The organism is Bacillus nitratireducens (genome assembly GCF_001884135.1).
GTDB lineage: Bacteria > Bacillota > Bacilli > Bacillales > Bacillaceae_G > Bacillus_A > Bacillus_A nitratireducens.
In genome coordinates this window covers 1-115343 of sequence record NZ_MAOC01000084.1, presented here as the reverse complement: position 1 = coordinate 115343, position 115343 = coordinate 1, and the positions used below count along the sequence as shown (strand labels likewise).

At 36.0% G+C, this 115343-nt stretch carries 125 protein-coding genes, 3 pseudogenes and 3 other annotated features (1 of these 131 running past the window's edge); of the genes and pseudogenes, 38 read left to right on the top strand and 90 right to left on the bottom strand.

The annotated features are described in order from the left end of the window. From infC to BAU23_RS22595, 20 genes are all read right to left on the bottom strand, one after another. A protein-coding gene (gene infC, locus BAU23_RS22705; protein WP_000973214.1) for a translation initiation factor IF-3 crosses the window boundary here: on the bottom strand, positions 1–266 show its 5' portion. Its footprint begins 238 nt before the window's first position; only the first 266 of its 504 coding nucleotides appear in the window; the start codon lies at positions 264–266; the stop codon falls past the left edge of the window. A 63-nt stretch (positions 267–329) separates the two neighbouring features. Next, positions 330–450 (bottom strand) — a sequence feature (ribosomal protein L20 leader region). A 208-nt stretch (positions 451–658) separates the two neighbouring features. Beyond that, positions 659–2596: a threonine--tRNA ligase gene (gene thrS, locus BAU23_RS22695; protein WP_000786078.1), complete on the bottom strand. Its 1938-nt coding sequence runs from the start codon at positions 2594–2596 to the stop codon at positions 659–661. Positions 2597–2644: 48 nt separating this feature from the next. After that, positions 2645–2872, bottom strand: a binding site (T-box leader). A 31-nt stretch (positions 2873–2903) separates the two neighbouring features. Next, positions 2904–3785 carry a putative sporulation protein YtxC gene (gene ytxC / locus BAU23_RS22690; RefSeq protein ID WP_000569602.1) on the bottom strand — a complete coding sequence of 294 codons (882 nt, stop codon included), beginning with the start codon at positions 3783–3785 and terminating at the stop codon, positions 2904–2906. A 464-nt stretch (positions 3786–4249) separates the two neighbouring features. Then, positions 4250–5188, bottom strand: a complete 939-nt coding sequence (gene dnaI / locus BAU23_RS22685; RefSeq protein WP_000400122.1) for a primosomal protein DnaI — start codon at positions 5186–5188, stop codon at positions 4250–4252. A gap of 33 nt (positions 5189–5221) precedes the next feature. Beyond that, on the bottom strand, positions 5222–6628 hold the full coding sequence (locus tag BAU23_RS22680) for a replication initiation and membrane attachment family protein (protein WP_071735182.1): 1407 nt from the start codon (positions 6626–6628) through the stop codon (positions 5222–5224). Positions 6629–6781: 153 nt separating this feature from the next. Further along, positions 6782–7243, bottom strand: a complete 462-nt coding sequence (gene nrdR, locus BAU23_RS22675) for a transcriptional regulator NrdR (RefSeq protein ID WP_001203686.1) — start codon at positions 7241–7243, stop codon at positions 6782–6784. A gap of 196 nt (positions 7244–7439) precedes the next feature. Further along, positions 7440–7823, bottom strand: a complete 384-nt coding sequence (gene speD, locus BAU23_RS22670) for an adenosylmethionine decarboxylase (RefSeq protein WP_002003660.1) — start codon at positions 7821–7823, stop codon at positions 7440–7442. A gap of 387 nt (positions 7824–8210) precedes the next feature. Beyond that, the gene (locus BAU23_RS22660) at positions 8211–9239 is read right to left on the bottom strand and encodes a glyceraldehyde-3-phosphate dehydrogenase (RefSeq protein WP_000198980.1); all 1029 of its coding nucleotides are present in this window, start codon (positions 9237–9239) and stop codon (positions 8211–8213) included. 109 nt (positions 9240–9348) lie between these two features. Then, positions 9349–9951 carry a dephospho-CoA kinase gene (gene coaE, locus BAU23_RS22655; protein WP_016130319.1) on the bottom strand — a complete coding sequence of 201 codons (603 nt, stop codon included), beginning with the start codon at positions 9949–9951 and terminating at the stop codon, positions 9349–9351. Between the two features lie 51 nt (positions 9952–10002). Continuing rightward, on the bottom strand, positions 10003–10635 hold the full coding sequence (ytaF, locus tag BAU23_RS22650; RefSeq protein WP_000281731.1) for a sporulation membrane protein YtaF: 633 nt from the start codon (positions 10633–10635) through the stop codon (positions 10003–10005). A gap of 72 nt (positions 10636–10707) precedes the next feature. Next, positions 10708–11538 (bottom strand): DNA-formamidopyrimidine glycosylase, encoded by an 831-nt coding sequence (gene mutM / locus BAU23_RS22645; protein ID WP_001114501.1) that lies wholly within the window; start codon positions 11536–11538, stop codon positions 10708–10710. A 12-nt stretch (positions 11539–11550) separates the two neighbouring features. Next, positions 11551–14184 carry a DNA polymerase I gene (gene polA, locus BAU23_RS22640; RefSeq protein WP_000412796.1) on the bottom strand — a complete coding sequence of 878 codons (2634 nt, stop codon included), beginning with the start codon at positions 14182–14184 and terminating at the stop codon, positions 11551–11553. Between the two features lie 283 nt (positions 14185–14467). Then, on the bottom strand, positions 14468–16231 hold the full coding sequence (gene phoR / locus BAU23_RS22635; RefSeq protein ID WP_001032143.1) for a sensory box histidine kinase PhoR: 1764 nt from the start codon (positions 16229–16231) through the stop codon (positions 14468–14470). Further along, positions 16224–16943: a two-component system response regulator PhoP gene (phoP, locus tag BAU23_RS22630; RefSeq protein ID WP_001065224.1), complete on the bottom strand. Its 720-nt coding sequence runs from the start codon at positions 16941–16943 to the stop codon at positions 16224–16226. Before phoP ends, phoR begins: the two co-directional genes overlap by 8 nt. A 176-nt stretch (positions 16944–17119) precedes the next feature. Further along, positions 17120–17341 carry a hypothetical protein gene (locus BAU23_RS22625; RefSeq protein WP_071735181.1) on the bottom strand — a complete coding sequence of 74 codons (222 nt, stop codon included), beginning with the start codon at positions 17339–17341 and terminating at the stop codon, positions 17120–17122. A gap of 96 nt (positions 17342–17437) precedes the next feature. Further along, entirely contained in the window at positions 17438–17911 is a 474-nt protein-coding gene (locus tag BAU23_RS22620) for a MaoC family dehydratase (RefSeq protein WP_000914188.1), read from the bottom strand. Between the two features lie 216 nt (positions 17912–18127). Then, on the bottom strand, positions 18128–19066 hold the full coding sequence (gene mdh, locus BAU23_RS22615) for a malate dehydrogenase (protein WP_000153239.1): 939 nt from the start codon (positions 19064–19066) through the stop codon (positions 18128–18130). A 19-nt stretch (positions 19067–19085) separates the two neighbouring features. After that, positions 19086–20378 (bottom strand): NADP-dependent isocitrate dehydrogenase, encoded by a 1293-nt coding sequence (gene icd / locus BAU23_RS22610; protein WP_000206900.1) that lies wholly within the window; start codon positions 20376–20378, stop codon positions 19086–19088. 160 nt (positions 20379–20538) lie between these two features. Then, complete coding sequence (citZ, locus tag BAU23_RS22605; protein ID WP_000503655.1) at positions 20539–21687, bottom strand: citrate synthase; 1149 nt, start codon at positions 21685–21687, stop codon at positions 20539–20541. A gap of 385 nt (positions 21688–22072) precedes the next feature. Then, a complete protein-coding gene (locus BAU23_RS22595) occupies positions 22073–22534 on the bottom strand; it encodes a DUF441 domain-containing protein (RefSeq protein WP_000625507.1) in 462 nt (153 codons plus the stop codon). Between the two features lie 432 nt (positions 22535–22966). Between BAU23_RS22595 and ytvI the strand changes: the two genes are divergently transcribed. Beyond that, the gene (gene ytvI, locus BAU23_RS22590; RefSeq protein WP_001081383.1) at positions 22967–24085 is read left to right on the top strand and encodes a sporulation integral membrane protein YtvI; all 1119 of its coding nucleotides are present in this window, start codon (positions 22967–22969) and stop codon (positions 24083–24085) included. Between the two features lie 450 nt (positions 24086–24535). On the opposite strand, the gene BAU23_RS22585 is transcribed toward ytvI, so the two are convergent. The 8 genes from BAU23_RS22585 to dnaE form a co-directional block, all read right to left on the bottom strand. Then, on the bottom strand, positions 24536–24925 hold the full coding sequence (locus BAU23_RS22585; RefSeq protein WP_000871641.1) for an FxsA family protein: 390 nt from the start codon (positions 24923–24925) through the stop codon (positions 24536–24538). A 235-nt stretch (positions 24926–25160) separates the two neighbouring features. Continuing rightward, positions 25161–26918, bottom strand: a complete 1758-nt coding sequence (gene pyk / locus BAU23_RS22580; RefSeq protein WP_001232681.1) for a pyruvate kinase — start codon at positions 26916–26918, stop codon at positions 25161–25163. Between the two features lie 53 nt (positions 26919–26971). Further along, on the bottom strand, positions 26972–27931 hold the full coding sequence (gene pfkA / locus BAU23_RS22575; protein ID WP_000821159.1) for a 6-phosphofructokinase: 960 nt from the start codon (positions 27929–27931) through the stop codon (positions 26972–26974). Positions 27932–28059: 128 nt separating this feature from the next. Then, a complete protein-coding gene (gene accA / locus BAU23_RS22570) occupies positions 28060–29034 on the bottom strand; it encodes an acetyl-CoA carboxylase carboxyl transferase subunit alpha (RefSeq protein ID WP_000818787.1) in 975 nt (324 codons plus the stop codon). Continuing rightward, positions 29022–29891 carry an acetyl-CoA carboxylase, carboxyltransferase subunit beta gene (gene accD, locus BAU23_RS22565; RefSeq protein ID WP_000942865.1) on the bottom strand — a complete coding sequence of 290 codons (870 nt, stop codon included), beginning with the start codon at positions 29889–29891 and terminating at the stop codon, positions 29022–29024. Before accD ends, accA begins: the two co-directional genes overlap by 13 nt. Positions 29892–30076: 185 nt before the next feature. Further along, positions 30077–30721, bottom strand: a complete 645-nt coding sequence (locus tag BAU23_RS22560) for a FadR/GntR family transcriptional regulator (RefSeq protein ID WP_000204454.1) — start codon at positions 30719–30721, stop codon at positions 30077–30079. 14 nt (positions 30722–30735) lie between these two features. Beyond that, positions 30736–31944 carry an NADP-dependent malic enzyme gene (ystJ, locus tag BAU23_RS22555; RefSeq protein ID WP_165444500.1) on the bottom strand — a complete coding sequence of 403 codons (1209 nt, stop codon included), beginning with the start codon at positions 31942–31944 and terminating at the stop codon, positions 30736–30738. 133 nt (positions 31945–32077) lie between these two features. Further along, on the bottom strand, positions 32078–35404 hold the full coding sequence (dnaE, locus tag BAU23_RS22550) for a DNA polymerase III subunit alpha (protein WP_000673706.1): 3327 nt from the start codon (positions 35402–35404) through the stop codon (positions 32078–32080). Between the two features lie 42 nt (positions 35405–35446). Between dnaE and BAU23_RS22545 the strand changes: the two genes are divergently transcribed. Next, positions 35447–35860 (top strand): YtrH family sporulation protein, encoded by a 414-nt coding sequence (locus BAU23_RS22545; RefSeq protein ID WP_002034291.1) that lies wholly within the window; start codon positions 35447–35449, stop codon positions 35858–35860. Then, positions 35857–36360 carry a sporulation membrane protein YtrI gene (gene ytrI, locus BAU23_RS22540; RefSeq protein ID WP_001265739.1) on the top strand — a complete coding sequence of 168 codons (504 nt, stop codon included), beginning with the start codon at positions 35857–35859 and terminating at the stop codon, positions 36358–36360. Before BAU23_RS22545 ends, ytrI begins: the two co-directional genes overlap by 4 nt. Positions 36361–36459: 99 nt before the next feature. Here the strand turns inward: ytrI and BAU23_RS22535 are convergent, their stop codons facing one another. Then, positions 36460–37392, bottom strand: a complete 933-nt coding sequence (locus BAU23_RS22535; protein ID WP_071735180.1) for a DHH family phosphoesterase — start codon at positions 37390–37392, stop codon at positions 36460–36462. A 156-nt stretch (positions 37393–37548) separates the two neighbouring features. Between BAU23_RS22535 and BAU23_RS22530 the strand changes: the two genes are divergently transcribed. Continuing rightward, positions 37549–37854 carry a YtpI family protein gene (locus BAU23_RS22530; RefSeq protein WP_001144758.1) on the top strand — a complete coding sequence of 102 codons (306 nt, stop codon included), beginning with the start codon at positions 37549–37551 and terminating at the stop codon, positions 37852–37854. Between the two features lie 7 nt (positions 37855–37861). On the opposite strand, the gene BAU23_RS22525 is transcribed toward BAU23_RS22530, so the two are convergent. From BAU23_RS22525 to BAU23_RS22515, 3 genes are all read right to left on the bottom strand, one after another. After that, on the bottom strand, positions 37862–38125 hold the full coding sequence (locus BAU23_RS22525; RefSeq protein WP_000093645.1) for a DUF3949 domain-containing protein: 264 nt from the start codon (positions 38123–38125) through the stop codon (positions 37862–37864). 121 nt (positions 38126–38246) lie between these two features. Continuing rightward, positions 38247–38570, bottom strand: a complete 324-nt coding sequence (locus BAU23_RS22520) for a hypothetical protein (RefSeq protein ID WP_000907305.1) — start codon at positions 38568–38570, stop codon at positions 38247–38249. A gap of 155 nt (positions 38571–38725) precedes the next feature. Further along, complete coding sequence (locus BAU23_RS22515; protein ID WP_000201570.1) at positions 38726–40039, bottom strand: CBS domain-containing protein; 1314 nt, start codon at positions 40037–40039, stop codon at positions 38726–38728. Positions 40040–40283: 244 nt separating this feature from the next. On the opposite strand from BAU23_RS22515, the gene BAU23_RS30305 reads away from it, so the two are divergent. Further along, positions 40284–40445 carry a hypothetical protein gene (locus BAU23_RS30305; RefSeq protein WP_000984674.1) on the top strand — a complete coding sequence of 54 codons (162 nt, stop codon included), beginning with the start codon at positions 40284–40286 and terminating at the stop codon, positions 40443–40445. A gap of 39 nt (positions 40446–40484) precedes the next feature. Here BAU23_RS30305 and BAU23_RS22505 read toward each other — a convergent pair whose 3' ends face one another. Further along, positions 40485–41168 carry a metal-dependent hydrolase gene (locus tag BAU23_RS22505; RefSeq protein ID WP_016130322.1) on the bottom strand — a complete coding sequence of 228 codons (684 nt, stop codon included), beginning with the start codon at positions 41166–41168 and terminating at the stop codon, positions 40485–40487. 149 nt (positions 41169–41317) lie between these two features. On the opposite strand from BAU23_RS22505, the gene pepQ reads away from it, so the two are divergent. Continuing rightward, complete coding sequence (gene pepQ / locus BAU23_RS22500) at positions 41318–42415, top strand: Xaa-Pro dipeptidase (RefSeq protein WP_016079120.1); 1098 nt, start codon at positions 41318–41320, stop codon at positions 42413–42415. Positions 42416–42435: 20 nt separating this feature from the next. Here pepQ and BAU23_RS22495 read toward each other — a convergent pair whose 3' ends face one another. Both BAU23_RS22495 and BAU23_RS22490 read right to left on the bottom strand, forming a co-directional pair. Then, positions 42436–42819, bottom strand: coding sequence for a DUF3221 domain-containing protein (locus tag BAU23_RS22495; RefSeq protein ID WP_001081408.1), 384 nt, complete (start codon positions 42817–42819; stop codon positions 42436–42438). 20 nt (positions 42820–42839) lie between these two features. Continuing rightward, positions 42840–43214, bottom strand: coding sequence for a hypothetical protein (locus tag BAU23_RS22490; protein WP_000816834.1), 375 nt, complete (start codon positions 43212–43214; stop codon positions 42840–42842). An 89-nt stretch (positions 43215–43303) separates the two neighbouring features. On the opposite strand from BAU23_RS22490, the gene BAU23_RS22485 reads away from it, so the two are divergent. Next, positions 43304–44131: a DUF2785 domain-containing protein gene (locus BAU23_RS22485; protein ID WP_000941480.1), complete on the top strand. Its 828-nt coding sequence runs from the start codon at positions 43304–43306 to the stop codon at positions 44129–44131. 14 nt (positions 44132–44145) lie between these two features. Here BAU23_RS22485 and BAU23_RS22480 read toward each other — a convergent pair whose 3' ends face one another. The 6 genes and pseudogenes from BAU23_RS22480 to BAU23_RS22455 all read right to left on the bottom strand — a co-directional run bounded on the left by BAU23_RS22480 (position 44146) and on the right by BAU23_RS22455 (position 46782). Further along, entirely contained in the window at positions 44146–44352 is a 207-nt protein-coding gene (locus BAU23_RS22480; protein ID WP_001248910.1) for a hypothetical protein, read from the bottom strand. 63 nt (positions 44353–44415) lie between these two features. Continuing rightward, positions 44416–44688, bottom strand: a pseudogene (locus tag BAU23_RS30970) (anti sigma factor C-terminal domain-containing protein); the annotation flags it as partial. 155 nt (positions 44689–44843) lie between these two features. Further along, on the bottom strand, positions 44844–45188 hold the full coding sequence (locus BAU23_RS22470) for a DUF6176 family protein (RefSeq protein WP_001100238.1): 345 nt from the start codon (positions 45186–45188) through the stop codon (positions 44844–44846). Positions 45189–45190: 2 nt separating this feature from the next. Continuing rightward, a complete protein-coding gene (locus BAU23_RS22465) occupies positions 45191–45979 on the bottom strand; it encodes a GNAT family N-acetyltransferase (protein WP_000736480.1) in 789 nt (262 codons plus the stop codon). Further along, the gene (locus BAU23_RS22460) at positions 45976–46308 is read right to left on the bottom strand and encodes a cupin domain-containing protein (RefSeq protein ID WP_000407075.1); all 333 of its coding nucleotides are present in this window, start codon (positions 46306–46308) and stop codon (positions 45976–45978) included. Before BAU23_RS22460 ends, BAU23_RS22465 begins: the two co-directional genes overlap by 4 nt. A gap of 45 nt (positions 46309–46353) precedes the next feature. Then, entirely contained in the window at positions 46354–46782 is a 429-nt protein-coding gene (locus tag BAU23_RS22455; RefSeq protein ID WP_000534976.1) for a hypothetical protein, read from the bottom strand. A gap of 131 nt (positions 46783–46913) precedes the next feature. On the opposite strand from BAU23_RS22455, the gene BAU23_RS22450 reads away from it, so the two are divergent. Both BAU23_RS22450 and BAU23_RS29415 read left to right on the top strand, forming a co-directional pair. Then, complete coding sequence (locus BAU23_RS22450; RefSeq protein ID WP_002077501.1) at positions 46914–47177, top strand: helix-turn-helix transcriptional regulator; 264 nt, start codon at positions 46914–46916, stop codon at positions 47175–47177. Positions 47178–47269: 92 nt separating this feature from the next. After that, positions 47270–47599, top strand: a complete 330-nt coding sequence (locus BAU23_RS29415; protein ID WP_232296746.1) for a hypothetical protein — start codon at positions 47270–47272, stop codon at positions 47597–47599. Between the two features lie 51 nt (positions 47600–47650). Here BAU23_RS29415 and ald read toward each other — a convergent pair whose 3' ends face one another. Together ald and BAU23_RS22435 are read right to left on the bottom strand one after the other, a co-directional pair. Then, positions 47651–48784: an alanine dehydrogenase gene (gene ald / locus BAU23_RS22440; RefSeq protein WP_001219388.1), complete on the bottom strand. Its 1134-nt coding sequence runs from the start codon at positions 48782–48784 to the stop codon at positions 47651–47653. Between the two features lie 213 nt (positions 48785–48997). Beyond that, complete coding sequence (locus BAU23_RS22435) at positions 48998–49789, bottom strand: SDR family oxidoreductase (RefSeq protein WP_002077498.1); 792 nt, start codon at positions 49787–49789, stop codon at positions 48998–49000. A 147-nt stretch (positions 49790–49936) separates the two neighbouring features. On the opposite strand from BAU23_RS22435, the gene BAU23_RS22430 reads away from it, so the two are divergent. Further along, positions 49937–50395: a universal stress protein gene (locus BAU23_RS22430; protein ID WP_001066676.1), complete on the top strand. Its 459-nt coding sequence runs from the start codon at positions 49937–49939 to the stop codon at positions 50393–50395. A 41-nt stretch (positions 50396–50436) separates the two neighbouring features. Here the strand turns inward: BAU23_RS22430 and BAU23_RS22425 are convergent, their stop codons facing one another. Beyond that, positions 50437–51132 (bottom strand): hypothetical protein, encoded by a 696-nt coding sequence (locus tag BAU23_RS22425; protein ID WP_001252921.1) that lies wholly within the window; start codon positions 51130–51132, stop codon positions 50437–50439. 95 nt (positions 51133–51227) lie between these two features. Here BAU23_RS22425 and BAU23_RS22420 point away from each other — a divergent pair, with 95 nt between their 5' ends. After that, the gene (locus BAU23_RS22420) at positions 51228–51407 is read left to right on the top strand and encodes a hypothetical protein (protein ID WP_000342972.1); all 180 of its coding nucleotides are present in this window, start codon (positions 51228–51230) and stop codon (positions 51405–51407) included. Positions 51408–51519: 112 nt separating this feature from the next. Next, positions 51520–52086, top strand: a complete 567-nt coding sequence (locus tag BAU23_RS22415) for a DinB family protein (RefSeq protein ID WP_001190355.1) — start codon at positions 51520–51522, stop codon at positions 52084–52086. A gap of 57 nt (positions 52087–52143) precedes the next feature. On the opposite strand, the gene argH is transcribed toward BAU23_RS22415, so the two are convergent. Next, positions 52144–53532 carry an argininosuccinate lyase gene (gene argH, locus BAU23_RS22410; protein ID WP_016130328.1) on the bottom strand — a complete coding sequence of 463 codons (1389 nt, stop codon included), beginning with the start codon at positions 53530–53532 and terminating at the stop codon, positions 52144–52146. Then, a complete protein-coding gene (locus BAU23_RS22405; protein WP_000412335.1) occupies positions 53529–54734 on the bottom strand; it encodes an argininosuccinate synthase in 1206 nt (401 codons plus the stop codon). The genes argH and BAU23_RS22405 overlap by 4 nt, the downstream gene beginning before the upstream one ends. Positions 54735–54900: 166 nt before the next feature. Here BAU23_RS22405 and BAU23_RS22400 point away from each other — a divergent pair, with 166 nt between their 5' ends. Further along, a complete protein-coding gene (locus tag BAU23_RS22400; protein WP_000759798.1) occupies positions 54901–55218 on the top strand; it encodes a hypothetical protein in 318 nt (105 codons plus the stop codon). A gap of 28 nt (positions 55219–55246) precedes the next feature. On the opposite strand, the gene BAU23_RS22395 is transcribed toward BAU23_RS22400, so the two are convergent. Beyond that, positions 55247–55441: a hypothetical protein gene (locus tag BAU23_RS22395; RefSeq protein WP_000910278.1), complete on the bottom strand. Its 195-nt coding sequence runs from the start codon at positions 55439–55441 to the stop codon at positions 55247–55249. Positions 55442–56294: 853 nt separating this feature from the next. Between BAU23_RS22395 and BAU23_RS22390 the strand changes: the two genes are divergently transcribed. Then, a complete protein-coding gene (locus BAU23_RS22390; protein ID WP_001244528.1) occupies positions 56295–56957 on the top strand; it encodes a YitT family protein in 663 nt (220 codons plus the stop codon). A gap of 32 nt (positions 56958–56989) precedes the next feature. On the opposite strand, the gene BAU23_RS22385 is transcribed toward BAU23_RS22390, so the two are convergent. Beyond that, the gene (locus BAU23_RS22385) at positions 56990–57823 is read right to left on the bottom strand and encodes an EcsC family protein (RefSeq protein ID WP_001256862.1); all 834 of its coding nucleotides are present in this window, start codon (positions 57821–57823) and stop codon (positions 56990–56992) included. Between the two features lie 137 nt (positions 57824–57960). On the opposite strand from BAU23_RS22385, the gene BAU23_RS22380 reads away from it, so the two are divergent. Together BAU23_RS22380 and BAU23_RS22375 are read left to right on the top strand one after the other, a co-directional pair. Then, positions 57961–58596, top strand: a complete 636-nt coding sequence (locus tag BAU23_RS22380) for a DUF1796 family putative cysteine peptidase (protein WP_001054286.1) — start codon at positions 57961–57963, stop codon at positions 58594–58596. Between the two features lie 72 nt (positions 58597–58668). Beyond that, the gene (locus BAU23_RS22375; protein ID WP_000283493.1) at positions 58669–59103 is read left to right on the top strand and encodes an NUDIX hydrolase; all 435 of its coding nucleotides are present in this window, start codon (positions 58669–58671) and stop codon (positions 59101–59103) included. Between the two features lie 23 nt (positions 59104–59126). Here BAU23_RS22375 and ackA read toward each other — a convergent pair whose 3' ends face one another. From ackA to BAU23_RS22350, 5 genes are all read right to left on the bottom strand, one after another. After that, positions 59127–60320, bottom strand: coding sequence for an acetate kinase (gene ackA / locus BAU23_RS22370; protein WP_000034571.1), 1194 nt, complete (start codon positions 60318–60320; stop codon positions 59127–59129). A gap of 299 nt (positions 60321–60619) precedes the next feature. Beyond that, positions 60620–61606, bottom strand: coding sequence for a class I SAM-dependent methyltransferase (locus BAU23_RS22365; RefSeq protein WP_000076016.1), 987 nt, complete (start codon positions 61604–61606; stop codon positions 60620–60622). Between the two features lie 211 nt (positions 61607–61817). Further along, positions 61818–62318 (bottom strand): thiol peroxidase, encoded by a 501-nt coding sequence (gene tpx, locus BAU23_RS22360; RefSeq protein ID WP_000024524.1) that lies wholly within the window; start codon positions 62316–62318, stop codon positions 61818–61820. Between the two features lie 134 nt (positions 62319–62452). After that, positions 62453–62848 (bottom strand): GerW family sporulation protein, encoded by a 396-nt coding sequence (gene ytfJ / locus BAU23_RS22355; RefSeq protein WP_000350005.1) that lies wholly within the window; start codon positions 62846–62848, stop codon positions 62453–62455. A gap of 11 nt (positions 62849–62859) precedes the next feature. Continuing rightward, the gene (locus BAU23_RS22350) at positions 62860–63498 is read right to left on the bottom strand and encodes a DUF2953 domain-containing protein (protein WP_000252005.1); all 639 of its coding nucleotides are present in this window, start codon (positions 63496–63498) and stop codon (positions 62860–62862) included. A gap of 204 nt (positions 63499–63702) precedes the next feature. Between BAU23_RS22350 and BAU23_RS22345 the strand changes: the two genes are divergently transcribed. Next, positions 63703–64506 (top strand): NAD kinase, encoded by an 804-nt coding sequence (locus tag BAU23_RS22345; protein WP_000013620.1) that lies wholly within the window; start codon positions 63703–63705, stop codon positions 64504–64506. Between the two features lie 232 nt (positions 64507–64738). Here the strand turns inward: BAU23_RS22345 and BAU23_RS22340 are convergent, their stop codons facing one another. The 8 genes from BAU23_RS22340 to BAU23_RS22305 all read right to left on the bottom strand — a co-directional run bounded on the left by BAU23_RS22340 (position 64739) and on the right by BAU23_RS22305 (position 74276). Beyond that, positions 64739–66307 (bottom strand): amidohydrolase, encoded by a 1569-nt coding sequence (locus tag BAU23_RS22340; protein WP_000503993.1) that lies wholly within the window; start codon positions 66305–66307, stop codon positions 64739–64741. An 87-nt stretch (positions 66308–66394) separates the two neighbouring features. After that, on the bottom strand, positions 66395–66826 hold the full coding sequence (locus tag BAU23_RS22335) for a VOC family protein (RefSeq protein ID WP_000635056.1): 432 nt from the start codon (positions 66824–66826) through the stop codon (positions 66395–66397). 101 nt (positions 66827–66927) lie between these two features. Beyond that, positions 66928–68514: an acyl-CoA synthetase MbcS gene (gene mbcS, locus BAU23_RS22330; protein ID WP_071735179.1), complete on the bottom strand. Its 1587-nt coding sequence runs from the start codon at positions 68512–68514 to the stop codon at positions 66928–66930. Between the two features lie 192 nt (positions 68515–68706). Continuing rightward, positions 68707–68901: an alpha/beta-type small acid-soluble spore protein gene (locus BAU23_RS22325; protein WP_000168891.1), complete on the bottom strand. Its 195-nt coding sequence runs from the start codon at positions 68899–68901 to the stop codon at positions 68707–68709. Between the two features lie 79 nt (positions 68902–68980). After that, positions 68981–70195, bottom strand: coding sequence for a tRNA uracil 4-sulfurtransferase ThiI (thiI, locus tag BAU23_RS22320; protein WP_000989278.1), 1215 nt, complete (start codon positions 70193–70195; stop codon positions 68981–68983). Between the two features lie 6 nt (positions 70196–70201). Next, the gene (locus BAU23_RS22315; protein WP_000638968.1) at positions 70202–71344 is read right to left on the bottom strand and encodes a cysteine desulfurase family protein; all 1143 of its coding nucleotides are present in this window, start codon (positions 71342–71344) and stop codon (positions 70202–70204) included. A 172-nt stretch (positions 71345–71516) separates the two neighbouring features. After that, a complete protein-coding gene (ezrA, locus tag BAU23_RS22310; RefSeq protein WP_000377311.1) occupies positions 71517–73226 on the bottom strand; it encodes a septation ring formation regulator EzrA in 1710 nt (569 codons plus the stop codon). A 207-nt stretch (positions 73227–73433) separates the two neighbouring features. Next, positions 73434–74276, bottom strand: a complete 843-nt coding sequence (locus tag BAU23_RS22305) for a LysR family transcriptional regulator (RefSeq protein WP_000362571.1) — start codon at positions 74274–74276, stop codon at positions 73434–73436. A 124-nt stretch (positions 74277–74400) separates the two neighbouring features. Between BAU23_RS22305 and BAU23_RS22300 the strand changes: the two genes are divergently transcribed. Beyond that, complete coding sequence (locus BAU23_RS22300) at positions 74401–75345, top strand: DMT family transporter (RefSeq protein WP_000358794.1); 945 nt, start codon at positions 74401–74403, stop codon at positions 75343–75345. Positions 75346–75356: 11 nt separating this feature from the next. Here BAU23_RS22300 and refZ read toward each other — a convergent pair whose 3' ends face one another. Continuing rightward, positions 75357–75995 carry a forespore capture DNA-binding protein RefZ gene (gene refZ / locus BAU23_RS22295; RefSeq protein WP_000814942.1) on the bottom strand — a complete coding sequence of 213 codons (639 nt, stop codon included), beginning with the start codon at positions 75993–75995 and terminating at the stop codon, positions 75357–75359. Between the two features lie 147 nt (positions 75996–76142). Here refZ and BAU23_RS22290 point away from each other — a divergent pair, with 147 nt between their 5' ends. Next, positions 76143–76622, top strand: coding sequence for a GAF domain-containing protein (locus BAU23_RS22290; protein ID WP_000494318.1), 480 nt, complete (start codon positions 76143–76145; stop codon positions 76620–76622). Positions 76623–76685: 63 nt separating this feature from the next. Here the strand turns inward: BAU23_RS22290 and megL are convergent, their stop codons facing one another. After that, positions 76686–77861, bottom strand: coding sequence for a methionine gamma-lyase (gene megL, locus BAU23_RS22285; RefSeq protein WP_000726600.1), 1176 nt, complete (start codon positions 77859–77861; stop codon positions 76686–76688). 554 nt (positions 77862–78415) lie between these two features. On the opposite strand from megL, the gene rpsD reads away from it, so the two are divergent. From rpsD to BAU23_RS22270, 3 genes are all read left to right on the top strand, one after another. After that, positions 78416–79018 carry a 30S ribosomal protein S4 gene (gene rpsD, locus BAU23_RS22280; protein ID WP_000135322.1) on the top strand — a complete coding sequence of 201 codons (603 nt, stop codon included), beginning with the start codon at positions 78416–78418 and terminating at the stop codon, positions 79016–79018. A gap of 221 nt (positions 79019–79239) precedes the next feature. Continuing rightward, positions 79240–79671 (top strand): GNAT family N-acetyltransferase, encoded by a 432-nt coding sequence (locus BAU23_RS22275; protein WP_071735178.1) that lies wholly within the window; start codon positions 79240–79242, stop codon positions 79669–79671. A gap of 364 nt (positions 79672–80035) precedes the next feature. Further along, positions 80036–80440, top strand: a complete 405-nt coding sequence (locus BAU23_RS22270) for a hypothetical protein (protein WP_071735177.1) — start codon at positions 80036–80038, stop codon at positions 80438–80440. A 216-nt stretch (positions 80441–80656) separates the two neighbouring features. Here BAU23_RS22270 and BAU23_RS22265 read toward each other — a convergent pair. Beyond that, positions 80657–80848, bottom strand: a pseudogene (locus BAU23_RS22265) (hypothetical protein). 215 nt (positions 80849–81063) lie between these two features. Here BAU23_RS22265 and BAU23_RS22260 point away from each other — a divergent pair. Beyond that, positions 81064–81849, top strand: a complete 786-nt coding sequence (locus BAU23_RS22260; protein ID WP_071735176.1) for a hypothetical protein — start codon at positions 81064–81066, stop codon at positions 81847–81849. Between the two features lie 247 nt (positions 81850–82096). On the opposite strand, the gene BAU23_RS22255 is transcribed toward BAU23_RS22260, so the two are convergent. The 10 genes from BAU23_RS22255 to BAU23_RS22210 form a co-directional block, all read right to left on the bottom strand. Further along, complete coding sequence (locus BAU23_RS22255; RefSeq protein ID WP_071735175.1) at positions 82097–82759, bottom strand: hypothetical protein; 663 nt, start codon at positions 82757–82759, stop codon at positions 82097–82099. 9 nt (positions 82760–82768) lie between these two features. Continuing rightward, positions 82769–83707 carry a hypothetical protein gene (locus BAU23_RS22250; protein ID WP_071735174.1) on the bottom strand — a complete coding sequence of 313 codons (939 nt, stop codon included), beginning with the start codon at positions 83705–83707 and terminating at the stop codon, positions 82769–82771. A gap of 200 nt (positions 83708–83907) precedes the next feature. Further along, on the bottom strand, positions 83908–85065 hold the full coding sequence (locus BAU23_RS22245; protein ID WP_071735173.1) for an XRE family transcriptional regulator: 1158 nt from the start codon (positions 85063–85065) through the stop codon (positions 83908–83910). 35 nt (positions 85066–85100) lie between these two features. Further along, complete coding sequence (locus tag BAU23_RS22240; RefSeq protein WP_244159729.1) at positions 85101–85811, bottom strand: DUF5986 family protein; 711 nt, start codon at positions 85809–85811, stop codon at positions 85101–85103. 288 nt (positions 85812–86099) lie between these two features. After that, a complete protein-coding gene (locus tag BAU23_RS22235) occupies positions 86100–86456 on the bottom strand; it encodes a hypothetical protein (protein WP_071735171.1) in 357 nt (118 codons plus the stop codon). A 139-nt stretch (positions 86457–86595) separates the two neighbouring features. Then, a complete protein-coding gene (locus BAU23_RS22230) occupies positions 86596–86991 on the bottom strand; it encodes a transcriptional regulator (protein WP_071735170.1) in 396 nt (131 codons plus the stop codon). 21 nt (positions 86992–87012) lie between these two features. Next, complete coding sequence (locus BAU23_RS22225) at positions 87013–87234, bottom strand: hypothetical protein (protein ID WP_071735169.1); 222 nt, start codon at positions 87232–87234, stop codon at positions 87013–87015. A gap of 405 nt (positions 87235–87639) precedes the next feature. Then, entirely contained in the window at positions 87640–89892 is a 2253-nt protein-coding gene (locus BAU23_RS22220) for a VapE domain-containing protein (protein WP_071735168.1), read from the bottom strand. A 249-nt stretch (positions 89893–90141) separates the two neighbouring features. Next, positions 90142–90411 (bottom strand): hypothetical protein, encoded by a 270-nt coding sequence (locus BAU23_RS22215; RefSeq protein WP_000611694.1) that lies wholly within the window; start codon positions 90409–90411, stop codon positions 90142–90144. Positions 90412–90484: 73 nt separating this feature from the next. Beyond that, complete coding sequence (locus BAU23_RS22210; protein WP_083583403.1) at positions 90485–90676, bottom strand: helix-turn-helix transcriptional regulator; 192 nt, start codon at positions 90674–90676, stop codon at positions 90485–90487. An 81-nt stretch (positions 90677–90757) separates the two neighbouring features. On the opposite strand from BAU23_RS22210, the gene BAU23_RS22205 reads away from it, so the two are divergent. Beyond that, a complete protein-coding gene (locus tag BAU23_RS22205) occupies positions 90758–91228 on the top strand; it encodes a helix-turn-helix domain-containing protein (protein WP_071735167.1) in 471 nt (156 codons plus the stop codon). An 82-nt stretch (positions 91229–91310) separates the two neighbouring features. Then, complete coding sequence (locus BAU23_RS22200) at positions 91311–92492, top strand: site-specific integrase (RefSeq protein ID WP_455577928.1); 1182 nt, start codon at positions 91311–91313, stop codon at positions 92490–92492. Between the two features lie 446 nt (positions 92493–92938). On the opposite strand, the gene BAU23_RS22195 is transcribed toward BAU23_RS22200, so the two are convergent. Further along, a complete protein-coding gene (locus BAU23_RS22195; RefSeq protein ID WP_000050938.1) occupies positions 92939–93067 on the bottom strand; it encodes a hypothetical protein in 129 nt (42 codons plus the stop codon). 187 nt (positions 93068–93254) lie between these two features. Here BAU23_RS22195 and BAU23_RS22190 point away from each other — a divergent pair, with 187 nt between their 5' ends. Then, on the top strand, positions 93255–93557 hold the full coding sequence (locus BAU23_RS22190) for a YjdJ family protein (RefSeq protein WP_000154641.1): 303 nt from the start codon (positions 93255–93257) through the stop codon (positions 93555–93557). 78 nt (positions 93558–93635) lie between these two features. On the opposite strand, the gene tyrS is transcribed toward BAU23_RS22190, so the two are convergent. The 6 genes from tyrS to acsA form a co-directional block, all read right to left on the bottom strand. Beyond that, entirely contained in the window at positions 93636–94892 is a 1257-nt protein-coding gene (gene tyrS / locus BAU23_RS22185) for a tyrosine--tRNA ligase (RefSeq protein WP_000512075.1), read from the bottom strand. 70 nt (positions 94893–94962) lie between these two features. Further along, positions 94963–95192, bottom strand: a binding site (T-box leader). A gap of 77 nt (positions 95193–95269) precedes the next feature. Beyond that, on the bottom strand, positions 95270–95515 hold the full coding sequence (locus BAU23_RS22180; protein WP_001293781.1) for a hypothetical protein: 246 nt from the start codon (positions 95513–95515) through the stop codon (positions 95270–95272). Then, on the bottom strand, positions 95496–96041 hold the full coding sequence (locus BAU23_RS22175; RefSeq protein ID WP_000057208.1) for an RNA polymerase sigma factor: 546 nt from the start codon (positions 96039–96041) through the stop codon (positions 95496–95498). The genes BAU23_RS22180 and BAU23_RS22175 overlap by 20 nt, the downstream gene beginning before the upstream one ends. Then, positions 96022–96477, bottom strand: coding sequence for a hypothetical protein (locus BAU23_RS22170; RefSeq protein ID WP_071735165.1), 456 nt, complete (start codon positions 96475–96477; stop codon positions 96022–96024). Before BAU23_RS22170 ends, BAU23_RS22175 begins: the two co-directional genes overlap by 20 nt. 66 nt (positions 96478–96543) lie before the next feature. After that, positions 96544–97104 (bottom strand): maltose acetyltransferase domain-containing protein, encoded by a 561-nt coding sequence (locus BAU23_RS22165; protein WP_002077539.1) that lies wholly within the window; start codon positions 97102–97104, stop codon positions 96544–96546. A gap of 82 nt (positions 97105–97186) precedes the next feature. Next, the gene (acsA, locus tag BAU23_RS22160; protein ID WP_000862065.1) at positions 97187–98905 is read right to left on the bottom strand and encodes an acetate--CoA ligase; all 1719 of its coding nucleotides are present in this window, start codon (positions 98903–98905) and stop codon (positions 97187–97189) included. Positions 98906–99081: 176 nt separating this feature from the next. Between acsA and acuA the strand changes: the two genes are divergently transcribed. The 5 genes from acuA to BAU23_RS22135 all read left to right on the top strand — a co-directional run bounded on the left by acuA (position 99082) and on the right by BAU23_RS22135 (position 102995). Further along, positions 99082–99714 (top strand): acetoin utilization protein acetyltransferase AcuA, encoded by a 633-nt coding sequence (acuA, locus tag BAU23_RS22155; RefSeq protein ID WP_000581411.1) that lies wholly within the window; start codon positions 99082–99084, stop codon positions 99712–99714. A 17-nt stretch (positions 99715–99731) separates the two neighbouring features. Continuing rightward, positions 99732–100376 carry an acetoin utilization AcuB family protein gene (locus BAU23_RS22150; RefSeq protein ID WP_000634567.1) on the top strand — a complete coding sequence of 215 codons (645 nt, stop codon included), beginning with the start codon at positions 99732–99734 and terminating at the stop codon, positions 100374–100376. Further along, positions 100373–101539: an acetoin utilization protein AcuC gene (gene acuC / locus BAU23_RS22145; RefSeq protein WP_000092834.1), complete on the top strand. Its 1167-nt coding sequence runs from the start codon at positions 100373–100375 to the stop codon at positions 101537–101539. The genes BAU23_RS22150 and acuC overlap by 4 nt, the downstream gene beginning before the upstream one ends. 122 nt (positions 101540–101661) lie before the next feature. Beyond that, a complete protein-coding gene (locus BAU23_RS22140; RefSeq protein WP_000269875.1) occupies positions 101662–102525 on the top strand; it encodes an alpha/beta fold hydrolase in 864 nt (287 codons plus the stop codon). A 56-nt stretch (positions 102526–102581) separates the two neighbouring features. Next, on the top strand, positions 102582–102995 hold the full coding sequence (locus BAU23_RS22135) for a VOC family protein (RefSeq protein ID WP_016130341.1): 414 nt from the start codon (positions 102582–102584) through the stop codon (positions 102993–102995). Between the two features lie 92 nt (positions 102996–103087). On the opposite strand, the gene BAU23_RS22130 is transcribed toward BAU23_RS22135, so the two are convergent. The 3 genes from BAU23_RS22130 to BAU23_RS22120 all read right to left on the bottom strand — a co-directional run bounded on the left by BAU23_RS22130 (position 103088) and on the right by BAU23_RS22120 (position 105645). Beyond that, a complete protein-coding gene (locus BAU23_RS22130; RefSeq protein WP_071735164.1) occupies positions 103088–103378 on the bottom strand; it encodes a hypothetical protein in 291 nt (96 codons plus the stop codon). A gap of 121 nt (positions 103379–103499) precedes the next feature. Next, entirely contained in the window at positions 103500–104189 is a 690-nt protein-coding gene (locus tag BAU23_RS22125) for a response regulator transcription factor (RefSeq protein ID WP_000821764.1), read from the bottom strand. A 1-nt stretch (position 104190) separates the two neighbouring features. Continuing rightward, on the bottom strand, positions 104191–105645 hold the full coding sequence (locus BAU23_RS22120) for a sensor histidine kinase (RefSeq protein WP_000023835.1): 1455 nt from the start codon (positions 105643–105645) through the stop codon (positions 104191–104193). Positions 105646–105794: 149 nt separating this feature from the next. On the opposite strand from BAU23_RS22120, the gene BAU23_RS22115 reads away from it, so the two are divergent. From BAU23_RS22115 to mscL, 3 genes are all read left to right on the top strand, one after another. Beyond that, a complete protein-coding gene (locus BAU23_RS22115) occupies positions 105795–106475 on the top strand; it encodes an ankyrin repeat domain-containing protein (RefSeq protein WP_000475138.1) in 681 nt (226 codons plus the stop codon). Between the two features lie 79 nt (positions 106476–106554). Next, complete coding sequence (locus tag BAU23_RS22110; protein ID WP_071735163.1) at positions 106555–107481, top strand: Gfo/Idh/MocA family protein; 927 nt, start codon at positions 106555–106557, stop codon at positions 107479–107481. A gap of 128 nt (positions 107482–107609) precedes the next feature. Continuing rightward, the gene (gene mscL / locus BAU23_RS22105) at positions 107610–108011 is read left to right on the top strand and encodes a large-conductance mechanosensitive channel protein MscL (protein WP_000266994.1); all 402 of its coding nucleotides are present in this window, start codon (positions 107610–107612) and stop codon (positions 108009–108011) included. A 47-nt stretch (positions 108012–108058) separates the two neighbouring features. On the opposite strand, the gene BAU23_RS22100 is transcribed toward mscL, so the two are convergent. Further along, positions 108059–108331, bottom strand: a complete 273-nt coding sequence (locus BAU23_RS22100) for a DUF3917 domain-containing protein (protein ID WP_071735162.1) — start codon at positions 108329–108331, stop codon at positions 108059–108061. 151 nt (positions 108332–108482) lie between these two features. Between BAU23_RS22100 and dhp61 the strand changes: the two are divergent. The 3 genes and pseudogenes from dhp61 to BAU23_RS22085 all read left to right on the top strand — a co-directional run bounded on the left by dhp61 (position 108483) and on the right by BAU23_RS22085 (position 109475). Continuing rightward, positions 108483–108778, top strand: a pseudogene (gene dhp61 / locus BAU23_RS22095) (protein Dhp61). An 82-nt stretch (positions 108779–108860) separates the two neighbouring features. After that, positions 108861–109097, top strand: coding sequence for a DUF3949 domain-containing protein (locus tag BAU23_RS22090; protein WP_000637886.1), 237 nt, complete (start codon positions 108861–108863; stop codon positions 109095–109097). 15 nt (positions 109098–109112) lie between these two features. Continuing rightward, on the top strand, positions 109113–109475 hold the full coding sequence (locus BAU23_RS22085; RefSeq protein WP_000271417.1) for a DUF4288 domain-containing protein: 363 nt from the start codon (positions 109113–109115) through the stop codon (positions 109473–109475). Between the two features lie 34 nt (positions 109476–109509). On the opposite strand, the gene ccpA is transcribed toward BAU23_RS22085, so the two are convergent. The 5 genes from ccpA to BAU23_RS22060 form a co-directional block, all read right to left on the bottom strand. Continuing rightward, positions 109510–110508, bottom strand: a complete 999-nt coding sequence (gene ccpA, locus BAU23_RS22080; protein ID WP_001103287.1) for a catabolite control protein A — start codon at positions 110506–110508, stop codon at positions 109510–109512. A 276-nt stretch (positions 110509–110784) separates the two neighbouring features. Next, positions 110785–111858 carry a bifunctional 3-deoxy-7-phosphoheptulonate synthase/chorismate mutase gene (locus tag BAU23_RS22075; RefSeq protein ID WP_000168131.1) on the bottom strand — a complete coding sequence of 358 codons (1074 nt, stop codon included), beginning with the start codon at positions 111856–111858 and terminating at the stop codon, positions 110785–110787. A 237-nt stretch (positions 111859–112095) separates the two neighbouring features. Next, the gene (locus BAU23_RS22070) at positions 112096–113112 is read right to left on the bottom strand and encodes a CamS family sex pheromone protein (RefSeq protein ID WP_033656793.1); all 1017 of its coding nucleotides are present in this window, start codon (positions 113110–113112) and stop codon (positions 112096–112098) included. Between the two features lie 112 nt (positions 113113–113224). Beyond that, positions 113225–113551 carry a bacillithiol system redox-active protein YtxJ gene (gene ytxJ / locus BAU23_RS22065; RefSeq protein WP_002067603.1) on the bottom strand — a complete coding sequence of 109 codons (327 nt, stop codon included), beginning with the start codon at positions 113549–113551 and terminating at the stop codon, positions 113225–113227. A gap of 2 nt (positions 113552–113553) precedes the next feature. Further along, complete coding sequence (locus BAU23_RS22060; protein ID WP_001197724.1) at positions 113554–114063, bottom strand: DUF948 domain-containing protein; 510 nt, start codon at positions 114061–114063, stop codon at positions 113554–113556. Positions 114064–114250: 187 nt separating this feature from the next. Here BAU23_RS22060 and BAU23_RS22055 point away from each other — a divergent pair. Beyond that, positions 114251–115343 (top strand): aminopeptidase (locus tag BAU23_RS22055; RefSeq protein ID WP_000654728.1); only part of this gene is annotated, 1093 nt, incomplete at its 3' end.

Genomic DNA, 115343 nt, shown 5'->3' with positions numbered 1-115343 from the left:
GTTGGACTTAAACGAACTTCTTTCATGCTGATTACTTTTTGATTTTTGCGCTGTTCTTTTTCTTTCTTCTGTTGCTCAAAGCGGAATTTACCGTAGTCCATAATGCGGCATACTGGCGGTTTCGCATTTGGAGCAACTAATACTAAATCAAGATTAAGATTTGCAGCTAAGTCTAAAGCGTCATTACGAGACTTGATTCCAAGTTGATCGCCATTTGCACCAACTAAACGTACTTCACGTGCACGAATTTGCTCGTTAATCATCATATCCTTGCTAATAGTAAGCCACCTCCAAGGTTTTCTCAGAATACGTTTTGTAATTGTAGAACCCGAACAAAAAAAGCGCGGGCATACGGCACCCACACTTGTAAGATCTTAAGTAAGAAATACATTTACCTGCTAACTGCGAATGCGTCCATCAGGTGAGAAGCGGGTGCTTCTACTTGTTCCAAAACCATATTCTATTATCCTTGATGAGTTTATCATAGGACATGACGTCTGTCAAGAAGACGCGATGTGTTTTACTAACAACAAGAAATATTGTAACAAACAACTAACATACTTGCAATACTTTTTTATGATAAGTATTGTTTGGTTATTTTTTCTAAATTTAATTATTTATAATACATAAGAAAGCCGCGGTATACCGCGGCTCTTTCTTATCGTTTTCCTTCTACTTTAATCATGTCAACAAAAGCATCTAATGCAATTGTTTCTGATTTTTGTTCACCATATTTACGTACGTTTACGCCGTTTTCAGCCACTTCATTGTCACCTACTACAAGCATGTACGGGATTTTTTGCATTTGTGCTTCACGGATTTTGTAACCAATTTTCTCTTCACGAGTGTCTAATTCAACACGGATACCAGCACGTCGTAATTCATCTTGTACTTTCTTCGCATAGTCTAAATGCACTTGCGGAGAAACAGGAATTACTTGCGCCTGAACTGGAGCTAACCAAGTTGGGAATGCACCTTTGTATTCTTCAATTAAGAAGGCAACGAAACGTTCCATAGTTGATACAACACCACGGTGAATTACAACTGGACGATGTTGTTTACCATCTTCACCAACGTAAGATAGTTCAAAGCGTTCTGGAAGTAAGAAGTCTAATTGTACAGTTGAAAGTGTTTCGTCTTTTCCAAGAGCAGTACGAACTTGAACATCAAGTTTTGGACCGTAGAATGCCGCTTCACCTTCAGCTTCGTAGTAATCAAGACCCATTTCATCCATAGCTTCTTTTAACATACCTTGTGCTTTTTCCCACATCTCATCATCAGCATAGTACTTTTTAGTATCAGCTGGGTCACGATAAGATAGACGGAATGAATAGTTCTCTAAACCGAAATCTTTGTATACTTCTAGAGTTAAGTTTACAACACGCTTTAACTCTTCTTTAATTTGATCTGGACGAACGAAAATGTGCGCATCATTTAAAGTCATTCCGCGTACACGTTGTAATCCAGATAACGCACCTGACATTTCATAACGGTGCATTGTTCCAAGTTCCGCAATACGGATTGGTAATTCACGGTAGCTGTGAATATCATTTTTATAAACCATCATATGGTGAGGGCAGTTCATTGGACGAAGAACTAATTCTTCATTATCCATTTCCATTGATGGGAACATACCATCACGGTAGTGGTTCCAGTGACCAGAAGTTTCATAAAGCTCTCTACTTCCTAGTACTGGAGTGTATACGTGATCATAGCCTAAGCTTGCTTCTTTATCAACGATGTAACGCTCGATAATACGGCGGATTGTAGCACCTTTTGGTAACCAAAGTGGTAAACCTTGTCCTACTTTTTGGCTATTAGTAAATAGTTTTAATTCTTTACCTAATTTACGGTGATCGCGCTCTTTTGCTTCTTCAAGCATACGTAAGTGCTCATCTAATTCTGCTTTCTTAACGAATGCAGTACCGTAAATACGTTGCAACATTTTATTATTGCTATCGCCGCGCCAGTAAGCACCAGCAACGCTTAATAATTTAAATACTTTAATCTTCCCTGTAGATGGAAGGTGAACACCACGGCAAAGGTCGAAGAATTCGCCTTGCTCATAGATTGTAATAACTGCATCTTCTGGAAGATCGTTAATTAAATCTAATTTTAACTCATCGCCGATTTCTTCAAAGCGACGAAGTGCTTCTGCACGTGGTACTTCATGACGAACGATTTCTAAGTTCTCGTTCACAATTTTTTGCATTTCTTTTTCGATTTTCTTGAAGTCTTCAACCGTAATTGCTTCTTCCATATCAATATCGTAGTAGAAGCCATTTTCGATTACTGGACCAATGCCAAGCTCAAGCTTAACATCTTTATATAAACGTTTTAACGCTTGTGCTAAAAGGTGAGCTGTTGAATGGCGTAAAATGTATAAGCCATCTTCAGAATCTAATGTAATAATAGAAACTGCACCATCTTCTTCGATTGGTGTAACAAGATCGATCATCTCATCGTTTAATTTTCCAGCCACAGCTTTTTTCTTTAAGCCTGGGCTAATAGAAGCTGCGATTTCTTCAGTTGTTACGCCTTTTGGAAACTCCTTCACAGCTCCATCAGGGAAAGTAATTTTAACTACATCTGCCATCACTGGTCACTCCTCTTTTTTTTCAAAATAAAAAACACTCATCCCGTAAAAAGGGACGAGTGTTGAATTCGTGGTTCCACCCTTGTTCCAATTAACCTTATTGTTAATTGCTCAAGTTCAACATAACGGTGTTGTCCGTTAGCAATTACTAGAAAAACGTTCACTGCTAAAGTTTAGAGGTGGTAAGTAATAATCCCGTACTAGGAAGCTCACACCCTAAGGCTTCCCTCTCTGAAAATCGTAGATAACTACTCATGTCCTCATCATGACATTTCAATATATTTCATTTATGTAGGTAATTATATGCTCAAAAACTTAGAAAATCAAGGGCGTTACCTTTATTTTTTAAATTTTTCACATTGCGCTCAAACTCATGTAATCCATGCAATTGGACCCGTTCTTGAAATACATTTCGCAAAGTTACAATCATGTTATGATCTTGTTCTTTCGTATATAAATAAATCTTTTTCGGCGAAATAGAAAGAAGTGGCGCAATTACTTTCGTATCGATATATACATCCTTTTGCTTTAATAATTCTTCATCTATATATTGGACCAATCTCTCCTGTTTTAAACGTCTACCTTTATCATCATAGAAAATAAAACTTTCATCAAAAATAAGATGTACACAGGACAAACGTGATTTCCGGCCACTAACTTGTTGACGAAGGGTCTCAATGAACATTTGGTATTCTTGCTCCATTTTATACTCATCAATTGCAACTTCAGCAAGTCTGGCTACCATTTCCCTATATGTACGAAGGCGAAAACGGACATATGATGAAAACGAGAATGAAAGCGGATCACAAAGCCAATCATTTAAAGATGACATAATATATGTCTCAAATTTATGACGCGTTAAATCATGAGCCACTCCTTTTCTTCTTTCTTTTAATATCTCCTGTGCCATATGCAAGATTTGATGACACTCTTCTTGTTCTTCGTAAAAAAACTTTTCCTTTAAAATGGTATGAATCCATTCATTTTGTTTCACATTCATAATGAAATATAGTAGTACTGGCAATAAAATCTTTTCAATATAATTCGATTCACATAGTGGTATATGAATAATAACCTTTTGCCCATCTAAATATACACTTGTTTCCTTGTATAAAGATTCCGTTCTTTTCGTTAGTTGTCTGTATACGTGCGCAGCATCATTTTTTTCTTCGAAGCAAATTTCAATCACTTTTGTCCCCCCTTTTATCCCCGCTCTAAAGGATTGCATCTATACGTTACACATCCTATAAGAGTCCGATCTGTGGAAGTTCACTCTTAGTAGAAATATATCTCCCATCGTTAGAAAATCCACTCGATATGGCTTGCTAATTTTATATATATTAAGGGGGAGAGAAAAAAATGATACAAGCTACTATGAATTTTCAACAATTTGACCATTATGATAAAGTGAAACTTTAATCAGTGGGGGTTTTGTTCATCCCCTACTGATTATTAGCCCTCACGAATTAGGATAAACGGACGGTATTAAGATGTTTGAGTATATAAAAGATTCCTCCGTCATATGTAAACCGCTTAAGAGTTACTACATCGTTATGAAGAAAGCATTAGTTTTAGACACCTTGAATACTTTAATCTTATCGCCAAGAAATCATCACTATAATAAAAAAAGAGCAAGCTTCTCAGCTTGCTCTTTTACTTATGACGACGGTTCTTCCCACCAATTGGAATTGGCTTCGCTAAATATTTAATTCGTTCCATAATACGTGCTGCTTTCATTTGTTCTGCCTCACCGCGTTGTGTATACGTTAAATGATGTTCCAACTCCTTGAAATCAAAGTTAGACGTAAAGAACGTCGGTAAGTTCTCTAACATACGGAACTGCAAGATTGCGCCAAGCACATCATCACGTACAAAACTTGACATCGCTTCTGCTCCGATATCATCTAACATTAATACTTGTACGCGTTTAACTGCATCAATCTTTTCACCAATCGAATTATCTTGAATCGAACTTTTAATTTCACGTAGAAATTCAGGGAAGTATACGAGCATCGAACTAATTTTCTTTCGAGCAAGCTCATTTGCAATTGCCCCTAAAAGATACGTTTTCCCTACACCAAATTTACCGTACAAATATAAACCTTGTACTTTTTTACCTGGTTCGAATGTGTTTAAAAATTCATTCGATGCACCTATTGCATCAATACGTGCATCTAAATCTGAAGGGTCTAAATTTTCCATAGTTGCCTGTAAAATGTCAGCTGGCATATATACACTTTGAACAAGTTTTTCATATTTTTTTCTCTCATCATATGCTACTTTTCTAATGCAACGATCGTATTGAATATCAATCATCTTACCTTGGATGACGAGCTTCGGCTCATATCCTTCTAGCATGTTTTTACATGATCCTAAATCCGGACAATCCGCACACCCTACACTTTGTCCAATATATTCATACAACTTCACAAGGCTACGCTCAATCATAGAAGTCGTTACTTCACCTTTATGTTCGTCTATAAATGCTTTCACACGCGGATGCGCCATCACTTCTGTCTTTAAGACTTCATATCTATTTTTAAAATTTTCATTTTCCATTAATTTCGTAAATGAATTTTGAATATGCTCCATTTCCTCACCTCAAAGAGCGTTCATTCTCTTTTATTAATCACGCTTATATTTTTTCAACACTTCTTCTAATCGCTTCCGTTCATCTTCTAACGAACTTGTATTTTTCTCAACACTCACGTCCGTTTTCACAGTTTCTTTCACTTCTTCTTTCGGCTCTTCTTTAAGCCAATCTGGTACCATTTCTCTTCGCACTGTTTTCTTCGCCGTACGACCTTTTTTCTTCGTCTCAGCCCACTCTTGATATTGACGGTTTTCTTCTTTCGCTAACGCCATCGCTTCAGCTACTGTACCGACCTTTTTTCGTGCCCAATGTCCAGCAATCTTCTCAACATACGTTTTCGCAAGTTTCATATCTGAGCGTAGCATAACATAATAAATAAGTACATTCACAACCCCCGGCGTTAACTTTTGATTTATCATTACATCCTCAACAATTTGCAAGTCTGCTTTCGTTGCTTCTGCACCGCCCGAAATTTCTTTCAATAGTTGTTTTGGCGATATTTCCTCTAACTGCTTCATCAGCATTTCTTCTTGCGTAGATGGCTCTTTCTCTTTCATCGTACGCGCGGCATGAGGTTGCACTCTTTCACTTAATATAGGTAAAGTTTGACCATTTTCAAATTGATACCAATCACGAGCTCCTTTTCGAAGTCTTTCGATATCAATTGTTTGCACCTCTGTCACCGTACCAAGAACGATATTTTGCATTGATAACACATCCACACCATACACATAAGCGAGTGTAATGACACATTCTCGTACTTGATCTGTAATTGCCTTTTTAGGAACAAGCGCTGATAATCCCTCCACAAATAAAGAGAAATCAAAGAAATCATTCCAAACTTTCGGAGCATCCCCTTTCTTGTTACTTGGCATAGTTGTCGTTTTCGGGATACGAAGTTCTTCTTGCGCATGCTCAAACTGACCTGGGTTAAATGAATCAAATACATCGTTGAAGGAGCGCGTAACATTTTCATAAGAAGCAAAATCAAATTCTTCTTCTAAGAAATATTGCTTTACTTGGTTATATTTTGTCCGACTCAATCGATTGTATAAAAAGATACTTAAAACAATATCATCAAAAAACTGCTTCGGAGATAACGGTGGTTGCAACTCATATATAAACATTCGAATATCTTTTTCTTTTTTAATATATACATTTAAAAGCCCAATCGCCTCTAACTTTACTCGTTCCTCATATATTTCAGGAAGTTGCATTTGCATGGTCACCATAAGGGAGTGATGTGTATTCTCTTTTCCAAATACACGATCTTGCTCTAACTCTCCCCATAGCGTCATGTATAAGCTAAAAGCTCTACTACCTATTAATGGCTGATACAACATTGTTAAAACTTTTCGGTCGTAATTATGTAACAACCCTTTCGCACTTACCTTATAACGATCAATCGGTAATAGCTCCATCCATGACTGTTTTTCCATTCTTGCTTTTCCTTTCTCTCATCCAATCTAACCTATATTTCACTCGTTCTATCTTTATTATATAATTCCTTAGCGAAAAAGAGCTATTAGCTTCCGCTTCTAGCTCTCTTATCTCATTTACTTACAGTATATAAAGAGAATATACTACACCTTCTACTCTCTCTCTTTTTGCAGTATATCTTTTAATTCTTCAATAAATACATTTAAATCTTTAAATTGACGATACACAGAAGCAAAACGTACGTAAGCAACATCATCAATATCACGAAGTTCTTCCATAACAATTTCACCAATCATATCACTTTTCACTTCCGATATACCTAAGTTACGAAGTTCACGCTCCACACTTTGTGTCACTTCCTCTAACTGCCTTAAAGATACAGGTCTTTTTTCACACGCTTTAATTAAACCGCGTAAAATCTTCTCTTTATTAAACTCTTCTCGTGTTCCTTCTTTTTTAACAACGATAAGAGGTGATTCTTCTACTCTTTCAAATGTTGTAAAGCGACTTAAACAACTTTCACACTCTCTTCTTCTTCGAATAGAGCGTCCCTCGTCTACCGGACGCGAATCTAACACTCTTGTGCCATTATGAAAACAGGATGGACAACGCAATTCATTCACTCCTTTACAATATAATCTTTATTTTTTCGCTACTCACCTACATGTGAAAATATATATACAATATTATATAACTCATTCTTATATACTGACCACTCTAAGTTATTACATATCATGATCCTATTTTATATAAACTAAAAAAGAGGTGCATTATACACCTCTTTACATTTTAAATCAATTATGTTCTTTTTTAAAGAGCTTTTGTTTCTCTCTGCTTAATCTCGAAGCTACCAGTGCCTCGAGGAAGCTCGATGCTCTCACGCGTTTTCGCGTTTAAACCTTCTGCAATATATTCTGCAGCAACATTTGGATCAATACGATCCCCACAAGTATAAACATCAATACTTGCGTAACCGTGCTCCGGAAAGCTATGAATTGTTAAATGTGATTCCGAGATAATTACTACTCCACTTACACCTTGTGGTGCAAATTTATGAAAAGCAACCTCACGTACTTCAGCACCAGCTCTTAGTGCTGCATCCACAAATAATTGTTCAATATACGGCATGTCATTAAGCTTGTCGAAATCGCAATCCCAAAGTTCAGCGATCACGTGACGACCCATCGTATCCATAGTATCCATTCTACAGTTCCCCCTTGTAAATTTATTCTAACTGTTCGAATTGAAAACTAATTTGCAATTTGGCTTGCTCCACTACCACGGGGGAAAGTTAGTCCAGAGAGGTCCTAACCCTTTAAGTAGTGACTACGTACCTCAGCTCTTAAGTTTACGAGTGTTAGTATACTTTGTTTATTTTCATTTTGCAACAACAGTTTTTTCGATTTTCTGTCATATTTTCCTCTTTACTTTTCCCTAAAAAAAATTAATGATTCACGAATACAGTAATCCCAACGTTTCGTGGTATGTCCACTTTCCAAAATATACTCATATAATTTTTTTCCTTTTCAGAAAAAATTAAAAAGAGAGGGCAAATTTTCACTTGCCCTCTCCCTCGTTCACTTAAATATGTTGCACATTTTTTTGTTTCGCTAATTCATCAACAACTAACGTTACAAGATCTACAACACGACGAGAGTAGCCCCACTCGTTATCATACCAAGCAAGTACTTTCACTTTACGATCACCCATTACCATTGTAGACAAACCATCAATAATAGCTGAGTGTGTATTTGTATTAAAATCGATAGACACTAAAGGCTCTTCACTAAATTCTACAATTCCTTTTAATGCACCGTTTGCAACAGTTTTGAACGCTTCATTAATATCTTCAACTGTTACATCACGTTTTACGTCTACTACTAGGTCAACAAGAGACACGTTTGGTGTTGGTACACGAAGTGCCATACCATGAAGTTTGCCGTTTAAGTGCGGAAGAACTTTTGCAAGCGCTTTCGCAGCACCTGTCGTTGTCGGAATAATTGATTGTCCGCAAGCACGTGCTCTTCTTAAATCTTTATGTGGGTTATCAATATTTTTTTGGTCATTTGTATAAGCATGAACAGTCGTCATTAAACCGTTTTCAATTCCGAACTGCTCATCTAACACCTTTACAACAGGCGCTAAACAGTTTGTTGTACAAGATGCATTTGAAATAACAGTATGTTTTGTAATATCTAATTGGTCTTCGTTCACACCAACTACAATTGTTACATCTTCATTTTTACCAGGCGCTGTTAAAATAACTTTTTTCGCTCCAGCTTCAACGTGAAGAATTGCTTTTTCTTTCGAGTTAAATTTACCAGTTGCTTCAATTACAACTTCAACACCTAAATCCGTCCAAGGCAATTCCTTTGGATCGCGGTTGTTTAAAAGGCGAATCATTTTCCCATCAACTAATAAGTGATCCTCAAATGCTTCTACTGTTCCGTCAAACTTACCATGAACTGTATCATATTTAATTAAATGTGCTAACGTTTCTGATGGATAGCTTGCATTGATTGCTACAATTTCGAATGCGCTTTCTTTTATTGCTTGACGAAATACCATTCTCCCAATACGTCCAAATCCATTAATTGCCACACGAGTCATAATATGTTATCCCCCTTGAATGCGTTATACTATTTATCTCCAATCCCAATAATAGTATAACACAAAAAGGAGATATGTCACTAAGCATTTTCATTAATTTCACAATTTTTTAGTTAATAATGTTCCACTTCTTCAAAATTACCTGTAATTGTGTTTTCGTTCCCATAATTGTGCCGTCATTATTTATCACTTCATCTGCACGCTTTACTTTTTCTTCTAATGGCATTTGAGATTGAATACGTGCCGTTGCTTCTTCTTCTGAAAAATTATTCCGTTTCATTAAACGTTCTAATTGCGTACTCGGCATAACTGCTACAACTAAAATACGATCAACGAGATTTGTTAATTTACTTTCAAACAAAAGAGGGATATCTAACACAACCGCTTGCATACCTTCTTTTATGTACATCTCCTTTTGTGCATTCATTTCTTCACGTACCGCAGGATGTACAATTTTGTTTAACTGCAATCGTTTTTCTTCATTATAAAAAACAACACTTCCTAATTTAGGTCGATCAAGCTCCCCATCTTCTTGTAACACTTCCGTTCCAAATACCTCTACAATTTTGTTATATGCTGGCTTTCCTCGTTCTACAACTTCTCGTGCAATAATATCAGCATCAATAACTGGTATATTTAGTTCACGAAACATTTCTGATACCGTACTTTTTCCGCTTGCAATGCCTCCCGTTAATCCAATTACTACTGTCATAATAATCCTCCTCATAATAAAAGGCGCGAAACTAATGTTCCACGCCCATACTTACATTTTCCAAATTCCAATAATAATGAGTAATACCCCAGGCAGGAATGTAAATTTTTGTAACCACTTCATATTCGATAAAACCGTACCAAGCTTCATTCCAATAAATAAAAATAAAGAACTCATAACCGCGACTAATATCGCCATCATAGCAGGTGCATAACCTAATAAGGATGCACCAATTCCAGCACCAAACGAATCGACAGAAAGAGCAATACCGAGAAGTAGCGCTTCACCTGCAGATATAGTTCCTGATTTATCAAAATCCGCAACAGTCGGTTTCCTCAAAATTTGAATCACTAGCCCTAGAGAAGCAATTTCTAATTTCCAAACCTTCTCCTCTTGCTTCGGTTCTTCTTTTTTATCACTCCGAAAAAATTGATATAATACCCAAATCCCGATTCCAATAAGAACAAGCCCACCGATACGCGTTGCGATAACAGGTGAAAATATTTTCGCGATCATATGTCCAATTCCCATGGAAACGAGCATGACAGCCGCTGAACAGATCCCGATAATTATAATTGATCTTAGTGGAATTCTTACACTCCTTAATCCGTATGTTAGCCCTACACTACAGCTATCTAAGCTTAATGTAAAAGCTAATAAAATAAGAGATAAATAAAGGTACATCGGTAAGCTCCTCCCTTATACATAGCTCTGCTGTATGTATATGACAAATGCCTATCCGATGTTATCTCTTTTCTATATTCTAGGCTGACAAATTGGGCAGTAATGTGTTCCCCGGCCGCCAACAACTGTTTTTTCTAAGATCGTACCACAAGTCACACATGGTTCTCCTTTTTTTCCGTATACATTTAGAAGTTCTTGGAATGAACCAATTTGCCCTTGTGAATTGATATACGTTCTAATTGTACTGCCGCCTCGCTTTACTGCTTCGCCTAGCGTTGTAACAATTGCTTCGTACACTCTTTCTATTTCTTCTTCTGTTAAAGACGCTGCTTCTCGTTCTGGGTGAATTTGAGAACGGAATAACACTTCATCTACATATATATTTCCAAGTCCCACTAAAAGACGCTGATCTAATAATACAACTTTTATTTTACGATTTGTTTTTTGCAATCTTTCTTGTAAATACTGCGGTGTCAATTCAGCATCAAATGGCTCCGGGCCTAAGTCAGCAAGAGGCATTTGATTCAACTCTTCACCTTTCTTAAAGAGATGCATCGTACCAAACTTTCTCACATCTTTATAATGTAATTCAGTTCCATCTGTAAATAAGAAACGGACGTGCGTATGTTTATCAATTGGCTCATCCTCTTGATGAAGTAAAAACTTACCTTCCATACGCAAATGTGAAACAATGACATAATTCGTTACATATAAAAGCAAAAACTTTCCTCTTCGCTTTATATTTTCAATCGTCTCGCCTCTTAGCATTTCTTTAAAGATTTCTGCATCATCCGGTCGTTTTACTATTTTTGGATAAGTAATAACGACATCTTCAATCGTTTTTCCTGTTACAAGATTTTCAAGCGTCCGTCTAACGTTTTCAACCTCTGGTAATTCTGGCATTTCATCACGTCCTTATTTCGCGTCGTACCAAGTTGGACCGTAAGAATAATCAACTTTCAATGGAACGGCTAGTTCAATTGCATGCTCCATTACTTCAGGTACAAGCTTCTCTAATTTTTCAATTTCTTCTTTTGGTGCTTCAAATATCAATTCATCGTGTACTTGCAGAAGAAGACGTGCTTGTAATCCTTCTTCTTCTAGACGATCTGCCATAATAATCATCGCTTTTTTAATAATATCAGCCGCACTACCTTGAATTGGTGTATTCATAGCTGTACGTTCAGCAAAGCTACGTAAATTGAAATTACGACTCGTAATTTCCGGAATATAACGGCGACGATTTAATAATGTAACCACATATCCTTTTTGTTTCGCATCTTTTACGATTTCATCCATGTATTCTTGTACACCAGGGAAACTTTCTAAATACTTTTCAATAAATTCCGCTGCTGCTTTTCTTGTAATTCCTAAGTTTTGCGAAAGACCATAATCACTAATGCCATACACAATTCCGAAGTTAACAGCTTTTGCTTGTCGTCTCATGTTAGATGTTACTTCATCTTTCCCAACACCAAATACATCCATAGCTGTTTTCGTATGAATATCCATGTCATGTTGGAATGCTTCAACTAACCCTGGATCATTTGCAATATGAGCAAGCACACGAAGTTCGATTTGTGAATAATCCGCCGCGTACATGATCCATCCTTCTTCTGATGGAACGAATGCCTGACGAATCTTTCTTCCTTCTTCTAATCGAATCGGGATATTTTGTAAGTTCGGATCTGTTGAACTTAATCGACCTGTTTGCGTTAACACTTGATTGAAACGAGTATGGATTTTAGATGAATCTTCATGTACAACTTTCAATAAACCTTCAATGTAAGTTGAATTTAGCTTTCCTAATTGACGATAATGTAAAATATTTGGAATAATTTCATGATGATCCATAAGTTTATCTAATACATCCGCCGACGTAGAATAGCCTGTTTTCGTCTTTTTAATAACTGGTAAGTTTAAGTTCTCAAACAGAATAACCCCAAGTTGCTTCGGTGAATTAATATTAAATTCCGTTCCCGCAAGCTTATAAATTTCCTGTTCCATTTCCTTTAGTCTACCTGCAAGTTCTTCTCCCATATTACGAAGACGCTCCGTATCAACTTTTACACCTTTTACTTCCATATCAGCTAATACACGCGCAAGTGGTAATTCTAACTCTGTAAACAATTCATATTGCTCGTTCTTTTTTAACTCTTCAATGAATGTTTGCTTTACATCATATAATACATGCACTTTACGAGCTACATGCTCCGCTACTACATCTAACTCTGGAACTGCACGCTTCGCACCTTTTCCGTAAACTTCTTCATCAGATTTCACGGCATGTGTTTCTTTCATTTTTGCTACAGCACGAAAATCTTTATCTGTATCAGCTGGATCCAGTAAATAAGCAGCAATTAATAAATCAAAATCAATCCCTTGAATATCTACACCTTTCCACTTGAGAGCAACGATAGCTCGCTTCGCATCAAATGTATGCTTTCTCATTTCTGCATTTGCAAGCCATGCTTTGAAAGCATCTGATTTAAGGGCAATGTCTGCCGAAATAAAGTAACAACCATTTTCATTTTGAATACCAAAACCTTGAATATCCGCTTTATGATAGTTATCTTCTTGCACTTCTACAATAAGCGCACTATCTTGCTGAAGCATTTCTTCTGTAACTTCTTCCACAATATCAAATGTAATATCATCTAACTCAGCTGGAGCTGTTTCTTCAGGCGTAACACCTAGCTTATTTAAAAGAGATGTAAATCCTAAATTCTCAAACATCGGAATAACATCACTTGGTTCATACCCTTTATATGCCATATCATCTACATGCACAGTAATTGGTGCGTCTGTAATAATCGTCGCAAGTTCTTTACTCATAAGTGCTTGTTCTTTATTTGCTTCTAACTTTTCTTTTAATTTCTTTCCGCTCACTTGATCTAAGTTTTCATACACTGCTTCAACCGTTTCAAATTGCGTTAATAATTTAATGGCTGTCTTCTCACCAACACCTGGTACACCTGGAATGTTATCCGATTGGTCTCCCATTAAACCTTTCATATCGATAATTTGCTTTGGTGATAAGCTATATTTCTCAAATAAAGCTTCTTTCGTATATTCATCTACTTCTGTAATCCCTTTGCGTGGAATACATACAAGTGTATTATCAGAAACAAGTTGAAGTAAGTCTTTATCTCCTGAAATAACTTTTACATAAGCCCCTTGCTCACTCGCTTCCTTCGCTAGCGTTCCCATAATGTCATCCGCTTCATAGTTTTCTAATTCATAGCGCGGAACATTAAATGCATCAAGCATCTCACGAATAAACGGGAATTGCTCTGATAACTCAGGTGGAGTCTTTTGACGTCCTCCCTTGTAATCACTATACGTTTTATGACGGAATGTTGTTTTCCCCGCATCAAACGCCACAAGCATATGCGTCGGTTTTTCTTCCTCTAGTATCCTCATTAACATCATTGTAAAACCATAAATTGCGTTCGTATGTATACCTTTGTCGTTATTTAAAAGCGGTAGTGCAAAGAAAGCACGATACGCGATATTATTACCATCTACTAATACGACTTTTTTTTCCAAACTACAAACCTCCCCATACATATTTGAAACGATTTTTTCCACAGAAAAAAACCGTTCCTGTCCTCTCTCTATATTAACATGACTAATAGAGAGAAGAAAAATAACGGCTATTTTCTATCATATATACAAACGTTTACTAACATAAAAGGGAAGTGACGAGAACAGCATAACTATTCTCGTCCAAAATTACTCCTTGGATGAAGGGGTTTTCATCTATTATATTAACAGAGCTTTATTAATATTTAATTAAGCCATTGTTAATATATTGTAAATATCCTTCACCCTATTTTTCAGTAGCTGATTTTGGCAAAACAACCGTAAATGTTGTTCCCTCCCCAACCTCACTATCCACCGTAATCGTACCTTGATGTGCTTCAACTAAATGTTTTACAATTGATAAACCAAGACCCGTTCCACCCGTATTTCTACTTCTCGCTTTATCAACTCGATAAAAACGTTCGAATATACGAGGGATTTCTTCTTTACTAATACCAATTCCTGTATCCGACACCTTTATATACGCATTATATTTATCCTCTAATAATTCAACTGAAACAACACCGCCAGCCGGCGTATACACGATTGCATTATTAATTAAATTAATAAAGATTTGTTTTAAGCGGCTCGGATCTCCAATAACGGAAACTCGTTTCAATCCATTCACTTGTAAAGAGATTTCTTTTTCACCCGCTTTATTATCGAGCACCATGTGAATGTCTTCAAGAATCCCCTTCATATCAACCGTACCCATATTTAATCTAAACCCTTGCTGCTCGATTTTTGATAAATCTAATAAATCTTCAATTAATCCTTGCATGCGCTCACTTTCTTTTAAAATAATATGTAAGAAATGTTCGCAGAATTTTTTATTATCCATCGCTCCGTCCAAGAGTGTTTCTGAAAAACCTTTAATAGAAGTAATCGGTGTCTTCAATTCATGAGAAACATTCGCTAAAAAGTCTTTTCTCATTTGTTCTAATTTCTTCAACTCCGTAATGTCATGGAATACGAGAACAATTCCTTTCCACTCATGGTTCGTCCCAATAATTGGCGCTCCGTATACTTCAAAATGCTTTCGCTCAATACCAAGCGGCAATAACATTTGTTTACGCACTTTCACTTCTGTCATAAAAATTTCTTCTACAAGCTCAATAATTTCCGTATGGTGAAACGATTCATAATATAAACGATCTAAATATTCTTCGTCTGTTACGTGGAAAGTCTCCTTATAAGAACGGTTTACAAGGTTTATATAACCACGACTATCAATTAAAATCATTCCGCTTCCCATATTTTCAATTAATGTGTGCAAACGATCTTGTTGCATTTCTTGTTCGAGTGTCATCTCTTGTAAATTACGAGCTAAAATATTAATTGCTTTACTTAGCATTCCTGTTTCATCCGAATGACTTTCATATGCACGCGCTTTATAATTACCCTTCGCTAATTCAATCGCAACTTTCGTAACTGATTCAATCGGCCTAATATATTGTCCTGTAATTTTAACACCTAGGAATACAACGACAAGACAAGCAATGACAAATCCGATAATTAATAATCCCCACGTTTTTTGGTGAACGTCCCTCAAAGTATCGATTGTACTTTTCACCAAAATGTATCCTTGCTTCCCTGCTACATCCTGAACGAACACAGCATGATAAAACTCATTCTTTTGATCCGCTTCTTTCGTAATAACTTTATTTCTTTGTTTTGCTGTTTCAGAAGAAAGTTCTTTAATCATCTCTTGACTAAATGCAGATTGTTGCCCTCCGCTATATTGAACTTTCTTTTTTTCATCAACAAATATAATAGAAGCTGGTATTTGTTCTTCTAACTTTTTAAATACATACGGATTTTTTAAAACAGATTCAAACCCTTGCTCCTCTGCTAATACAGCAACATATCTTGTCTCTTTTATCATTCTTTCTTTAGCATGATCTATATAGTAATTTTCAAATACAGTTTCTAATAATACACCTAGTCCAACTAAAATAAAAACGATAAGAGAAACAAATGTAAAAAGAAGCCTGGAGCGAAATTTATTCATCCCCTTTTGGCTCCTCTAATTTATAACCTAAACCACGTATCGTTTTAATGTACGTCGGTTTTTTCGTATTTTGTTCAATTTTATCGCGCAAATGGCTAATATGGACATCGACAATTCTAGTATCACCAGCAAAATCATAATTCCATACAGCACTCAATAATTGGTCACGAGTTAATACACGACTTTTATTTTTCGCGAGATAAACCAGTAACTCAAATTCTTTCGGTGTTAACTCCAGTTTCCTACCTTGGAAGTACGCTTCATAAAACTCCGGTAAAATTTTAAGCTCTGCAATTATGATGCTCTCTTCATCTGGTGCTTCCGAAACTTGTTCTTCTTGCTGTAATTTCGTGCGGCGCAAAATCGCCTTCACACGAGCAACAACTTCCCTCGGGCTAAATGGCTTCGTCATATAATCATCAGCCCCAAGTTCAAGACCCAGTACCTTATCAAACTCATCATCTTTTGCTGTTAGCATTAAAATCGGCGTCATAACACGCTGCAATCGTAATTCTTTACAAACTTCCATACCATCCATTTTCGGAAGCATTAAATCTAATATAATTAAATCTGGGCGTTCTGTTGTCGCTTTTTGAAGCGCCATTTCTCCATCCATCGCTGTTATAACTTCAAACCCAGCTTGTTGTAAATTAAATTCAATTAAAGTTAAGATAAACTCCTCATCATCCACTACTAAAATACGATTGTTCATTCTTTTCCTCCAAGTTATAGACTTGAAACCTTCTTCATCCTAGTATTTTCCCCGTTATTCTCATCATACTAGAAAACAAGGTCCCCCTCAATATAATTGTCTATTTGTGGGGTTAGATTACAGTAGATTTACTCTAGAAAATCGAAATAATTACACTTTCGCTATTCATTAGCTATTCATACCCTGTAAATCATCCTATCAGCTTCACAAATCACCCCTGTACAAACTGTGAAGCCTTGATTTTGCGCTAAAAAAAACGAAAGAGCATACGCTATTTTATAATCTGGTGTTTCATATCCATCAAATACAATCCCGTACATTTCATTCGCGATTGAATCAGCCCATACTTCAGCCTCTCTCATCGTTTCAAAAATAATGTCTTCCCTTTCCCATTTCACAGTTATCATCCCCTCTTCCAAACAAAAAGTAGCGCCAGCATATCCTTAATAAGAATACGACCAGCGCTACTTTTATATCATTCTAACTTTCATTTTTTAAAAATTATCTAATGCTTTTTCCATAATAGAAACAGATTTAAAAGGTGGCGTTACTGTTAATGAACCTTTTACAACATGCTCTCCTTGTTCATCATAAGCTGATACGAGCATATCAATTGTATGTTCCTCCTCTGAAACAGCCACAACTTCAAAGTGGATTTGTAACGTTTCATAATGGTGAACATGTTTCACGAACGTAAGGTCCTTCCTAGTAATATGACTACCTGGACCCGGTAAATATTTCGTAACCGCCGTTGTAATGAGCCCTGTTAGCATAATGCTTGGCACAATCGGCTTTTCATACGGAGTTTGGGATGCGTAATCATGCTGAATATATAATGGATTGGCATCATTCGTTAACCCTAAGTACAATAACAAATCTTTATCCTCAATTTTTTCAGTGATAGATAATTTCTCTCCTACTGTAATTTCATCCATTCTACGACCAATTTGAACTTTTTTCTTTAACATGTTACAACCCCCTCCGATTTTTTCACCTTATTATCCTACTAAAAGCGATACCTTATCCGAAATTTACTATGATGAGGGCAATATATAGTATAAGTCTATAGTTTCATTATAGGATACACCTAATGATAGCGTTTTCATATTATTTCAAAAAAATATTTCGATAAATAGTAGAAAAAGATTCGGGGCCCCGAATCTTTTTCCGCTTATATTTAATTATCAAACAAGAACTTTCATAACGTTACGTACAGATTCTACAGAGCGATCTAACGCTTCTTTTTCATCTGCAAGAAGTTCTAATTCAATAATTTTTTCAATTCCGTTACCACCTAGAATTACTGGTACCCCTAAGTAAAGGTCACTATAACCATACTCACCTTCAAGGTATGCAATAGCAGGTAATACACGGCGTTGATCTTTCAAGATTGCTTCTGTCATTTCAACTAAAGAAGCTGCTGGCGCATAATATGCACTACCGTTTCCTAATAAGCCTACAATCTCACCGCCACCTTTACGTGTACGTTCTACGATTGCTTCTAAACGCTCTTTTGGAATTAATGTTTCTAACGGAATGCCACCTGCATAGGAATAGCGTACAAGAGGTACCATATCGTCACCATGTCCACCAAGAACAAATCCTGTAATGTCTTTCACAGAAAGATTTAATTCTTGTGAAATGAATGTACGGAAACGAGCTGTATCTAATACGCCCGATTGACCGATAACACGCTCTTTCGGGAATCCTGCTTCTTTAAATACAGAATATGTCATTGCATCAACCGGATTTGTTAATACAACAATAATCGCATTTGGTGAATGTTTTGCAATGTCGCGCGTAATACTTTTCATAATTTTAGAGTTTGTTGCTACTAAGTCATCACGGCTCATACCAGGCTTACGCGCAATACCTGCTGTAATAACGACAACGTCAGAATCAGCAGTATCTGCGTAATCAGATGTACCAATAATGTTAGCATCAAAACCTTGTACTGGGCTCGCTTCTAACATATCTAACGCTTTCCCTTTTGTTGGATTTTCCAGCTGTGGAATGTCCACTAATACAACATCTGCAAGTTCTTTTTGTGCTAATAAGAATGCTGTTGTTGCTCCTGTAAATCCTGCACCGATGACTGAAACTTTCTTGCGTTTGATTGTCATAATTTACCCCCCGCTTTAATTATGCGTTTTTGATTATCGCTACATCCATGTTTTTAATAAGTTCATTAGCGAACTCAGAACATTTCACTTCTGTTGCACCTTCCATTAAGCGTGCGAAATCATATGTTACTACTTTTGAAGCAATTGTTTTCTCAACTGAATCAGTTACTAAATTCGCAGCTTCGTTCCATCCTAAGTGCTCTAATAATAATACACCTGAAAGAAGAACTGAAGATGGGTTTACTTTATCTAAACCTGCATATTTTGGAGCTGTACCATGTGTAGCTTCAAAGATAGCATGTCCAGTCACATAGTTAATGTTTGCACCAGGTGCAATACCAATTCCACCTACTTGTGCAGCAAGTGCATCAGAGATGTAGTCTCCGTTTAAGTTCATTGTTGCAACAACATCGAACTCACGTGGACGAGTTAAAATTTGTTGTAAGAAGATGTCTGCAATAGAATCTTTTACGATGATTTTCCCAGCCACTTCTGCGTCTGCCATCGCTTTATTCGCTGCATCTTTTCCATCTTTTTCAACGATACGATCATATTCAGCCCAAGTAAATACTTTGTCGCCGAATTCTTGTTCCGCTACTTCGTAACCCCAGTTCTTGAAAGCACCTTCTGTAAATTTCATAATGTTTCCTTTATGAACTAATGTAACAGAAGAGCGTTTTTCGTTAATTGCATATTGAATTGCAGCACGAACAAGACGCTTTGTCCCTTCTTCTGAGATTGGTTTAATACCAATTCCAGATGTTTCTGGGAAGCGGATTTTATTAACACCCATTGCTTCTTTTAAGAAAGCAAGAACTTTTTCTGCTTCTGGAGAACCTTGTGCATATTCAATTCCAGCATAAATGTCTTCTGTATTTTCACGGAAAATAACCATATCAGTATCTTCCGGACGTTTTACAGGTGAAGGAACACCTTCAAAGTAACGAACTGGACGTAGACATACATATAAATCTAATTCTTGACGAAGCGCTACGTTTAGAGAACGAATACCACCGCCAACTGGAGTTGTAAGTGGACCTTTAATTGCGATTAAATATTCACGGATTAAATTTAAAGTCTCTTCTGGTAACCACTCGCCTGTTTGGTTGAATGCTTTTTCCCCTGCAAGCACTTCTTTCCAAACGATTTTCTTCTCACCATCATAAGCTTTTTCAACTGCTGCTTCTAGTACGCGAGACGCTGCAGCCCAAATATCAGGACCAATTCCATCTCCTTCGATAAATGGAATAATCGGATTGTTTGGTACATTCATAACACCATTAGTTACAGTAATTTTTTCACCTGTCGTCAATGTGATAACCCCCATGTTTGAAATTTCATATGTATGAAACTGAGGGAATAACCCCTCAGTTCAAACCGTTAGTCAAATTTAAATATTCTAATCATTACATCTTCCCGGAAAAATCAGACTTTTGAAAGCGTATTTTTACTATCGAAATAGTGTTTTTCGCTTATCGTTGTGCAATTGGAACATACACTTGATGCGTAGGTCCATTATAATCAGCACGTGGACGGATTAAACGGTTATTTTCATATTGTTCTAGAATATGAGCTAACCAGCCTGACATACGGCTAATTGCAAAAATAGGTGTAAATAAGTCATGGTCAACTCCTAAACAGTGGTATACAGAAGCTGAATAGAAATCAACATTTGGTGGAAGACCTTTTTCTTTTGTTACAATGTCTTCAATTTTGATAGACATATTATACCATTTGTCTTCTCCTAAAAGCACGCATAATCTCTTAGACATTTCACGTAAATGTTTTGCACGTGGGTCACCATGCTCATACACACGGTGGCCAAAGCCCATGATTTTCACTTTATTTTGAAGAGCATTATGAATATATGCTTCTACATTTTCTTCTTCGCCAATTTCAGTTAACATCTTCATTACATTTTCATTTGCTCCGCCGTGAAGAGGACCTTTTAATGCACCGATTGCTGCTGTAATACCAGAATACACATCTGAAAGTGTAGCTACGCAAACACGTGCAGTAAATGTAGAAGCGTTTAACTCATGATCTGCATGAAGTACAAGCGCCTTATCAAAAGCCTCAATTTCAACTTCATTTGGCTCACGATCATTTAACATGTACAAGAAGTTTCCAGCTAATGATAGATCTTTTCTTGGCTCAACAACATCTAAACCTTTGCGGATTCTTGCATAAGCAGCAATTAAAGTTCCTACTTGAGCCTGTAATTTAACCGCTTTCAAATAATTGGACTTCTCATCCATAATTTCAGCGCTCTCATCATATAATGATAGCATGGAAATCGCAGTTCGTAAAACAGACATCGGATGCGCGATTTTTAAATCTACTTGTTTCAAATATGTTAAAATTTCACCTGGTACTTTATAGTATTCAGATACAGTTTCACTAAATTCCGCTAGTTCTTTTTCGTTAGGAAGCTTGCGGTGCCATAATAAGTACACTACTTCTTCAAACGTAGCATTCTCAGCTAAATCATCAATATTATACCCAACATAAGTTAATGTATCATCAATAATAGAGCTCACAGATGATGTTGTTGCTACTACCCCTTCTAAACCTCGAATAACAGTCATGACATTCTCTCCTTTTCCTGAAAATTCTCCCAACCTTGCTCCTTATATCTATTTGCTCCCCTTATAAATTATGAACGCTCGTTCACTCTTTAGGCAAGCAAAATGCACGTTCATGCAAATTTGTTGCGATGTTCCCCTCTTATTGTCCATTGCTACATGGAAAGCATGAGCGTGAATGTCTCCCCGAATCCTCACGCTCAGAACAACAAGTTAGTGAGGAAAATGAATCCCGAAGAGTTTATGATAAAAACAACATAAAACAATATCATTATAAAATTGTTTTATGTTGTTTTTATTTTATCTGGTGTATAGTCTCTGCTGTTATGTAACTTTTCAAAGTTTCTAATCCTATTATAAACAATTATCTGACTTTTGTGAACAGAAAGAATTCAAAAATTTTATATTACTATAAAATTCCTTATTTAAACATCTGTATAATACTCATAACTGCATAGGCAATTCCAGCCCCAATTAACGGACCTACAGCGACTCCATTAAATAAAGCTACAGCTATAATTGTCCCAAAAACAAGCGCAGTTGTAATATGTGGGTCCGTCGTCAATAATTGCACGCCGCCTTTCGCTAACAAAGCGACCGCCACACCTGAGGCTAAAGCAATCCATGCATAATACGATTTCGCTGCTTCTCCGAGTTGTTTAAAGCCTATTTCCCCTGTCGCAATCGGTACGAGCACTGCTATTGTAATGACTGTTACACCAAGGTTAATCCCTTTCGTTTGTAAATAAGGAAAGACTTTATCTCCTAAAAACGTAAACTTCAATAAGAATAACACTCCAATAGCTACAGTAAGCGATTGGTTTTTAGCAATAAGTCCTATAATAAGTAGTATGAATAAAAATAACGTTGACTGACTAATCATGTTTTCACTTCCTTTCTGAAAATAATGAACTCGCTTCCAAACAAAAATACCTTTAAACCTATCGTTATACATGTCATATCGATGTCTATTTGCCAATGAGAATAAGGCAACAATTTCATTTTTTCATGCATTTTTAACTTACAGAATGAGACTGTAACCAAAAAAATCAAAGCATGTATACATTTTTGAAAACGATTGTCTCTCCTTTCTTTTCTAACAAGAAACAGGTAAAATAAAAAGAAGAGAAAATGAAGTTTTTACCATATAGTAGAAGCATCATCAACAAGCTTTTACAGTCGTTCATGTACTGAAAAAGCAGGGAAAATCCATCATTCCACTATAACATAAAAGTGAAACTTTAATCAGTGAATGCTACTCGTTATAAGTTGAACGAATTAGGCTAATACAAATTGGAATGGGAGGTATACATCTTTGAACCGAAACTTACTATATATGATATTGCGACTCATATTTGTCATTGTAGCAACGGTAGCTGGGTTCTATGTATTACTATACATGTCAGGACTTATCTATCCTTTTATTATCGCTTTTGCATTCGCTTATTTGATTAATCCTGTCGTCAATTTCCTTAATCAAAAACTACAATTCCCTCGTGCATTAGCAGTACTCGTTAGCTTAATTCTCGTATTCGGGGCTATCGTCGGACTTGTTACATACCTTGTAACTGAAGCAATATCCGCCACAACATACTTACTTCAAATTGTTACAGTGAAGTTCCCAGATATCGTTGCATTCGCTCAACAATTTGCGCTTAATCATATTATGCCTCTCTACGATGATTTAATTTCTAAATTTAATCATCTCGGCGAACCCCAACGATATACTATTACACAAAACATTCAAAACTTAGGCACTGAAGCAACGACACAAATGAAAGAACTTTTAACCGCTATTATAAGCGGATTAACAAATTTCATTAGCGCATTACCAACAACTTTAACTGTCCTTGTATTCATTTTATTAGCAACTTTCTTCATTAGTTACGATTGGCACCATCTTGCTCATAAAGTAAGAAAATTTTTACCTAATCGTGTACACGGATACGGAAAAACTATTTTTGTCGATTTAAGAAAAGCTTTGTTTGGTTTTGTTAAAGCACAACTTACACTCGTGTCTATGACAACTGTCATTGTACTAATCGGCCTTTTAATATTACGCGTGCCATACGCGATTACTATCGCGATTATTACAGGAGTTGTAGATTTACTCCCATACTTAGGAACTGGAGCCGTCTTCGTTCCTTGGGTTATATACGTATTTTTCACAGGCGACACCGCATTCGCTATCGGTCTTCTCATCTTATACATCGTCGTGATTGTCCAAAGACAAATCATGGAGCCGAAAGTACTTTCATCTAATATTGGACTTGATCCATTAGCGACACTCATCGCTTTATTTGTCGGCTTTAAGCTCTTTGGTTTTTTAGGATTAATCATCGGTCCAGTCACATTAGTACTACTTAACACATTACACAAAGCCCACGTTTTCCATGACTTATGGAAATTCATTAAAGGCTCACCATCAAAATAATATTTTCTAATTCACATACAACAAAAAACTTAACTGTAATCAGTGGGAAATTCCCACTGATTATTCATTGTACTTACTTTTATACTAACTACAGTTCAAACGAGAGGATTTCCCAAAAAAGGATAATTCTCTTGTTTTTTTCATGGAAAACGCATATTTCGCGGCATTTTTACATTTTTATTCTATTTGTTTTATAATTATTACTTACATTTATTACTTTTTATGTAAATGAATAAATATACAAAATAGAGCGAAATACTCCTTTAATCAGTAGTTTTTTTCTCTCATCTAACTTTTTCACACTAATCGAACACTAACAACACAAAAAAATATTACCCTGATGTAAAACTTCCAATCCGTAACCCCTGTATTCCACCTAACATTAACTACCAGAGGTATAAATAGAAAATACAATAAAAAAATAACACTTAGATTACAGCAATCTAAGTGTTATTTCTGAACAATAATAGTAGCCTTCTTTCTCAATTTCCAATCAATCCACTTCATAACAATCGGCTTCAATAAAGCCCTCGTTACTGGGATAACAAAGATAAAACCTATTATATCCGTCACATATCCAGGAAGTACTAAAAGAATACCTCCTATAAAGACGAAAATACCATCTAGGACGGCATCACCCGGCATTTCTCCTCTATTTAACCTAAATTGAATCTCTCTAACTATTTTAAACCCTTGTCGTTTCGCCAAATACACACCTACAATACCTGTAAATACAATCATAGCGAACGTAGACCATAAACCTATTACATGACTTGATCCAATTAAGACCGTAATTTCAATCGCCGGTATTAAAATAAGCAAGAATAGTAACCACTTCATAGCTCACACTCCTTCATATTTCATTTCAAAGATTTAAGTATCTTCCTTTCACCTTACCAAGCCCCTTATAAGTCCCTTACGACGCCCGTATAAGCCTCATAAAAGATAAACAACCCTCTCCAATAAACGCTATAACAAACGTTTCCTGGAGTGATTTCAGGCGTTTAAAGTTATCTCTATCCTTTTTTGTGTAAAAAAAAGAGAAGGACTCCGCTCCTTCTCTCCGTATTACTTCTTATAGCACTTCCGCATGTCCATTATAAACAATTCCGCGTGCTGCATCAACTGTTACTTCTTGGCCATTTTTTAAAGTTGTTGTTACGCCGTTTACACCGACGATAACAGGAATACCGATAGATACACCTACAACAGCCGCATGGCTTGTTAAGCCGCCTTCTTCAACAACTAAAGCAGCAGCTTTTTCAATTGCAGGAATCATATCTTTATCAGTGCTTGTTGTAACAAGGATATCACCTTTGTTTACGTTCGCTACAGCTTCAGCAGCTGTTTTTGCTACAACTACTTTACCTTTTGCAGCTTTACGACCGATTCCTTGTCCTTTAGCAACTTCTTCACCAACAACGTGGATTTTCATTAAGTTTGTTGTACCAGTTTCAGCAACTGGAACACCAGCAGTGATTACTACAGTGTCTCCAAGTCCGATTAGACCTGCATCCATACCTGTTTGAATTGCAGTATCTAACATTTCGTCAGTAGAAGCTGCACGTTTTCCAGCCATAAACGCTTGTACACCCCAAACAAGTGCAAGACGACGTCCTACTTGCTCGTCAGATGTTACAGCTACGATTGGAGATTTTGGACGGTATTTAGAGATCATTTTCGCAGTATGTCCACTTTCTGTTGGAGCTACGATTGCAGCTACATCAAGAGCAAGTGCTGTATGCGCAACAGATTGGCTAATTGCATCTGTAATTGTTGGAGTGAACTCTTTAATACGTTTTTTGAACATATCTTCATATTGTAATGATTTTTCAACACGCACTGCAATGTTAGCCATCATTGTTACAGCTTCTACAGGGTATTGACCCGCAGCAGTTTCACCTGAAAGCATAATTGCATCTGTTCCATCGAAGATTGCGTTTGCTACGTCACTTGCTTCCGCACGAGTTGGACGTGGGTTACGTTGCATAGAATCTAACATTTGTGTTGCAGTAATAACCGGTTTGCCTAATACGTTACATTTTTTGATTAGACGCTTTTGTACTAATGGTACTTCTTCTGGTGGAATTTCTACACCCATATCACCACGAGCAACCATTAAACCGTCAGAAACTTCTAAGATTGCATCGATGTTGTCGATACCTTCTTGGTTTTCGATTTTTGGTACGATTTGGATGTATTGAGCGTCATGTCCTTCTAATAATTCACGAATTTCTAATACGTCAGATGCTTTACGTACGAAAGATGCCGCGATGAAATCAACTTTTTGCTCGATACCGAAAACGATATCTTTTACGTCTTTTTCAGTGATACCAGGAAGCTTAATGCTTACGTTTGGTACGTTAACACCTTTTTTATTTTTTACAGTTCCACTGTTTAATACTTTTGTACGGATGTTTCCATCAGCTTTTTCGATTACTTCTAGTTCGATAAGACCGTCATCGATTAGAATACGAGAACCTGGATCAACATCATCATAAAGACCAGCATAAGATACAGAGAACTTCTCTGCAGTTCCTAATACTTGTTCAGTAGAAAGAATTACTTCTGCACCTGTTACAAGCTCAGCTTGTCCGTCTACGAAGTCGTGAGTACGGATTTCTGGACCTTTTGTATCAAGTAAGATACCAACTGTTTTACCAGTTTTCTTTGAAGCTTCACGAATGTTTTTAATACGAGCGCCGTGCTCTTCATGGCTACCGTGAGAGAAGTTTAAACGAGCAACGTTCATACCCGCTTCCATTAATTGTTCTAATTTCTCAATACTTTCACTAGCAGGACCTATAGTACATACAATTTTAGTTTTACGCATATTGCACCTCCGAAAATTATGAAACCGTTCCCAAATACAAGGCATTAAGCCGATTAGATGGATAATTCTTTAGATAATTGATACATATCTTTATCGATTGTATGCTTTTGAGCTAACGCTTCGATAATGTCATGATCAACAAGTTTATTGTTTTGAATACCAACACAACGTCCGCCATTACCAGCAATTAATAATTCAACTGCTCTTGCACCAAGACGACTTGCTAATACACGGTCTTGTGCACTTGGTGATCCACCACGTTGTACGTGACCTAATACAGTTACACGAGTATCAAAGCTTGTTGCTTCTTCAATGTGCTTACCGATGTCAATCGCACTTCCAACACCTTCAGCTACAACGATAATACTGTGCTTTTTACCACGTTCACTACCGCGTTTCAGACGAGCAATAACATCATCCATGTCATACTCTTCTTCTGGAATTAAGATAGTTTCGGCACCATCAGCTAAACCAGCCCATAATGCGATATCTCCAGCATGACGCCCCATTACTTCGATAACATATGTACGTTCATGAGATGTAGCTGTATCACGGATTTTATCAATTGCATCAATAACAGTATTTAAAGCTGTATCGAAACCAATTGTGAAGTCTGTTCCAGGGATATCATTGTCGATTGTACCTGGTACACCAACACATGGGAATCCTTGCTCAGTTAATTTTTTAGCACCTTGGTAAGAACCATCTCCACCAATAACAACAAGTCCTTCAATACCATGTTTCTTTAATTGCTCGATTCCTTTAAGTCGTACTTCTGGGTCTTTAAACTCAGGACATCTTGCTGTATATAATTTTGTACCACCACGGTGGATAATATCGCCAACAGAACCAAGTTCTAATTTTTCAATATGACCAGAAATTAAACCAGCGTATCCATGGTAAATACCATATACTTCAATATCATGGAAAATCGCTTTACGAACAACTGCACGAATGGCAGCATTCATACCAGGTGAATCTCCACCACTTGTTAATACACCAATACGTTTCATTTGTACTCACCTCATAAAGATTATTTGCCTTATAATAAAATAACACGAAAAAATACAAAAACACAATGGAGAAGATGTGTCTTTTCATAATAAAAACGTGCATTCGCGAAGAGGAACGCACGCTTTTCTTATTTTATCCCAATGGAAGCGTTTGAAAACGAAACTTGCCCAATTTTCATATATTTTTCATAACGTTTTTCGATTAATTCATCTTTCGAAATTCCGCTTAATTGTTCAAAAGTTTTCTTAAGCATTAAATCTATATTTTCTGATTGTTTTAAAACATTACGATGCGCTCCGCCTTTTGCCTCTGGAATAATTTCGTCAATTACACCTAATTCTTTCAAATCTAATGCTGTAATTTTCATCGCTTCTGCAGCTTCCTTCGCTTTTCCTGCATCTTTCCAAAGAATTGCCGCCGCACCCTCTGGTGTAATAACAGAATACGTGGAATTTTCCAGCATATGAATGTAATCTCCTACTCCAAGACCTAACGCACCACCGCTACCACCTTCACCGATAACAATACAAATAACAGGTACAGTTAAACCCGCCATTTCAAATAAATTACGGGCAATTGCCTCACTTTGTCCACGTTCTTCAGCTGCTTTACCAGGATAAGCTCCCTTCGTATCGATGAAACAAATAATAGGACGATTAAACTTTTCCGCTTGTTTCATGAGACGCAGTGCTTTTCGATAGCCTTCTGGATGAGGCATCCCAAAATTACGACGAATATTTTCTTTCGTATCTTTTCCGCGTTGGTGCCCAATTACAGTTACAGGCATCCCTTTATATTTCGCAATGCCGCCGACAATCGCTGCATCGTCGCCAAATAGGCGATCTCCATGACATTCAAAAAAATTAGTAAATAAGTGCTCAATATAATCGAGCGTTGTCGGTCTTTCTGCATGACGAGCAATTTGAACACGGTCCCATACTTTCATATTGCCGTATATATCTTCCTCTAATTTTTCTAGCTTGTCTTCCAAAATACGAATCTCCTCACTGAAGTCCATCTGGCTGTTTTTCGTATAGTCTTTCAGTTCACGAATCTTATTTCTTAGCTCAACAACTGGTTTCTCAAATTCTAACTCTGCCATACAGCCATTTCCCCTCCTTGATGAACTTCTAAAATCTTACGGAGCGATTCTCTCATATCATCACGATGCACCACCGCATCTAATTGACCGTGCTCTAGTAAAAATTCTGCCGTTTGGAAATCTTCCGGTAGTTTCTCACGCACTGTTTGTTCAATTACACGTCTACCAGCAAATCCGATAAGTGCACCTGGCTCTGCAAGATTGTAATCACCAAGTGAAGCGAAACTCGCTGAAACCCCGCCCGTCGTCGGGTGAGTCATAACAGAAATAAATAGTCCTCCTGCATTACTATGCTTTTTCAAAGCTACGCTTGTTTTTGCCATTTGCATTAAACTTAATATCCCTTCTTGCATACGGGCACCACCCGACGCAGTAAAGATAATAAATGGAACTTGTAAGTCGTACGCTTTTTCAACTGCACGGGCAATCTTCTCTCCTACAACAGAGCCCATGCTGCCCATTCGAAAACGAGAATCCATTACTGCAACAACAACAAGCATGTCATCAATTGTTCCTTCACCAGTTACAACCGCTTCGTTCAATTCAGTCTTCTTACGATCGCTCTCTAGTTTCTCTTCGTATCCTGGAAACTCGAGTGGATTTAATGAAACCATTTCTTTGTCATACTCACGGAATGACCCTTCGTCCAATATACTATCAAGACGTTCCCATGCATTCATAGGATGATGATATCCACAATTCACACATACTTTTAAATTTTTTAGCAGCTCTTTCGTATACATGATTTTTTTACATTTCGGACATTTTGTCATAACGCCATCCGGTACATCTTTTCGTACTTGTTCTGAAGGTATTGCAGCGTACTTTTTCTTTTTCACGAATAAATCTCTTAGCACAATTTGACCCCCTTCGTTGAGAGCTAAGGTTAGCGCAAGAAGAAAATTGGGCTAACACCAAAGTTTGATGTTAGCCTTATCTTCTCAATCTGTCTAATAACCTCACTCTTTACGTTTAACTTTAACCGCTATGCGGTAGAATGTTTGTCATAACGTGTCATGGTCATTTCGACAAATTTTATACATTACGAGTGAAACTGTATATTCTCTACTAATTCATCGTAAATTTTTAACGCATCATTTTCTTGCTTCTCTTTCAAGGCAGCATAAAGCTTTCTATATATTTCGATAGAATCTCCTGAAATTTCACAAGAAAGCGTTGCAACGTAATCATTTACGATCATCCAAATGCGATAAAGTAAATAATTATCGAATTGTTCAATAAGTGTTTTAAAGAACGTTTGATGAAGCATTGGAATTGAGCTTTCATTTTCTTCAAGCACTTGGTGTAATTTACTTAGCACTTTAGAAAACGTTTCTTTCGGCAAATTACATACAAGTCGAATCATATCTTTCTCAAGCAATCGTTTTGTTTGTAATAAATCACGAATTGTTTTCTCATCTTGCAGCAAGAACGGAGCAATTAATTGTACAAGACCGTTATCGTAAAAGTTTCGAATAAACGTCCCCTCACCACGTCTTGTTTCAATTAACCCTACAAGTTCTAAAGCACGCAATGCTTCTCTTACAGAGGAACGTCCAACGTTTAAGCGTGAACTTAACTCACGCTCAGACGGCAAACGATCCCCCGCTACTAAACCATCCTCTTCCATTATGGAACGGATTTTTTTTACAATTTCGAGATATACTTTTGTATTTGATGATGTCAATGGAAATTCCTCGCTTATTCTTTACCAATCAGCGCTAATTGTTTTGTTTTCTCAGCGACTTCATTTGGATCTACTTGACGGCGAGCTACTCCTGTCTCCATTGCCGCTTTCGCAACGTAAGCCGCTACTTGAGGCGCTACACGCGCGTCAAATGGCGCTGGAATGATATGGTCCGCATTCAACTCATCTTCTGATACAAGCTCTGCAATGGCTTGTACAGCTGCCATCTTCATTTCTTCATTAATTTGTGTCGCATGTACATCAAGTGCACCGCGGAAAATACCAGGGAACGCTAGTACATTATTTACTTGGTTCGGGAAGTCAGAACGACCTGTTCCAACAACAGCTGCGCCCGCTGCTTTTGCCAATTCTGGCATAATTTCTGGAACCGGATTCGCCATTGCAAAAATAATTGCATCGTCATTCATTGTACGAACCATCTCTTCAGTTAATGCACCTGCTGCAGATACACCAATGAATACGTCCGCACCTTGTAAAACGTCAGCTAAAGAACCTTCAATACGATTCTTATTTGTATATTTTGCAACTTCATCTTTCACCGGATTCATACCTGTAGGGCGACCTTCATAGATTGCACCTTTACGGTCACACATAATAACGTCACGTACACCATAGCGATATAAAAGTTTAATGATTGCAATACCCGCTGCACCTGCGCCATTTGCGACAACTTTAATGTCAGACATTTTCTTTCCAACTAATTTCAGCGCGTTTACAAGGCCCGCTACTGTTACGATAGCTGTTCCGTGTTGATCATCATGGAAGATAGGAATATTTGTTTCTTTTTTCAAACGTTCTTCAATAACGAAGCAGTTTGGTGCTGCAATATCTTCTAAGTTTACACCGCCAAAAGTTGGCTCCATTAATTTTACAGTTTCAACAATTTTATCTACATCGTTTGTATTTAAGGCAATCGGGAATGCATCTACACCAGCAAAGCTCTTGAATAATACAGCTTTACCTTCCATTACTGGAAGAGATGCTTCAGGTCCAATGTTACCAAGACCAAGTACAGCCGTTCCATCTGTCACAACTGCTACCATATTTCCCTTCATTGTATATTCATATACCTTACTTTTATCGTCATAAATTTCTTTACAAGGCTCTGCAACCCCTGGAGAATATGCAAGACTTAAATCTTTTGCATTTTCTACTTTTACTTTTGATACAGTTTCTAATTTTCCTTGATGCACTTTATGCATGTGAAGTGCTTCTTCACGAAGTGTTGACAAACTATCCACTCTCCTCAAATTATTCTTGCTGATATCAATTTCTCCAAGTGGTCTGACCACGAACACTACTACTATAATAATCGAAGTGTGGGGAAATTGTCCATTATATTTTCACAACGACGTTTTCGCCGCCGACAATTTCACGAAGTGCTCCTAGACATTCTTCACTCGGATGAATTGATAAACTTCGAGATAATTGTACCATTTTATGTTCCTTTTCATAATAAATTAGTACTTTCGCAAAACCTGAATAGTCAAACAATACTTTTGTAACCTGATTTAAAAGCTTTTTCTCATACTGAGATGGCAATTTCACGTAAACAGATGCGTCTTTCTTTTCTTCATAAGCATCCATTTCCTCTAACGGATAGAGTCCATTTACAATCCATTGCAGCTTATGATTCCTTAGCTCAATCGTACCGTCAACTAAAACAATTGCCCCTTCTTGTAACTTGTCTGAGAAATGTATATACGTCTCCGGGAAAACAACCGCTTCCATTTCATCATTTTGATCACAAAATGTAATAAACGCCATCTTTTGAAACTTTTTCGTACGAATCACTCTCACACTTGTTATATATACAATCGCTCTTTGTACTTTTTTCTTATGTCGCATCGCCTGAGCTAGAGATGGGATTTCTAATTCTTTTCCTAACTTCGCATACTGCGCTGTCGGGTAACTAGATAAATAAAAACCGAGGGCTTCTTTCTCTTTATTTAACTGTTCAATAAAGGGTAGCTCTTCTCCTTGTACATATTTTGATTTTGGAACAGCATCTCCTAAATCACGTGCAAGGTTCGCGTACTCTAGCGCTCCTTTAAGACTTTTCCATAAATTCGTTCTCGAAACACCAAAATCGTCAAAACATCCCGACCAGACAAACGCTTCTAAATTTCGCTCCGTTACAAACTTTGATGGCATACGAAGACAAAACTCAAATAAATCTTCGAACATTTTTCCCTCTCGTTCTTCGAGTAACGCCGTCACTGTAGCCATCCCGATATTTCGAATTGAAAGTAAACTGTAACGTATCGCATTCCCTTCCATTTGGAAGTTATAACCACTTCTCTGAAGAGACGGCGGCAAAACATGAAACCCTTTTCGTTTTGTTTCTCGTATATACTGCACAATCTTATCTTCATTTCCAATTGCACTTGATAATAGTGCTGTCATAAATTCTAGCGTATAATTCGCTTTTAAATAGGCAAGCTGATATCCGATCATACTGTAAGCTACAGCGTGACTTCGGTTAAAACCGTAGTTCGCAAATCTTACAATCAAATCGTAAATTTGTTCTGAAGCTGTCTCATCGTATCCGTTTTTCAAACAACCTTGAACAAAATGCTTACGTTCTTGATCTAAAATATCACGATTCTTTTTACTCACTGCACGGCGCAGTAAATCCGCTTCTCCAAGCGAAAACCCGGCTAACTTCGATGCGATTTGCATAATTTGTTCTTGGTATACAATTACGCCATATGTTCTTTCTAAAATCGGCTTTAAGTCCGGATGTAAATATTCAATTCGTCGTTTTCCATGTTTCGATTCAATAAAGGTTGGAATTTGTTCCATCGGTCCCGGTCTGTATAACGAGTTAACAGCAACTATATCTTCAAATTCATTCGGTTTTAACCCACGAAGTACATTTCGCATACCACCTGATTCAAGCTGGAATACACCTGTTGTATCCCCTCTTCCTAACAATTGAAACGTCTTTTCATCTTGAAGAGGTAAATTTCTTATATCAATGTGTTTCCCCGTTTTTTTCACAATAAACTTTATAATATTTTCAAGTAACGTTAAATTACGTAATCCTAAAAAGTCCATCTTGAGCAACCCAAGCTCTTCTAATGCATCGGCTGGATATTGCGTAACATAAACATCGTTATGCCCTTCTTGAATTGCTACACTTCCTGTTAACGGTTCTTGGCTCATAATAACGCCGGCCGCATGAATAGACGTATGACGCGGTAATCCCTCTACACGTTTTGCAATTTCAAACACACGCTCATGCAAAAGATTCCCTTGTATAAACTCACGGAGTGACTGAGATTCCTCATATGCATCTTTTAATGTTATACCAAGCTTTGATGGGATAAGTTTTGAAAATATGTCAATATCTCTTGGCGGAAGCCCCATTACACGAGCGATGTCCCTAATTGCGGCTTTCGCTGCAAGAGTTCCGAACGTTACAATTTGAGCAACACGAAGCTGACCATATTTATCTTTCACATATCGAATCATCTCATCACGTCTTATATCTGGAAAATCAATATCAATATCTGGAAGTGTCACACGTTCAGGATTTAAAAACCTTTCAAATAGTAAGTCATATTCAATCGGATCGATATCTGTAATCTCCAATACGTAAGAAACGAGTGAACCAGCTGCCGATCCACGTCCTGGTCCTGTTAAAATATGATTTTCATGTGCGTATTTCATAAAGTCCCATACGATGAGGAAATAGTCACTAAATCCCATACTAGAAATCACATCTAATTCATGATTCAAACGCTGTATGTGCACTTCTTTCGGCGTACCATATCGTTTGCGCAAGCCTTCTTCACAAACACGGCGCAAATACGTATCATTCGTCTCATTAGATGGAACAGGAAATTTCGGTAATTGATTTACATGGAAAGGAATTTCTACTCGGCAACGCTCCGCGATTTTTATTGTATTTTGAATCGCTTCCTCAGCATGAGAAAATAGTGCTTCCATTTCATCCGATGACTTTAAATAATATTGATCCGTTTTCATTCTCGGCCTATCTGGATCAGTCATTTTCGTTCCGCCTTCAACAGATAATAAACATTCATGAACAAGTGCATCACTTTGATTAATGTAGCGTACATCATTTGTCGCAACGACTGGAACGTTTACCTTATTAATAAATTCAGGCAGCTTTTCTTGTAAAAGCAGTTCATCTTGAATCGCATGATGCTGCAAACTTATATAAAAATTGCTGAACATATTTTGATACGTATGAGCTACTTCTTCAGCCTGACTCTCTTTGTCTTCTAATAATAACTGTTCAATCTCTCCGTCTTTCCCTGGTGAAATTGCAATTAATCCTTTCGCATAATGAGCGAGCCACTTCTTTGGAATACCCTCTTTTGACTTAGTCATAATGCTGCTAGAAATTTTCAATAAATTTTGATAGCCTATTTCATTCTCAGCAAGTAAGACGAGTGGATAAGACTTTTCTTCTTCTTCACTAAAAATAGAAGCTGTTAAGCCGATAATAGGCTGTATACCATTTTTCTTGCATGCTTTATAAAACGGAATAACTCCATACATAACATTTTCATCTGTAATGGCCAGCGATGAAAATCCAAGCTCTTTCGCCCGAATGACAAGCTCATCAATTTTACAAGCACTTTTTAACAAACTAAAAACGGTTTGACATTGTAAATGCACAAACTTCACTGTTGTACCCTCTCTTTACCTATTTGACTACTTTTATTATAGGTGATGAGGAAAGCGGAAATCAAAACATACTTCTCATACTTTGTCCATATATATGAAGAAGAAAGGGGAATGACGATGGATGTAAGAGAACATACTTTTTTCTCTCTGCTTATTATTAGTTACTTTATTGCCTTTGGAGTTATACTTGGTGGTTCATTAATTGGCGGATTTGGTGCATTTCTCATTGGAAAACCAGCTCTAACTTATATTAATCAATTTGCTCAAAATTTAAGAATCTGGGCACTCGTTGCAGCGATAGGCGGAACGTTCGATACCTTTTATAGCTTTGAAAGAAGCTTCTTTGGCGGAGATATGAAAGATATCGTAAAACAAATTCTCCTTATTTTTTTTGCAACTGGTGGTATGCAAACTGGTCTTATTATTATTAAATGGCTAACGCAGGAACATGTATGAGAGTACCAAGTGCCAATACAGCCAAAAGATGGTACTTAGTTTTAGCAGGTGCTGCTGTTGGAGGCGTTTTGAGCTGGTTTATTTTTTTGTACATATATGGTGTTTTTCAGCAGGAACAAGCTAGTGAAATAGCAGAACAAAGAGAAATTATAGAAAAGCAAGAAGCAAAACTCCACGTCCTTCTCGAAGATCAAGAGAAATTGAATACAGAAAATAAGCGGCTCTTAACAATTCAAGAAATTAAAATAAAAATTATAAATCGTGAAAAATATGATTTAGACAACCTTACACTCGAAAACATGACTACTTCTATCCATAATGATCTCCAGCATCTTTTAACGAAAAACATTCAAAGCATCGCAAAAAATAAAGACCTACTCAAAAAAGTGATCGAAAATAAAACGTACAAACATTACGATCGTATATATCGCTTTAAAGTAGACACAGTCTCTTTTGATACCGTACTAGAAATTAGTATTGTTATTGAGAAAGAAAAATAAAAAATACCTCCTCAAATCTCCATTTAATGATATTTAGATTTAAAAACAAAAAAGGAGGGCTTCAGTGCCCCTCCTTCTCTTTCGTTCGACATACACTTTTTATCTACACAGCTCACGTAAATCAGCAAAAAGACGATCCGCTTCTTCCCAAGAAGATGCTTTTGCACCCGAAGCCATCGGATGTCCTCCACCATTATATTGCATTGCTAATTTATTAATAACTGGTCCTTTTGAACGAAGACGAACACGAATCACATCGCCTTCCTCTAAAAATAGAACCCACGCCTTTAATCCGTCAATATTACCAAGCGCTCCGACAACACCAGATGCTTCAGAAGGAAGTACATCAAACTCTTCTAGTACCTCTTTCGTTAATTTAATATACGCTGCACCTTCTTCTACCATCGTAAAGTTTTGTACAATATAACCGTTTAAACGAGCAATTTTTTCTTTCGTCTTATACATTTCATTGTATAAATCTGTGAATTTAACACCCATGTCAACGAGCTCACTTACGTAACGAAGTGTTTTTGCTGTTGTATTCGGGAATAAGAAACGACCTGTATCACCGACAATACCCGCTAAAATAAGGCGAGCTGCTTCTGTTGTTATCTTTAATCCTTTATCTTTTCCATAACTGTAAAACTCATAAATCATTTCACTTGTAGAACTAGCTGTCGTATCCACCCACGTAATATCTCCGTATGGATCTTCATTCGGATGATGATCAATTTTAATTAACATCTTTCCTTTTGTATAGCGTTGATCGTCAACACGCTCTTGGTTCGCAGTATCACAAACGATAACAAGTGCATTTTCATATACACTATCTTCAATATCATCCATTACTCGTAAAAATGATAAAGACGGTTCATTGTACCCAACCATATAAATATTTTTCTCTGGAAACGATTCTTGTAGAATTGTACCAAGACCGCACTGAGAACCTAATGCATCTGGATCTGGACGTACATGACGATGAATAATAATCGTATCAAACTCTTTAATTGCTCCTAAAATTTGCTCATGCATATGTATAATCTCCTTTTTATTCAACTTCTTCACTTTATCCCCCATTATAACGGAAAATATTTCATACATGCGAACAATTGCTTTATAATAAAAATTAGAAAGTTTAGATATTTCTTTTTCTTTACCATTTTATAAGAAGCGATGGGAGTGTGCATTATGCCAGTATTAGTCTTTTGTATTATCGTCTCATTTATGTTGTATCTTTTCTATAAAACAAAATTCTTTCGTACAAACCGTCCGATGGAGAAAGGGTGGCTCTCCGGAAAATCCGCAATGGCACTCGGCTTATTCGTCCTATTTTTCGGGATAAACCAATTCTTTTTAGAACTTTCAACTGCCCGCATTATTGTTGGTGCTTTATTTATTTTATTTGGCAGCGCGAGTACATTTAATGGATTCCGCCAATATAAACACTTTCTACCATTGGCAGTCAAAGAAGCCGAATCTTATAAAACAACGTAAAAAAGCATCAATATTGTGATGCTTTTTTACGTCCCTTAACTTTCAAAATCATATATGCAACAAACGCGGATGGTATATTAAAGAGGTTACCTTGCACATGAAAATGTAATTGCTCTTCTTCAAAGGACATCTTTTCATATAGTTCTCGCTGTGATAATCCTGTTCGTTTCTTTTTTTCATGCAGTCCTTGTAAATATAAATATTGAATCGGTATCATTACAAGAAAGTAAAATAGTGCGATACCACCAAAAAGGAGTAATTCTGATGACATATGGTATACCACCTTCCGAAAATCCATTATCTTACAATACAATTATAACATAGTATAAAATCAAGTTGAATTAATATTCTGATTTTTAACCGTATAATTACTTCTCCACATATATATCCTGCTACTTCTTTGTCTTCCAGCTAAAACCCTCCCATATCTTTAGCAGCAGCTTCAACACCCAATAAAACAAAATAAAGTTAAAGAAAAACCCTAATGGATTAAACCAGACTTCCCAACCACCATAATAAACAAACGTTTCAGCTGGTACACCAAAATAAAGGAAATCAGGCTCATTTTCTCCTGATATAGGAATAAAGGAACCAATACTTGCGAGAATCAAACTTACAAAATACAACTTCTTTTTAATACCATTCATTCTTCTATGTGTTAACACATGAACAATTATGATACATACGACAACTAAAAAGAAAATTATCCCAGCCATTCAACACCTCCTTATCACTACGACATTTCCTCCACTTTCAAATTCCCGAGTATTTCTACTATGAATATGAAATAATACGCAATTTATTTTCTTTTTTGATTCTATCCTTTCAACAAAAAAAGATGGAACAAATCAAAACGATTTGTTCCATCTTTTTATTTATCGATTAACTGCACCATAAGTAATGCTTTCCCGACAACATTACCTTCATGATGCACTTCCACATCAACCTTACCAAATTTACGGCCAATTTCTAATACTTTCGGATGAACCGATACAACATTATCAATTTGAACCGGCTTTACGAAATAAATTGTTAAGTTCTCAACAATTAAATCGCTCTTCTTCTGCGCACGAATAACACGGTTTGTCGCTTCCGTCACAATTGTTGCGAATACACCGTAAGATAACGTTCCGATTGAATTCGTCATTTGTGGCGTCACTGAAAATTGATACAGATGCTCATTTTTCGCTTCTTTCGGTGTCATAAATTGATTTGTTACAATGTCATCAATTGTTTCGCCAACTTGTGGTTGGCGCTGAATCATTTGCAGCGCCTGAAGTACATCTTGGCGACTAATGATCCCTTGCAATTTATTCCCTTCTTCCACAACAGGAAGTAACTCAATACCTTCCCATACCATCATACGTGCCGCAGCTGCAACAGACATTTTTCCATTTACCGTAATCGGATGCTTTGTCATCACTTTATCAATTGGTGTTTCTTTTACGACACCAATCATATCTTTTGAAGTTACGATACCTAACACCTTTTTATTTTCATCAACAATTGGATAACGTCCATGCATCGTTTCTTCATTATAGGCATGCCATTGCTGTACTGTATCATTTGGCTTTAAATATAACGTTTCTTCAATTGGCGTTAAAATATCTTCAACGAGTACAATTTCTTTCTTAATAAGTTGATCATAAATTGCACGGTTAATTAACGTTGCGACCGTAAATGTATCATAACTACTCGAGATAATTGGAAGCTTTAATTCGTCTGCTAATTTCTTCACATGATCTTCCGTATCAAATCCGCCCGTAATTAACACTGCAGCTCCAGCTTCTAACGCTAATTGATGCGCGTTCGTACGGTTACCGATAATCAGTAAGTTCCCTGCTTCTGTATAGCGCATCATCGCTTCTAATTTCATAGCTCCGATTACGAATTTATTTAATGTTTTATGTAGTCCTTCTCTGCCCCCAAGTACTTGACCATCGACAATGTTAACGACTTCTGCATATGTCAGCTTTTCGATATTTTCTTTCTTCTTTTGTTCAATTCGAATTGTTCCGACACGTTCAATTGTACTAACATACCCTTTATTTTCTGCATCTTTAATTGCACGGTAAGCTGTCCCTTCACTTACACCTAAATCTTTTGCAATTTGCCTCACAGAAATTTTATGCCCTACTGGCAGGCTATTAATATGTTCTAAAATTTGATTATGCTTGGTAGCCAAATGGTTTCACCATACTTTCTTTTCCCTAAATTCTTCATGTGTTGTATTTTCAGTATACTATATTTTCAAAACTGTTACACTCTCTCTTTATATACCTGTACCATTTTTTTTATAACAAAATACTCCTTACATTACACCCGTCGTTCTATTACAACAATGTAATGGTATTGTCATCTCGTTCGATAGTTTGTCCAGACGCTTCAATATACAATTAAGACAAGAAATGAAACAAAGGAGCGGATAAATGATGAGAAAATTTTTAGAGGTTATAGGTGCTGTATTTTTAGCTTTCGTGGATGGAAAAAAAGTTGCGATGGAATTGAATGAAACACCTGAACAGCCACTTCCAAAAAGAAAAGAATCACCAAAACAACCACAAGCTTTCAAAGCTATACTGAACACGTAAAAACCCTTCACTTGTCTTTTCAAATGAAGGGTTTCTTTTTTATAATGTAATACTTTCTCCAGCTTTTAATACTTTCCCTGTACAATTTTGTAGTTTTTCTACAAATTGATATGGATCTTGTTCGATAACTGGGAACGTATTGTAATGCATTGGTACAACTGTTTTCGCACCAATCCATTTTGCAGCTAAAGCAGCGTCTTCTGGTCCCATTGTGAAATTATCGCCAATTGGTAAAAATGCTACATCAATGTTATTCAGTTCCCCAATTAATTTCATATCAGAGAATAGAGCGGTATCTCCTGCATGGTACACAGTTTTTTCGTCCGATGTAAACAAAATACCCGCTGGCATACCTGTATATGTAATCGTCTTATTTTCTTCATCAATATAACTAGAACCGTGGAATGCTTGTGTAAACTTCACTTTGCCGAAGTCAAATTCATGCGAACCACCAATATGCATCGGATGTGTATTTACACCTTGCCAACTTAAAAATGTCGCTAGTTCAAATGGTGCCACAACAACTGCATTATTTTTCTTCGCAAGCTCTACTGTATCTCCGACATGATCACCATGTCCATGCGATAAAAGAATCGCATCAACTTTTACATCTTCAGCCTTTAAATCTGTTTTCGGATTTCCCGTTAAAAATGGATCAATTAAAATAACTTTTCCATTCGTTTCAATCTTTACAACTGAATGCCCGTGATAAGATACTTTCATCATTACATTCCTCCCCTATTCACATTCACACTTTTTATTCTACATGATTTCTTAATTCCCTGTCTTTTCTCACATCTATTTACTTGTCATAACGCTTTCGTCCGATGTAAAGTTATATTTGTAATTAAATATCTCGGGGGTGCCAATCGATGAATGCTAGATTAGAAAATTTAATGCAATGGCTAAAAGAAAAAAACGTAGAAGCTGCGTTCTTAACTTCTACACCAAACGTTTTCTACATGACGAACTTCCATTGTGAACCACATGAAAGACTACTTGGTATGTTTGTGTTCCAAGAAAAAGAACCTATTTTAATTTGTCCTAAAATGGAAGAAGGCCAAGCACGTAACGCTGGCTGGGCACATGAAATTATCGGATTTACTGATACTGACAGACCATGGGATATGATTGCAAAAGCAATTAAAGACCGCGGCATCAATGCAAATGCAGTTGCAATTGAAAAAGAACATTTAAACGTAGAACGTTACGAAGAATTAACAAAATTATTCCCAAATGCAGCTTTCAAATCAGCTGAAGAGAAAGTTCGCGAGCTTCGCTTAATTAAAGACGAAAAAGAACTTTCTATTTTACGCGAAGCAGCTAAAATGGCAGACTATGCTGTTGAAGTGGGTGTAAATGCAATTAAAGAAAATCGCAGCGAGCTAGAAGTATTAGCAATTATTGAGCATGAATTAAAAACAAAAGGCATCCATAAAATGTCATTCGATACGATGGTATTAGCAGGTGCAAACTCTGCTCTTCCACACGGTATTCCAGGTGCCAACAAAATGAAACGCGGCGATTTCGTACTATTTGATTTAGGCGTAATCATTGAAGGTTATTGCTCTGACATTACACGTACAGTAGCATTCGGTGACATTTCTGAAGAACAAACTCGCATTTATAACACTGTACTTGCTGGACAACTACAAGCAGTTGAAGCATGTAAACCAGGTGTTACACTTGGCGCAATCGACAACGCTGCTCGCTCTGTTATCGCAGATGCAGGTTACGGCGACTTCTTCCCACACCGCCTTGGTCACGGACTTGGAATTAGCGTACACGAATATCCAGATGTAAAAGCTGGTAACGAGTCTCCATTAAAAGAGGGTATGGTCTTCACAATCGAGCCAGGTATTTACGTACCAAACGTAGGTGGCGTTCGTATTGAAGATGATATTTATATCACAAAAGACGGATCAGAAATTTTAACGAAGTTCCCGAAAGAATTACAATTTGTGAAATAATAAAAAAGGTAGCGTGATCGCTACCTTTTTTCTATCTTCTCTACTATTTCAAACTTCTCTATAATCATTTTTGCTGGATAGCTTTCTAATATTTGAGAAGACCATACTTTTATTTTATCCCCTGTTTTTAATTGATTATATGCGTCTTTATTCTTAAAACTCAAGACTGTATGTGATGGATGCTCTTTATTCATTTGTTGTTCCATATAATTTTGCAACTCTACTTTTGTTTTAAAAGTTTTATCACTTTCAAAAAATATTGTGCCATTTCTCAATATTACATACCCTTCTTTAGGTTCTTCTTTTACTCCTACTTGCTCTACTGTTTTCGTAGTACACGCTGATAATATGATTAGAAGTACACTTAAAAATATATGAATAGAAATTTTCATATTTCTATTCATTTTTAATCCCTTGCTCTTCGCTATTTCCGCTTTAAAACCATCTTCTCTTCATACTTATCATCCCATTTAATCACAACCTCTATCGGTTCATCTTTAGATAGAGGCGCACAACTTACACAAGATGATTTCATTTCAATCCTTGCCCCTTTATGACTTTCTGACGTTTGTGTCATTGTACGAAACGCTTCATTAATAGCAATCTCTAAATTTTTAAATTCTGTATTTCCATCTCCGCCCTTATACTGAAATGTAAACATTCCATCTTCACTGTCATCCTTAATATAGCCCTTATATTGTCCCGTCCAACTTTTGCTCTCGCTAGAAAAAGTAACATACCAAATTGAACAACTCCCTAAAAAGAAAATAGTAATAAAAAAGACTAATGCTCTCTTCATCATGCCCCTCCATTCAAAAGCATTTATTGTCTATTTCTTCCTCTTATTATACTATTAAAATACAGAATTTTCTAAAATAGGAGGTTTATATGTTACAACAACAGTTAGAAGAAATTCGTAATAATAATTACATAATGGATAACACAATTAACATTGATTCTTTAAGTTCAAATATGCTTGAGCACATCGGTGTTACTGATAGCTATTTAAGAGACAAACTTATTTACTCTACTTTTTACCATCTCATCAAAAAGGACTACATTTCACACACACACTTACAGAAATTATTATTAGAAAGCATTAGTGAAAAATATTTATTGTATAACATTCATTCAGACGACAAAGATGCTGTATTTACCCGTGCATTTACAACATTATTACTTGCGCTCATTATTGATGCTGATACAAAATATAATTTCTTATCACAGACTGATATTTTAACTGTAAAAGATCAATTAATTCTATATATGAACAATGAACATGATTTCCGTGGATATGTTCAAGACCACGGCTGGGCACATAGTATCGCTCACGCTTCTGATACATTTGAGGCGCTCGTTCGTAGTCCTAAACTGGAAACTTTATATTACGAAGAAATATTACAAACTTTATTAAACAAAGTTTGTGTCCATTCCATCTATTACAAATATGAAGAAGACGAGCGTCTCATTTATCCGATTGTCGCAATGCTACAAAATGGTCTAAAGGAAGAGGTACTCATATTAGCCCTTCATGATTTAGTAGCTCAATTACCCGTCCAAAAACAAACATTACATATCGAATCGTACGAGTACCTATACGGAAATATAAAATCTTTCTTACGCAGCTTATTTTTCAGACTACGCACACTTTCTATATGTAAAGAAACCGAATGCGAAATTGAAAAATTATTGCAAGAGCTTCCCAAATATTATTAAAAAAAGAAGGCACCTTAAAAAGTGCCTTCTTCTATTTCACTAATATTTATTTGAAATTTCACGATCCAAACTGAGAAAAGGTGGACAAGAAACGCAATCACCATACATGCTCCACTCAAAAAGGTTAATACAGGATGCGAATACACATGCCCTAAACCATAAGATGCGCCTACGAAAAACATTGTTATGTAAATATAAATTGCTCCATGTATTTGCCTCATATAAACCTCCTTTTCCCATATTATAACATAAATTTTCTGATTATTCACATTAATTACTTGTAATCAATATTTCTCAACTGTTACACCTCTAACAGCAGCCTTAATATATGGTGCTCCTTGTAAACTTTGTAAATCCTCTGTTTTGCCTGTTACAAATACACCATATATTGGTAGGTCTTTTGATTCGAAGTTTTTCATCTCATCATAGTTTGTCCTAAAATATTCTTGATATCCCCCCTTTATTTTCACTTAAAGATTTCATAGAACCAATCAACTCGTACTCGCCTTTCTATCAGCATAACTCCCCTGAAATCCAAACACAGCTTTTGATTTCTCTATTAATAATGATTCAAACGTATCATGACTCATCTAGCTCTCCTTTCTATATACTCAACGTTTGAGAGCACAAAATGTATACAGCCTTTCTGAAAATTTTTTCATAATAAAAAGCACATCCATTTTGATGCACTTCTCACAAAAATACTATTCTATTATTTCATCGCTTCTTTCACAACATCTTGAATCATAACGACTTCTGTTTTCATATCAATAGCCGGCGCTTCTTCATCAATACACTCATACCAAAACGCTAAGTGCTTTTTATCAATTTCATGATGAGAATTTTCGACAAGAGCCCCACCTTCCCCTTGCACAGAATACCAATATAAGTACTCTTCTCCGTCTCTTATTTCCCGGAAAATTGTCTCAACGTACATCTTTTCGTCGTTTAGTGTCAAAAGCACTTCTTTCATATTGTCATTAAGAAGCTGCATCCATTCATCTACACGATGACTTTTACCTTGTTTCACGTTAAATCTCGTTAACTCCACATTCATTTTTATTCCCCCGTTCTCTTACGTACAAATAAACTATATTCTATCGGGTTATGAAAACTTAATTTACTAGCTAATTTTCGCGAAGGAATATTGTCTACATAACAATCCCAGCACGGTGTAATATCATTTTGCATGCAATGTTCCATGAACCGTGTTGCAACTGCTTGGGCTAATCCTTTCCCTTGATATGCTTTATGCGTCGCAATATCAATTTCAGCAAATCCATTCCCACTAAATATTGAAACACATTCGGCTACAATCACCCCATCTTGCTCTATACAAAAACCAAATCCACCATTTAAAAACGCTTCTTTTGATCCCCAATACTCTTTGTAATAGTCCTCTGTAAATTCATTGCTTCGTTCTATATCTTCCCTATCAATACGCTTAACTTCATATGTATTTTTATTTACATATCGTTTTCTATCTTCCAAAATCCCTCTTTGAAATTTCATTCGTGGGATTTTCCGAAGTGTATTACTAAAATGCTCTTCAATCATCATTTCCCACTCTACACTAGAAGTGAATAATGTAAATCGTTTCTCTGTTTTTTCAATAGCCGTTTTTATATACGAAAATACAGCTTCGTTATAACTTGAATCATGAGCATCACCAAACAAATAATAAATACCGTTTACTGTGATGATTAGTCCTGCTGTTAATTGCTCGTTTACAAAAAAATCACCATCTATCATTTGATCACATACCGCATAAGCAAAAGTCGTCGTTCTTGTATTACCTTCTAAAATCGGAAGAATTTTTCTATATTCGGCTATGGATAATTTTTTCATAGTTGCTCCACTACAATCGTATCAGCCTCTATATTTTCAAAACAAAGATTTACCGTTCTCTTTAATGCTCTCGTTCTATGAATCTTGCATGCTGGAATTAAAATCGAATCATTTGGCTTTAAAACCGCCGTTTCTCCATCTTGAAAATCGATAAGTAATTCTCCCTCTAACACAATAAATAATTCATCCGAATTAGAATGATAGTGCCAATCATATTCACCAGTAAATACAGCGATTCGTAAGCAATGATTATTCACATTTGAAACGACGAAGTTTTTATGTTGATCTTGAATGTCCTTTGTTAATTCTACTAAGTTCACAATTTCCACCTTTCATCACACCCTTTCATTAGTCGTTCTTCTGAAAAAACTAATTTAATCTCCACCACCTCCGCAATCTCCTCCACTATCACTTGAGCTACTACAATCGTTACTACTGTAATCACCAAATCCACTTGATGAACTTGAAGCGTGTGACGAATTTTTTCTCTTTTTTCTTTTCCTATCTCTCTTACTTTCATAACTAGGCCATACTGTAGCAAAGAGTATAACGAATAAGGCTAATTCTATTACGACAAGTATAAATTCTAGAATACTCTCAATAATATTGGGAGTTATCCCAAAACTGTAAAACACCCCAAATGAATACATACACAAAATTACATACAGAGCCATACAAATATACCGAAATGTTTTTTCTATCATAATGACTACTTTTTTTGAAATTGGTATGTTCTGTTCCTGTTTTTTCTTTATGTATTTCTGTCTCCTAGCTTGCTTTTTCTTTCTATTTTTGCTCCCCATCAAATCTCCTCTTTTGACTTTTAATTTTCATTTAATTCCAAATTATCATAAAAAATAACATCAAAACAAGCTATATTTCTCGTGAAGTTTTGTTTACTTTTTGTAAAGTTTTATTTACTTGTTCCCTAAAAATGGATATAGCAAATGTAACAAATTCACAAAAAGGAGACTTTGTATATTTGATACAAAATAAAGTAAAACAATTCCGCGTCGTTAGAGACATCACCCAAGAGCAATTAGCTTCCTCTGTTCAAATCACTAGACAATCCCTCATCGCTATCGAGAAGAATAAATACAACCCAAGTTTAGAATTAGCATTGAAATTATGTGAGTTTTTCAACTGTAAAGTAGAAGATTTATTTCAATTAGATAAAACTGGGGAGGAAAAAGAATGAAAAATACTTTTAATCAAGAATTCTTTTCAAATCTTACCATTTTAGTGTTAGGAACGACTTTTCTTTATTTCAATAGTAGTGATGGAGAATAGATTCGTTCTGTCCTTCTATTCGCTGGCGTATACATACTCTTAGCCTTGGTACTATTTGTAGTGAAACGAATATTCTTTAAGAAAAAAAAGAAAGAATCCGAGAAATACCCATTACCTGAGATGGATGAACGAATTGAGAAAATGAGTTTAAAGCTTATGGCCCAAATTTTCGGTCTCTCTCATTTAATCGGCTCTGCGATACTATTTGTTTTATATATCACCAACGAAAATCCGACGATACGAGTAGAGTATGCCCTGTATTACTTGTTTGGAATTCTTTTCTTCACAATGATGTTCGGCTTGAAAATTGTGAAGAAATTAGATAATTAATTTAAACAAAAAGACCCTTCCTACAGAGGAAAGGTCTTTATTTTATTTCTATTATGATAAAGCAGGAGCTTTTTCAAGAAGCTCTTTTGCATCAGCGTATTGTAAGCCGTGAGCTTCTGCAACTGCTTCGAATGTTACATATCCATCTAATGTGTTAATACCTTTTAATAATGCAGCATTGCCTAAGCAAGCATCTTTGTAGCCTTTGTTAGCAATTTGTACTGCATATGGTACTGTTACGTTTGTTAATGCAAGCGTTGATGTACGTGGAACCGCACCTGGCATATTTGCAACTGCATAATGAACAACGCCATGTTTTTCGTAAGTTGGGTTGTCATGAGTTGTAATACGGTCAGTTGTTTCGAAAATGCCACCTTGGTCAATCGCGATATCTACAACGACAGAACCTGGCTCCATTGATTGAATCATTTCTTCTGTTACAAGTTTTGGCGCTTTTGCACCTGGGATTAATACTGCACCGATTACAAGATCAGATTCTTTTACAGCTTCTGCAATGTTATACGGGTTAGACATTAACGTTTTTACTTGGTTTCCGAAAATGTCATCTAACTGACGAAGACGTTCTGCACTTAAGTCGATGATTGTTACATCTGCACCTAAACCTACTGCAATCTTCGCTGCGTTTGTACCAGCTTGACCACCGCCGATAATTGTTACTTTGCCACGTTTCACCCCTGGAACGCCTGCAAGCAAGATACCTTTACCGCCTTTGTTTTTCTCAAGGAATTGTGCACCGATTTGTGCAGACATACGACCAGCTACTTCACTCATTGGTGCAAGTAATGGTAAAGAACGATTGTCTAATTGTACTGTTTCGTATGCAATTGATACCACTTTGTTATCAATTAATGCTTTCGTTAATTCTGGTTCTGGAGCTAAGTGTAAGTATGTGAATAAAATTAAACCTTCGCGGAAATAGCCGTATTCACTTGCAACTGGCTCTTTTACCTTCATAACCATATCTTGATTCCATGCTTCTTCAGCAGTTTCAACAAGTTTCGCACCAGCTTGTACGTATTCTTCATCTGTAAAGCCTGATCCTATACCTGCTCCTTTTTGAACAAAAACCTCATGACCATTTTGTACTAAATGTACAGCTCCCGCTGGCGTCATTGCCACACGGTTTTCATTGTTTTTAATTTCTGTTGGAATACCGATACGCATTATTAGTTCCCCCTTGAGTTATGAAATGACCCCTGAATCATTTTTTAAAGCGCTTTCTACGCTCTTATATTCTAACATAATATCTCAATATTTGACAAAAAATAATACAAGTTTTCCGATAGATTTAATCTTACATGAAAGGACAGTATTATCCGTACCTCTCAGTATAAAGGATAAACTGTCCAATTATTTGAAACTTCACTTTATTTAATTCTATCGATGTCTATGAATAACATCAACAGCACCTGTTACTTCAATAATCGTGCCCGTAATCATATCAGAATCGTCCTCACATAAAAACGAAATGGTTCTTGCGATATCTTCACCTGTTCCAGATCTACCAATTGGTGTGTTACTACCTTTCAGATTTCGTGCTTCTTCAATCGTTGCCTCTTTCATTTCACCAATTATATCACCAGGACATACCATATTCGCAGTAATACCGTATTCAGCTTCTTCGTATGCGACTGTTTTCGTTAAAGAAACAAGTCCGACTTTCGCAGCTGCAAAGGCTGAACGATAAATCCATCCAGGCGCGCTATCTGCCCCTTGAAATCCATAGTTAATAATACGGCCAAATTGTTGGTTTCTCATAATCGGTACGACAAGTTTTAATAAATGAAACACCGCTGTTAAATTACCCTGGATCATTTCATTCCATTCATCTTCTTCGTAATCGACTAATTTTTTCCTTTCAAATACGTAAGGACCAGCATTATTAATTAAGAAGTCAACTTTGCCAAAACGGCTCATCGCTTCTTCTACTATTTTATGTAAATCTTCCTTTTTCGTGACATCAGCTTGCACGAACTGTAGACGTTCTTCCATATTTTTATATGTTTCTTTCATTGTTTCCATAGCACTTGTATCGCTATGATATGTTACTGTTACTGAATATCCTTTAGCCAATAACTTTTCTGTTACTTGCTTTCCTAAACCTTTCGTACCGGCTGTAATGAGCGCGTGTCTCACAAACATGCCTCCTTTTAAATTGCTATACTCCATATGTAACAAGTTCTCGCTTCAATTACAACTAAAATGAATTAAAGCAAAGTTTTCAAAATTCTGTAACGTTTCCGACAAGCACATTACCAAAATTTGTTTTATAATAAAGTTGTAAACGGTAATAAAAATGATTGGGAGGAATTTACTATGAATAATACATATACAAATATTTTAATCGCGGTGGACGGTTCTAAAGAAGCAGAAAAAGCCTTTAAAAAAGCAATTCAAGTTGCAAAACGAAACAACGCAACATTAACAATTGCTCATATCGTTGATGTAAAAGCATACTCAGCAGTAGAGGCTTATAGCCGCGCAATTGCTGAACGTGCAAATCTATTTGCAGAAGACTTATTAGAAGACTACAAAAAAACTGCGCTTGAAGCTGGTCTTGAAAAAGTGGAAACTGTATTAGAATTTGGTAATCCTAAATCTAAAATTTCAAAAGAAATCGCTCCAAACCATAAAGTGGATTTAATTATGTGTGGTGCAACTGGTTTAAATGCTGTAGAACGTTTCCTAATTGGTAGCGTCTCTGAACATATTATTCGCTATGCGAAATGCGATGTCCTTGTTGTTCGTGGTGATGAGGAGCAAGGTGATCTTTAATTCATAAATAAAACACCAAGTCCACATAGGCTTGGTGTTTTTCATTTCACAAACTTCACTATAAATACAAGACAAGCCACGACAACAACGGTAACTGCCAACACATAGGGCGGCAGGAACTTCAAAGACCATAATGCCATCATTATCGTCGCAACCGTTAAGTACGTTTGCTTTGCATCTTCTGTCATTTTTTTACGAAGGCAGAATACATACAAATAACCGATTGGCGGCGTGATAAAGCAAAGAACATATATGATTTTTGATTTCAAATACCACTTTTGTTCGCCAAGTTTCTTTATGTCTTCTTCTATTTTCTTACTCTCTTGTTCTCTCACTTCTTCTTCAATAGGATCTTCCTCTTCTCCTCGCCTTTCTTTCATATAAGGAAGAAAATGCATAAAAAAATAACATGCAAATACGATTGCCCAAAATTCAATATCCAATCTTTCTAGTGGAATATGCTCACTAAAAAATGCAGCAGCAATCACTAAAGAAAAACAATACGTTGTCATCCAAAATGAACGTTTTCTCTTTTTCCGTTCTATTTCTGTTTTATCTTGTACATTTTTTCTTTTCGAAAGCCATATCGAAATACAGCAATCTATCACAAATAAAGTAAAGATAAATATCGCAACGTGTACTGTGTCTACATTCTCAAATGAAAATACGATCGGGAATGCAACGTGTAATACAATTAGCGTGTACAAAATTAACCCTACAAAATAAATACGCCTCATTTTCCATTCCTTTCTCATTTCCTAACATTACATTAACATACATTTTTTAGAAATAGACGGACAAAATATATGTGTTTAGAAAAGGAGGATGCTACATGGATGATTATGAACGTATTATTTTAGATGTGAATGGGAAAGAAATCGAAATGTTACATACGATCCGCACACATTTTAAAGAGAAACATGGTGTGGAACTAAGTAATGGTGCATTACTTAGAGACTTGATGGATATTGAGTATATTCGAATTACGAAAGATCGGCATAAGTATGATTAATCGATAAAACCTTAAGCCTAGAACATATTGTTCTAGGCTTAATTAAATTCATACGAAAAATGTTATAATTAGGAAAAATGTTATAATTAGGAAAAATGGAGGATACCAAAATATGCAATCTGAAAATATCTCAAAACATTTTCATACATTACATGTACAAAGGAACGAGTTCCTTCCTCATCTCCATTCCCTTTCACACGAACAACTATGGTATAGGAAAGATGATGGAAAATGGTCTATCGGTGAGCACTTTTATCATTTATATTTAATTGCAAAGATGCTAAAAGTAGCGATTAAATTCTCTTTCACTCTTATCCCTTATGCCAAGCTAAGAAAAAACACCCCATTTGCAACTGACATACATGACATTTATGCCGAATATAAAGAAAAACACGGTAAAGGAATGAAAGCTCCTTGGATTTTAATCCCTTCAAAAAAAATCTATTACTCTATGAATGTAAACGAATTAGAAGAATTACTCTCACGTGAAACAGATGAAATAAAGAAACTAGTTCAAAATATAGAAGAAAATATTGCAGGTCATATCGTATTTTTAGATCCAATTGCTCACTACCCTAACCTTATTCAATCTATTCAGCTATTAGCGATACATGAGATGCATCACTTTATGATTATGAAAAACAATTATGAAATGATAGATACATACCTAAAAATCTAAACACAAAAAGGTAAGGTACTTCTAAAAAAGCACCTTACCTTCTATATCATGCATCATTTAACTTCCAACAAACTCTCCAACTAACCCCTTCGCCTTCTCCAAAGCCTTTTCAATTTGCTTAAACCCTGTCCCACCAGCACTGTTACGGCGCTTTACAGCTGCATAAGGTGAAAGAACTTCATATAAATCTTCTTCAAATAACGGACTCATTTCTTTATACGTTTCAAGTGGTACATCTAATAAATAGATTCCTTTTTGCGTACAATGAAGAACTAGTTTCCCGACAATTTCATGTGCTTGACGGAACGGCAGTCCCTTGCTTGCTAAATAGTCGGCAATTTCTGTTGCGTTAGAAAAGTCTTGCGTCACAGCTTGCCCCATTTTTTCTTTGTTTACAGTCATCGTTTCAATCATGCCTGCCATAATATGAAGGCATCCTTCTACTGTTTTCACTGTATCAAACATTCCTTCTTTATCTTCTTGTAAGTCTTTATTGTAAGCGAGCGGCAATCCTTTCATTACTGTAAGTAAACTGAATAAATTACCGTATACTCTGCCCGTTTTACCACGAATAAGTTCCGCCATATCCGGATTTTTCTTCTGCGGCATAATACTGCTTCCTGTTGCGTATTGATCGCTCATTTCAATAAATTGAAACTCTTGACTACTCCACAAAATAAGTTCTTCGCAAAAGCGTGATAAGTGCATCATAAGCATAGATGAGTTACTTAAAAACTCCAGTATGAAATCACGATCACTTACCGCATCTAAACTATTTTCATAGATTCCATTAAATCCAAGAAGCTCCGCACTATATTCTCGGTCAATCGGGAATGTTGTACCAGCTAGTGCTCCTGCTCCTAATGGTGAAATGTTAATACGCTTTAACGAATCTTCATAACGATTCACATCGCGCTCTAACATCCAAAAGTAAGCAAGAATATGATGCGCAAATGAAATCGGCTGGGCACGCTGCAAGTGCGTATAGCCAGGCATAATTGTTTCAATGTTATTTTCCGCTTGATGAACAAGAACGGTTTGCAATTGTTTTGTAGCTTTTATAATATGTTCTACTTTTTCTTTTAAATATAAATGCATATCTGTCGCTACTTGATCATTACGGCTTCGGCCAGTATGAAGTTTCCCTCCTACTTCACCGATTTTTTCAATTAACATCTTTTCGATATTTAAATGAATGTCTTCAGCTTCAACTGAAAAATGCAATTTATTTTGTTTCGCTTCTTCTAATAAATATTGAAGACCTATCTTTATTTTCTCGGCTTCTTCTTTCGTAACGATGCCTTGCTTTGCTAGCATCGTTACGTGTGCAATACTCCCATTTATATCTTGATTTACTAATTGTTGATCGAAGGAGATGGATGCTCCAAACTCTTCAACCCATGCCTCCGCCTCTTCTGTAAAACGTCCGCCCCAAAGTTTGCTCACGCTTCCACCTTCTTTTGATTCACTTGGCTGTATACTTTCGTCGGTAAACCAAATAACGAAATGAATCCAACTGCTGCATCATGATTAAATTCGTCCTGGGCAGTATATGTTGCTAGCTTTTCGTCGTATAAAGAGTACTCAGATTTACGTCCTTCTACAATCGCATGACCTTTAAATAATTTCACACGCACTGTACCTGTTACATTCTTTTGCGTCTCTTGTAAAAATGCATGGAGCGCTTGTTTTAAAGGAGAGAACCATAAACCGTTATAAATAAGTTCTGTTATTTTCTGCTCAATCACCGGTTTAAAATGTGCTACTTCTTTTACGTGTGTTAAATCTTCTAGCTCTTTATGTGCTGTAATTAACGTCATTGCTGCTGGGCATTCGTATACTTCACGAGATTTAATACCGACAAGACGATTTTCTACGTGATCGATACGTCCAACGCCGTGTTTTCCAGCAAGCGCATTTAACGTTTTAATTAATTCTGAAAGTGGATATGCAGTGCCATTTAAGGTCGTTGGTACGCCTGCTTCAAAGCCGATTTCTACAAATTCTGGTTTATTCGGTGTATCTTCTAATGCCAATGTCATCTCATATGCATCTTCTGGCGGCGCTGCCCATGGATCTTCTAAAATTCCACATTCGTTGCTGCGTCCCCATAAGTTTTGATCAATTGAAAATGGGCTATCTAAATTAATCGGAATTGGTACATCATTTTCTTTTGCATATGCAATTTCTTCTTCACGTGACCATTTCCATTCACGCACAGGTGCAATCACTTCTAAGTAAGGATTTAATGCTTGAATAGAAACTTCAAAACGAACTTGGTCATTCCCTTTCCCTGTACATCCATGTGCAACTGCAGTTGCGCCTTCTTGTTCTGCAATTTCCACTAACTTTTTCGCAATAAGCGGACGAGATAATGCAGAGACAAGAGGATACTTCCCTTCGTATAATGTGTGTGCTTGCATCGCCATCAATGCATATTCATTCGCGAATTCTTCTTGAACATCCACCATATACGATTTAATTGCACCTACTGAAAGTGCTTTTTCTTTTACAAACGCTAAGTCTTTACCTTCCCCTAGATCTAAGCAAAGCGCGATAATATCATAATTCTTCTCTTGTAACCATTTAATTGCAACGGAAGTATCAAGACCTCCAGAATATGCTAACACAACTTTTTTCTTCTCCATTTTGCATCCCCCTAAAGAATAAATATTCATTTTCTTTTATAATAATTCACACTTTAACACCTTTTACAAAATGTATCAAGGGTCATTTTCAAATTTTTTCAAACAATTTCATCGAACTTCTTTCTGTTTTTATGTAAAATAGAGGCAGGAAAATGGAGGGATGTCTATGAAAAAGTATTTTATATACAATGAACATCTAGGAATTGAAGTGCCGAACATACAAGACGAATGGGAAAACATCTCTGAACAAGCGCAGCATTCTATTTTATTAAAATGGGAGCAAGTTCGCGGGAAGATTCCTGATCGTATAAAAGAACTCGAACACTCTATTAATTCAAAACAGCATCATTTAAATAACGAAGAAAACTTCGAAATTTCTTGCAAACTTAATTCAGAAATTGCCGATCTCGCTTCCATCATTAATGACCTTTGGCTTTGGTATCGACTCACTCAAAATGTATCTGAGGGAAAAGCACACCAATGAAAAAAGCATGCCCCTCAATTACTTTGGGTCATGCTTTTTTGTCGTAACACGATTTACAATATATTTCTTGTGCTGTTTTCGCCAAACACACATCAAACGGTCCAACTAATATACTTCTTTCCTTTGGCAACTTTACAAAAGCAACGAGCTCTTCTTCATATTGAATCTTTTTCTGACATGAAACGCATATTAATTCTTTTCTTTTAAACATGTCTTTTAGCATATCTTCTCTCCCTTTCATCTATCTATATTGATATATCTCATAACAAGTAAGACTTGTAAAAAAATGACACATTCCGAAACAAATTATTCATATACTATGTACAAAAGGAGGTCTCAACTTCATGCGAGCTTTCATTATTATCGCTTTAACTTTTTTAAGTGTGATTAGCTGGGATACGTTTTTTAAAGATAAAGGTGACCAGAAAGATACAACTGAATAAACGCCATTCCTTTCTTACTTATTGGACAAACTTTTAAAAACCGTCCAATTCTGCAAAATAACTTAGGCTTTTCTACAAAAATATTTAAACATAATAATTTTTGTAGATTTCCTCCGTTTATTGTCGGTTTCCATCCGCATACATTTTTTGAAAGTATGATATAATAATATAAATCTTGAAGGAAGGGATTTTGATATCATGATCGCTCGAAGGAGCATGTGGCATCGTATTGACGAATCATACACGTAGCGTATTTTTCAGCTCAGATACTTTAGTCTAGCGAAAAAAATACGAGAGTGGGGAAATTATGATTGCCCGAAGGATAATTTGGCAAAAAAAAGACTCTTCTTACACATAGCGTTTTGTTTAGGACTTAATTGTTACTAGCTAAGCAAAACAAAGAAGAGCAGGATTGCTAAATGAAGAATCCTACTCCACGTTTTGTTTAGTCGTTTTAAGACTTAAACTAAAACGAAGGTAGGGAGAATTGATGGACGAGAGGATTATTCGTTATTTCTTCAGCGACATATAGCGTAGTTAGTTTTTTTCGTAAACTAACTGAAAGCTACATGTGAGCTCGTAGTTAGTTTACAACACAACAAGGACTACTAACTACGGAAAGAAGGAATAACGATGAGGAACATCCAAAGTCGACAAATTATTAAAGAAGTTTTTATGGTTTTAATCGGTTCATTTATTTTAGCAGCAGCGCTATATCACATTCACTTCCAAAACCACTTAACAGAAGGTGGCTTTGTAGGAATTGCACTATTTATCCAAAATTTTTATGATATTTCACCATCTATTTCAACTGTATTAATGGATATCCCTATTATTTTACTATGTGCTTCATTTTTAGGTAGAAAAATGGTTGGCTATTCATTCTTAGGTTCACTTTCATTCGGAGCATTTTATTCCCTTATGGAAAATTATTCTCCTTTTACGGTAGATTTATCAAATAATTTATTTATAGCTGCAGTAGTTGGCGGTGCGTTAGCTGGTATTGGACTCGGTTTTATATTGCGATTTGGCGGTGCAACCGGTGGAGACGATATTTTAACAATTGTATTAAGTAAACGAACTCGTTTTACAATTGGGCAAATTTTCTTCGTCTTTGACGCGATTGTTCTTGCGCTTTCATTATATTATTTAAATTGGACAGAAATTGCTTTTACTATTCTTTCGATTGCCGTACAGGCAAAAACGTTGGATTTAATTTACTATCCAAAAACAGAAAAGAAAGCAGCAAAGCAACCAGTATCTATTCCAATGTCCAAAAAACATGCGACAAACTAAAAAGCGAAAGGCTTCGGCCTCTCGCTTTTTTTTCATGCTCTCTTTTCTTTTTCTAATATGTAGCGTACTTGATAAAACTTATTTGCAAATTCAGTAACATTCCTCGTTAAGCGATAGTTCACTGTAGAGCCAATTGCCATTCCGAGTACAGGAATCCCTTGGAATAATTTACGACGAAGAGCATAAATCGAAAACGTCTTCAAAATTTGTTTTAATACAACCTCAGTAGAAGCTGGCTTTAACACCGCTTCGTCTCCTTCATAGAAGAATGAATCCTCTTGTTCGAGTTCCCTCAGTAAATTGTACCATGCATATTGCTGAAGTCTCGCCGGCAATAATGATGCATGGAATACTTTTAATGCAAGCATCATTTCATACGGCTTGTTCACATCATGCCCAAATGATGTCGCAACAAGTTGTACAGCCTTCACATTTAACGCAATCATAACCGGAAAATCAGCCGTTAATAATAATAAACCACCAGCACCAGTTGCTCCGCCTTGTACGAATGAATATAGGCGATGACGTGCTGTTTGCTGCTCTGCTATGTATGTTAATTGATCAATAGATAACGCCTTCAAATCTTCAAGTTGCTCAATGGATTCATCAAATACTCTCGACGTTCCTAAAATACGATTACGTGCATCTAGCTGTGATTGTGAACTTTGAATAAGCGCATGCAAATGAAAGAGCCATCCATCTGCTTTCGTAAAAAAGTCTTTTCGTTTTTTCTCAGGCAGTTTCGCAATTGTCGTATGCAACCACTTATCAAACATCTTTTGAAAGTCAGTCGCTTCTTGCTCTACTAATTGCCCTTCCCACTCTTTTATATTGTCTAAAATGGCTTGTTCTCGCTTCGATCGCATCGCAACAACCACCTCGTTCGATTTTTTTCCATTGTAACATATTTCCGCTTGTTCTTTGCAAATATGCTTGTCTATCTTTATTCACATACCATTTTTTAATGACATAAAATATTAGCAAAAAGGATGAGATGACTCACATGAATCTATCCAATATAAAACAAAATTATAATGCAGTATTCAGCTTAGGACAAAACTGTTGGCCTGCTTGGGCATTATTTCAATTCAAATTATCACCATTTTTTGGCGTTATTGATTTTATGCTAAGTCCTTCATTAGAGAAAGTAAATTTATTATTACAAAATCGCTTTCACCGTTTTTTAGAATTAGAAAATTTGTCTTTCATCTCATTTTGGGATGATAATGCTAAGTTACGACTAAGAGACAAGCTTTATGAAATCGACTCCTGTCATGACTTTAAAACAGATGTAAATACACCCACTTCTTGGCCTTCCTATACAGATATTAAATTAAATTATGAGCATCGGATTAATCGTTTTCTAACTACAATTGAAATGGAAGAATCAATATTATTCATTCGAACTGGAGGAACATATGAAGAAGCACGTTCCTTGGAACACATTTTATCTCAAATAGTTAAACATACATTCTCTGTCCTATTACTCATTCCTGAAGATGTACCAACTGTTGTAGAAGAAGATTGGGGATTACAAAATATTTGCGTTCTGAAATGCCCTATTATGGACGTATACCAGTACAATGAAGCATTTTGGAATGACTTATTTGATGGGATCACGATTAGACCACACTGTTAAATACACGATACTTTTTATTACACACTGCCTTATAATTATCCTTATACAAAACAAATAAGGAGCGATTGCAATATGTATCCACGTGCAAAAGCTTTTGGTCTTGCTACACATCAAGATCGCCTTCTCGTACAAGAATATCATACAGCCGATGAAACATTTTACCGACCTCTTGGCGGTTCAATTGAACTTGGTGAAAAATCAACACATACCGTTATTCGTGAATTTAAAGAAGAGCTTCATACAGAAGTAGAAATCACCCATTATTTAGGCTGCTTAGAAAACATCTTTCATCTTGATGGAGAAATTGGTCATGAAATTATTCAACTATATTCTTTACGTTTACTAGACACATCACTATATGAAATGGAAATACTGAATATACAAGATGAAAAAACAGTATCATACGCAAAATGGGTTCCCATTACTGCATTCACTCAGAAGGAAAAAGTACTATATCCGGATGGCATTTTAAACTATATACAAAAGAAAAAAGACGAGATCCTATAGGGTCTCGTCTTTCTTTTCATATATTAACCAATGTCTCCAAGACGTAGTACGTCACGAGCGATCATAACTTCTTCGTCAGTTGGAATTACAATAATTTTTACTGGAGAGTGTGGGAAGCTGATGAATGCTTCTTCACCGAATACATTATTACGTTTTACGTCGAAGTATACGCCCATGTACTCAAGGCCTTCTAATACGCGTTCACGAATAATTGCACTGTTTTCACCTACACCAGCTGTGAAGATGATTGCGTCTACACCTTTCATACGAGCAGTGTAAGAACCGATGTATTTGTGGATACGGCTTACGAATACATCAAGTGCTACTTTCGCACGGTGGTCGCCTTCTTCTTCTTTCGCAATGATGTCACGTAGATCACTAGAGTAACCAGTAAGACCTAACATACCACTCTTCTTGTTTAATACGCTAACTACTTCTTCTACTGTTTGGCCTGTTTTTTCCATGATGTATGGAATTAACGCAGGGTCAATGTTACCAGAACGTGTACCCATTGTTACACCAGCAAGTGGAGTGAAGCCCATAGAAGTATCGATTGATTTTCCGCCTTCTACTGCTGCGATACTTGCACCGTTACCTAAGTGACAAGAAAGTAGGCTTAAGCTTTCAAGTGGACGACCTAATAGTTCAGCCGCACGCTCAGTTACGTATTTATGAGAAGTTCCGTGGAAACCGTATTTACGGATACCGAATTTTTCATAGTACTCATATGGTAAGCTGTATAGGAATGCAGATTCCGGCATTGTTTGGTGGAATGCTGTATCGAATACTGCTACTGCTGGTACGTTTGGTAGTACTTCTTGGAATGCTTTAATACCAACAAGGTTTGCTGGGTTGTGAAGTGGTGCTAAATCGCTTAATTCTTCGATATCAGCTAATACTTCATCAGTAATTAAAACAGAATCAGCAAATTTTTCGCCGCCGTGTACAACACGGTGACCGATACCGCCAATCTCATCAAGAGATTTTACGATTCCGTTTTCAGTTAACTTCTTAAGAAGCATATTAACTGCTACTGCGTGATCTGGGATATTTGTAATTTCTTTTTGTTTTTCGCCATCTACAGTAATAGTGAAGATACTATCTTCTAAACCGATACGTTCTACTAAACCTTTTGTTAATACTGTTTCACTTGGCATTTCAAATAATTGGAATTTTAAGGAAGAGCTTCCTGCGTTAATCGCGATGATTTTTGACATCTAGTCTTTCGCCCCTTTTTCTCTTGGTAGTTGTGTGGATCATTCCACAAACCGCTCGATTTTATCTAATTAAATTCACTCAATATGAAAACGTTTCATCATCAGTAAATTTTATACTCACGATTTTAATTTAAACATCGTCCGACATATATTTCAAGTGAAAAAATTGTAACACCAAGAAAAAAAATATATTACAGATTTCAAAAAAATTCAGTTAAATCTTGTATATATTAAAAAATATGACAAATCCTATAAATCTGTACTACATTAATCACTACCCCTGTTACATATAACTTACCTTATTTATGTGTTGCAAACCAAGTATTTAATTGATCCATAATGTTCTCCATCGCCTTCATGTTGGAGAATTTAGGTAACTCCACTAATAACGCCTGTTTTGGCATTATTACACTAGGACCTTTCTTTTGGAGAACAAATATACTTTTTGCATTTTTCTCGTTTTTAAACATGGAAACAGGTAGCTGTAACAAACCTTGAATAAAGCATGTTTCTTTAATAAATGCATGTAATTTTGGCGCTTGATCACTTTCAAAAATGAAGTTTGGTACTAAGAAGAATAAATACCCGCCTTCTTTCGTATGTTTCACACTTTGTTCAATAAATAAGTGATGCGCATATGACATTCCTTCATTTGCTTTTAACGTATATTCACTTGCACCGATTTCATTTGGATAGTAACCAATTGGTAAATCTGAAACGACTGCATCAACTGGATCGATATAAAGTGGTGCTAGTCCATCTTGGTGGAAGAATTCAATTGCATGCTTTTGTAAATTCGCATTTACTAAAGCAAGTTTAATTAGTACTTCATCCACTTCTACACCAAATCCACTCATTGCTAGTTCTTCTTTGGCACCATTAAATATTGTAGTCATTAAGTTACCTGTTCCAATTGCAGGGTCTAAAACTGTAATTTCTTTTTGCCCTTGCATAAATTTATGGAATAAATAACTCATGAACATTCCAACTGCATCAGGCGTCATTTCATGATTCGCTTGCACGCCTTCTTTCATTCCTTTTAAAATGGCTAGCTGAAATGCTTTACGAATTTCTTCCCCTTTATATGTTTCTTCATTAAACGTACTATATTCACGATTCAACCTTTCAATTGTTGATTCGGATAATTCCTCTTGTAAAATCGCTCCCTCAAACAAGTTATCACCTGTTTCTACAAGCGCCTCTAAATATGTTACATCTAATTCTTTACGTAAAACTACCGTAGAAGAATCAAAAATAGAAAATAATGTTTCTACTGCCTGACTCACGTACATTCCTCCTTCTCTCTTTTACACATAACTTACATCATACCATAATCTAAATTTTTCCCAAAAGAAAAAGCGACCTCTTGCAAAGAGCTCCCCTTCAAGTTGTTTATGATGTAACGTCTTTTCTCATATATTGGTTCAGTTAACAATATATGAGAAAAGACGACCTCTTCTAAAGTAAAACTTTAATGAGAGGTCGTCTTCATTTACATTACTTCGCAGATTTAGCTGCTTCTAATGCTGCTTCATAGTTTGGATGGCTTGTACCTTCGCCTACGTATTCTGCGTAAACTACTTTGTCATTGCTATCTACTACGAATACTGCACGAGCAAGTAAACGAAGTTCTTTCATTACTAAGCCGTAAGCCTCACCGAAAGAAAGGTCACGGTGATCAGAAAGTGTTACAACATTTTCTAAACCGTTTGCTGCACACCAGCGTTTTTGAGCGAATGGTAAATCAGCGCTAATTGTTAATACTTTCGCGTTTTCAATACCTGCTGCATCTTGGTTAAAACGACGTGTTTGTGCATCACAAACACCTGTGTCGATTGAAGGTACAACACTAATTAATTTCACTTCGCCTTTGTATGTTTCTAAACTTACTGGAGATAAGTCGTTTGCTAATACTTGGAAGTTAGGCGCTTGATCGCCAACTTTAACTTCTGTTCCAACTAAAGTCATTGGGTTACCTTTAAAAGTTACATTTGCCACTTAAAAATCCTCCCTTATTTTAAACAAAATATGTACAATGTAAATGATAGTTTGTCCCTATCGATAATGCAAATAAAATCGCTTTATTTACAAAAAAATAAAAAAGCTAATCCATTGATTAGCTTTTTTACTCGTTAAATTTGAAATTCCGGATCATCTTCTTTTCGTTTATCCATCATTTCTTTCACTTTATCAACAGCTTGTGGTGCTAATTCAATTATTTTGTCAATGACATGTGTTTGTTTATCTAAATGTAAAACTTTCACACCTTCTCCATTTATAACGAGAAAGGCAACTGGATTAATGGAAACTCCACCACCGCTACCTCCTCCAAATGGATGACGGCCTGAATGCTCTACCTTGCCAAATTCACTTCCACCAGCAGCAAAGCCAAAACTTACTTTCGAAACGGTAAGAATTACACTTCCATCTGCTGCTTTAATCGGGTCACCAACAATTGTATTTACATCAGTCATTTGTTTTAAATGCTGCATTGCGGTTGTCATTAAACCTTGAATTGGATGGTCCATTCTATATCCCCCTATGCTTGAACAGATTTATCTGTCATACCAGACTTTTGTTTTCTCATAAACATGAGTAGTTTTACCGCTGTTTTCACAGTACGAAATATATGAAAGGAAGCTGTTAATTCACACCTTGATGCAAATCCCTTCCCTTGAAAAACAGGTGTAATTTCAAATTCTGGTACGTCGACAATATGCATATATTGTCCTACAACTCCAGCAGCCATTCCTTTTGTCCCCCATGCATACCCAGTGACAATTCCAGTACTAGCCGCATCGCCTGCTCCAATTTGCGTGTGCCATCTCCAACCATTGATTTTCACACGTTTGAGAAAATCTTTAACAATAGTATGAACTTCTTGAAGCTTTTTTATCAGTTCTCCAATGCTATCAAGTTGTGCCATAATTTTATTGTCTATTCCGCCATCTTCCTCAGCTTTTTCGATTTTCTGCCCCGTTTTTTTCTGTTGTTTTTCAATTCTTTCCAATACATCAAACGTATATCGAATCATCCATATTTTCACTTGAAATAAACATTGCTTTTCCATTTCTGAATATAAAAACGTCACCTTAAGCGATATTTTCGATAATAGTATTAGCAAAATAAAAAGTAGAAGAATTATCATTCCAATTACGAGCCATTTCATTCGTACCATCCTTTCACTCCATACCCATTATCGACAAGTTTATTCATCATTAAACAACCTTTTATAAAATTGAATATAAAAATTTTTCTAAAAATAAAAAGGGATTTTGACATTTTATATCGAAATATACTATTTGAGCATATCATTCAGAACACACTCTGATGGTATGCAGCACTAAGACTAGAAAATTTAACTGCAGTGGAGGGATACATAATGGCAAATCGTCGCAATTTATTTTTCTTTTATGGTGATGACAAAGTAACGCTCGTTGAAAAAATGAAACCAATATATCGTATTTTAGAGGAGAATGGATTTACCATATTAGATCATCCAAAAAATGCAAACGCTATCGTCAGCGTTGGAGATGATGGAACTTTCTTACAAGCCGTTCGTAAAACTGGTTTTAGGGAAGATTGCTTATACGCAGGTATTTCTACGAAAGATGAAATTTCTTTCTACTGCGATTTCCACATCGATCACGTTGATACAGCCCTTCAAGAAATTACAAAAAACGAAATTGAAGTGCGAAGGTATCCAACAATTAAAGTTGATGTAGATCACGGTACATCATTCCATTGTTTAAATGAGTTCTCATTACGCTCTAGCATCATTAAAACATTTGTCGTAGATGTACACGTCGACAATTTACATTTTGAAACATTTAGAGGTGATGGATTAGTTATCTCCACACCAACAGGAAGTACCGCTTACAATAAATCATTACATGGTGCAGTTGTCGATCCACTTATCCCATGTTTCCAAGTAAGCGAACTAGCATCTTTAAATAACAACACATACCGTACACTCGGATCACCGTTTCTTTTAAATCACGAGCGTACGTTAACTTTAACACTTAAACCAGATGGCAATGATTACCCTGTTATCGGAATGGATAACGAAGCACTTAGCATTAAGCAAGTGGAGAAAGCCGTTGTTCGTTTAAGCGATAAACAAATTAAAACTGTTAAATTAAAAAACAACTCTTTCTGGGAAAAAGTACAGAGAACATTTTTATAGTATTAAAATAACCGCAGAATTATGGGATTCCATAATTCTGCGGTTATTTATTTCTCAACTGAGACTTAACGATGTTTCACGATTTTTTCGGACCAGGACAACAGTATATGAAATTATATGAACGATTCCATCCAAAATATCGATTTACCGACAAAAGGTGACTACATCATCAACCTATCTAAAAAGAGGAAGCATCACCAACATGTATTTTCGGAGCCGCTCCCTCAAACTTTTAGACGTCTTTTCTATAAACAATCTTCCCATCAATGACGGTCATTTCGGCCTGTACTTCTTTTATTTCTTCCGCCTCAATTTCAAAAACATTGTGGTCTAATATCGTAAAGTCTGCTTCATATCCTTTTGTAATTTGTCCTCGCTTCGCTTCTTTTCCGATTGCATAGGCACTTCCTGTTGTAAATAAAGAGACAGCTTCATATACCGTTAATCTTTCCTCTGGCATATAGCATACACCGTCAATAAAACTTCTACGTGTAACAGCACTATATATACCTAAAAACGGATTCACTTGTTCAATCGGCGCATCAGATCCACCGTTGCAGTGTAATCCTGCTTCCAGTAACGTCTTCCAAGCGTACGCATAACGAAGACGATGCTCGCCTATTTTTTCAATGACTGACGGGAAATCCGATGAAACAAAGACTGGCTGTATATCAATAATGGCTTGCAAGTTTTTCATTCTCTCAATCAACTCTTCACGAGCAAGCTGACAATGAATAATGCGGTCACGTAATCCTTCTGCTGGTGGGTATAATTCAAGTGCATCAATAACATATTCAAGCGATAAATCACCGATTGTATGAATCGCAACTGGCATATGTAAATCACGAGCTTTCTTCACTAACTCCGCAAGCTCTTCACGTGAAAAAATTGCAACCCCATTTGTTTCCTTCGCATCTTCATACGGTTCACTTAATAAAGCTGTTCTTCCGCCAAAAGATCCATCAGAAAAAATCTTCATCGCTCCAAATTCAATGTAGTGCTCATTTTCATATTCTTTTCGCTCATTCGCTACTTCATGATGAACAAGCAAATGTGCTTTAAATGGCATTTCTTTTATAACGTGCGAAAACGCATTATGTGTCTTTCTAAAACCACCGTAATAATTTAAATCTTCCGTATGCCCACCAACGAGTCCGTATTGCCAGCAATCTTTTATCGCAGTTTGCAAAGCTCTTTGTAAGTAAGCTTCATCAATTTCTGGCTGCACATGTTTAATTAACTCTTGTCCTTGTTCATATAAAAGCCCTGTTAACTTATTTAATGAGTCCCGGCCAATTTTCCCGCCTTTCGGGTCTTGCGCCGCTTCTGTTATTTTCGCTTGTTCCAATATGTATGAATTCACCCATGTCACGTGACGACAAACGCGCTTTAATAAAATCGGATGCTCTTTAGAGATTTCATCTAAATCACGTACATGAACTTGTTTTGTATCTGTAAAATTATTTTCATTCCATCCTTCCCCAATAACCCAAGAGCCTTTTGGCGCTTCTTCTACTCGCTTCTGAACGAGAGTAAGCATCTCGCTATAAGATGTGCAATTTGATAAATCTAGACGAAGTAACCTCTCCCCATGGCCAATAAGGTGCATATGGCTATCAACGAGACCTGGAATCATCGTTTTACCTTCTAAATCATGCAACTTCTCCGTAGAATATCGATCTTCTAACTCTTGTTTCTCCCCTATATCAACAATCCTGCCATTTTCGACGTAAACAGCATCCACTTTTTCGTTTTCTTCTCTCATCGTGTAAATGGTGCCGCCATACCAAATTTCTCCCATATACTCATCCCCTTTTTCCTTAAGTCTACGAAATTAATCCGTATAAAAAAAGCACCATTTCGATTAAAAATGGTGCTTTTCCAAAAATTAATTTTGTTCAGTAGGATTCGTTGTAATTTGCCATTCAATGCTAAATTTATCTTTTAGTTGTCCGTATGCTGGGCTCCAGAACGTTTCTTGAAGTGGCATAATAACTTCTCCACCTTCTTGTAACTTTTCGAATACTTCTTTTGCTTTTTCTGCATTACTAATTTGAATTGCAATTGTTACTTGAGATCCGATTGCATGCCCTTGGCCTGGGAATGTATCAGAAATCATAAGGTCCGTATTACCAACTTTTAAAGTAGCATGTAAAACGCGCTCTTTTGCTTCAGCTGGAATCGGGTATTCTGGATTTTCAGGCATGTCACCAAAAGTTTGCATGACTTCTACTTTTGCGTCTAACGCCTCTTTATAAAACTGTACAGCCTCTTGCCCACTACCATCTAAAACTAAGTACGGATTAATACCTACAATCATACGGACACCTCTTTTTAAGTTTATAAAATCGAACTTGTGTTCGTTTTTATATTATCATTGTTTGCCATTTCATTCAACTATTTCCTTCACTGTTTTCAAAATTATTTTGACGGAATCTCCATCTCTTGTTTTCTAAGTTCAATACGGCGAATTTTTCCGGAAATCGTTTTTGGTAGTTCATCTACAAATTCAATTTTACGAGGGTATTTATATGGTGCAGTCAGTTCTTTGACGTGTTGTTGGAGCACTGGAATTAATGTTTCTTCGTTCTTCTCTATATTCTCTCTTAATACGATAAATGCCTTCACGACACTTCCACGAATTTCATCAGGGCTTGCGACAACCGCACACTCTCTTACGTAAGGATGTTTTACAAGTGCATCTTCTACTTCAAAAGGTCCGATTGTATAACCAGAGCTAATAATAATATCATCACCGCGCCCTTCAAACCAGAAATAGCCGTCTTCATCCTTTTTCGCTTTATCGCCGGTAATATAATAATCACCGCGGAATTGCATCGCTGTACGCTCATTGTCTTTATAATATTGTTTAAAGAGTGCTGGTGTTTCAATGTGAACTGCAATATCACCAACTTCTCCTACCTGCACCGGAATACCTTCCTCATTTACGATATCAACATGGTTGCCTGGCGTCGGTTTTCCCATTGATCCTGGTCTAATGTCCACCCCTTTCATTATCCCAACGAGTAATGTGTTTTCCGTTTGCCCATAACCGTCTCTTACCGTAATATCAAAGTGCCTTTGGAACGTTTCAATAACTTCCCTGTTTAACGGCTCACCAGCTGATACAGCGCTATGTAACGCTTCTAAATTGTACTCACTTAAGTTCTCTACCTTTGCCATTAATCTATACTCAGTCGGCGTACAACAAAGTACATTCACCTTGTTATCGCCTAATAAATTTAAATACGTTTTTGGTTCAAACTTACCATTGTATACAAATCCTGTTGCACCTGAACCGAGAGTCGCTACAAACGGGCTCCAAATCCACTTTTGCCAACCTGGACTAGCCGTCGCCCATACAACATCCTCTTCTTCGATTCCGAGCCAGTTCGGGGCGCTTGTACGTAAATGAGCGTATGCCCATGCATGCGTATGAACAACTCCTTTTGGATTTCCTGTCGTCCCTGACGTATAAGATAAAAAGACCATATCTTCTTTATCTGTCTTCGCCATTTCTAACATGTCACTTTCTGTTTCTAATGCTGTTTTTAAATTTTTCCAACCATCTACTGAACGCTCGCTCAAGACGAATTTCTGAAGAGATTCCACCGCTTCTACGCCGTCGAATTGTCCAATATACGGTTCGTAACTTACGATTGCTTTCACTTCTCCGTGCCCAATACGGTACTCAATATCTTTTTTACGTAACATTTCTGAGCTTGGAATAACGACAAATCCTGCTTTAATCGCAGCAATATACGTCATGTAAGCTTCAATTAAGCGCGGCATCATAATAAGGAGCTTGTCCCCTTTTTGTAAGCCACTTTTTATAAAAGCGTTTCCAATTTTATTCGCGCCTTGCATTAATTCAAAATATGTAACCTCTCGTCTATTTCCTTTATCATCTTGCCAAATTAAAGCAAGCTTCTCTTTATCATTCGTATATTTCTCTATTTCCGAAACTAAATTATAAGACTGCGGCGCCAATAATTCCTCTCTCTTCATAAACATCCTCCTTTATTTCTATGCCTCCCTTATATAATAAAGAATTTTCAGTAAATTTTGAACCCTCTTCTTTTGACAATTTTTTTATATCCATGTCGAACCGTTGAATAAACTTATATCGATTTATCGATAAACCATGACAAAAAAGAAAGAGCGGGAGAACCCGCTCTTTCTAAGCCATCGTATATGGGATTATTTTTGGTAACCGCCTAATTGTTGCTCAGCTAGTGAAACTAGACGTTTAGTGATTTCGCCACCAACAGAACCGTTAGCGCGAGATGTTGCATCAGCTCCAAGTTGAACACCAAACTCTTGAGCGATTTCGTATTTCATTTGATCTAATGCTGCTTGAGCACCAGACACTGCTAATTTATTTGTGCTTGCCATGTTGTATCACCTCCTTGTGAGTATAGAGTGTGATAAACAACATGACTTCATACACATTTGAATGTGGTAATTTATGGGTTTAGAAAAGTTCTTCGAATTTTTCTTCTTCCGCCACTACTTCTACTGTTTGTAATACCATTGTTTCTTTGTTCGCTACAGCCTCTTCGATTAACGGCGCGAAATCATACTTCGCTTCAAAACGATTTGCTTTCTCACGCTTCGGTTTCGTCGATGGACTTGCTGGTGTAAATACTGTACAGCAGTCTTCATATGGACGAATTGAAATATCATACGTTCCAATTTCATTTGCAATTTTAATAATTTCTAATTTATCCATCGTAATAAGCGGACGAATAACAGGATAATTTGTCACTTCGTTAATCGTATGCATACTATCTAACGTTTGGCTCGCTACTTGTCCAAGACTTTCACCAGTTGTAATCGCAAGTGCGTTACGCTCCTCTGCGATACGCTCTGTAATACGCATCATCATACGACGCATAACCGTCATAGAATAGCTAGATGGAATTTCTTTATTAATCGTTTTTTGCACTTCAGTAAATGGAACAAGGTGAAGTGTTACACGTTTACAGTATTTCGTTAACTCTTGTGCTAAATCGATTACTTTTTGTTTCGCGCGCTCGCTTGTGAAAGGTGGACTATGGAAGTGAACTGCTTCCACAGATACGCCGCGTTTCATCGTTAAGTAAGTTGCTACCGGGCTATCGATACCACCAGAAAGAAGTACCATTACTTTTCCGCCAACGCCAACTGGTAAACCGCCAGCTCCCATGTGCTCACCACACATAATATAGCTGTAACCACTGCGAATTTCTATACGTACATTCACATCTGGATTATGAACATCTACTGTGATATCCTCTGTATTTTCTAAAATGTGCCCACCGATTTCTGGAAGTAATTCCATCGTCTTCATTGGGAATCGCTTATCAGAACGGTGCACTGTAATTTTAAATGTTTTCACATCGCCTTTTACTTGTAAGAAAGCTGCTAATGCACCTTTTTTAATATCTTCTAATTCTGATGGTACTTTCATCGCTAAGTTAAACTTATGAATACCAAATACATCTTTCAATCTTTCAGAAATTGCTTCATGGTCTTCACCATTTAACTGAATGTACATGCGATCATGTGTTGCATCGATTTTAATATTTGGGAATTTCTTCAGTTTGAATTTCACGTTATCTTTTAATGTGCTTACAAATTTAGAACGGTTCTTACCTTTTGTCGTCATCTCTCCATAACGAACTAAAATATATTCATATGTCATCATATTTCTTTACCTCATCACTTCATATAATTTTGGCATCGTCTCTTTAACAATACCTTCAAATTGTTTTACTTCTTCCATCGTGTTTTCCGGTGCTAGACTAATGCGGATTGCGCTTGCAGCTGCGGCATGCGGTATTCCCATTGACACTAGTACTCGGCTCACTTCATTTGCTTTTGAAGAACAAGCAGACTTCGTTGATACATATACACCATGCTCTTCTAAAGCATGAACGACCACTTCTGGTTTTAAACCAACAAATGATACATTTAAAATGTGCGGTGCCGCATATTCAAGTGACGTATTAATCGTTACATCTTCCATCTCTTTAAAGACACGGACAAGCTCTGCTTGTAAATTTTGCAAATGAACTACCTTTTCTTTCACTTGCTCCATCGTCATACGAAGTGCTTTTACCATCGCTACAATACCAGGTAAATTTTCTGTTCCTGAACGATACTTAAGCTCTTGTTGACCACCTGATAAGATTGGATCTAACCTTACACCATCACGTACGTAAAGAAGACCTGTCCCCTTTACGCTATGAAATTTATGCCCAGATATTGAACAAAGGTCAATATGAGAAGCGTATAAATCAAGCGGTACTTTTCCTATCCCTTGCACATGGTCCACGTGGAATCTTATTTTCGGATAGTTCGATAACATTGTTCCAATTTCAGCAACAGGCTGAATCGCTCCAGTCTCGTTGTTCACGTGAATAATTGACACAAGAATCGTATCTTCACGAAGCGCTCGTTTTACATCCTCTACCGATACAACACCGTGCTCGTTAACCGGTAAATATGTTACATCAAAACCGAGATCCTCTAATTGTTTATATGCCTCAAACACAGACGCGTGTTCAATATTTGTTGTAATGATATGTTTACCGCGCGAACGATTCCTCATCGCTATTCCTTTAATCGCAAGGTTATTCCCTTCCGTTCCACCCGATGTGAAAATAATTTCAGAAGGTTTAACGTGAAGGAGCTGTGCTGCAATCGTTCTCGATTGTGTTAATAGACGCTCTGCCTCTCCTCCAAGCGAATGAATAGAAGAAGGATTTCCAAAATATTTCCCTGCAACCGTTACGTAAGATTGAAGAGCTTCTGGATATGGCTTTGTCGTCGCACTATTATCAAAATAGATCATCGTTCTTCCCCTTTCAGCGCTGTCACATCGTATAATCATATCATAAATACGTGTAATTACGCTAAAACTACTCAAAGGTTCCGTTATATTTTAAAACGAATAACCTTACTGTATTCCGCTATTCATTATAGCAACATCGCCTCCAAAATTACACAAAAAAACAAACCCTTTATTAAAGGGTTTGTTCATTGTCTACATATTCAGCTATTTTTTGAACAACGCCAGGTTCAAGTTGCTCTAGTACAGAAGCCGCTTGTTCTAAAGCTGCATCGTATTGATATTCACGGAATAATTTCTCCGCATAATCTAAGCTTTCTGCAAGATTCTCATCATGACTGCGGTAACGATTACCGTATTGAATTAATTTTTCAACTAAATATGCTTGTCCAATTAACTCTTCCGTCATTTCAGATACACCATTAACAGTTGTGTATGCCTCTTCTAAACTGCTATTTACAGCATTCATATTTAACGGCTTTACTTCTAATTGATCATATACAGCTTGCATTGCCATTTGTCCTCTTTGTAAATCCTCCATAATACTCTCTGGAAGACCTGGCAAATTCGACTTTTGCATAAAGCGTTTCGTTTCGAAAATAGTATTACGCATTTCTTGTAACTTCTCACGCGCTTCGAATTCTTCTTTACGCATCGTTTGCAACATTTCTTTATATTCTGCATGAAGTACTTTTAACGTTTCACATTGCTCATAAATCTCTTCTAGTTCTTCACGAATAATAGAGAATGCGATATCTTGTTCAGCAACGCGTATTTGCAACACTTCAAAACGTTTCATTAAAATATGCATTTGCTTTTCAATTACTTTTTGTGACTCAATATCTTTGTCTTGTAATTGATAACTTTGTTTTACAAGTTGTGTTTCTGCTTTCGTTTCAATTGTTTCAGTGCGAATTTCTTCTAAATCTTCATAAACAGAAAGTGTTTTTTGCTCCACATAATGTTTCGCATGCACTTCTTGTTCAAGTTGATCATAAAAACTGTCTAAACGAGTTTTTAAGTTCTCTACTTTTTCTGCTGCTTCCGTTATATAAAGCTCCTGTATATCCATTAAACATGTGTGTAGTTGTGTCGTCATATCGCGGACTTCTTTAGGAATTTCCAAATACTCTAATACATAGCCTTGTCTTATCATATCATCATGACCTTGTAATAAGTCTTCCAGTTGAACTGGTAATGTCGCTTGACACTCTACTAATAAATCTGGAATTTGATGAATGATGATTTCTAAACTTGCTAAACCTTCTTCTAAACTAATAACAATTTCTCTCGCTTTTAAATAATCACCATTATCTGTTGCCTCTTCAAAAGTTTTGAACTTCTCGGATTCAACGTCTAACATCTCTTCGATTTTTTGCTCAGCTGCTCCATACATGTGTCGATGAGCAAGAACGCTCTTTTTCATACTACGATATGTATCACGTAACCCTTCAATTTCCGAGCTATTTTTTTCATGGCTTTCTAACAATTGCTGTAATTCATTTAAAATGTCTGTAATACGATTATCAGCGTCATCTAAACCACTTATGGATTCATTCATCGCATGCTTTGCTTTTCGGAAGGAGAATTGCGAGGCGAATTTTCGCGCTTGCGCTAAATCTTTGTCAGCTTTCGGAAGGGTTGTTGATACAATTTCATCCCATTCTTCACGCCATTTACCAAACAGTTCTTCTGTTTGACCTGTCATATTTAAGTCTTTCACCCGTTTTAGTTCATCTGCCACAGGCTTATCTTTTATTTCTTGTTTCCACTGCTCCAGTGCTTCAATATCTTTATATGAACGATTTCTTATCACAAGCTCTATCATGAGCAGCACTAGAATAGAGCTTACTACAATGATAACGATCGTCAGGATAGAATCCATGCAAAAAAGCCTCCTAGTTATATCTCTTTTTTTGTCCGTTCCGTTTATGAAATGGAAGGCATTATGTATAAAAAGGGAATCCCCCTATATTTAACAACTAACAATGTACTAATCATACCATGTTATGACGTGTTTTTGACCTAGTTTTTTTTAAAATTTCATGTTTCTTTAAATGCACTTGTAATCTTTCTCAACATTCCGCTTATTTCATTCTCCAGCCTCAAATGAACGCAAGAACGAGCACTCTTTCAGATGAGATACGAAATAAATTTTTCGTGTTAGTGGTGGTTCTACAGAAATCGCACGCACGTTACCTTGCATTACCGCTTGCTGTACAGCGGTTTCCGGAAGCAACGTTATACCAAGTCCAGCTCCTACCATCGCAAGCATCGGTTCTGCATAAGACGTTTCAAATGCAATGATTGGTTTCGCACCTATCCCTTGAAACATATTCGTAATCATTTTCCTTACATCACAGATTTCTGGATATACGATTAACTTTTCATTTTGCAAATCTTCCATTCGGATCACTTTTTTCTCTTTATAAAGATGATCATTTGAAACTACACAAACAATTTTTTCTTCTCGCACTTCTTTTATACACGTAACGTCTTCTACTACTGAATCGACGAACATCGCTTCAATCTTCCGTTCTTTAAAGAGTCCCATTAGTACTTTCGTATGCTCAATTTTCCATTCTACTTCGAATCCGTCACCTAATATATCTTTACATTTTGAGATGTAATGCGCTGCTAAACTTGGCAATATGCCTATAGAAATTTTCCGCTTCTCTTGAAATTTCTTCATTTCGGCTTTCACTTCATGTATGTGTTCCAGAATCGGTAACATTCTTGTTATAAATAACTCTCCAGCCTCTGTTAACTCCACTCCTTGCGCGGAACGCTTGAGTAAAGTAACCTCTAAATCCGCTTCTAATCTTTGAATTTGTTTACTAAGCGCTGGTTGTGAAATATGTAAAAGTTTACTCGCCTTCGATAAACTTCGCGTTTGCTTTACTTCAATAAACGATCGTACTGCCTCCAAATCCATCATACACACCTCTAACAAAAAGTTATAACTGTCATAAAAAATCGATATTTCCTTTTAAGAAGAATCAATCTCTATACTTATTTCATCAACTTACTATAACGAAATGTAAAGGAGAATGAAACTCTTGGACAAAAAACAAATACTACTCGGCTCTCTTCTATGCCTGCTTGCTGTAACTGCTTGGGGATTTATGTTTCCTGTAATGGCAAATGCCTTGCAATTTATCGATCCGTTCTTCTTCACAACTATCCGATACGGATCTGCAGCTATTATTTTTCTTATTTTGCTATTCATTACTGAAGGAAAAACTTCACTCCGCTTAGAAAAAAGAACACTTTCTTTATTCTTTTACGGAACAGTCGGTTTCGCTGGATATGGTTTTCTAATTTTTTATGGCCAACAACTTGCCGGGCCTTCTGGAGCCATCCATGCCGCGATGATTCAGTCTCTTATGCCACTCATCGCTTTATTATTGCAGTGGATAACAAAAAACAAACGCCCACAAAATTACACATTTCTTTGTATGTTCGTTGCATTACTCGGTGTTATGCTTGTCATTTCAAAAGGAAATATTCATTTATTATTTGGAGCAGCAAGCCACTTATCAACAAATATATTTATGTTATGCGGCGTTACTTGCTGGGTAATTTACACGAACGGCGGTGCTCGTTTTCAATCTTGGTCACCACTCAGGTATACGACGCTAACTTGTTTATTCGGCTCAATTTCACTCATCATTATTGTCACTTTCTTAACTTACACAAACGTCGTTAATGTACCATCATTATCTACACTTATGAGCGTTCGTTTTGAACTCTTTTATATGTCGATTATCGCCGGCGTTATCGCTGTATTTTGCTGGAACACGGGGAATCGATATATTTCATCTATTAACGGCATATTATTTATGAATTTAGTTCCTGTACTTGCACTTATCGGTTCTATCTTTCGAGGTTATACAGTCGACAAAATTGAAATTGCCGGCGCCTCATTAACAATTATTGCGCTATTATGCAACAATTTATGGCAAAGAAAACAAGACATAAAAATCCCCACCTCAGTTCGTTAGGTGGGGATTTTTCACATATGAACAGCTCTTGGCAATTCATAGTACATATTCGCTTTATATAATGTCTGTTCCATCCATTGCTCAATTTCTTTCGTGTACATTTCTAGGAAAAATGTCTCGGACGGAAAAGAATGCAACACTTCTGATATATATTGCGGATATAAAAACGGCATATTTATCATGCCTTTTAATTGCGTCATAAACATTGTAAAAGATACCTTTTTAAACTCTTGTTTCATTTGTCCCTTTTTAATGATTTGCTCTATATAATATCTTTCTCTAGAAAAATAAACGGTCATCACTTCACGAATTAATGTCGTATCAAGCGAAAGCTCTCTATAAAAAAAACGTGTCAGTTCTCTATTATCAAATTGATATCGTAAAATTCCGCGCACCATTTGCGCCATCACATCTTTGGCCGATAAATATTCTCTCTGTTCAAATGACGTTTCAATTACATGAATATATCCTTCTAAAAAGTCAGTAATAAGCTGTTCTAATAAACCTTGCTTTCCAGCAAAATAATATGAAATATTCGCTACATTCACATCCGCTCGCTTTGCAATTTCTCGCACCGACGTTCCATCATAACCTTTCGTGTTAAACAACGATATTGCCGCATCAATTACTTTTTGTTTCGTCTGTTTCATGCGCTCACTTCCTCTCACTGAACAGCTATAGTTTAAATTTCTTGACTTTTAAGACAAATTCCTTTAATTTTCTATCGACAAAGTCATGTGAAATACATCGTATTTTGCTATCGTTTTACATATCTCGCTAAAAAGGGAGTTGTTTCCATGTTTACAAAAGAAAGTTATGCAGGATCTCGTGAAGAGCAATATGAGACAGTAATTAAACAACTGGATGCATTATTAACTGGCGAACCAAACGTAGTCGCAAACTTATCAAATGCGTCCGCACTATTAAACCAATTTTTAGATCGTGTGAATTGGGTTGGCTTTTATGTAACAGAAGGAAATCAGCTTGTTCTTGGACCATTCCAAGGAATGCCTGCTTGCGTACGTATTCCATTTGGACGAGGCGTTTGCGGCGTTGCAGCTGAAACGAAAACAACGCAGCTTGTGGCGGACGTTCATCAATTCCCAGGACATATCGCTTGCGATAGTGCTTCTAATTCAGAAATCGTTGTACCGATTCTGAAAGAAGGAAATGTCATTGGTGTACTTGATATTGATAGTCCTGAAAAAAATCGTTTTGACGAAGTAGATCAGCACTATTTAGAAAAGTTTGTGGAAACACTCCTAAAACATATTTAAAAAAAGAAAAGAGTGAGTTGTCGATTTAGTACGTCATGTACGAAACCGATAACTCACTCTTTTTTATTGATTCACAGTAGATATTTTCTTTAACGCTTGCTCTAAATCAGAAACGATATCTTCCCATGATTCTAAACCGACAGATAGACGTATTAAATTATCATAAATGCCCATTTCTTTTCTTAAATCAGCTGGAATCGCAGCGTGCGTCATCGTCGCTGGATGCTGAATTAATGTTTCTGTATCACCTAAACTTACCGCAATCGTAATAAAGTAAAGGTCATTGATAAACGCTTGCGTCTCTTCTTTTCCGCCTTTTATTGAAAAAGAAATAACACCGCCGCCACGTTTCATTTGGCGAGATGCTAATTCCCCTTCTGGGTACCAAACACCTTCTACCGCGTCATGATTTTTCAGGAACGATACAATTTTTTCTGCATTATCACAATGACGATCCATTCTTACCGCTAACGTCTTTAACCCGCGTAACAATAACCACGCATCAAACGGCGCCATAATACCACCGATATCTTTTCGCATCGGACGGATTTTTTCAGCTAGCGCTTTCGTTTTACAAATCGTTACACCGGCTACAACATCACCGTGACCACCAATATATTTTGTCGCACTATGAACAACAGCGTCACAACCGAGTTCAAGAGGTCTTTGTAAATAAGGTGAACAAAATGTATTATCGACAATAACAAGCAAGTCATTGCGCTTCGCTACCCCAATCACCTTTTCTAAATCAATTAATTTCATCGTTGGATTAATCGGTGTTTCAACGAAAATGAGCTTTGTATTTGGACGAATTTTATTTTCAATATCAGTCTCTGTCTCCATATCACAAAACGAATGCGTAATCATAAACTTCTCTTCTAACACTTCTAAAAAACCGTACGTACACCCATATAATCCATTTGAACAAATAATATGATCTCCAGCCTTTAGAAAGCCAATCAAGGTTGCTGAAATAGCCGCCATGCCAGATCCGAAAGCAAGCGCTTCTTCTCCCCCTTCTAACACCGCCATACGTTCTTCAAATAATTTCACAGTTGGATTTCCAAGTCTTGAGTAAATATACGATGGATCCACTCCTGCGAAACTCGCCTCTCCTTGCTGCGCAGTCTCAAATGTAAATGTAGATGTTTGAAATAAAGGTGGTGTTAAACTTCCCTTATGTTCCTCTGATGTATAACCGTGATGAATTAACGCTGTCTCCATATGCTTCTTTTTCATAAAAACATCCCCTTTTATGTTTTTATCCCGCTATTGGCCGGGCAGTAAGACCCCCACATCAAAATTCAGCGAAAGCAAAAAAGTTAGGCGTGGGGATCAACTGCCCGTAAAAGCCCGATTCGTTCAACTAATACTCAGTGGTGGGGGATGCCCCCACCACTGAGTAAAGTTTCACTTTATCGCCGCATATTCATCAACAAAAAATTAATGAACATTTTTTACTACATTTTATGTAAGCGTTTTATTTGTGTTTCTATCTCTTCTTTTATATTGTTTTAAATTCCTTCTTGTTAATTTCCAAAATTTATATGCATAAAACAAAAAGGGAGTCGCTTGACGAAACTCTGGGTAAAAGATATAATAGCGTTTGTGTAAAATAAAAAGGCAGCCTTGTAATGTGAGTTTATCGTTTGTATTTTGTTCCTCTACGGAGGTGTATCTCGTAACTCCCTGCTGCTGGAGCGAAGGTACATGAAAACAAAATGCCCGTAAATATCGATTACGTCTGTTTTTATTTTACGTAAATAAAAACATTTTTAAAGGAGGAGTCAACTATGGCTCGTTATACAGGTCCAGCTTGGAAACTGTCTCGTCGTCTTGGAATCTCTCTAAGCGGCACAGGAAAAGAATTAGAAAAACGCCCTTACGCACCAGGTCCTCACGGTCCTAACCAACGTAAGAAACTTTCAGAATACGGTTTACAATTACAAGAGAAACAAAAACTTCGTCACATGTACGGCATGACTGAGCGTCAATTCCGTCGCACATTTGACCAAGCAGGTAAAATGCCTGGTAAGCACGGCGAAAACTTCATGATCCTTCTTGAAGCTCGTCTTGACAACTTAGTTTACCGTATGGGCTTAGCTCGCACTCGTCGTGCAGCTCGCCAATTAGTAAACCACGGTCACATCACAGTTGATGGATCTCGCGTAGATATCCCATCTTACCGTGTAAAACCTGGTCAAACTATCAGCGTTCGCGAAAAATCTAACAGCCTTGTTGTTGTTAAAGAAGCGATCGAAGTTAACAACTTCGTACCAGAATACTTAACTTTCGATGCTGATAAGTTAGAAGCTACTTACACTCGTCACGCTGAGCGTTCTGAGTTAGCAGCTGAAATCAACGAAGCATTAATCGTAGAGTTCTACTCTCGTTAATCTCGGTACTCTGCAAAGAGTAGTATTAAAAGCCTTAGAACCCTTGTTAATTCAAGGTTTCTGGGCTTTTTTTATTTATCATTTATACTGCAAGATAGAGCATAAATAAGAATACTACTGGGGCTAAGTGGGGCTAGTTTGGGGCTTAAAAATCTAAAGGCTGGCGTGTGTATAGGAATGGATAAGTGCAAAAAAACAAATGATAAAAGGAGTTAATTGTTTTGAAAGAGAAATTCACCAAGATCCCTCTTCATGTTCATGACTTTCAAACATTAAAATCGTTATTAGAAGAAGTGGTACAAGATGAAATAGATTTCATTGAAAGTTTTTCTAAATATGCTTTAATTATTTCTTCTAAAGAATCTTTGGTCACAATTAATCTTAGAAGTGAATTTTTCCCCGATCCACACTTAGCAATAACTGCTATAAGTATTACTCCAAGCAATCAAGGAAAGGGAAGTATTGTCCTTGATTGGTTTAAAACATTTGCGAAAGAAAAAGGCTTCAAACGCTTAGTATTACAGGAAGTTATAACTGAAGAAGGTTACCACTTTGCATTAAAACATGGATTTTCAAAAAATGTTAGTCTATATGAAGAAATGTTTGAAAAAGAAAACCGTTTTGAAGGAAATTACGAACTGCATTTAACGTAAAGAATTAAGATGAAAAGTGAACGAATACTCTCCATAGACGTTCACTTTTTTACTCAATGGATTACCTAATATCACCTATCTTATCCTTTCCACATACAAGCACATCCATTGAATAATAAAAAGCCACACTCCATTGAATGTGACTACATTAATTCTTCAATTAATTTATTTTCTTCTTCAATAATTTATAATAAAGATTGATAAAAAGACCTATTTTGTAGAGTATTTCTTTATTCAACAATCGGGCCATTTTCTCAAATAATATTAATTAACAAAATAGATATTTATGTTAATATTTAGGGGGATGTGAAGAAAAGTAGATCTGATGACACAGAAATTTAATTAAATTAGGAGATATGGCGATATGAAAATATCAAAAGCGATTATACCTCTAGTAGTAACAACAGTTTTTGGATGCTTTGCAGCAAGGAGGAAAAATTCTAGAAAATCATCTAAGACGATTTCTGAAATAGCCAAATTTGCTTCTGATGCAACAGTTAATGCTGCAGAAAAGACGTTTGGTGGACTCAAGCAAAGTACGATAGATGAGATAGTTTCAAATACATCTAGAGGTTTGAAAGCAGTAATTAATGGTGACAAATTGGAGTATTGGTATAAGTCTGCTTCTGGGAAACATAATTATAGTTTGAGCCTTACACTGGATTCAACAGGAAAAGTAATTATTGATATTTTAAAAGGCCAGTATGTCGCTAATTCACCACGTATTTTTGCGGAGAACTTAATAGAAGCAATGAAGAAAGCCAATTAGAATTTGTAGGATTGATTATATGATTGAGGTCCCAAACATTCTTATTCAATTATAGGGCGCTTTAATAGAATAAGGATCACAGAAATAATCAAACTTTTTTATAAAAACAAGATTTAAATCTACTTGATAAGAATCCATTTTAATCAATCTTTTTTCAAAATGGATTCTTTTTATTTATCGTAAAATACCGGTTTGTGAGGTGCTTTTGATCAAACTTTATTTCAAAGCTACAACAAAAACTTCTCTATCATATTGCGATAAAATTTCTTCACGATTAATCATTTCTACTTTCTCACCAATTTACCAATATCCAGCACGAAGTAAAAACTCAGAAAAACCTTCTGGAATCGGCAATTCATAACCATCTAAGGTTATTCTAGTTACCTCAATTCCTTCTCTAATAATCATCAAATCACCCTTTCATTTTGGTTATGGATAAGTTCGATTTGAGATGTGTTGATACCTTTATAAAAATAATAAGCTACGCAAATAACTTATTGGACAAATTTCATTTCGATAAAAAATGAATGTATGGCGAGCATCTATAACATAATCCAATTGTGATATAATGGTTCAGTTGGAATATTAAACCTATTTTTTAAAAAGGAGGATATATAAGTTATATGTCATTTACCGAAATTGCTGATATCGCTAAAATTGTAGGTGCAGCTGTAGGGGTGTGGGGAATCATAAAAGGATTCGGTTCATTTTACATGGAATCTTCCATTACCAATGAATTCGATCAATTATTTAAGGACAAAACTAAACGTAAGCAGATGGATATTTTTATGTTTTGGCAAGATATAATCCTTGCTGCAATATGTGTATTTATTCTCCCTGCACTTTATTTTAAATTTTTTATACCTAGTGTACCAATTGACTATTCTTTCATTTTAAAAAAATTATATCAAGTAAGTGCGCTCTTATTTTCTTTGATATTTTTAATACTTTTAATAATAGCAGCTACCCTTCCCTTCATTAAAACTAATAGAAATAGTCTATTCTGTAGAATTACTAGATATGTTGGCCTACTTAATATGATTAATTTTATGTTCATTTATTGGATCCTTTTCAATATCAAAATTGATATTAATCTCTTTCAAACTTCAAAGAATACTTTGGTATTAATCGCCATCTTTCTCCCATTATTTATGAGCTTCTTTTATAAATATTTAAATCAACAATTAAGGGATAGACATCAAACACAATATCTTGTAGAAAGCTTAAGCGAAGAAAAAATAAAAGAGTTACAATTAATACATAATTTTATTATCGATGATAAAAGAAGTGTATTCCACGAAAAGTACAAAGAAGAAGAGGGACCTTTTTATGTATGCGATTTTTCATCCAATGTATATTTAAAATACTCAAAGATGAAAACAAGAAAAGCTTCTTCACACAAAAAGTAACTAATCAAAAAAAAGCAACCAATCCTTTCATATTGAATATGGATAAGCTCCCTTGTATCTTTATCTCGGAGAGCGCATATTCGCGTTAAACTTATACTACCAAAAAATTTAGGGATTAAAAAATCAAAAGAAAAACGAAAAAGCTGTATTCCTAATGGGAGTACAGCCCTATTCAATAAAATCTGATCAATATGCTTTATTTAAAAATTCTCATATCGCCGTTAATTATTTACCACCATATATGAGCCTATTTGTCCACTTCCTCTTGTTCTCTCTCCTTATGCTCTTTTAAAAACTCAATGCCACTTGAAACTGCATTAATTGTGAAACATTGGAATAAATTATAAACAAAGCTTTTTAATTCAATTAAAGAATGCATTAATATCCCTAAATATAACGTCATTAATACCGATGCAATTATCTCATTTACTTGGTGCGAGACAAACGGTAAACTCCAATCAGCAGGTACATTCTTAAAAAATAACATTAATAATAAATTTAAAATTATTATCCCTAAATATAATAGACTAAGCCCAAAGAAATATAAGTTATATTCTTCAAACTTACTTTTCTCAGCTTCACTTACTGCCATTAGATTAATTAGTGTTGATCCATTTACAAGAGCCTGAAAAATCGCATAACCTGTAATAATTACTGCAAAAGTAGGGACAATGATATCATTAATATTTCCTAAAAGGTCAGTAAAATTCTCAATGTAACTTTCAGAATGTACTAATAGAAAATAATGTATTGCGAAAAAAGCTAATGATACTACGACCAAAAATAAGAATCTCCGCATTGAAGGAATTTGTAGAGCTAAGCTCTTCTTCACGAACTGATCCGACTTAACATTTGGGTCAGTTAATCTTCTTATACTTTCAATTAACTGGTCCTTTTTCTCTTGGTTCATCTTTACCTCCTATCTACCCTCAAATATACTCATCAATTTTCCAAACCATCTTTCGTATATATTCTGATTTTCCTCACTAGTATCAGTAAATTGTTCTTCATTTATAACCCTACCAGCTATGCTATCTAGATTCTCATAAAGATCCTCTGTATCTTCTAACTGAATTTGCATTTCTTCCGTAAAAGAATCGTCCCTTAAAGTTCTAGCTGAACCATTATTATATACAACCCTAAGAGTCGGTCTTACCAAACCATTTGTATCATCAAGGAGATTTATTACATTTTCTCTACTATCAGGCGTATTTATTTGAGTATGCCCACTTTTACTATCTACTTCTTCTAACATCTCTCTCATATAAGTAAAGACTTCGTTCCCATCAATATCTCCATTCAACGGGTAAAAACGAAGAATTACATTTTGGATTTTTTTAACATTTTTCATTTCTTTCCTAATGGCATCTTTAAATGGAATTGCTACAATGTTAAGGTTTGCCGCAGGTAACCTCTCCTCTTTATCCTCAATATCTCTATTAATTTTACTAACATAATCTTTTAATACATATTTTGCAGTTGCAGAAAAGTTTCCAAGATTAGGGCTTCCTTTTTGATTTTTCACAAGTACCATTCTATGATTCTTTAAATTTATTAGAAAATAAGAATATGGATCTGAAGGATGAATTTCATTAGTTAATGTTAATTTTCCTTCAGTATATAACGACTTCACTTCTAATTTTGTACGTTTTATTAACAATCCCCCTAACATAAATTCCCCTTTAACCATGATTAACTTTACATTGTCAAAGAAGTATTTATTACCGTCACTTTCTCTTACTTGAGACTGTTGAAATGCCGGCATAACAATTTCTTCAAAATAATCTAACATTGGTTTATTTTCTTTTCCAAACGTACAATTAAAATTAGCAATATACAAACTCTTTCTTTCTATCATTTAAACATATCCCCCATTTTCATTATTACTTAATCTAGGACCATGATATCACCTTAATAACATAAAATGTAGATATTTGTATTTTTTATACAAAATATACAAATTAACAAAAAGAACACTGAATAATTTTAATCAATCATTCAGTGTTCTTTAAAACTACAGCTATGTTAGCATAGTCCATTTATACGGTCTTATCGGATCTAATTTCTTCTAAGTGCTAACACAACGTTAGAACTATCATTTCTAAATTCAGCAAGTGTACCTTCTTCTAAACCAGTCAATGCCTCAAACATATCTTCACGTAGGCTTAATTGATACTGATTCGAAAGTTCTTCTAAAATACTACTACCATCAAAAACATCATTTTCAAGTAATGCAAGAATTGATTTTTTAATTAAAACTGGGCTTGTAGGCTTAGATTGTCCATCTAATGGTTCTTTTCTTCTCCAACCATTTTTACTCATTTGTCTTTGCAAATACGAATATTGATTGAAAGTGATTACCCCTAAATTGTATGCCCTTCTAACCATTACTCCTACAGAAACATGCCACTTCTTCTTCATGAAAACATAATGGTCTAGATCAATAGGAAACATACTAACGTCTCTAATAAAAGGTTCTTTGGGTAATAGAAACGCACTAGCAAAATCATTGGCTTGCTGTTCCATTTCTCTTTCTTCCTCTTTAGACAATGTAGATAAGTCAAGATAAGGTTCATGAATCAATATATGAGCAAGCTCGTGCGCCGCATCAAACTGCCTTCTATACTTACTCCCTTTATCATTGCCTAATACCACAAAATAAACGTCTGAACCATCTATTTTCCTTGTCTGTGTATAAGCATCGATTTCTGCAACATTAATTCTTGAGGTGGAAACAATTATTCCATTTACTTCTAAGAGCTCGACCATATTTTTAATTGGTTTATCACCTAATCCCCAAAACTCTCTTGCTTGTACCGCCATTTCTTCTATGCTCATATGATCTATATCTAAAGTAGGTAAATTCTCTTTAGGCAATTCAATATACTCATTAATAAGCTGATAAATAATTGAAAGAAAATCTAGTCTCAACTTCTGAGCCTCAAGATCTTTCTTCAAAGTTTTTGCAAGCGCTCTAAAATAAGCATTCCCTACTTTATCTGTAACAGTATCATCTTCAAAATAGAACTTTCTTGGGAAGCCTAGAACTCCCTCCAATTGAAGCATGATTTCTCCACTAGGTGGACTGATATTTTTTTCATACTTAGAAATCATTTGTTTAGATATTGAAAGCTTTTCCGCTAAATCCAATAAACTCATTGCATTAAAGCGCCTAGCTAATTTCAATCTTTCACCATTAAATTTAGATGTAATCATCTTAAAAAATCCCTTTCTATGAGAAGAGCGCGATTTTATTCAGATGTTTTCTTGTGCTTTCTTTTAAGTGAAACCGCCATATCATGCTGTTCTTGCTCTTGTTGTTTGTCGTCCTTATCACTATCATCATTAGAAGCAACAGTAATAAAGTCACTCCAATCCTCTTCATAAAGCGTATCCAAATTTTCATTTAACATATTAGCTTTAACGGATTTTAATTCATAGCCTTTCATATCAAGACTAATCACACAAAACTGTTCAATCTCACAAGGACTTGCTTGAAGCATTTCCTTATATATCTGACGAGCTTCCTCTTCATCGAAATCCAAGCCAAATGATATCTGTATCGCTCTTCTCTGACTCAAATCTAATTTCTCCTCAAAATCCGCATTACATACCCCTGAAATGGCAGAAATGTAATGCATTACTTTAGGCTTTATCTTTCCTGTCTGCCTAGCATCAAGATTGTCTTGAGACAAAAGGAAAAATAAAGTCTTACTTGTTGTATCAACAAGCCCTGTAACTTTCCAGCCATTTCTCTTTGTTTTGAACGAAACAAGCTCTTCTGCGTCATTCCCAAGTTGATGAGAATATATAAAACTCCATTTTGCCATCCCATGACCATTGTTAAATCCATAATCATTTGCTAATCTATCGCTAGCCTTAGACAACGATGCTTGAACCCTTTGAATGATTTGTCTGATACTATCTCCGTCAACATTCAGTTTAAAAGGCAAAGACGACACTCCCATTCTTCAATATTTTGTCCTCTTATTTTTACATTTTATTTAAAAAACGTCAACCTATAAACTTATATTTTTGAAAATAGTCAATAACATTCTTTTTCCAATTAAAATGGATATCAACTTCACATCAATATCCCTAAAAAACACACCATACTTGCAAATATAGTCAAACCATTTAATCTCTAAACGATACACAGTTGGTTCTACCTCTAAATATATTAATTACTGTAAATTCACTTATAACTTTCATCGAGGTTTGCAAAAAAGTATTAACATACTTTTTAATAATTACACTAAATCCCTTATCGAATAAGTCTTAGCATCCCTTTGTTTACTTTCTTCTGGTATTAAATCCGTAAGTTGTTTTATTATTCGTTGATAGGACTGATCACGAGTATTATATAATCTAGCAACTGGTCGCTCTCTTTCATACGGATCCGTTTTATCGGATTGTGAAAACATTTCATAATCACCATTTTCAGATATATCTACCCACATCTCATTTAATAAAACACGTAACCTTGCTGCCTGAACAATTAATCCCTCCACCACTTTCAATTTGCTGTGCGGGATATCTTTAAATAATCCTCTCAAACGATTTTTTTCTTTATTTACTTGCGCCTCACGCTCCGCAACATTCGCCATATTATCACCTCGATTCAATCATATTTCTAATTAGAGGGAGGGGTCCTATGCGGGATACTCAAAAAATTGGAGAATCGACCCCTTCCTCCGGTGCCCCAGTTTCTCAAAAAGGCTAAAACTTTTACCCCGGGGGGATGTCCTATTCTTTTCCCCCTAATACTTTAGCAAACTTAATCCTTTTCATAATTTCAGCATGTTTATGCTTTATGTAATCTGGATTGTAGTTTAGTTCACTTTCTATAGCATCTAATGTCATTCCATCTCTATATTTCATCTTAAGTATTTTATTTTCTACTCCTTCAAATTTGCTCATCAAATCAATTAACATTTGTAATTTTTGTTTTTTCAAAAGTAACTCTTGTTTGACTTGCTTAATAACTTCTTCCATTTCCACATTACCTAAATCACCGGTTAATTTATCTTCAGGTAAATCGCAGCTGATCTGACGTTTTAATTCAAAGCTTGTTCTTTCTAATTTGTATTCTAAATACATAATTTCTTCTTCTAATTTTTTATAATCATTTAAACAAGTCAATTATCCATCACCTACTTAGATTCAATTTTCTTTCCTAACAATCTCTTTACCTGATAGTTTCATTTTCTTTAGAACATAGCCTGTATAGATATAAGGGCTATCTTCCTCAAAACAATGTGCATCTCTGTGTCCTTCACCTGTTCCGTGATGATGAAACTTTCTACAGTATTGACACCATGTACTAAGATTTCCTTTTTCATCACGTTCAATTGCTAATACGATTGGAGCTTTTTTAGTTGCCATTGACTTACCTCCATTTTTTTAGTTTGTATCCGGAAAATTAACCTCACACGCACCTTCACACTGGGTGAACAGCATCTAGATTAACAGTGAACACCAAGGTGAACGCATATTTAATGTAAACGTTCTACCCCAAAACCTTGATATGACTAGGTTTACGGCAAGGTGAACACTATGAACAACAGAAATCGGCAAAAGTAACAAACTATGAATTCTTCTGCTACTCTCTCTACCTACTTCTCTATATTCTTACTTTTACACTTTTATATAGATTATGGTGTTCATGGTGTTCGCTTTTCCTTCTATCCATTGGTATGATTGGGTTTAAAGGTAGAACAGCGACTTGTGTTTTACCTGTTCACCTACGTGTTCGCTTGTGTTCACCATAACAATTACCTGTTCACTCTATTAACATGAAGGTTTACCAGCAAAAGGCGGTGTTATCCATCCTCTTTCTCTGTCTTTACCCTTTTGTTTTCTTACTGCACCGTACTTCTTAAGTGCTATAGCTGCATTTTTCGTATTCTTAGTTAAATCCAATTCCTTGAAAATAACTTTACTGCTCTTCCACGTCCACAGTTCTTTAGATGCCCCCCAAGAAAATCCACTTAAAATTTCAATTTCCTCATGTGTCTGGAGTTCACTTTCTTCGTTGTGTTCTTTTTGTTTCTGCGCTTCTTCACTAGTAAGAAGGTGGGAAGCATTTTTTAACGCCATTGTGGCGATTTCTCCCCAAAACTGGTCAATATCAATTGCTTTTAAGTCACTTATCTTATCGCCTACGTTTATTACAGCGTATCTTCTATTTCCTGTCTTATCTTTCAAAAATTCATCGTCATTAACAGTTGCAAAAAATACTGTCATCCTCGGATATTTAACTGATAACCTCTGATATGGTCGTCTAAACTCGTCAACATTCTCTGTAAAGAATGCTTTTAGTGCCGCCTGTTCAAATTTCATTGTGGAATCTAACTCACCTAACTCAACAGCAAAGTTGCTTACTGCTTCGATTACACTGTCTTTGTTCTCTGGGTTAAGTCTTTTACCTGTTTTAAAATAATCATCACCTAGTGAGTTAAATAACAACTTGAACCAGAATGTTTTCCCACAACCTTGAGAACCTTGAAGGACAAGTACAAATTCTTGATTCATTTTCCCATTTTCGTTAAATGCAAGTTTAACAGCTTGGATCGCCCATTTTTTTAAATATGCAATTCCTAATTCTCTATCTGATCTAGCGTTTAATGTGGTAAAGATTTCCTCGATACGACTCTTTCCGTCCCATTTCTTAGATACGTTTAAGAAATATTCAGCTACTTTGTTCTTCTTATTACAGCTAGCTAAATATAAAAGATGGTCAATTAGTTTATCCTTTGTTATGAAATAATCCATATCAATAGCTTCTTCTATAATCCCTTGCGCATGATGATCTGCTATTTCACCATAAAAATATAAAATTAGGGATGATAAGTATTCACGTTTTCTTATAACATCGTAATAAACCTCTATGCCCATTGAATCTAATAACTTCTTAGTATTTTCAGCTTTAACAAGGATTTTGTTTCTGCTATTTCTTTTAAAATCTATTTCATTTTGTACTTTTGGTTCTTCTTGTTTACGAATGCCTTGTCCACCACTTATATGTTCCTCGTAATACGCCCTCACTTTTTCGTCTTTCTTACAATGCTCAATCATGGCTTTATAACTAGGCTTGTCCTTCATATCCTCTGTGCCGTTATCTAGGTGGGAAAATTTATGTAGCCTATATAAGTCAAAACTGTTTACATTCTTACCGCTTATCGGATCTGTTGAATGATTGCTATGCGCATGCGTACCATCGTCATAAACAATTAATCCACCTTTAGAGCTTCCTTCAACATAGGTATATCTATTGTTTCTAAATGGCTCATATTTATCTGACAAGAAGTTGTCCAAAACGTCCATTATCGAATAAATATTTGTCCATGCCCCAATCCAGTTTTGTTTTGTGCGTGGATCCGCTTTTTCATTATTTTTAAAGGTCTTGATTTCTTCATGTTGTTTTGTAATGAAGCTAGCATCAAAGAAAGGGAAGTCTTGATAATAAAATTCATAATTATCAGGGTTACTACAAGTCGGATAGTGCATGTGTCGCTCAAATTCACATGAAGTCTCATCTATCCACACTTGAAGAATATCCACTAAATATCGTGTGACTTCTTTGTAGTGCTCCGGCTCAATATCATGATGCAAAGGTATGATAACCCTGTAACGTGGATTCTCTTTTGTATGATTGTGTGTTGAATACATAGCAATCGCAAAATTTGTGAAACCCTCAATGTTCTCCCATACATTTACACCTTCCGGCACTTCATCTATATCGATTAATATAATGCTTCTGCTTTTTACATTGGCTTTATTCCTACGATTTTGAACATATCCACCTATAAAACCACCTGCATTGCCTTTCTCATTGGTTATCATAGGCTCGCTTATCCTATTTAAAAACTCTCCGTATGCTACCTTTTGGTTAATAGCATTTGTGTTGGTAAGTGATTTAAAATTAGTTATATCTATTAACCTGTCATATTTAAGCTCTATTTTTTCTTTATGTGATGTTATAGTAGATAACACTTTCTCACCTCCTTGTTGCTGAATAATGTTTTTAAAAGCAAATATCATACTTGCTTCAATATTCGATTAATTCCTTTTAAAGCTTTGATTGCTTTTGGATCACCGTTTTCCGCTTTTTCTAAAATCATATGTAACTTGTCTTCACGTATTTCAGCAGTTGTCATTAAACTATTCACCTCAATCGTTTCCAAATCGACGTTGCTATAAAATATCAAGCAATTTGAATTAATAAGTATTATCCACCTAATCTTTTATGGACTTTGTTTCCTATGCACACGCCAGCCAAAGCGTTGTTGCTTACCATTCATCTACAATTTCTGTTATTACTTCAAGAGCTCGCTTATAGAACCACCAACGTTTTCTGTTGCGACGTCGCTCTATTAATCTCATACGTGGATCAGATAAAATCTCATCTTCTAGGAATCTCTTACTCATTGATGTAATTACTGCTAATTTTTCAAGATCAACCATCAATAAGGTTTCGTGAAGTTGTTGATCTATTTGCTGCAGTATGTATTCCTTAATGGCTTTTTCATCAATATTTACTTGCACATTTGCAGGAATCATATAATTACCTCATCTCAATAATTTCTTTATATAAACAATTCTTATTTACCTTTCTGCAAATAGTTAAACAAGGTTAACAAGGATTATAAAAAATTTTTTCCACATCCTCTTCAAGTGAACGGGCTATTGAGAGTGCAATGGAAACACGTGTATCACCACCCTTTTCAATATTATAAAGAGTAGTTCTGCTCACACCAGAGCGTTTCGCCAATTCAATCTGCGATATTTTCTTTTTTTCTCTAACTTCTCTAAGTTTGTTAATCACGTTTACCACCTCTTGCTAATAATATATCATGGTGTTAAACTTATGTAAAGCACGATTAACAAAAAATGAGGAGGTAATCCAATGGATGATTTCGGACAACTTTTAAGAGAACTTAGAGGTAATCATTCTTTAAGGGAAATGGCAAATTTAATAGGAATTAGTCATGTACAATTAAGTAATCTAGAAAAGGGTGTTGATCCTCGGACAGGGAAAATCAATCGCCCATCCATTGAAACAATAAAAAAGCTAGCCAAAGCTTACAACTATGATTGTGAAACACTAATAAAGAAGGCTGGATACTTTTTTCATTTCGATGAAAATAATGCAATGAGTGCAGAGGAATGGGAAAAAGCAGAGGAGGAATGGAAGAAAACAGAGGAATATAAAGAAATAGAGGAAGAAACTCAACGAAAATGGGAACAACACTGGGAAGAGTTAGAAAAAAAAATAAAGTTTGAAAAACAAATGATAGATACATTAAATAAATTGAACGACTCCAATCTACGCCTCCTAAACGAAATGGCAAATATCATGCTTAAAGCACAAAACTAAATTTACACATGTTTTTGAATAAATCCAATACCTATCCATTCCTATGCATACGCCAGCCAAAGCAACGAAAGGAATGGTAATGGTGAAGTTACACAAATCAGCAAAAGAACCCGAAATATACTATTATTTCAATACAAAGAATGAAAAACTATGGATGTACCGTCATAAGTATTATGACAACATTGGAAAGCGTAAAGAGAAGAAAAAAAGTGGGTTTAAAACAGAAAAAGCAGCCCTAAAATCACTATTAGAAGTGAAGGCTGCAACACTACGTGGCGAATCTAAACAAGTCGAACATGATCAAATGACCATTGGGGAATGGTTAGATATTTGGTATAACACTCATAAAAATAGTTGGAAACCAACCTCTCGAGCGCAACGTGAAATGGCTATTCGCTTACAAATGAAACCATTACTTGGCCGTTACAAGTTGCATACATTGGATAGAACCACATATAAGAGAGAATTTTTGAATGTACTTGAAAAGAAATATAAGCCAAGTACAGTTCATTTATTTCACACCCTATTCAAGATCGCTATTAACGCAGCTGTAGAAGATGAAATATTGTCTCGTAATCGCTTCACAAAAATTAAACTTTCAAGCCAAGAAACTGTTAAAGACGAAAACAACAATTATTTCACACCTGAGCAATTAGTTGAATTTTTAAAAGTAGCGAAACAAGGAGAAAACACTACAAACTACACATTTTTATTAACCGTTGCATACACAGGAATTCGTAGAGGCGAAACCTGTGGTTTGCAATGGAAAAACATCGATTTTGATAAAAAAACAATTACTATTGAACGTACCAGGGATAATAAAGGTGTACGATCACCCAAAACAAAAAATAGCTATAGAACAATTCTAATAGATGATGTATTAGTAAATCAATTGAAGGTCTATCGGAAATGGTGCATGGAAACAATGCTGTCTTTTGGATATAAACTACATGATGAATCTTTTGTATTTACATCATATCAAACTGGGAAACCTATAACAGATAGCAGTGTCCTTTATGCCTTTAGAAGAGTATTAAATAAAACAACCCTTCCTTCTATAACAATACATGGCTTACGTCATACACACTGTACTATATTATTAAATCAAGGTTTAAATGTAAAAGTAATTGCCGAACGTTTAGGGAATACTCCACAAATGATCTATGAAATTTATGGCCATGTATTAAAGGAAATGGAATCTATGTCAGTAGAGTTATTTAGTCAAAGCTTAGCAGAAAGTGGGGCTAATTTTGGGGCTAGTTAATAATAAATATGCTATAAACACTGATATAATAAGGCTTTTTAATACTATCGAGTTCTACTCTCGTTAATCTCGGTACTCTGAAAAGAGTATTATTAAAAGCCTTAGGAACCTTGTTTATCAAGGGGCCTGGGCTTTTTTTATTTATATAAATGCCTTATGTATAGTAAGATACTTCAAGAAATTTTTTTCATGAAGTATGGATAATCGTCCTTACTTCTCTTTTATTCATTCCAACGATTGGATTCTCTTTAATACTAGCTCCGTTTATTGTACAAAATTTTATAATTCATCTTCATTACATGCTGTTATACTTATGCCCTTAAACATATAATCATTTCGTTTCCAGACTACCCCTTTTTTCATTACTTCCACATTATATCTCAATAGAAAAAGCTACCAAAGAAACTAAAACGTTCTCTCTGGTAGCCTTTATTTATATATTAAAGTTATTTATTTTCCTCTTTTTGAACATATACATAAGCATCTTTCTGCTCTTTATGTACATCAACCTTCGAATGCTCTGCAAGCTGACCCGCATTTAGCAAAGAAAAAATAATGAGCGCTTCTAGTGACATTTTGTTTTACCACTCCTTTCTATTTGTTATACGTTTATCATACCGCTTACATGTGATTTCCGTATGAACTCGAAAAGGAGATTAAAACAAAAAAGTTACAGAACTGCTAACTGTATTTTATTGCTGAAATGGTTTATTAAAGTAAATTCTTACGATATAATACCAAAAAATGGGAGTGTGATTCATTTTGACAATAAACCAAATGGTTCAATTGGGTAGTGCATGTATGCTGTTTATTACTTCCGCGCTTATTAATTGGTATCAGGGGAGTAATTTGATAGATTATCCTGATGAATGGAAATATAGCGCTAAGTTTACGAATTACTTTAAAGGCACCGTTTCAAATTACCAAGATATTTATCAAATCGATTTCTTTATATATGCAGCAAAATTTTATCCAACAGCATTTATTGTTATGCTCATTAGCTTACTTTATATGATCGTATTAATTCTTCATATTCTATTTAAAAGAACTCATGAGGTAATCTAAATTCATACATAAAAACCCCGAATCATAGACTTTTCATCCTACAATTCGGGGTACTATTTGTTTTATATTCGTTTCTGATTAGTAACGAATTAAGAAATATTTCTTTTTACCGCGGCGAATGATTGTAAATTTACCTTCGATGCGGTCGTTTTCTGTTACAACGTAGTCTAATGCTTGTGTACGTTCACCGTTTACGTAGATTGCGCCGTTCGTTACATCTTCACGTGCTTGACGTTTTGATGGAGAGATTTTGCTTTCTACAAGTAAGTCGATTAATACTGTATCTTCTGCAGTACGTTCTACAGATGGTACGTCTTTGAATCCTTGCTCGATTTCGCTTGCAGTCAGTTCTGCTACAGAACCACTGAATAATGCAGCTGAAATTTTAATCGCTTGCTCTAACGCTTCTTCGCCGTGAACAAGTTTTGTCATTTCAGAACCTAATGCTTTTTGTGCTGCACGTTTTTCTGGTGCTTCAGCTACTTGCTTCTCAAGCTCAAGAATTTCTTCATGAGATAAGAATGTGAAGTATTTTAAGTATTTAACTACATCGCGGTCATCTGTGTTAATCCAGAATTGGTAGAACTCGTAAGGAGTTGTTTTCTCTGGGTCTAACCAAATTGCGCCGCCTTCTGTTTTACCAAACTTCGTACCGTCAGATTTTGTAACAAGTGGAATTGTTAAACCGAATGCTTTCGCATCTTCTTCTGATTTACGGATTAATTCAAGACCAGCTGTAATGTTACCCCATTGGTCACTACCACCGATTTGTAGACGGCAATTATGGTTTTGGTATAAGTTTAAGAAGTCGTATGATTGTAAAATCATATAACTAAACTCAGTGAATGAAATACCAGTATCTAAACGAGATGCTACTGTATCTTTTGCTAACATATAGTTTAAACCGAAGTTTTTACCGATATCGCGTAAGAATGAAATTACATCTAAGTTACCAAGCCAATCATAGTTATTAGCCATTGTTGCTGGGTTGTCCACGTTTTCAAATTCTAAGAAGTTTGAAAGTTGATTTTTAATGCTTTCTGTGTAGTAAGCAACTGTATCTTTCGTATTTAATGTACGTTCTGCTTTTTTACCACTTGGGTCACCGATCATACCAGTACCACCGCCAACAAGTGCGATTGGTTGGTGACCAGCTAATTGGAAACGACGTAACATTAATACTGGTAACATATGACCGATGTGTAAGCTATCCGCTGTCGGGTCGAAACCACAGTATAATTTAACGCTTTCTTTTTCTAATAATTGCTCAAGGCCCTCAGCATCTGTTTGCTGATTAATTAGACCGCGAAATTCAAGATCTTGTAAAATACCCATATCCTACATACTCTCCTTTAAGTTCATTACTGGCGTGAAGGTTGAAAACATAAAAAAATCGCCCCTTTAAATAAGGGACGATTTTGATTATCGCGTTACCACCCTAGTTGCAGGCAAAAAAAAGCCTACCACCTTATTTACATAACGGCTTAGCACCGTCTTTTCCCTTTTGAATACAATTCAATCGAAAAAAGATGCTCTAGGGGCGTAATTCGCGATCATCTATGTGCTGATTTTCACCGACCATCAGCTCTCTAAAACAGGGAAATGATCACTACTTCTCCCTTTCCACGCTCAATTATTCATATACTTTTCTTTATACCATCATTTATATAGGCGTGTCAAATAGAGGTCGGGTTTCTCTCCTTTCCAATCCTTTACAACGTCGCAAAGAGTATCGTAATAAGAGAAAGAATTGGAACCCCAACTAATAACGATACATGAAACACAACCGATAAATCATTCCCAATCGTCGCCTCCACAGGATCTTTCGCTGGAGAACCAAGAAATCCGATTAATCGATCGAAGCGACTTACCGTTTTTGGAAAATCTGGTATTTCTACATGATCACTATCTAAATGCTGTTTTAATTTGTATTCACTCTTAAAGGGATTTTCGCTCAATTTCATCCACCTCCAGCAATTGTTTCAATTTCTTTATTCCGTTATGGAGTCTCGATTTCACTGTTCCAATCGGAATGTTTAATATCTCTGCAATATCTTTTTGCTGCATATCATGATAATAAGAAAGAATAAGGACAGCCCGCTGTTCTTCAGGAACTTTCAAAATTGCCTCTCTTACCGTGAGCCGGTCTTCGATAGAAAATTCTTTTTCCTGAATCGGCACTAAAAACGGCAAAAGCGTACGCCACTTTTTTCTTCTATTTAATTTATTAATCATAAGACGATAACCAATTTGAAATAAATACGTTTTTATTTTGCCTTTTTCAGGTTCATACATATGTTTCTTACGTTCTAGCGTCAAAAACGTATCTTGCACGAGATCGATACTTAATTGTTCATCTCGGTTAAATCGATATAAAAATGTGTATAGCGCTGGTTTGATCAAAACATATAGTTTTTCTCCCGCCTGTCTATCTCCACTTTGATACGCAAGCATGAGCTCCTCCTCAATCCCAATCTGCGCCATGATTTTTGATCTCCTTTATTCCTTTTAACGTTAACGAAATGCGGGAAATTAAATATGCACTTGCGACAATAATCCATACTTGCGATTGATTCGTAAAAAATTGAACATACGGGTTTTGTATTGTATGACCGGTTGAAACTAACAAGTTTAATGCTTGCACACATATGCATGCATACACTGCCAGACAAGCCGAAATCGTATCAAATACATTCCAGCGAAAATACACTTTTGTTTTTGTAAAATCAATTTTATATCCATTTTTCCTTACTATATGTTTTCTATCAAATGGAATAATGATTAAAAACATAACACTCATCATGACCCCAGCTGTAATCATTGATACTTTAAATCCGATTGGCATCGGTAATAGCGAACCACAAGAAAACACAACTATAATTCCAATTAAAGCAAAAGCAAGAAGTAATTTATTAGACATAAAAAAGCCTCCCTCATCTATTCTTTCATAAATGTATACAGACGAGGAAGGCGCTTCGTTCAAATATTATTTTATTTTTTTAATAATCTTTGCAGGATTTCCGCCAACTACTACATTGTCCGGCACATCTTTCGTTACAACAGCACCAGATGCGATAACCGCATTGTCTCCAATCGTTACACCTGGATTAATAATTGCTCTTCCACCAATCCATACGTTATCGCCAATTGTAACTGGTTTTCCGTATTCTGATCCGCTTATGCGCTCTACTGGATCAAGCGGGTGCGTTGCTGTATAAATGTGAACACCTGGAGCTAACATGCAGTTCACTCCGATTGTCACCGGGCATACGTCTAAAATTGTACAGTCAAAGTTTGCGTAAAAATTTTCGCCAACGTGAATGTTATAACCGTAATCACATCTAAAAGAAGATTCAAGATGAATGTTATCTCCAGTCGTTCCGAATAGTTCTTTTACGATTTCGCTACGCTCTTTTAATTGTACTTCTGGCGTATCATTTAATTTTCTCGTTAATATACGAGCCTGCTCCCTCTCTTGTACTAAAACTGGATCAGCTGGTATGTACATTTCCCCTTGTATCATCTTTTCTTTTTCTGTTTTCATCATACTACCCCCTCCGACTTATATATATAAGTTTATAATAACATAAAAAAAGGTCTGAACGTTATTTCGTTCAGACCTTCCTTTCTTAATCTTCCATCGTTGATAAGTCACCTGTCGGTAAGTTTAATTCCCACGCTTTTAATACGCGGCGCATAATTTTACCGCTTCTCGTTTTCGGTAATTTATCTCTAAATTCAATTTGTCTTGGCGCTGCATGAGCTGCTAGGCCTTTTTTTACAAATTGACGAATCTCTTCTTTTAATTCATCAGATGGTTCATATCCTGCACGAAGCGCGATAAAAGCTTTAATGATTTCCCCGCGCACTGGATCAGGAATACCAATTACACCAGCTTCTGCAACAGCAGCGTGCTCGATTAATTTACTTTCTACTTCAAATGGACCAACGCGCTCACCTGACGTCATAATTACATCATCAATGCGCCCTTGGAACCAGAAGTATCCGTCTTCATCCATATAAGCTGAATCACCTGATACGTACCAATCTCCTGGCATAAAGTAAGATTCATACTTTTGCTGGTTATTCCAGATTCCACGCATCATAGCTGGCCAACCTTTACCAATTGCTAAGTTACCCATTGTGTATGGAGGAACTTCATTTCCTTCATTATCAACAATCGCTGCTTTCACACCTGGAATTGGTTTACCCATTGAACCTGGACGGATTTCCATACAAGGGTAGTTACAAATAACTTGTCCACCTGTTTCTGTCATCCACCACGTATCATGAATACGAAGTCCAAATGCGTTCATACCCCAGCGAATTACTTCTGGATTTAACGGTTCACCAACGCTTAATACGTGACGAACTTGTGATAAATCATATTTTTTTATTGCTTCTTGTCCAGCTCCCATTAACATACGGAACGCTGTTGGTGCGCTATACCAAACTGTTACACCGTAATCTTGCAGTGCTTCATACCACGCTTCTGGACTAAATCTCCCGCCTAAAATAACATTTGATGCCCCTACTAACCACGGTGCGAAAATACCGTAAGCTGTTCCAGTTACCCAGCCTGGGTCAGCTGTACACCAATATACATCATCTTCTTTTAAGTCCAGTACCCATTTCGCAGTTTGATAGTGCTGAACCATTGCATTTTGTGCATGAAGGACGCCTTTTGGCTTACCAGTAGAGCCAGATGTGTAATGAAGGATTAAACCGTCTTCACGGCCTAACCATTCGATATGTAATTCTTTTGAAGCTTGTTCAAATAAAGGATTAAACGCTACAAGTTTACCGCCTTCTTCTGCATTGTCTCCAACAAGGAAGACAGTTTTTAAAGCTGGTAAATCATTTAATGGTATGCGCTCTAACAATTCAGGAGTTGTAATTAACACCTTTGCTTCGCTATCTTCTAAACGATCGCGAACTGCGCCTTCCATAAATGCTTCAAATAACGGTCCAACAATTGCCCCTAATTTCACTGCACCTAGAAGTGCGAAATATAATTCTGGGGAACGCGGCATAAAAATAAAAACGCGATCGCCTTTCTCAACATCGCCATAGTTTTTCAGGACATTTCCTGCTTTATTAGAAAAATCCTTCATTTCCTTAAATGTATATTTCTCTTTTCGCGATCCATCTTGATAATAAAGTGCCACTTTATTCTTTCGATCGGATTTCGCATGCTTATCAATTGCCTCATACGCCATATTCACTCGGCCTGTTTCATTCCAAGTAAAATTTTTATTAACCTCTTCCCAGCTAAAATTCGCGTATGCCTCTTCATAATTCGGCAAATTATTTTCTCCTTTAATGACAGGAAGCGTTTCCACTTTCATACTTTACATCCCCCTCCTATGTATTCTATTATCTATTATAATGATATTATTTAAAATTTTCAGTATATTTGTTGATTTTTAGACAAATTTTTAATGACAAAATTCGATTCACATCGCATATATTATAAAGTACGATATTAATAGATTCACAAACCCTCAAGGTGGTGAGCAATAAATTGATTCATAAAAAAATATATAATGCCAGAAGCTTAAAAACAGCGAAAGGCACTTTAATTATTGAAGGCCCTGTCTCTACACATAATCTTGAAATGTATGAATTTCATCCAGACTTAATTGCGTTTCGTCCTGCCGAGCAGCAATATAAAGCAATTGTCGAAATTTCTAAATTACCAGAAGCTCGTCTCATTATTGCTAGACATGACCAAACGATCGTTGGATATGTTACATACTTGTATCCTGATCCGCTCGAGCGATGGTCAGAAGGAAAGATTGAAAACTTAATTGAACTTGGGGCGATTGAAGTTGTCCCAGCCTTTCGCGGTTGCGCTGTCGGAAAAAACTTATTAGAAGTTTCAATGATGGACGATCATATGGAGGATTACATTATATTAACGACTGAATATTATTGGCACTGGGACTTAAAACAAACAGGCTTAAATGTTTGGGAATACCGAAAAGTAATGGAAAAAATGATGAATGCTGGTGGCTTACAATGGATGGCTACAGATGATCCTGAAATTTGTTCACATCCTGCTAACTGTTTAATGGTCCGCATCGGTAAACGTGTTGATACGGATTCTATTCAAGCATTTGATCGTCTACGTTTTCACAATCGTTTTATGTATTAATAAAGGGGGCAACTGGAATGATTGTAGAAGAAATTATGAATCAAGATGTAGTGACACTGCATCCAAACGATACAATTGAAACAGCAATCCGAACAATACGCACGAAAGGCATTCGGCACATTCCAATTGTCGATCAAAATAATCATGTCGTAGGCATTATTTCTGATCGGGATGTAAGAGATGCAAGTCCGTCTATTTTAGATGAACAAGTTTCACTCGATATGCTGAAGCAACCACTTGAACTTATTATGAAACATCCTGTTATGACTTGCCATCCTCTTGATTTCGTTGAGGAAATTGCTACTTTATTTTTTGAAAATAAAATTGGCTGTCTCCCTGTTACAAAGGCTGGAAAGTTAGTTGGAATCATTTCTGAATCTACGGTACTGCACACGTTAGTGAAATTAACAGGAGCACATCAACCAAGTTCACAAATTGAAATTCAAGTAAAAAATGAACCTGGTATTCTCGGAAAAGTTGTTGCTATTTTTAGTGATTTACAAATCAATATCGTGAGCGTTCTCGTCTACCCAGCAAAAGATGAGAATGATAAAGTACTCGTTTTCCGCATTCAAACGATGAATCCTTTAAGGGTGATTGAAGCACTTGAAACAGAAGGCTATCGTGTTTTATGGCCGAACATAATGGGGATGCAAGCATGAGTAGCGCCTTCATTTATTCGGATGACTTTCGGGGCTATTCATTTAGCCCTGATCATCCTTTTAACCAACTGCGCGTCACACTCACGTATGATTTATTACAAAAGAGCGGTTTTATCTCTCCCTCTCAAGTCATCGCGCCACGGATGGCTACAGATGAAGAGATTGCCTACGTTCATACAGAGGAGTACATAAATGCGGTAAAACGTGCTGGAGAAGGTAAGTTAGAAAAATCAATTGCGATGACATATGGACTCGGAACAGAAGATACACCGATGTTTCCAAATATGCACGAAGCAAGTGCATTACTCGTTGGCGGTACATTAACAGCTGTCGATGCTGTTCTTTCTGGAAAAGTAAAGCACGCCCTCAATTTAGGCGGCGGCTTACATCATGGCTTCCGTGGTAAAGCATCTGGCTTTTGTATTTATAACGATAGCTCTATCGCAATGAAATATATTCAGAAGAAATACGGTTTACGCGTTTTATATATTGATACAGATGCTCATCACGGTGACGGGGTACAATGGTCTTTTTACGACGATCCTAACGTATGCACCATTTCATTACATGAAACTGGGCGTTATTTATTTCCTGGAACTGGCGCAGTAAATGAACGTGGACAAGGAAATGGATATAATTATTCTTTTAACGTTCCACTCGACGCTTTTACAGAAGACGAATCGTTTTTAGATTCATATCGAACGGTTGTAAAAGAAGTTGCAGCATACTTTAAACCGGATATTATTTTAACGCAAAATGGCGCTGACGCACATTATTACGACCCACTTACACACCTTTGCGCAACGATGAACATTTACCGTGAAATACCGAAGCTCGCTCGCGAAATCGCTAATGAATATTGCGATGGTCGCTGGATCGCTGTCGGCGGCGGTGGCTATGACCACTGGCGCGTCGTCCCAAGAGCTTGGGCACTTATTTGGCTCGAAATGAACAACATCCAAAACATCTCAGGTTATCTCCCTCCAGAATGGATTGACGCTTGGAAAGGACAAGCCGAAACAGAACTTCCCCTCACATGGGAAGATCCAGACAACATGTATAAACCTATCCCCCGTAAACCAGAAATTGAAGAAAAGAATGCATTAACTGTAGCGAAATCTCTTGAAATTATTCGGAATAATATGACAAAATCTTTGTACTAAACGAAAAGGAGGCTCGTTTTTGAATAGCCTCCTTTTATTTATTGTCGGTTTTTGTTGGTAAGTCGATATATTTCAGTTACTAACGGACTGGCCCAACTCGTATAAGAAAAGGTAGTGATATTATGTGGACACAACAAATGATCCACACGAAACGTGGCACATTTGAACTCTTTACAAAAGGAAATGGCGAAACGCTTTGTATTACACATCACTATTCACAATTTAATGAAACTGGCGATTACTTTGCAGATGTTTTCACTTCTACACATCGTGTATTCCTCATTAATTTACGAGATGCTGGTAACTCTGTAAAAGCCAAAGTAGAAAACGAATTAAGTATGATTGAAACGATTCACGACTTAGAAGCAATAAGAGAAGCTTCACAACTTCCTACATGGCATTTCGCTGGTCATTCAACAGGCGGTATGCTTGGGCTTTTATACGCGATTACATATCCAAATTCCTTACAATCATTAGTCGTTGTCGGAGCCGCAGCAAGTAACTATACCGAAACACCATTTTGTATTTATCATCCAGAACATCCTCAGTTTCATTATATGCAAAAACTCATCGAAAACTTGAAGGACCCTCATCTTACAAATGAAGAACGAAAAGAACTATCTACTAAGAGAACAAAATTATCATTGTATAAACCTGAAAACTACAACTCTTATTTTTGTAAACCAATCAAAAAAACAATGTCTGTTAGCCGGATGAACGCTTTCTCTCAAGAATATCCTTCATTTGATTTAAGAAAGTACTTACCTTCTATCAACATAAAAATGCTAATTATTTGCGGAAGACACGATGTGCAGTGCCCAATTCAATATTCTATCGAAATGCATGAGGGCATTCTTAATTCTATTTTTGTGCCGTTTGAGGACAGTAACCATTATCCTTTTTTAGAAGAAGCCAGTCGGTTTACTTCTATTACTCAAGAATTTTTTGGGATTAAAAAGAAAATTAAGGACTCACAAAGGCAATAAGTCTAGGAAGAGAGAACAAGTTTATTAGTGCTGTTTTGCTAAAGGAGGAAAATAGGATGAAAGAAAAATTATTAAGAGTTGGAACGACTTATATTCCAGTTACCAACGTAGAACTTTCTTCAAATTGGTATGTGAACAAATTGGGAGCAGAGTTGCACTTTAAAGACGAAGACAAAGCTATTATTAACTTTGCAAATCAAAGCTTTTTTCTAGTTAAATCCCAAGATAATCAAACCTTAAATTTTTTTGATTTTCACGGTGAAGAACGCTTTTCTATAACATTCGAAGTTAACGGATTACATGCACTAGAATCAATTCATAGTGAATTTATTGAAAAGGAAATTCTAGTTGGGGAGATTGAAAACAGAGGGCATGTTGGGAAGAATTTTGTTTTTTATGATTTAGATGGTAATAAATTTGATGTTTGGAGTGAATTAAGTCCTATTTTCAAAGAAAAATACCTAATATAGAGTGATTTTTTACAATCAAACGTAAGTATTAAATAACATAGAAAGATACGAGGCTTATTCCATTAAAGCCTCGTTAATGAATATATTAACCTTCAAAAGAAATATTTCACACTAAAAACAACTAAAAGAACACAAGAAATAACAACTAAACCTACATCAAGTAATACTGACTTTTTATCTCTATCTTTTAAGCTTACCTTAGAGCTAGAAATACTTTTAATTACCCAAAAGATCGCAAAAAAGAACCAACCGAAATGATCATTTGTATTATCTTTATCGTAAAACATTTGTATTGCACCGATAATTAATAAAATAAGTACGATATTCGTTCCAATCTTTAAAGCCTTGTTTAATTTATTATCTTTTAATGTATCTCCCAAAATGTAGCACGCCCTCTCATACTCTCCTATGTTCTATCTCTCTTTATATTTTAACATAAATTACCTATTTACCCCTTTTAGTCCAGATAACAACAAAAAACCTGCCAATTACTCGGCAGGTACATTACACGTTAAAGCGATAACCAGCTCCCCATACTGTTTCAATATATTGCGGGTGAGCAGGATCTCTTTCAATTTTTTCACGTAGCTTTCTAATGTGAACAACGACAGTGGCTAAATCGCCAGCTGAGTCTAGTCCCCAAATACGTTCAAATAACTGTTCTTTATTTAATACTTGGTTTGGATGCGTTACAAAGAATGTTAGTAAATCAAATTCCTTCGTTGTGAACGCGATTTCTTCATTGTTTATAAAAACTTTTCTCGCTCGCTGATCGATAGAAATCCCATGGATATACAACGTATCGCGTTGCTTACTCACATTTCCTGATAATCTTTCATAACGAGAAATATGCGCCTTTACTCTTGCTACTAATTCACTCGGGCTAAACGGTTTCGTTATATAATCATCCGCCCCTAAACCAAGTCCGCGAATTTTATCTATATCTTCCTTCTTTGCTGAAACAAGTAAAATTGGAATATCTTTGATAGCACGTATTTGTTTACAAATTTCAAAACCGTTCATTTTCGGAAGCATAATATCTAAAATAATTAAATCATAGTCTTCCTGAAGAGCCATTTGTAGACCTATTTCTCCTGAATGCTCTACATCGACTTGAAAATCACTAATTTCTAAATAATCTCGCTGTAATTCTGCAATACTTATTTCATCTTCTACTAGTAAAATTCTCTTCATTCTACTCACCACATTCCTGTACTTTTTTCAATGAGAAGAAAATACTTGTACCTTCCCCAAGCTTACTTTCCGCCCAAATTTCTCCGCCATGTTCTTCAACAATTTGCTTCGCTATCGCTAAGCCAAGTCCACTTCCACCTGTGCTAGAATTTCGCGATTGCTCTGCACGATAAAACCGCTCAAATATATACGGCAGCGTATCAGCTTCTATACCTGATCCATTGTCCATCACTTTTACAATAACTTTATTGTTATCACTCAATACCGTTACAGTAATTTTCTTCTCTTCTTTATCCATGTATTTCACACTATTATGAATTAAATTTGATATCACTCTATTTATCTTTTCGCAATCAGCCGTTACATATAGTGGTGATGAATGTAATTGTAAATGTACTTCTATACCTTCCTCACTTAAATCCATCTGCATCTCTTCTAATAATTCTTGCATAAACACGTTTAACTCTATCGTTTCAAACTGAAAAGGAACTCGATTCAAATCAAGCTTTGAAAACAAAAAGAGCTCATCAATGAGTGTATCCATATGCTTTGCCTTCGTATGAATGGTCGTTAAATATTTATCCATTTTTTCTGGCGTATTTGCGACTCCATCTTTTATACCTTCTACATATCCAATAATAGATGTAATCGGTGTTTTTAAATCATGAGATATGTTTGAAATGAGCTCTTTTCGATTTTCTTCATACTGCGTTTGCACCTCAATCGACTCTTTTAATCTCTTCCTCATTTCCTCAAACCCTTGATTTAATTGCCCGATTTCATCATGGGATGTAACTGGAATTTGAAAATCCAAATCCCCTTCTTTAATTCTCCCAGTCGCATCTTTCAGTACAAAAATTGGTTTTATCACACTTCTTGAGACGAAATAACTTAATAGCCCTATGAGTAAAATGGCTAACAGTAAAAGCGCTCCGAACAAAATCGGAAATAACTTTTGTGTAAGATCGACAAATGAACTTTGCCTTTTTAGTACAAATATACTCCCTTCTTCATCCCCAGGAAAATAAAAATCAAATTTTACATATCGATAAAATGTATCGCCTAGTTCCGTTGTACCACGACTATTAATATTTGCTGATTCAAATTTCGGAAGGGCTTCTTTTAAAGATACACTTTCAAATATTTTTGTAGCATAAGAAATGGTTTCTCCCTTTCTTACAACTATTTTCACACCTTCTTTTTCAAGTGATGAAACGAACGATTCATCTAATAGTTGAGATTGATTTTTCTTTGCCGCTAATTTCAATTCAATATACGTATTCTCTTCTTCGGGCGTAAGCGGCTTTTGAATATAGGAACTTTTATAGAAATTTTTCACTGATTCCAAGTCTCCTGTTATGGAAAAAACAATTAAAAATCCCGCGACTAATATGAGCATAATGGAAACGAGAATAACAGCAATATAAGAGAATAAAAATCTTGTTTTAATAGACATTTCTTACATCCTCACTTTAACAAACCTTCTTTCCCATAAGCATAAAAATATATGTTCAAATACTCAAGCGATTTTATAGTAATTTTAGCGTCAGTTTATAAAAATTTAATGTTCTTCTTTTACAGTTGAAATAAGGAGGTTGAAATTCCATGTTCAAAAAAACATTAAGCATGATCTGTTGCGTAATTTTTTTGCAAGGTTGCTCGCAAGAACAAGAAGTTAAAAAGGAGATGACAAACATGGAGACAGCGCTACTAGCAGCTACTGAAAAACAAGAAACGAATACTGTTATATCGTTACTCAAAAAAGGGGCTGATATGAATATAAAAGACAATAAAGGACGTACCCCTCTTATGATTGCTACATACAAAAATGATGTAAAAACTGCAAAAGCGCTTATTGAAGCAGGGGCTGACGTAAATATCCAAGACGATATGAAAAACAATCCCTTTCTATACGCCGGTGCAGAAGGTTACTTCGATATTTTAAAACTAACGATTGATGCCGGCGCAGATCCATCGCTTACGAATCGTTACGGTGGAACAGCCCTTATCCCCGCCTCAGAACATGGCTATATTGATGTTATTAAAGAACTCCTTACGCGAACAACTATTGATGTTAACCATGTAAATAATCTCGGGTGGACCGCTTTAATGGAAGCCATCGTACTAAGTAACGGAAACGAAACACAGCAACAAGTCATTCGCCTTCTTATCGAGCACGGTGCTGATGTAAATATTCCAGACAACGATGGTGTTACCCCACTAGAGCACGCTCGCGCTCATAACTTTGAAGAGATAGAGAAGATTTTGTTAGACGGACGTAAATAAAAAGCTATTTTTTGCCTTCCTCCCCCACCCTATGCTACATTTAACCCGTTACATTAATATTAATAGGGTGGGAATAAACATGAACAAACCTAAAATTGGGATGATTGGACTTGGAAGTATTGCACAAAAAGCCTATCTTCCAACACTTACAAAAGAAACAGATTGGGATTTTGTAGGGGCGTTTACACCTAACGCGGAGAAAAGGAAACAAGTTTGCCAGCAATACCGTATTCAAGACTTTCATTCTATTGAAACGTTAGCTTCGGAATGCGATGCAATCTTCGTTCATAGTTCAACTGCTACACATTATGAAATCGTTTCTGAACTTCTGAAAAAAGGAATCGACGTTTATGTTGATAAGCCGCTAGCTGCTACTATTGAACAAGCTGAGAAACTAGTCGAGTTGAGCGAGAAGTATAACCGAAAGTTAATGGTCGGATTTAATCGCCGATTCGTTCCTATGTACGTTGCTGCCAAAGAGCAAGCTCATGATATTTCATGGATTCGAATTGAAAAGCACCGCACAAATAAAGTGGGGCCATATACGTATGACTTTACTATGTTAGATGATTACTTACATATTGTAGATACTGCTCGCTGGTTAGCTAATGATGACCTTAATGTCGTTCACAATATGATGCAAATCAATGAAAAAAATGAACTTCTTTACGGGCATCATACATATACAACTTCAAATGGACTATTACTTTCTACAGCGATGCATCGCCATGCAGGTACAAATTTAGAGCAAATTGAACTTGTAACGACAGGGAAAATCATTCGTGTAAAAAATATGAATACATTTGAAATTGAACAGGAAAACTCGTTTTCACAAAGCGGTTCCCCGTCATGGGATACGACGTTAAAACAACGTGGTTTTGAAGATGCTGTTCATCATTTTATCGAATGTGTACATGGAAATACAAAGCCTGTTGTAGATGGATTAGAAGCATTAAAAACGCAGCAACTGTTGCAATCTCTACTGGAGAATGTAAATAAAAATTAAAACGGATACATTTTTCAGAATTTACTTTCATTCCCATTTCCTCTTTATTTCTCTTCCAAATTTCTATAGAATATGTTGATAGGAATTATAAATTTCATAATGAATCGTGGAAAGGATGGGATTGACACATGTGGAACGAGTTTAAAAAATTCGCGTTCAAAGGGAATGTAATTGATTTAGCTGTCGGGGTTGTAATCGGTGCTGCATTCGGTAAAATCGTTAGTTCTTTAGTAAAAGATATCATCACACCATTACTTGGTATGGTATTAGGCGGCGTTGACTTTACAGATTTAAAAATTTCATTCGGTAAATCATCTATTATGTATGGTAACTTCATCCAAACTATTTTTGATTTCTTAATTATTGCAGCTGCTATCTTTATGTTTGTTAAAGTTTTCAACAAACTAACATCTAAAAGAGAAGAAGAAGAAAAGAAAGAAGAACTTCCAGAACCAACAAAAGAAGAAGAACTTCTTGGCGAAATTCGCGATTTACTAAAACAACAAAATTCTTCTAAAGATAGAGCATAATTGAACGGACAAAAGGCATGCCCCTTAGGGACATGCCTTTTTTTATGCTATAACGTTTCCGAATTCATATGAATAAATATAATAATACCTGCAACCATCAGTACCATAATGCTACCTGCAAATAGTGTAATACCAATAAACATTAAGCTCGTACTTAAATCTATCGAAATAATTTCAGTAAAAATTGAAATTACATACGTGATAAGGGCGATTCCTGCAAGAATACTTCCTGGAACAAATCGCTTTAAGCCATTTTGTTTTAACGTCATATATGCAAAAATAGCAGTCATACAAAGCGTAATTATCCAAAGAACGATCATCTCTTCTCCCCCCTCACAAGCCTTTTCTTTCTATTATACATGACATTGCCCTATAATAGGTGAATTTGCACTTGTGTGACATATAACAAGGAATAACCCCATCTATAGCGAACACCTTACAATATAATCCAATAAAATAAGGAGGTTTCATTTGGAAGATAATATTGTGGGATATTTTAAACAAGTAGAGCGATTCGATTATATTACAATCGACTTAGACAAAACGTTTTTTATATCGAAGTTGTACAAGTAGCAACAAATATAGTTTTGCTAAAAATATCACTTAACTTGGATAAGGGTGAAACGATTGTAGCTGGCAATGTAAAGCAATATGATCCTTCTAGGTTAGAGCATTTAGTACAAAGTTTTAAACGCACTGCACAAACATGCCTCGAACATAATTTACGAAATCCCGAAGAACTTTTCGCTTTTTGGGAAGAGAATTAATCCACTTTGAAAAATTGGTTATTTTTTCTATAAATTGATATGATTAGTGCATGCAAATTTTCTTTTTAAGGGAGTGTTCATAATGATCTGGATTTCACTAATTGTATTAGCCTATTTCATCATTCTCGTTCCAATACAGTACAACTATATTAAGATACTTAAGACAAAGCAGGAGAAAATGAACGTTTCGCAAGATGAACTTTACGACAAAATGTCTTATGAAGAGTCCCAAATACATTATCATTATCAAAGTAATATATTTACAATACCAGCCTCACTTGTAGCAAGTATTGTTTATAGAGTAAAACATCAAGCATAAGGAGAACACTCTCATATGTACGCTGTAAAATTATTGTTTGAATCTGTTCATTCAGGTGAGCCTAATCCTAGTAAAATGGATGAGCATTATGAAGAGAATCACGATACGCTTTTTGAAGAAAGTATTATTCTCGTTAAAGCAAACAGTTTAGAAGAGGCTCATGAACTAGGGGAAAAGGTAGCTATACAATCTGTAGATACGTACGATAATATGTACGCTCAGCAAGTAACGTGGAAATTTCGAAAAGTGCTTCATGTTTTCGAGTTAGACGATACGCCATTTGATACAGGAAAAGAATTGTACGCAAGATTTTTACATGTTAAGAAAAATGAAACTGTAGATACAGTAGTAAAAAAATACTACCCTGAATATGAATAAAAGCTCACAGCAATTGCTGTGAGCTTTTTTATTCTTACTTCGTTGAATCTCTAAATTGGATACGGTGAGGTAAGATAACAGTGTGATCTTCCACTTTTTCTTTGTTCATATACTTTGTTAATAGACGCATTGCTACTGCACCGATATCATACATTGGTTGTACAACTGTTGAAAGCTGCGGGCGTACCATTAATGCAAGGCGTGTGTTATCAAAGCCAAGCACTTCTACATCAGTTGGTACGTTTAATCCAGCGTCTTGTGCTGCGTGGATTACACCTAGTGCCATTTCATCAGAAGATACGAAGATTGCTGTTGGCTTTTCATCACTGCTCCAAAGCTTTTCGAATGCTTCGATACCTGAATCATATGTGTAATCTCCATCGATTACAAGATTTTCATCATATGAAATACTTGCTTCTTCTAAAGCTTTTTTATAACCTTGTAACTTCTTCGCGCTTCCCGCTTTATCAATGAAAGGACCAGAGACGAAACCGATACGCTTATGTCCTTGCTCAATAAAGTGCTTCATCGCATCGTAAGCTGCTTGTGTATAATCAATGTTCACTGATGGCGTTTCATTTTGATCATCAAATGACGCTGCTAATACAATTGGTACTGGAGACTTTTTGAATTCTTCAATGTGAATGTCTGTAATATCTTCACCCATGAAAACAATTCCGTCCACTTGTTTTCCAAGCATCGTATTTAATAAATGGAACTCTTTCTCTTTGTTTTGGTCAGAGTTACTTAAAATGATGTTATATTTGTACATTGTTGCGATATCTTCAATTCCACGAGCAAGTTCTGCATAAAACGTATTTGAGATATCAGGAATAATAACACCCACTGTAGTTGTCTTCTTACTTGCTAGTCCACGTGCTACCGCATTTGGGCGGTATCCTAAACGATCAATTGCTTCTAATACTTTCTTTCTTGTTGTAGGCTTTACATTTGGGTTACCGTTCACAACACGTGATACGGTAGCCATTGAAACATTTGCTTCACGAGCTACATCATAGATTGTTACGTTCATCTTTTCGCACACTCCTTCTATTTATGTTATCTATTTTTATGTATCGGTTCACTTGAATGAAAAAAAGACATCAACTCTATTTGCAGATGCCAACAATCGTCCCGAGTTCTTCCTTTTACTAATGATACGATAAAAACGCAGGCTCATACAATATTTTCCCGCAAAAGTTTCGAAAAAATTCGCTTCTTTTCTCGTATTTTCGTATTTTTTATGCAAAAAAGGGCAATTTTTGTAAAAAGTCTATGTAACAAGGGCTACATAGACTAAAAAATCTTTTTATAATTTACTTCCGAATGCTTTTAATTCTTTCATAAACTCATTGAATTCTGGAATATCCATTTGTTGTGCTGCATCTGATAATGCAACCGCTGGGTCCGGATGTACTTCAGCCATAATAGCATCAGCACCAATTGCCATAGCCGCTTTTGCAGCTGGTAATAGAAGGTCACGTCGCCCTGTAGAATGCGTTACATCGACAACGACGGGTAAATGTGTTTCTTTCTTTAAAATTGGCACAGCGGAAATATCAAGCGTATTACGCGTTGCTGTTTCATATGTGCGAATACCTCGTTCACACAAAATGATATTACCATTCCCCTCTGCCATAATATATTCTGCCGCATTAATAAATTCTTCAATTGTTGCGGATAAACCACGCTTTAATAATATCGGCTTATTTACAGCACCAGCTGCTTTTAATAGCTCGAAGTTTTGCATGTTGCGAGCGCCAATTTGAATAACATCAACATAATCTAATGCCATTTCAATATCATTCGGATTTAAAATTTCACTAATAACAGCTAAATCATATTCATCTGCAACTTGGCGTAAAATTTGCAATCCTTCTAATCCAAGACCTTGAAAATCATATGGAGATGTACGAGGCTTGAAAGCACCACCACGCATTAGTTTCAGACCTTGCTCTTTCATTGCTTCTGCAACTTGGCTTACTTGTTCATAGCTTTCTACAGCACATGGTCCCATAATAAAATGTTGGTTTCCATCTCCTATTTTCTCTCCATTAATCTCCACGATCGTATCTTCTGCTTTTTTCTTACGAGAAACAAGTAGCGCTTTGCGATGATCGTCTTCTTGTAGTTCTAAACCAGCTTGAAAAATTTGTTTAAAAATATGTTGTAAGGTCGATGTTTCAAATGGACCATTATTATTCTCCGCAATTAAATTCAGCATTTCTCTTTCACGTACAGGGTCAAAACTTTTCACACCTTGTACTTCTTTTAAGTTTCCAACCTCTTGTACGAGACGGCCTCTTTCATTCAATAATTCTAATAATTGTAGGTTGATTTGATCGATGCTAGAACGTAATCGATCTAATTCTTGTGATGCCATAAGAAAGCCACCTCTTTTAAATTTCTTCATTAACTTTTTTAAGATAACTTATTATAGCTGATACATACGAGGTTGTCACACGATATACAACATAGAATAATGTATGAAAAAGATAGAAAAAAGACGTGGAAATAGCATCATAAGAAAGCAGAAAATCCGTAGTGTAAATTTAAATTACTGTATTCCGGAAAATTTATAAAATAAAAAAAGACAGCTTAAAAACTGTCTTTTTTTATTTTATAGGAAAGAAACGAACGGTTTATCGCTGTTCTTCTCTTTTATAATAACAGCCTCGATTTTATTCTCAGACTTTATCTGTAATTGAACTTTAGCATCTTTAGGGAATTTTTCTAACATACTTTGAGCAGCCATTTGAGAAAGCGCCATTAATTCTGACTTACCATTATATTTAACGACAATATCCATCTTTAATTTATCCATCTTATTTTGCTTATAAGAAATCTTAGCATTAACAGGGATATAATCTCCTGGAGAAAATGCCTTCATTGCTTTAGAAAAATCCTTTAGCTTATCATTATCTTCTCCATGTGCCGCCTCAAATTCTTGAGAAGGATACGAATACGACTTTTCATCAATAGTATCCCAATTTCCAAGGTTAGTCTCGTTCTTTTGAACAGTAGCGCTTGAAATATAAGTACCATTCTTTAAAGAGCTTGTGCTTTCTTGCTTAAATATAGCAAACGTAATTGAAGATTTGTTATATTTATCATTTTTATTAATAGCTTCTATAAGTTGCTTGGCAACTGCAGTACCTTTAGAAATAGCTTCTTCATTAGATACACTTGAAGACATGGCTAAACCAATAACAACACCAGATAAGCTTAGTTCATTTGAATTCTGTTTGCCGAAGTAGTCCTGTTCTATAATATTAGTCAAAACCGGTGCTTCTTGTTTCGTAACTAATTCATCAATTGTTTTCTCTGGAATATATTGATTTAATTGTAATACGTAATTTTCTGTATCGAATTGTTTTGAAGCAATATTCATTAAACCATTTTCATATTCTGCTAAATCTAGTTTAGAATTAGTTTTAACATTAACTGTATTAATTACCTTTTGTTCTTTTAAAGGAATAACCGTTCTATAGTAATCCTTAGAAACAGCAGTTCTTGGAATCATACTTTTTTCTTTCGTATCTTTCTGTACAACTTCATCTTTCTTCTCAATAGTATTATTGCTGCAAGCCCCCAGTAATAAACTTAAGCTTGCGATGAATAACGCCATTTTCTTCATTGCTTCAAACCCACTTTCAAAATTCAATTTACTTAGTTTTAATGTATCTATAGTGTACCATAAATATATTGCAACAAAATAAAAAAGAAGCAAGCCCTTCGCTTGCCTCCCCCTATTTTACATTCTCTTCTAAAGCTTCTTTTTTAATATTCCAGTGCGATGTATGCCATACTACCATTCCATCTTTTATGTATAGCACTTGCGGAGATTCATGCTTAATGCTGTACTGCTCTGCAACATGGTTCGAAACATCCCTCGCTTCTTGTACGTATAAGTAATATGCTGGCACTTCTCTTTCTTCACCACAATACGCTTGAAACTCTGTATATGCACCGTGACTAATTGGGCATGTCGTACTATGTTTAAAAAGAACGTAAGGCTCGTTCTTTTCTACTAACGCTTCAAGTTCTTCAATTGTTTCAATCTTCATCATACTCATCATTACTCACCTCTCATGCGAAGTCTAGAGCGTTTCTCTCTCTTTTCAGCCTTCTGCTCAGCTTTCTCAAGTTTACGCTCTTCTTTTTCAATCTTTTTTTCTTGTCTCGTAGCACGGTAATGGTTGTATACTTCAATTGCTGCACTGCTCCATTGCACAACTTGTGCTACTTTATCTGCATTATTTTCAATTTCGTCCGTAACAGACTCTGATACATTGCGAAGCTTCGTATTTAAAGAGTGAATCGTCGTTCCGATTCCATCCACACCTTCTACTACTTTATTTAACGACTGTGACTTCTGTTGAATATCATCAGCTAACGCATTTGTCTTATGTAATAATTGCTCCGTCTCTACGCTTATTCCTTGCATTTGCTTTTCTAAACCTTCTAACGTGCTCGCAACGTTTTCTAACGTTTTCTGAACCGATAACAATGTTCTGCATACATACACTACTAATACAGCGAAAGCAACCGCGATAATAGCCGCACTTACATATAGAAGAACTTGCATTTCATCACTTCCTTTATCTTTTTCATACTTTCTCTCATTATACAATCATTTTCCGTTTCGTTCTAATCCCTATCTTTTCATTAGAATTTTCATACTTATTCGTTAACTTTAACATAAATGATTCAACAAATTCCACTAAGTAGGTTACAATAGGAAAGGATACATAATTAGTAGGGAGGCTTTACATATGAAAGATCCACGCATTGAAAAGTTAGCATACAATTTAATTAACTACTCTATCCGCTTACAAAAAGGCGAAAAAGTATTAATTGAAAACTTTGGCTTACAAAAAGAACTTGTAACTGCACTTGTAAAAGAAGCATATGCAGCTGGTGGTTTCCCATTCGTTTCTTTAAAAGATCATCAAGTAGATCGCTCTTTATTAATGGGTGCTACTGAAGAACATTTCGAACAAATCGCTGCATATGAAGCGAGCGTAATGAAAGATATGGACGCTTATATCGGCCTTCGCTCTGGTGATAACATTAACGAACAAGCTGACGTTCCAAGTGAACGTATGAAAGTTCATGGCCAAACAGTTGGCAAAAAAGTTCATAGAGACATCCGCGTTCCAAAAACACGCTGGGTTGTTCTTCGCTACCCAAATGCTTCTATGGCGCAGCTTGCTAAAATGAGCACAGAAGCTTTCGAAGACTTCTACTTCGAAGTTTGTAACTTAGACTACGGTAAAATGGATAAGGCGATGGATAGCCTTGTTACATTAATGAATAAAACAGATAAAGTTCGCTTAACTGGTCCTGGAACTGACTTAACATTCTCTATTAAAGACATTCCAGCTATTAAATGCTCAGGTCATTTAAACATTCCAGATGGTGAAGTATACTCTGCACCAGTTCGCGATTCTGTTAACGGTACAGTTTCTTACAATACACCATCTCCTTACAACGGTTATACATTTGAAAATGTACAACTTAAGTTTGAGAACGGCCAAATCGTTGAAGCAACTGCAAACGATTCAGAACGCATTAACAAAATCTTCGATACAGACGAAGGCGCACGCTACGTTGGTGAGTTCGCAATCGGCGTAAACCCATACATCTTGCATCCAATGGGAGACATTCTATTCGATGAAAAAATCGATGGCAGCTTCCACTTCACTCCTGGACAAGCTTACGACGATGCATGGAACGGCAACAACTCTAACATCCATTGGGATTTAGTATGCATCCAGCGCCCTGAATACGGCGGCGGCGAAATTTACTTCGACGACGTACTAATCCGTAAAGACGGACGTTTTGTTGTTCCTGAATTAGAAGCTT

Coding starts and splice junctions, on each gene's coding strand:
- thrS (WP_000786078.1), bottom strand. CDS start 2,596: ATGGCAGATGTAGTTAAAATTACTTTCCCTGATGGAGCTGTGAAGGAG.
- dnaI (WP_000400122.1), bottom strand. CDS start 5,188: ATGGAGCATATTCAAAATTCATTTACGAAATTAATGGAAAATGAAAAT.
- BAU23_RS22680 (WP_071735182.1), bottom strand. CDS start 6,628: ATGGAAAAACAGTCATGGATGGAGCTATTACCGATTGATCGTTATAAG.
- speD (WP_002003660.1), bottom strand. CDS start 7,823: ATGGATACGATGGGTCGTCACGTGATCGCTGAACTTTGGGATTGCGAT.
- BAU23_RS22660 (WP_000198980.1), bottom strand. CDS start 9,239: ATGACTCGTGTGGCAATTAATGGATTTGGACGTATTGGGAGAATGGTA.
- coaE (WP_016130319.1), bottom strand. CDS start 9,951: ATGACAGTAGTAATTGGATTAACGGGAGGCATTGCAAGCGGAAAAAGT.
- ytaF (WP_000281731.1), bottom strand. CDS start 10,635: ATGTACCTTTATTTATCTCTTATTTTATTAGCTTTTACATTAAGCTTA.
- mutM (WP_001114501.1), bottom strand. CDS start 11,538: ATGCCAGAATTACCAGAGGTTGAAAACGTTAGACGGACGCTTGAAAAT.
- phoR (WP_001032143.1), bottom strand. CDS start 16,231: ATGAATAAATTTCGCTCCAGGCTTCTTTTTACATTTGTTTCTCTTATC.
- phoP (WP_001065224.1), bottom strand. CDS start 16,943: ATGAACAATCGTATTTTAGTAGTGGATGATGAGGAGTTTATCTTAACT.
- BAU23_RS22620 (WP_000914188.1), bottom strand. CDS start 17,911: ATGTTAAAGAAAAAAGTTCAAATTGGTCGTAGAATGGATGAAATTACA.
- mdh (WP_000153239.1), bottom strand. CDS start 19,066: ATGACAATCAAACGCAAGAAAGTTTCAGTCATCGGTGCAGGATTTACA.
- BAU23_RS22595 (WP_000625507.1), bottom strand. CDS start 22,534: ATGATTAGTCAGTCAACGTTATTTTTATTCATACTACTTATTATAGGA.
- BAU23_RS22585 (WP_000871641.1), bottom strand. CDS start 24,925: ATGAAGTGGTTACTATTCTTGCTTATTTTAATACCGGCGATTGAAATT.
- pyk (WP_001232681.1), bottom strand. CDS start 26,918: ATGCGTAAAACTAAAATTGTATGTACTATAGGTCCTGCTAGTGAAAGT.
- pfkA (WP_000821159.1), bottom strand. CDS start 27,931: ATGAAACGTATTGGTGTATTAACAAGTGGTGGAGATTCACCTGGTATG.
- accA (WP_000818787.1), bottom strand. CDS start 29,034: ATGGCAGAGTTAGAATTTGAGAAACCAGTTGTTGAGCTAAGAAATAAG.
- ystJ (WP_165444500.1), bottom strand. CDS start 31,944: ATGCATAAAGTGCATCAAGGAAAATTAGAAACTGTATCAAAAGTAAAA.
- ytrI (WP_001265739.1), top strand. CDS start 35,857: ATGAGAGTACCAAGTGCCAATACAGCCAAAAGATGGTACTTAGTTTTA.
- BAU23_RS22535 (WP_071735180.1), bottom strand. CDS start 37,392: ATGCATGAGCAAATTTTAGGAGCAATTAAAGAGTTTGATACGATTATT.
- BAU23_RS22530 (WP_001144758.1), top strand. CDS start 37,549: ATGCCAGTATTAGTCTTTTGTATTATCGTCTCATTTATGTTGTATCTT.
- BAU23_RS22525 (WP_000093645.1), bottom strand. CDS start 38,125: ATGTCATCAGAATTACTCCTTTTTGGTGGTATCGCACTATTTTACTTT.
- BAU23_RS22520 (WP_000907305.1), bottom strand. CDS start 38,570: ATGGCTGGGATAATTTTCTTTTTAGTTGTCGTATGTATCATAATTGTT.
- BAU23_RS30305 (WP_000984674.1), top strand. CDS start 40,284: ATGATGAGAAAATTTTTAGAGGTTATAGGTGCTGTATTTTTAGCTTTC.
- BAU23_RS22505 (WP_016130322.1), bottom strand. CDS start 41,168: ATGAAAGTATCTTATCACGGGCATTCAGTTGTAAAGATTGAAACGAAT.
- pepQ (WP_016079120.1), top strand. CDS start 41,318: ATGAATGCTAGATTAGAAAATTTAATGCAATGGCTAAAAGAAAAAAAC.
- BAU23_RS22495 (WP_001081408.1), bottom strand. CDS start 42,819: ATGAATAGAAATATGAAAATTTCTATTCATATATTTTTAAGTGTACTT.
- BAU23_RS22490 (WP_000816834.1), bottom strand. CDS start 43,214: ATGAAGAGAGCATTAGTCTTTTTTATTACTATTTTCTTTTTAGGGAGT.
- BAU23_RS22485 (WP_000941480.1), top strand. CDS start 43,304: ATGTTACAACAACAGTTAGAAGAAATTCGTAATAATAATTACATAATG.
- BAU23_RS22480 (WP_001248910.1), bottom strand. CDS start 44,352: ATGAGGCAAATACATGGAGCAATTTATATTTACATAACAATGTTTTTC.
- BAU23_RS22470 (WP_001100238.1), bottom strand. CDS start 45,188: ATGAATGTGGAGTTAACGAGATTTAACGTGAAACAAGGTAAAAGTCAT.
- BAU23_RS22465 (WP_000736480.1), bottom strand. CDS start 45,979: ATGAAAAAATTATCCATAGCCGAATATAGAAAAATTCTTCCGATTTTA.
- BAU23_RS22455 (WP_000534976.1), bottom strand. CDS start 46,782: ATGGGGAGCAAAAATAGAAAGAAAAAGCAAGCTAGGAGACAGAAATAC.
- BAU23_RS22450 (WP_002077501.1), top strand. CDS start 46,914: ATGGATATAGCAAATGTAACAAATTCACAAAAAGGAGACTTTGTATAT.
- ald (WP_001219388.1), bottom strand. CDS start 48,784: ATGCGTATCGGTATTCCAACAGAAATTAAAAACAATGAAAACCGTGTG.
- BAU23_RS22435 (WP_002077498.1), bottom strand. CDS start 49,789: ATGGAGTATAGCAATTTAAAAGGAGGCATGTTTGTGAGACACGCGCTC.
- BAU23_RS22430 (WP_001066676.1), top strand. CDS start 49,937: ATGAATAATACATATACAAATATTTTAATCGCGGTGGACGGTTCTAAA.
- BAU23_RS22425 (WP_001252921.1), bottom strand. CDS start 51,132: ATGAGGCGTATTTATTTTGTAGGGTTAATTTTGTACACGCTAATTGTA.
- BAU23_RS22420 (WP_000342972.1), top strand. CDS start 51,228: ATGGATGATTATGAACGTATTATTTTAGATGTGAATGGGAAAGAAATC.
- BAU23_RS22415 (WP_001190355.1), top strand. CDS start 51,520: ATGCAATCTGAAAATATCTCAAAACATTTTCATACATTACATGTACAA.
- BAU23_RS22405 (WP_000412335.1), bottom strand. CDS start 54,734: ATGGAGAAGAAAAAAGTTGTGTTAGCATATTCTGGAGGTCTTGATACT.
- BAU23_RS22400 (WP_000759798.1), top strand. CDS start 54,901: ATGAAAAAGTATTTTATATACAATGAACATCTAGGAATTGAAGTGCCG.
- BAU23_RS22395 (WP_000910278.1), bottom strand. CDS start 55,441: ATGCTAAAAGACATGTTTAAAAGAAAAGAATTAATATGCGTTTCATGT.
- BAU23_RS22390 (WP_001244528.1), top strand. CDS start 56,295: ATGAGGAACATCCAAAGTCGACAAATTATTAAAGAAGTTTTTATGGTT.
- BAU23_RS22385 (WP_001256862.1), bottom strand. CDS start 57,823: ATGCGATCGAAGCGAGAACAAGCCATTTTAGACAATATAAAAGAGTGG.
- BAU23_RS22380 (WP_001054286.1), top strand. CDS start 57,961: ATGAATCTATCCAATATAAAACAAAATTATAATGCAGTATTCAGCTTA.
- BAU23_RS22375 (WP_000283493.1), top strand. CDS start 58,669: ATGTATCCACGTGCAAAAGCTTTTGGTCTTGCTACACATCAAGATCGC.
- ackA (WP_000034571.1), bottom strand. CDS start 60,320: ATGTCAAAAATCATCGCGATTAACGCAGGAAGCTCTTCCTTAAAATTC.
- ytfJ (WP_000350005.1), bottom strand. CDS start 62,848: ATGGACCATCCAATTCAAGGTTTAATGACAACCGCAATGCAGCATTTA.
- BAU23_RS22350 (WP_000252005.1), bottom strand. CDS start 63,498: ATGGTACGAATGAAATGGCTCGTAATTGGAATGATAATTCTTCTACTT.
- BAU23_RS22345 (WP_000013620.1), top strand. CDS start 63,703: ATGGCAAATCGTCGCAATTTATTTTTCTTTTATGGTGATGACAAAGTA.
- BAU23_RS22340 (WP_000503993.1), bottom strand. CDS start 66,307: ATGGGAGAAATTTGGTATGGCGGCACCATTTACACGATGAGAGAAGAA.
- BAU23_RS22335 (WP_000635056.1), bottom strand. CDS start 66,826: ATGATTGTAGGTATTAATCCGTACTTAGTTTTAGATGGTAGTGGGCAA.
- mbcS (WP_071735179.1), bottom strand. CDS start 68,514: ATGAAGAGAGAGGAATTATTGGCGCCGCAGTCTTATAATTTAGTTTCG.
- BAU23_RS22325 (WP_000168891.1), bottom strand. CDS start 68,901: ATGGCAAGCACAAATAAATTAGCAGTGTCTGGTGCTCAAGCAGCATTA.
- thiI (WP_000989278.1), bottom strand. CDS start 70,195: ATGATGACATATGAATATATTTTAGTTCGTTATGGAGAGATGACGACA.
- BAU23_RS22315 (WP_000638968.1), bottom strand. CDS start 71,344: ATGATCTATTTTGATAATAGTGCGACGACAAAGCCATATCCAGAAGCT.
- ezrA (WP_000377311.1), bottom strand. CDS start 73,226: ATGGATTCTATCCTGACGATCGTTATCATTGTAGTAAGCTCTATTCTA.
- BAU23_RS22305 (WP_000362571.1), bottom strand. CDS start 74,276: ATGGATTTGGAGGCAGTACGATCGTTTATTGAAGTAAAGCAAACGCGA.
- refZ (WP_000814942.1), bottom strand. CDS start 75,995: ATGAAACAGACGAAACAAAAAGTAATTGATGCGGCAATATCGTTGTTT.
- BAU23_RS22290 (WP_000494318.1), top strand. CDS start 76,143: ATGTTTACAAAAGAAAGTTATGCAGGATCTCGTGAAGAGCAATATGAG.
- megL (WP_000726600.1), bottom strand. CDS start 77,861: ATGAAAAAGAAGCATATGGAGACAGCGTTAATTCATCACGGTTATACA.
- rpsD (WP_000135322.1), top strand. CDS start 78,416: ATGGCTCGTTATACAGGTCCAGCTTGGAAACTGTCTCGTCGTCTTGGA.
- BAU23_RS22270 (WP_071735177.1), top strand. CDS start 80,036: ATGAAAATATCAAAAGCGATTATACCTCTAGTAGTAACAACAGTTTTT.
- BAU23_RS22260 (WP_071735176.1), top strand. CDS start 81,064: ATGTCATTTACCGAAATTGCTGATATCGCTAAAATTGTAGGTGCAGCT.
- BAU23_RS22255 (WP_071735175.1), bottom strand. CDS start 82,759: ATGAACCAAGAGAAAAAGGACCAGTTAATTGAAAGTATAAGAAGATTA.
- BAU23_RS22250 (WP_071735174.1), bottom strand. CDS start 83,707: ATGATAGAAAGAAAGAGTTTGTATATTGCTAATTTTAATTGTACGTTT.
- BAU23_RS22245 (WP_071735173.1), bottom strand. CDS start 85,065: ATGATTACATCTAAATTTAATGGTGAAAGATTGAAATTAGCTAGGCGC.
- BAU23_RS22235 (WP_071735171.1), bottom strand. CDS start 86,456: ATGGCGAATGTTGCGGAGCGTGAGGCGCAAGTAAATAAAGAAAAAAAT.
- BAU23_RS22225 (WP_071735169.1), bottom strand. CDS start 87,234: ATGGCAACTAAAAAAGCTCCAATCGTATTAGCAATTGAACGTGATGAA.
- BAU23_RS22220 (WP_071735168.1), bottom strand. CDS start 89,892: ATGATATTTGCTTTTAAAAACATTATTCAGCAACAAGGAGGTGAGAAA.
- BAU23_RS22215 (WP_000611694.1), bottom strand. CDS start 90,411: ATGATTCCTGCAAATGTGCAAGTAAATATTGATGAAAAAGCCATTAAG.
- BAU23_RS22205 (WP_071735167.1), top strand. CDS start 90,758: ATGGATGATTTCGGACAACTTTTAAGAGAACTTAGAGGTAATCATTCT.
- BAU23_RS22195 (WP_000050938.1), bottom strand. CDS start 93,067: ATGTCACTAGAAGCGCTCATTATTTTTTCTTTGCTAAATGCGGGTCAG.
- tyrS (WP_000512075.1), bottom strand. CDS start 94,892: ATGGGTATTTTACAAGATCTTGAATTTCGCGGTCTAATTAATCAGCAA.
- BAU23_RS22175 (WP_000057208.1), bottom strand. CDS start 96,041: ATGGCGCAGATTGGGATTGAGGAGGAGCTCATGCTTGCGTATCAAAGT.
- BAU23_RS22170 (WP_071735165.1), bottom strand. CDS start 96,477: ATGTCTAATAAATTACTTCTTGCTTTTGCTTTAATTGGAATTATAGTT.
- BAU23_RS22165 (WP_002077539.1), bottom strand. CDS start 97,104: ATGATGAAAACAGAAAAAGAAAAGATGATACAAGGGGAAATGTACATA.
- acsA (WP_000862065.1), bottom strand. CDS start 98,905: ATGAAAGTGGAAACGCTTCCTGTCATTAAAGGAGAAAATAATTTGCCG.
- BAU23_RS22150 (WP_000634567.1), top strand. CDS start 99,732: ATGATTGTAGAAGAAATTATGAATCAAGATGTAGTGACACTGCATCCA.
- acuC (WP_000092834.1), top strand. CDS start 100,373: ATGAGTAGCGCCTTCATTTATTCGGATGACTTTCGGGGCTATTCATTT.
- BAU23_RS22140 (WP_000269875.1), top strand. CDS start 101,662: ATGTGGACACAACAAATGATCCACACGAAACGTGGCACATTTGAACTC.
- BAU23_RS22135 (WP_016130341.1), top strand. CDS start 102,582: ATGAAAGAAAAATTATTAAGAGTTGGAACGACTTATATTCCAGTTACC.
- BAU23_RS22125 (WP_000821764.1), bottom strand. CDS start 104,189: ATGAAGAGAATTTTACTAGTAGAAGATGAAATAAGTATTGCAGAATTA.
- BAU23_RS22120 (WP_000023835.1), bottom strand. CDS start 105,645: ATGTCTATTAAAACAAGATTTTTATTCTCTTATATTGCTGTTATTCTC.
- BAU23_RS22115 (WP_000475138.1), top strand. CDS start 105,795: ATGTTCAAAAAAACATTAAGCATGATCTGTTGCGTAATTTTTTTGCAA.
- BAU23_RS22110 (WP_071735163.1), top strand. CDS start 106,555: ATGAACAAACCTAAAATTGGGATGATTGGACTTGGAAGTATTGCACAA.
- mscL (WP_000266994.1), top strand. CDS start 107,610: ATGTGGAACGAGTTTAAAAAATTCGCGTTCAAAGGGAATGTAATTGAT.
- BAU23_RS22100 (WP_071735162.1), bottom strand. CDS start 108,331: ATGATCGTTCTTTGGATAATTACGCTTTGTATGACTGCTATTTTTGCA.
- BAU23_RS22090 (WP_000637886.1), top strand. CDS start 108,861: ATGATCTGGATTTCACTAATTGTATTAGCCTATTTCATCATTCTCGTT.
- BAU23_RS22085 (WP_000271417.1), top strand. CDS start 109,113: ATGTACGCTGTAAAATTATTGTTTGAATCTGTTCATTCAGGTGAGCCT.
- ccpA (WP_001103287.1), bottom strand. CDS start 110,508: ATGAACGTAACAATCTATGATGTAGCTCGTGAAGCAAATGTTTCAATG.
- BAU23_RS22075 (WP_000168131.1), bottom strand. CDS start 111,858: ATGGCATCACAAGAATTAGATCGATTACGTTCTAGCATCGATCAAATC.
- BAU23_RS22070 (WP_033656793.1), bottom strand. CDS start 113,112: ATGAAGAAAATGGCGTTATTCATCGCAAGCTTAAGTTTATTACTGGGG.
- ytxJ (WP_002067603.1), bottom strand. CDS start 113,551: ATGAGTATGATGAAGATTGAAACAATTGAAGAACTTGAAGCGTTAGTA.
- BAU23_RS22060 (WP_001197724.1), bottom strand. CDS start 114,063: ATGCAAGTTCTTCTATATGTAAGTGCGGCTATTATCGCGGTTGCTTTC.